Here is a 115069-nt window from a genome sequence, read left to right on the forward strand (position 1 = left end):
CGATCGCGACCAGGCTCGCGGCCTGCGCGGGGGTCAGCGCGGCGGCCGTGGTGTTGTAGTAGTAGCGGGCCGCGGCCTCGATGCCGTAGACCGAGCCGCCGAAGCCGGCGATGTTGAGGTAGCCCTCGAGGATCTGGTCCTTGGTGTACTTCTTCTCCAGGCCGATCGCGAACTTCATCTCCTTGACCTTGCGGTCAGGGGTGACGCCCGTCGAGTCGTCGACGCAGCTCTGGTACGCCTTCTTCTCCGCTGCGGTCTTGACCGGCAGGGCCTCGCACTTCTGCAGCAGCACGTTCTTGACGTACTGCTGGGTGATCGAGGAGCCGCCCTGGACACCGCCGCCCGAGACCGTCGACAGGACCCCGCGCATGGTGCCCTGGATGTCGACGCCGCCGTGGCTGTAGAACCGCGGGTCCTCACCGGCGATGGCGGCGTCCTTGACCGCCTGCGACATCTGGTCGAAGCCGACCGGGAGGCGGTTCTGGGAGTAGAAGGTCGCGAGCGGGACGTCCTGGTCGCCGTTCTTCGCGTAGATCGTGGTCGGCTGGGCGAGCTGACCGATCTGGAGGTACTCCGGGAGGCCTTCGAACACGCCGATGCCGTTGTTGGCGGCCATGCCCGTCACGGCGATGGCGGGGGTGACGGCAGCGGTGACCAGAAGACCGGCCACGGCACTCATGCCGACGAACGCGCCGACTGCTCCGAGCACACCTCTAGCCTGTGGTTTTTGCGCAGACATAGGATCAGAGTAGGCGATGAAGCTGTTAAACCCCCCGAATGAAAAGAGCACCATGCTGCGCTGGGAATACCTTACGACTCCTCTCATGATCCATAACACGGCCGCCATCCTCAACAACTGGGGTTCGGAGGGGTGGGAGTTGGTGCAGGTGGTGACCGGCCCCGAGGGCGGTCTGGTCGCCTACCTCAAGCGTCCGGTGCCGGCTGAGGACGCCGCCTGATGGGCGCCGTCGAAGCACGCCTGGCCGAGCTCGGGATCGACCTCCCGGACGTCGTGCCGCCCGTTGCCGCCTACACGCCGGCCGTCGTCGACGCCGGCCACGTGTACACCTCCGGCCAGCTCCCGATGGTCTCCGGCTCCCTCCCGGCGACCGGCAAGGTCGGCGACGGTCACGGCCTCGTCCCGGCCGACGACGCCAAGGAGTACGCCCGCATCTGCGCCCTCAACGCGCTCGCCGCGGTCAAGAGCGTCATCGGCTCGCTCGACCGCGTGACCCGGGTCGTGAAGGTCGTCGGCTTCGTCGCGTCCGACCCGTCGTTCATCGGCCAGCCCGGCGTCATCAACGGCGCGTCCGAGGTGCTCGGCGAGATCTTCGGCGACGCCGGCGTGCACGCCCGCTCAGCGGTCGGCGTCGCGGTCCTGCCGCTCGATGCGCCCGTCGAGGTCGAGATCGTCGTCGCCTTCGAGTAGAAGCAGCGCAAACAGGAACCGCCGCGGATAGCCTGATCCGCGGCGGTTCTTCGTCTGCGCTTCTGAGGCGGTGGCGCCTAGGTGAGCTTCGCCTGGATGGAGCTCATCACGGCCGTGTCGGCGAGCGTCGTCGTGTCGCCGACCTCCCGGCCCTCCGCGACGTCCTTCAGCAGGCGGCGCATGATCTTGCCCGAGCGCGTCTTCGGCAGTTCCGTCACGATGAAGATGTCCCGTGGGCGGGCGATCGCGCCGATCTGCTCGGAGACGTGCTTGCGCAGCTCCGCCGCGACATCGATCGACTCGGCCGTCTCCAGCTGGTTCTGCTTGATGATGACGAACGCGACCACGGCCTGGCCGGTCGTCTCGTCCGCGGCGCCCACGACCGCTGCCTCCGCCGTCAGCGGGTGCGCGACCAGCGCGGACTCGATCTCGGCCGTCGAGAGGCGGTGGCCCGAGACGTTCATCACGTCGTCCACGCGGCCCATGAGCCAGATCTCGCCGTCCATGTCGTAGCGGGCTCCGTCGCCGGCGAAGTACTTGTCGCCGAACTTCGACCAGTAGGTCTCCACGAAGCGGTCCGGGTCGCCCCAGATGCCGCGCAGCATGCTCGGCCACGGCTCGGTGACGACGAGGAGGCCGCCTTGGTCCTTGCCGACCGGAACGCCCGCCTCGTCGAGGATGTCGATCGAGATGCCCGGCAGCGGCACCTGTGCGCTGCCCGGCTTGAGCGTGGTCACGCCGGGGAGCGCGGAGACCATGATCGCGCCGGTCTCGGTCTGCCACCAGGTGTCGACGATCGGGGTGGAGCCGCCGCCGATGACGTCGCGGTACCACATCCACGCCTCGGGGTTGATCGGCTCACCCACGGAGCCGAGCACGCGCAGGCTCGACAGGTCGAACTTCTGCGGGTGCTGGCGACCGATCTTCATGAAGGAGCGGATGGCGGTCGGCGCCGTGTAGAAGATCGAGACCTTGTACTTCTCGATGATCTCCCACCAACGGCCGGGGTGCGGCGTCTCCGGGGTGCCCTCGTAGAGCACCTGGGTCGCGCCGTTGGCGAGCGGCCCGTAGACGACGTAGCTGTGGCCGGTGATCCAGCCGACGTCTGCGCTGCACCAGTAGACGTCGGACTCCGGGTGGAGGTCGAAGACGTTCTTGTGCGTGAACGCCGCCTGGGTCAGGTAGCCGCCCGAGGTGTGCAGGATGCCCTTCGGCTTCCCGGTCGTGCCGGACGTGTAGAGGATGAACAGCGGGTTCTCGGCGGGGAAGGCCTTGGCGACGTGGTCGGCGTCGACGAGCGCGATCTCGTCCTGCCACCACAGGTCGCGGCCCTCGGTCCAGGCGACCTCGTTCTCGCCGCGCTTGACGACGAGCACGTGCTCGACCGTGGACTCGCCGTTCGCGAGCGCCGCGTCGACAGCGTCCTTGAGTGGGAAGACCCGGCCCTTGCGCCAGCCGCCGTCGGCCGTGACGACGAGCTTGGCCGACGCGTCGTCGATGCGCGACCGGAGGGACTCGGCGCTGAAGCCGCCGAAGACGACGGAGTGGACCGCGCCGATGCGCGCGACGGCCAGCATCGCGATGACGGCCTCCGGGATCATCGGCAGGTAGATCGCGACGCGGTCCCCGGCCTTGATGCCCAGGCTCGTGAGCAGGTTGGCCGCCTTCTTGACCTCCGCTGTCAGCTCGGCGTACGTGATCGAGCGGGTGTCGCCTGGCTCGCCCTCCCAGTGGATGGCGACGCGGTCGCCGTTGCCGGCGAGGACGTGGCGGTCGAGGCAGTTGTAGGCCACGTTGAGCTCGCCGTCGTCGAACCACTTCGCGAAGGGAGGGTTGGACCAGTCGAGAGTGCGCGAGAAGGGGGTGTGCCAGTGCAGGAGGTCGCGCGACTGGTCGGCCCAGAATCCGAGCCTGTCGGCCGATGCTCGTTCGTAGAGTTCGGCTGTCGCGACCGCGTTCGCGGCGAACTCCTCGCTGGGCGCGAACCGCCGGGCTTCGTGCAGCAGATTGTCGATTGTGTTGCTCATGGGGAGTCTTTTCGCTCCTTCGCGATGCTGGTGTTCGAGTCGTGGCGCGACAATCCTTGACTCTACAACCAGCGGGTGACGGCCTCCGAGCAGACTTGCGTTTGCATTGATTCTGCGTAAACTAGGCAGCGGCCGAATGACAAATTCTGGCGTGCGGCGCAATCGATTCCCCCCAATCATGCGCCGCAGTGGCCGCACCTGTTCCCCCCAATAGGTGCGGCCCCCCTTTTTTAACCCGGCGACTCATGCTTGGTTCCTCTCGCGGACTTGTCCACGACCTGATGTGGATGACGCGGGTTCTCCACAGATCCGCGACGCCGGCCCCGGACGTTCTTCCGGCTTCGTAGCGTCGAGGTCATGAGGAATTCAAGCCAGTGGATCGCACCGTCGATCGCGACGGTCCCGCAGCCGACACAGCTCGCACCGCCCCTGCCGAGGACATCGACGCCTCCCGTGCGCGCGGCGCCCGCCCCCGACATCTGGGACACGTTCGGCCCCCTCGCTCCGTACCTGATGCGCGACGGCGTCACGGACCTCTTCGTCACCGGCGACGGCGTCCTCTGGTCCGACGGCGGCCCGCGCGGCCTCCACCGGGTCGACGGCTGGACGGCCGACGCACACGCCGCGCGCCGGCTGGCGACGAGGCTGATCGCCACAGGCGGCAGGCACATCGACGAGGCAACGCCGTTCGTCGACGTGAGGCTCCCCGGCGGAGTCCGCGTCCACGCGGTGCTCCCGCCCATCTCCACGGGAGGGACTCTGCTGTCGATCCGCGTCCCCGCACGCGCTGCCCTCACGATGGACGACCTCGTCCGGGTCGGTTCGGTGACCGCCGATGGCGCGGCCCTGCTCCGCGCGGCAGTGTCCGCCCGGACGAACATCCTCGTGACCGGCGCCGGCGGCGCGGGCAAGACGACGCTGTTAGCGGCCGTCCTGGCGAACGCGCCGCCCGCCGAGCGCATCGTGCTCATCGAGGATGTCGCCGAGCTCCGCGTCCCGCACCCGCACGTCGTCGGCCTCCAGACCCGCCAGCCGAACCTCGAGGGCGCCGGCGGTGTAGGACTGCGCAGACTCGTGCGGGAGGCGCTGCGAATGCGGCCGGACAGGCTCGTCCTCGGCGAGTGCCGCGGAGAGGAGGTCGCCGACCTGCTCTCCGCCCTGAACACCGGACACGACGGCGGCGCCGGAACCCTCCACGCCAACTCGCTGGGCGATGTCCCCGCCCGCATGGAGGCACTGGGCGCCCTCGCCGGCCTCGACGACATCGCGACAGCGCGGCAGACGATCAGCGCGATCGGACTGATCGTCCACCTCGAGCGCTCGGGAGACCGCCGCCGGGTCGCCGGCTTCGGCCGGTTCACAACGACCCCGGACGGACGACTGGCGGTGGTGCCGCATGGGTGAGCGACGCGAAGCAGCCCGCGATCGAGCGCGGCGCCCCGCCGACGACCTCCTGTCGGGGTCGGTGGAGGCGCTCGCCGTGCTCCTCGATGCCGGCATCTCGCCCCGGTCGGCATGGGAGTACGTGGCCGCGGAGGCGACGCATCCCGCTGTCGTCCGGGCGGCGACGCTCGTCGCCGCGGGAGTCCCGCCGTCCGAGGCGCTGGCCGCGGCGGCCCGGGGTGGCCGGGCGGGTGCAGCGACAGGCAAGAAGGCTGAGATCGGCCCGGTCGGCGGCGGGGATGCCGGTGTCGCAGCCGTCGCGGCGGCGTGGGCCATCGCGGAACACGCGGGCGCCTCGCTCGCGCCTGCGTTGCGCGGCGCGGCCGAGGCCCTGCGCGATCGAGCGGGAGGCGAACGCGACATCGCCACCGCGCTCGCCGGCCCACGTGCGACGGCACGGCTGATGTCCTGGCTGCCGGTCGTCGGGGTCGCCATGGCCTACGCGATCGGCGTCGACGTGATCGGCACGCTGGTCACCGGACCGCTCGGCTGGATCGCGGCCGGGTCCGGGTGCGGTCTGCTCATCGCGGGCCGGTCCTGGACGCGCAACCTGGTCCGGTCGGCTTCGCGGGCGGGACCGGTCTCGGGCATCCAGCACGACCTGACGGCGATCGCGCTCGCCGGCGGCATGTCGGTGCCGGCCGCCCGGGAGACGATCGAACAGGTCGCTCGTCGCATCGGCCTCGACGCGGTCGTGGACGGCGACGCGTCCGTCGACAGGGTGCTCCGCATCGCGGAGCGGGCAGGTGCGCCGGCGATCGAACTCCTGTCCGCCGAAGCCCGGCAACAGCGGCGGACCGCTTGCGCGGAGGGCCGGCGCCGGGCGGAACTGCTCGCCGTGCGGCTGCTGCTCCCGCTCGGCGTGTGCGTGCTTCCCGCGTTCGTGCTCCTGGGCGTGGTGCCCGTCATCCTCGGGATGGTGTCCTCCACCTTCGCCGACCTCACCTGAGTTGTCCACAGATTCGGGAGCGCCGCCCACCACGGAGACGCCGGACGAGACGATCGATATGCGCCGCCGGACCCGGCGGGAACGACAGAAACGAACGAAAGAGAAAGGGATCGCACATGCGGGAGATCATCCACAGGCTGCGCTGGGAGGAACGGGGAGCGAGCACGGCGGAGTACGCCGTGACGACGATGGCCGCAGTGGCGTTCGCCGGCACGCTGCTGATGCTGTTGCGCGGCGACGAGGTGAAGTCCATCCTCACCGACCTCGTCAGACGGGCCCTGACGGTCGATGGCTGACGACACGAGAGGGAGCCGAATGCGCGGGGGCGGCTCGCGAGCCGCGGTCGTCTCGAACGCACGGAGCCGGCCGCGCGACGATCTCAACCGGCCGGGCGACGATCTCACGTGGCCGGGCGGCATCGGGCCCGAACCAGCCGGCGAACGGGGGAGCGTGACGGCCGAGTTCGCAGCGGCCCTCCCCGCTGTGCTCGTGTGCCTGGCGCTCTGCGTCGGGGCCATCCAGGCGGGAGCTCAACAGGCACGGCTACTCGATCATGCGGCGGCTGCGGCGCGCCTCATCGGTCGGGGCGACGCAGCGCCCCCTCCGCCGGAGGGTGCGTCCCGTCGGGTCGGGTCCGGCGACGGGTTGCTGTGCGTGACAGTCACGGCGCCCAGCCGTTCGGGTGGCCTCGGCGCGCTCGGGCTCACGGTGTCGGCTCGCTCGTGCGTGCTCGACGACACGGAGGAGGGATGAACGTGGATCAGCGCTTCCCCGGAGTCGCGTGCGATGCGTTCGCGCTTCCGCGGCGGCGGGAGCGCGGGGCAGGGACGGTCCTCGCGCTCGCCGTCGTCGCGGTCACGGTCGCGCTGACGACCGCGGCGATCGGTGTGACGGGAGCCTGGGGTGCGCGTCAGAAAGCAGCGGTCGCCGCCGACGCCACCGCGCTCGCCGCGGCGGACGTCGCAGTGGGCCGGACGAGCGGCGAGCCGTGCGCCCGGGCCGACGTCGTGGCGCGAGGGAACGGCGCCTCCATGACGGGATGCGTCGTCGAGGCGGTCGTCGTCAGCGTCGAGGTCTCCGTCCCCTACCTCGCGTGGGAGACCTCCGCGGCCGCCCGCGCGGGTCCGCCGGGATCACGGTGACGCGCTCGGTGAAATCGCGGACCGAGGGTGAAACCGCGTCAGTCGAACACGGTCTCCACGTACCGATACGCCACCGCGCTCGGGAGCGAGCCGCTCGGGTCGTCGGACGCGTACTCCGTTTCCGATGCGGAGCCGCGGACGTACAGGTAGTGCTTGCCGCTCGCTGCCGCAGGGAGTTCGAGGCGGGGTCGCGGGTCGCCCGAGTCGAGGAAGGAGGTCGAGATCGTCTTGCCTTCGAGAGGGCCGTCGATGAGCTTGGCGGTGTACGTCGTCATTGAGGTCGTTGCCATGTTGCCATTGTCCTCCCGGCGCTCGGCGAGCAACAGGCCCCGCCGCACGAGCCGTCCGCCCGCGGCGAACGGGGCGGCCGGCGATTAGGCACACGAACGGCCTAGGTGTGTATGGTTTGCCTGTTGGGCCGTGCGGCCCACGCTCGCCGCCCTCTGCGCGGCGCTCGGGGGAGCGCGCTTCGGACCAGTGCGGTCCCGCGAACACAGTTGCTATATAAGAGGAGTCACGTGTCTGGCACCAAGAAGCTCGTCATCGTCGAGTCTCCGAACAAGGTGAAGTCCATCGCCCAGTACCTGGGCGACGGCTACGAGGTCATGGCATCCGTCGGACACATCCGCGACCTGATCGAGCCGAAGAACCTCCCTCCGGAGCTGAAGAAGGGGTCGCTCGGCAAGTTCTCCGTCGACGTCGAGAACGAGTTCGCGCCCTACTACGTGGTGTCCGACCAGAAGAAGAAGACCGTCGCCGACCTCAAGCGCGCCCTCAAGGACGCCGACGAGCTCCTGCTCGCAACTGATGAGGACCGCGAAGGCGAGGCCATCGCGTGGCACCTGGTCGAGGTCCTCAAGCCCAAGGTGCCCGTCAAGCGCATGGTGTTCCACGAGATCACCCGGGAGGCCATCGAGAAGGCGCGAGACAACACCCGCGACATCGACACGGCCCTGGTGGACGCGCAGGAGACCCGCCGCATCCTCGACCGGCTCTACGGGTACGAGGTGTCGCCCGTGCTGTGGCGGAAGGTCGGACCCGGGCTCTCGGCCGGTCGCGTGCAGTCCGCGGCGACCCGGCTCGTGGTGGACCGCGAGCGCGAGCGGCTCGCGTTCGTCGCGGCCTCCTACTGGGGGCTCACCGCCCAGCTCCTCCCGGAGGACGCCGCAGCGTTCGAGGCGCGGCTCGCCCGCCTGAACGGCGAGCGCGTCGCGACCGGACGCGACTTCGACGACCACGGCCGGCTGACTTCCGGCGCCACGATCCTCGACGAGACGTCCGCTCAGGCGCTCGCCGACGCCGTGGGGCAGCAGAGCACGGCCGTCACCGTCGCGAAGGTCGACTCCAAGCCGTACTCGCGCCGACCGGCTGCGCCGTTCACCACCTCCACGATGCAGCAGGAGGCCGCCCGCAAGCTGCGCTTCTCGGCCCGCCAGACGATGAGCGTCGCCCAGACGCTCTACGAGAACGGGTACATCACCTATATGCGCACCGACTCCGCGTCGCTGTCGCAGCAGGCGACCAACGCGGCGCGTACCCAGGCGGCGAAGCTGTACGGCGCCGAGACGGTCCCGGACAAGCCGCGCACCTACGCCTCCAAGAGCAAGAACGCGCAGGAGGCGCACGAGGCGATCCGGCCGGCGGGCGAGGTCTTCCGCACGCCCGCCGAGCTCGAGAAGTCCCTGCGCGGACCCGAGCTGCGGCTCTACGACCTGATCTGGAAGCGGACCGTCGCGTCCCAGATGGCCGACGCGAAGGGCCAGACCGCCTCGGTCACGGTCGAGGCGCGGATCGGCGAAGGAGAGCTCAACGGCACGGTCGCCGAGTTCACCGCCAGCGGCACGGTGATCACGTTCCGCGGCTTCCTCAACGCCTACGAAGAAGGACGCGACGAAGAGCGGAACGCCGACGCCGCCGACGCGAAGCTGCCGGTGCTCGCGCAGGGCCAGGCGCTCGGCGTCCAGGACGTCGCCGCGGACGGCCACGAGACCACCCCGCCGCCGCGCTACACCGAGGCGAGCCTCGTGAAGGCGCTGGAGGAGCTCGGCATCGGGCGTCCGTCGACGTTCGCGAGCATCATCTCCACGATCATGGACCGCGGCTACGTCACGCAGCGCGGGCAGGCGCTGGTGCCGAGCTGGGTCGCCTTCTCCGTCGTACGTCTGCTGGAGGACTACTTCGGCGACCTCGTGCAGTACGACTTCACCGCCGAGATGGAGGACGACCTCGACCGCATCGCCGACGGTGAGGCGGAGCGCGTCGACTGGCTGAACAGCTTCTACTTCGGCAGCGACAAGCACAAGGGCCTGCGCCGGGTGATCGACAACCTCGGCGAGATCGATGCCCGCAGCATCAACTCGATCGCGATCGACGACGACGTGACGCTGCGCATCGGCAAGTACGGCCCGTACCTGGAGGTGCAGGAGGCCGGCGCCGCCGAGGACGCGACGCCCCGCCGGGTCAACCTCCCGCCGGACCTCGCCCCCGACGAGCTCACGCCCGCCAAGGCGAAGGAGCTCATCGAGGCGCCGGTCCAGACCGACCGCGAGCTCGGCACGAACCCCGAGAGCGGCAAGCTCGTCCTGGCCAAGGACGGCCGCTTCGGCCCGTACGTGACCGAGGCCGACCCAGAGCTGGAGCCCGAGGTGGACCCGCAGACCGGTGAGGTCGTCGAGCCCAAGAAGACGGCGAAGAAGGCGGCGGCCAAGCCGCGCACGGCGTCCCTGTTCAAGTCGATGGACCTCTCCACCATCGACCTCGACACCGCACTGCAGCTGCTCGACCTGCCGCGCACCGTCGGAGCCGACCCGGAGACGGGCGCGGAGATCCAGGCGGCGAACGGCCGCTACGGCCCGTACCTGAAGAAGGGCACGGACACGCGCTCGCTCCCCAGCGAGGACGACATCTTCGGGATCGACCTCGCAGGGGCCCTGGAACTCTTCGCGCAGCCGAAGTACGGCAACCGCCGGGCCTCCAGCGCGCTCAAGGAATTCGAGGCCGACCCGGTCAGCGGCAAGCCGATCAAGATCAAGGACGGCCGGTTCGGCGCGTACGTGACCGACGGCGAGACGAACGCGACCATCCCGCGTGGCGAGACGGTGGATGAGGTCGACTTCGCCCGTGCCGTGCAGCTCCTTGCGGACAAGCGCGCCAAGGGACCGGCCAAGAAGCCGGCCGCGAAGCGCACGACCTCGCGGGCGAGCGCGGCGAAGACCACGACGAAGACGACGGCGGCCAAGAAGACCACGGCGAAGGCGACCGCGGCCAAGACCACCGCAGCCAAGACCACCGCCGCGAAGACCAAGGCCGCGCCCAAGACCGGCACGTCGACCCGCGCGGCGGCGAAGAAGTCCGCCGAGTGAGCGAGTCCCGGAGCGGCCTGTTCATCACTCTGGAGGGCGGCGACGGCGTCGGGAAGTCGACGCAGGCCGCGCTGCTGGAGGAGTGGCTGCGCGACCGCGGCCGCACCGTCGTGCGCACCAGGGAGCCGGGCGGCACCGCGGCCGGGGTGGAGATCCGCGAGATCGTCCTCCACCACCGCGGCGACATCGCGCCGCGCGCGGAGGCCCTGCTCTACGCGGCCGACCGGGCCCACCACATCGCGACCGTCGTCCGCCCGGCTCTGGAGCGCGGCGACGTCGTCGTGCAGGACCGCTACATCGACTCGTCCGTCGCCTACCAGGGCGCCGGCCGGGTGCTCGACGCGGACCAGGTGCGCGACCTCTCGCTCTGGGCGGCCGAAGGGCTGCTCCCGGACCTGACGATCCTGCTCGACCTCGACGAGACCGCGGCCCGCGCCCGGCTGGACACGTCCCGCACGCGGTACGACCGACTGGAGGCCGAGCGCTCCGAGTTCCACGCGCGCGTCCGCGCGGCCTACCTCGGGCTCGCCGAGGCGGAGCCGCAACGGTTCCTCGTGGTGGACGCCGCCCTCCCGGTCGAGGAGATCGCCGCCGACATCCGCCGCCGGCTCGAGGACCGCGTCTGACCGCCGCAGCCGGCACCGCACCAGGCGCCGCACCAGGCGCTGCCCCCGCGCCCGCGCTGTCCTCCGTGCCCACTAGCCTGGAACGTATGGCGGTGTGGGACGACCTGACGGGTCAGGACGAGGCGATCGCCGTCGTCCGCTCCGCCGCGGAGGCGGCCACCGCCTCCGGCCCCGCCGCAGTGGCGGCCCGTGGCATGACGCACTCGTGGCTCATCACCGGGCCGCCAGGGTCCGGCCGCTCCAACCTCGCCTACGCGTTCGCCACCGCCCTGCTCAGTCCCGGGAACCCGGAGGGCGACCTCGCGGCGCAGCGCCAGGTGGAGGCCCGCACGCATCCCGACCTCGCCGTCCTCAGCACCGAGCGCGTCATCATCTCCATCGAGGAGGTGCGGTCGCTGGTCGCCAGCTCCCAGTTCTCGCCGTCGGTCGGCCGCTTCCGGGTGATGGTCATCGAGGACGCCGACCGGATGACGGAGCGCACCTCCAACGTGCTGCTCAAGGCGCTGGAGGAGCCTCCGGAGCGGACCGTCTGGATCCTCTGCGCGCCGAGCGACGCCGACCTGCTGCCGACGATCCGCTCGCGCGTCCGCACCGTGCGCCTCAAGGTCCCCGGCGTCGCGGACGTCGCGCGCCTGATCGAGCGCCGCGACGGCGTGGACAGCGCCGTCGCCGAACGCGCGGCGCGCCACGCGCAGAGCCACATCGGGATGGCGCACCGGCTCGCCACCAACGAGGAGGCCCGCCGCAGGCGCGCGCAGACCCTCGACCTCGCGCTCGGCATCCGCTCCGTCTCCGGGGCCGTGCTCGCCGCAGCCACGCTGCTGGAGGTTGCCGGCGCCGACGCGAAGGCCATCACGGAGGAGCGCGACGCCGAGGAGCGGGAGCACGCGCTCCGCTCGCTCGGGATCGAGCCGGGCGGGGCCATCCCGCCGGCGTTGCGCGGCCAGCTCCGCCAGCTCGAGGAGGACCAGAAGCGCCGCGCGACCCGCAGCCTCCGCGACGGCATCGACCGCATCCTCACCGACCTGCTCTCGCTGTACCGCGACGTGATGATGCTGCAGCTGGGCAGCGGCAGCGAGCTCGTGAACGTCGAGCTGGGCGAGCGCCTGACCGCTCTCAGCGCGCACACGAGTCCTGCCGCTACGCTCGCCGCGATGGACGCCGTCACGACAGCCCGCGAGCGGATCGACGGCAACGTCGCTCCCGCCCTGGCGCTGGAGGCCATGCTCACGACGATCCTGCGCGGGGGAGCCGCGCGAAAGGGGACAGACCTGTGACCATCCGAGAGGGCCGTCCGGCCCGCCGGCGGGCCGCTCGCACCGTCTTCGTCGCGATCGCCGCCGTCGTGGCGCTGACCCTGACCGGCTGCGTCACCTGGTTCATTCCTGCGAAGTCGTCCACCATCTCCACGCCGGCGCCTGAGAAGGCGTCGGCCGCCCTCCAGCCGTTCTACCAGCAGAAGCTGGTCTGGACCGACTGCTCCAGCGGCAAGCAGTGCGCGACCGCCAAGGCGCCGCTGACCTGGAACGACCCCTCCGCCGGACAGGTCTCCCTCGCGCTCATCCGCCAGCAGGCGAAGGGCACCAAGCAGGGCTCCCTCCTGGTCAACCCCGGCGGTCCCGGCGGCTCCGGTTACGACTTCGTCAAGGACTCGGTCGACTACGCGACCGACAAGACGCTGCAGAGCAACTTCGACATCGTGGGCTTCGACCCGCGCGGAGTCGGCCACTCGTCCGCGGTCAAGTGCTTCGACCCGAAGCAGATGGACGACTACCTCTACGGGATCACGCCGGGGCAGCGCGGGTCGGACCAGTGGATCGCCGAGAACACCGCCATCTCGCAGCAGTTCGGCGCCGCGTGCGCCAAGAACACCGGTGCCCTGCTCGGCCACGTCGACACGGTGAGCGCGGCGCGCGACCTCGACCTCCTGCGCGCGGTGCTCGGCGACAAGAAGCTCAACTACCTCGGCTACTCGTACGGCACCTACCTGGGCGCGGTGTACGCCGGTCTCTACCCCGGCAAGACCGGCCGGCTCGTCCTGGACGGCGCACTCGACCCGGCGGCGAGCAACGACGAGGTGACGAAGGTGCAGGCCGTGGGCTTCGAGAGCGCTCTCCGCGCGTACCTGAAGAACTGCCTCACGCAGAAGAACTGCCCGTTCAGCGGCACGGTCGACGACGGGATGAAGACCATCTCCGAACTGCTGGCCGCCGTGGAACGCAGTCCGATCCGCAACTCGGACGGTCGCGAGCTCGGCGCCAACACGCTCGTCACGGCGATCATCTACCCGCTCTACGACGCGACCGCGTGGTCGTACCTGAGCAGCATGTTCGCCAGCGTGATGAAGGGCAGCGCCTCGGTCGCGTTCACCCTCGCCGACGGCTACAACAGCCGCAACAGCGACGGCACCTACTCGGACAACTCCACCGAGGCGTTCACGGCGATCAACTGCCTCGACTACGGCTACGACGCCGATCCCGCCGCGATGCGGGCGCAGGCCGCCCAGCTCGCGGTCGCGGCGCCCGTGATCGGCCCGTACATGGCCTACGGCGACATCGGCTGCGCCACCTGGCCGTACAAGAGCACCGTGCAGCGCGGCCCGATCGCGGCGAAGGGCTCCGCGCCCATCCTCGTCGTCGGCAACACGAACGACCCGGCCACCCCGTACGTGTGGGCGAGGAACATGGCGTCCGAGCTGGAGAACGGCCATCTGCTCACCTACAAGGGCGAAGGCCACACGGCGTACAACAAGTCCAACTCGTGCGTGAACAACGCGGTGGACGACTTCCTCGTGGGCGGAACCGTGCCGCCCAAGGGCAAGACCTGCTGACGCCGGAGCCCGGGATGCCGACGACACCGCCGCGGTGAGTGGTGCAATTTTGCAGACGGTGAAATAATCGAACTCGTGACTGTAGAGATCGGGACCGCGGAGGGCGAGCTGGGCCTCCGCGAGCGCAAGCGCATCGCGACGAGGCGCGCCATCCAGCTCGCCGCGCTGGAGCTCGCCAGTGAGCGAGGCTTCGACCACGTCACCGTCGACGAGATCAGCCATGCGGCGAACGTCTCGCCGCGCACCTTCTTCAACTACTTCCCGTCGAAGGAGTCCGCGATCATCGGCGAACTGCCGGAGCTCCCGGACGAGGCCACCATCGAGCGTTTCATCGACGCGGGTCCGGCCGAGCCGATCCTGGACGGGATGGGCGCCCTCCTCATCGCCGCGATCGAGACCGGCGACCTGGACGGCGACCTCGGCGGCGGCGCCCACGCCGGCGAGAACGCGGCAAGTGCGAAGGAGCTGCACGCCCTCCGCCGCGCGCTCCTGAAGGGCAACCCCGAGCTGTTCGCCCAGCGGATGGCGAGCATGCACAAGTTCGAGGACGCCCTGAGCGCGGTCGTGCAGCGCAGGCTCGCGCACGACGACCCGGAGCTCGCCGCCGACGAGGAGACCCTCCACCAGCAGGCGCGCCTGGTCACCTATGTCGCGTTCGCCGGCATGCGGCACGCCTGGTCGTGCTGGGCCGACCACGGCGGCGTCGAGCCCCTCGCCGACCGCCTCCGGAGCTCGTTCGCCCAGCTCCAGGCACTGGGCGGCCAGCTCAACTGAGCCGGCCGCCGCGGCCCCGGCCGTGGTCGATAGCACCCCGCGGGATCGGGTAAGCTATCTGACTGTGCCCGGGCGCGAGTCCGGCCACGCCGCCCTAGCTCAGTCGGCAGAGCATCTCACTCGTAATGAGAAGGTCAAGGGTTCGATTCCCTTGGGCGGCTCCGTTTCTTCCGTCTTTCTCCGAGTCCGCAGGGACTGGTCGTTCCCCCGTGCACGCTCGTCGCGTCCGGCGTAGACTCCTCGCAAATTGAGAATTAATCAGTTTGCCTTGGGGAATGTCATGGAAGCGACAAGGGGATCCCGTCGGGCGCGCCTGCTCGGCATGTTCACCGCGGTGGCGAGCGCGCTGCTGCTGATCGGGGGAGGGCTGAGCGTCGCCGCGCCGGCCTCGGCGGACACGATGCCACCGAATCCGTCGAGTCCTGCCTCGCCGCCGACCGTCGGGGCGACCGCGCTGGCGACCACCCAGATCGACGGCGTCGCCTGGTCGCAGGTCGTCGTCGGCGACACCGTCTACGTCGGCGGCAAGTTCACGACCGCCCGTCCCGCCGGCTCGCCCGCCGGGTCCAACACCACGCCGCGCAACAACTTCCTCGCGTACAACGTCACCACTGGCGCCCTCCTCACCAGTGTCAACGTGCAGGCGAACGCGCAGGTCAGGGTGGTGGCCGCCTCGCCGGATGGCACGCGCGTGTACCTGGGCGGCGACTTCACGACGCTGAACGGCGCCAGTTACTACCGGCTCGCCGCGGTCAGCACGGCGACCGGGCAAGTCATCACCTCGTTCCGGCCGATCTTCGACTCGCAGGTGCGCTCCCTCGCCGTGACGAACACCGCCGTCTACGCGGGCGGCACGTTCTCGAACGTCAACGGTGTCTCGCGGTCGTTCCTCGCCGAGCTCAACCCGGCCAACGGCGCACTCGTGACGGCGTGGTCGCCCACGGCGGACGCGGGCGTGCAGGCGCTCGCCGTGAGCCCCGACGGGAGCCGCGTCTATGCGGGAGGCCAGTTCCAGCACGTCAACGGCGAGAGCCACTACGGCCTCGTCATGCTCACCGGGACGAACGCCACCACCATGCCGTTCGCGGCCAACAGCGTGATCAGGGACGCCGGGGTCAACGCCGGGATCACGGCGCTCTCCGCGACCTCGGACGCCGTCTACGGCTCCGGGTATGTGTTCGGTTCCGGCGGGAATTTCGAGGGGAGTTTCTCCGCCGACGCGGTCACAGGAGCGCTGAACTGGCTGGAGGACTGCCACGGCGACACCTACTCGGTGGCGCCGCTCAACAACCTCCTCTATGTCGTCGGGCATCCGCATTTCTGCGGCAACATCGGCGGATTCCCTGAGACGAATCCGCGCACCTACCACCATTCGCTCGCGTTCTCGAAGGCGGCGACCGGGACCGTGACGCGGAACACTGTGGGCAACTACACCAACTTCGCGGGCAAGCCGTCGCCGACCCTGCAGACCTGGTTCCCGAACTGGGCGACGGGCACCTTCACCGGCCAGGGCCAGGCGGCGTGGACGATCGCGGGCGACAGCAGATACGTCGTGGTGGGCGGCGAGTTCCCGCAGGTGAACGGGCAGAACCAGTACGGGCTCACCCGCTTCGCGACCGACGCCGTGCAGCGAAGCACCACCGGACCGAACAACAACGCGGCGCTCACCCCGACCGCCACCTCCACCACGTCGGGGAAGGCGACCATCGCCTGGACCTCCACGTTCGACCAGGACAACATCCAGCTCACCTACGCGCTGTCGCGCGACGGCGACACGGCGCACCCGGTCTACACCGCGGTGAGGAGCAACAACTTCTGGAACACGGGGCCGATGAGCTTCACCGACGCCGGGCTCGCGCCGGGCAGCTCGCACACCTACGCGCTCCGGGTCACCGATCCGGACGGCAACACGATCTCGCGCACCGGGAACACGGTGGTGGTCGCGGGAGGCGGCTCCAACCAGCCGCCGGTGGCGTCGTTCAGCTACGGGACGAACGGGTTGACGGTCAACGTGAACGGATCCGCCTCGACCGACCCGGACGGCACGATCGCCTCCTACGCCTGGACCTTCGGCGACGGAGGGACGGCGACGGGAGCGACGGCGGCCCACACCTACGCGACCGCCGGGACCTACACGGTGACGCTCACCGTCACCGACAACGGGGGCGCGACCAACTCGCTGTCGAAGTCCGTGACCGTCTCGGCCGCCGGCGTCGTCGCGCAGGACGACTTCGCCAGGACCACGGCGAGCGGCTGGGGTTCGGCGACGACGGGTGGAGCCTGGACGGTCTCCGGCACGGCGGCGTCGTACACCGTCACATCGGGCACCGGCAACATGAAGGACGCGGCCGGGAGCTCGATGACGGCGTCGCTCGGCTCGGTCTCCTCCAGCCGCACCGACACCACCGTCGGTTTCACGACCGACGTCGCGCCGACCGGTGGCGGGCTCTTCGTCTCGGCGCTCGCGCGGCAGGTCGGCTCGGTCGCCTACGAGGGCCGGGCGTGGATCAGCTCCAGCGGCGCCGTTCAGGTCCAGCTCCTGCAGAGCGGGACGACGCTCACCTCGGCGGTCGTCAGCGGTCTCACCTACTCTCCCGGCACGCAGCTCAACCTGCGGGTGCAGGCCGTCGGCACGTCCCCGACGACGCTCCAGGCGAAGGTCTGGCCCGCCACGCAGGCCGAGCCGGCGTCGTGGCAGGTGAGCCTCACCGACTCCACAGCGGCGCTGCAGTCGTTCGGCAGCGTCGGGCTGCGCGCGTATCTGTCGGGTGCTTCGACGGTCTCGCCGGTCACGGTGAAGTTCTCCGGCTACCAGGTCGTCGCCGTGCCCTGAGCCGCCATCGCTTCCTCGTCTCTCTTCGCGACGCGCCGGGTGCGTCCGAGGGGAGCGCGGGAGTGATGGCCCGGGCCGACTGGCGCTCTCAGGGAACGCCGGTACTATACCCGGATGCGCGAACCGGACCAGCGCGACTCCGGTGCAACCGACGGCACCGGGTCTGAATCGACGAACCCCCTGAACTCTGTTCTCCCCACCGGGGACTCCTCTGCGACGAGTGAGCCCGGCACGGGAGCGACCCCTTCCGGCCGTCGCTCGGCCGGCGGGGCCGGTGCGGGAGCGGCGGTGTCCGGCGCCATCAGCGGCGCTGTCGCGGGCGTGATGTCCGCCATCCGCACGCACCCGAAGGCCTGGATCGCCGCCGGCGCGACTGTCGCGTTCGTGCTCCTCGGCGCGGGCAGCGTGGCTCTCGGTGCGACGGTCGGGTCGGCGCCGGCCGGGGCCGCGGTCGCCGCGCCGCCGACCCATTCCGCGACTCGCACGCCCACCCCGACCCCGACTCCCACCGCCGACCCGGCGCGCCCCGTGCCCGCCGCGCAGCCGGCCGCGAGCCGCATCCGCACCTGCTCGGTGGCCTCCCTGGCCCAGGACGGCCGGCTCGGCAACCTGGAGGCCCAGGTCGTCAACGCCAAGACCGGCCAGGTGCTGTTCGACCGGAACGGCGGCACGCCGGGCCCGACCGCGTCCGTGCTCAAGACGCTGACCTCCGCCGCCGCCCTCGCGACGCTCGGCCCGGACTACCGCGTGCAGACCACGGTCGTCGCCGGCAGCGTGCCCGGCCAGGTCGTCATCGTCGGCGGCGGTGACGTGACCCTGTCGCGCCTCCCGGGCGGCCAGGGCGCCTTCTACACGAACGCGCCCTCCATCCAGGACCTCGCCACCCAGACCAAGCAGGCGCTCGGCGGCGCGCCCGTGACCTCGATCGTGGTGGACACGTCGCTGTTCGGCGGCCCACTGTGGCAGCCGAGTTGGGACGAGCACGAGGAGCGCGTCGTCGAGGGTTCGACGCCGTACATGTCCGCGCTGATGGTGGACGGCGACCGCAACGACCCCGGCGCTGTCGAGTCGCCGCGCAGCACCGACCCGGTCGGCCGCGCTGTGCAGTACTTCCAGCAGTACCTCGGCACGAACGTCCCGGTGACCTCCGGCACCGCCCCCGCAGGCGCCCGCCAGCTCGCGGCGGTGCAGTCGCAGCCGGTGACCACGCTGATCGACCAGGCGATGACGTACTCCGACAACACGATCATGGAGGAGCTCGCCAGGCTCGTCGCGATCAAGACCGGCGCAGGCAACACGTTCGCCGCCGAGAACGCGGGCGTGCTGGCCGGGCTGAAGGCCTACGGCATCGACACCACCGGCATCCACATCGCCGACGGCTCCGGGCTCAGCGCCGACAACGCCGTGCCGCCGTCGTACCTGACGCAACTCTTCGTCAAGGTGCTCAACCGGCAGAACGGGCTCGGCGTGGTCTACGACGGACTGCCGGTCGCCGGCCGGACCGGGACGCTCGGGCCGGGCTACAGCCGGTTCACCGGGGCGAGCTCGATCGCGGACGGTTCCGTGCACGCCAAGACCGGCTGGATCAACAACGGCTACACGCTCTCCGGCATCATCGACGCGGCAGACGGATCGCAACTCACGTTCGCTGTGTACGCGCTCGGCCCGGTGAGCGACAATGCCAAGCAGGCGATCGACACGCTGACGACCGGCTTCTACAAATGTGGGGACAACCTCACCAACGGCTGAGCCGGGCGTCGGCCGAGCAGGGGAGGCGGCGATGGGCAAGGCGCTGTTCATCATCGATGTGCAGAACGACTTCACCGAGGGGGGAGCGCTCGGCGTGGACGGGGGAGCGGCGGTGGCGGCGGCCATCACCGAGCACCTCCGTGCGCACGCCGACGAGTACGCGATCATCCTCGCGAGCCGCGACTGGCACGACCGCGACAACGACAACGGCGGACACTTCGCGACCGACGCCGAGCCGGACTTCGTGAACACCTGGCCCGCGCACTGCGTCGCCGGCACGGACGGTGCGGAGTACCATCCCGCGTTCGACACGTCCCGCGTCGGCTACCACATCCGCAAGGGGCAGGGCGTCCCGGCGTACTCGATCTTCGAGGGGCGCACCGACGCCGGCTCGACGGTCCACAACCTCCTGGACGAGCACGGGATCGACACGGTCGACGTGGTCGGGATCGCGACCGACTACTGCGTGCGGGCGTCCGCGCTGGACGCGCTGAGCCACGGCCAGCGGGTGCGCGTGCTCACCGAGCTGGTGGCGGGGGTCGCGGCGGAGTCGTCGGAGGCGGCTCTGGCGGAGCTGGCGCACGCGGGGGCGGAAATCGTCGTCACCGCGTGAGCACCCGGTCTTGTCATTCCCGGGTGGCGCGATCCTTTTCATGCGCGCTAGGCTGATTACTAACCAGGCTAGCTAATCCGGAGGCGCGCAGATGAAGACCCGATCCGACTGGACTCCGGCTCGCTGGCTGCGCATCGTGCTGCCGACCGTCGTCATCGTGATCTGGTTCATCGCCGGGAGCCTCGGCGGCCCCACCTTCGGCAAGCTCTCCGGGGTGTCCAGCAACGACCAGGCCGCGTTCCTCCCGGCCAGCGCCGAGTCGACCGCGGTGCAGGACTGGCAGAAGCGCTTCACCGACTCGCAGGCGGTGCCCGCGATCGTGGTCATCCAGTCCGGGTCGACCATCCCGCAGAGCGACCTCGCCTCGTTCGCCGCCATCGGCGCGAAGCTCGGCGACGTGCCGGGCGTGCAGACTCCGGAATCCGGCCAGACCACGAGCGTCGCCGGTCCCATCCCCTCGCAGGACGGCAGGGCGGTCGAGTTCATCGTCCCGGTCGCCGACACGAACAACGTGAAGACGGTGGTCGCCGACCTGCGCAGCGTCCTGAAGAGCGAACTGCCCTCCGGGACGCAGGGCTGGGTCACCGGACCCGCCGGGCTGACCGCCGACCTGGTCAACGCGTTCGGCGGCATCGACGGCATCCTGCTGCTGGTGGCCGTCGGCGCCGTGTTCGTGATCCTGCTACTGGTGTACCGGGCGCTGCTGCTGCCGGTCCTGGTGCTGCTCACCTCGGTGTTCGCGCTGTGCGCGGCGATCCTCGTGGTCTATCTCTTCGCGCTCTGGGGCTGGATCAAGCTCAGCGGCCAGAGCCAGGGCATCCTCTCCATCCTGGTGATCGGCGCTGCGACCGACTACTCGCTGCTGCTCGTCGCCCGCTACCGGGAGGCGCTGGAGCACGACGAATCGCGCTGGACGGCGATCGTGACGGCGTGGCGGGCCGCGTTCGAGCCGATCCTGGCCTCCGGCGCCACGGTCATCCTCGCCCTGCTCTGCCTGCTGTTCTCCGACCTCAACTCGAACAAGAGCCTCGGCCCGATCGCCGCGATCGGGATCGTGTTCTCGCTGCTGTCGGCGCTCACGCTGCTGCCGACCCTGCTCGCGGTGTTCGGGCGGGCGGCGTTCTGGCCGTTCCGGCCGAAGTACGCGGGCGGCGAGCACGCGCACGACCACAAGCACGAGGGGACCGAGCGCGTGGCCGGGCTGGAGGGCATCCGCGGCGTCTGGCGGCGCGTCGGTCTGCTCATCGCGCACCGGCCGCGCCTGACCTGGATCGTGTCGTTCGTGGTCCTCGTGGCGTGTGCGTTCGGGCTGACCCAGCTCAAGGCGAACGGCGTGGAGCAGACCGCGCTGGTGCTCACCCAGTCGGACGCCGTCGACGGCCAGAAGGTGCTCGCGAAGCACTTCGACGCCGGGTCGGGCGCGCCGGTGGTGATCGTGGCGAAGGAGGCCGACGGGGATGCCGTGCTCGCCGCCACGAAGAAGAATGACGGCATCTCAGCCGCGACCCTGTACGCCGGAAACGTGCGGCCGACCCAGCCGGGCCAGAGCGCGCCGCCGCCGGTCGTGAAGGACGGCCGGGTCCTCATCCAGGCGACCCTGAAGGCGCAGCCCGACTCCGCCGCGGCCGAGCAGGTGGTCCGCGACCTGCGCCGCGACCTCCCGTCGGCGGGATCCGGCGTGCTCGTCGGCGGCGTCACGGCGATCGCCCTCGACACCAACGACACGGCGCAGCGGGACCTGCTGCGGATCATCCCGATCGTGCTGCTGGTGATCCTGCTGGTGCTGATGCTGCTGCTCCGGTCGATCCTCGCGCCGGTGCTGCTGATCGGCAGTGTCGTGCTGTCATACGCGGCGGCGCTCGGCGTCTCCGCGCTGGTGTTCGACCACCTGTTCCGCTTCCCGGGCGCCGACGCGAGCGTGCCGCTGTTCGGGTTCGTGTTCCTGGTCGCGCTCGGGGTGGACTACAACATCTTCCTGATGACGCGCGTGCGGGAGGAGTCGCTGCGGCTCGGCACCCGTCCCGGAATCCTGCGCGGGCTCGGGATGACCGGCAGCGTCATCACGTCGGCGGGAGTGGTGCTGGCAGCGACGTTCGCGGCCCTCGCGGTCATCCCGATCCTGTTCCTGGTGCAGATCGCGTTCATCGTCGCGTTCGGGGTGCTGCTCGACACCGTGCTGGTGCGTTCGCTGCTCGTGCCCGCGGTGTCCTACGACGTGGGTCGCGCGATCTGGTGGCCGTCGAAGCTGTGGCGGGCGCCCCGGCAGTCTGTATAGCGGGAGGCGGGCGACCGCTGCTCGGATGAGCAGGATGCGCGCCCCGCCGCTGTTGCATTGCCGCCTCCGCGACGGTCGGTCAGAGTGGCCTGCATGACCCCCACGATCCTCGAGCCGACTCTCGGCGCGTCGATCGGCGGACCGGGCGCCGACGTCGCCGCACTGCTCCGCCGGCTGTACCGGACCCTGGCGACCGTCCGGCGCCTCGATCGCGAAGCCGTCGCCCTGTGCGGCCACGGCGTCCTCCCCGGCTACGTCGACTCCCGCGGCCGGGAGGCGGTGCAGGTGGGCGCGGCGCTCGCGCTGCAGACCTCCCGCGACCGGGCTTTCCCGACCGCCCACGAGCCGGGGATGTCGATCGCCCTCGGCGCCGACCCCGCTGCCGTGCTGCGCTCTCTGCGCGCCGCGGACGCCGTCGAAGGGCCGGTGACCCACGCCGTCGGCTGGGCGCTCTGCGCGAAGCTCGACCGCACGGGAGGGTGCGCCCTCATCCCGCTCGGCTCCGGCGCCGGATCCGCGGCGGAGCTGCGCACCGCGGTGACGACCGCGCGAGCCTCCACCCTGCCCGTTGTCTTCCTGTCCAGCTCGGGCCGCACCGAGGGGGCAGGGATGCCCGTGCTCCTGGTCGACGGCGCCGACGCGCTCGCGGTCCACGACGCCACCGTGAAGGCGCTGGACCTCGCCAGGTCCGGTGCGGGCCCTGTCCTGATCGACGCTGTGCTGCCCGGTCCGTCCGCGTGGCCCGCGCGCGACCCTCTCGTGGTCTGCGAGCAGCGCCTGCGCGCGACGCGGACGGTGGACGACGGCTACTTCGCCGAAGTCGCCGACACCGCTGATTCGCTCGCCGACCGGCTGCGCGCCCGGCTCACCGTCGGAGCCTGAACCCGGCCGCGATCGGCGAGGATGGGACCATGCGCATCCACGTCGAACGCCATCCCGGGGTCGACCCCGTCCTGCTGGTCCACGGCTTCGCCACCACCGGCGCGCTCACCTGGGAGTCCACCGGCTGGGTCGCCGCGCTCGCGGAGGCGGGCCGCGGCGCGATCGTCCCCGACCTGCGCGGCCACGGCGCGTCCGACGCACCGCACGACCCGGCGGCCTACTCGCCCGATCTGCTCGCGGAGGACCTGCTGACCGTGCTGGACGAGCAGGGCCTCGACCGCGTCGACGTCATCGGCTACTCGATGGGGAGCTGGGTGGCCCTGGCCCTCGTCGGCCTGGCGCCGGAGCGCGTCCGACGTCTCGTGGTCGGCGGCGTCGGCACGGTCGAGCAGTTCGCCCACTGGGGCGTGGAGGCCGTGCGGCAGGCGATCCTGGACGGCGCGGACACGCTGCCGGCCGACAACCCGCTGGCGCCCCTCCTGGCCTCCCTGCGCGAGGCCCCCGGCGTCGACCGCGAGGCGCTCGCCGCGTGCGCGACGGGGATGGCGCAGCATCCGCTGCCGCTCGCCTCGACCGTTCCGACCCTCGTGGTCGCGGGTGACGCCGACCCGGTCGCCGGGGACGCGGACGAGGCGGCCCGGCTGCTCGGCGCCGAGCTGGTGCTGCTGCCGCGCCGCAACCACATCACCGCCCTCAGCGCCCGCGCCTTCAAGCAGGCTGCCATTCCCTTCCTGGGAGCTTCGGTCAGCCTGTAGGAGACGCGGCCGGCGGGTCGTACGATGTGCGAGGAGCGAAGGAGTGCCCGCATGATCGACAGGCTGGATGCCGACCTCATCGCGCTGCTCACGGAGGAGCCCAGGCTGGGCGTGTTCGAGGCCTCGAGGAGGCTCGGCGTCGCGCGCGGCACCGTGCAGGCCCGGCTCGACCGGCTGCAGCGCACGGGGGTGATCAAGGACTTCGCGCCGACGATCGACAGCCTCCGGCTCGGCTTCCCTGTCACGGCGTTCATCACCGCGGAGATCGCCCAGAGCGACCTCTCCGTCATCGACCACCTGCGGGGCATCCCCGAGGTCCTGGAGGTGCACACGGTCACCGGCGCCGGGGACCTGCTGATCCGGGTCGTCGCGCGCTCGAACGCCGACCTGCAGCGGGTGATCAGCGGCATCCTCAGCGAGCCGGGCATCAGCCGCACTTCCACGGTGATCGCCCTGGAGACCACGATCGAGCAGCGCAGCGTGCCGCTGGTGGAGTCCGCGGTGGAGGACTGAGCGCATCCCGGACGCGGACACCGGACGACACGACACGAGACGAGGAGTGACGATGGACGAGAAGACCCTGCTGGAGCGCGTGCCCGACCGCCTGTTCATCGGCGGCGAGTGGCTGCCGGGAGCGAACGGCACCCTGAAGGTCTACGACCCGGCGACCGGCGACCTCATCCGCGAGATCGCGGACGCGTCGGTGGAGGACGGCACGCGCGCACTCGACGCCGCGGTCGCCGCGGCCGACGCGTGGGCGGCCACCCCGCCACGCGCCCGCGGCGAGATCCTGCGCCGCGCGTTCGACCTCCTGCAGGAGCGCCGGGAGGAGTTCGCCCTCCTGATGACGCTGGAGATGGGCAAGCCGCTCGCGGAGTCCAACGGGGAGGTCAGCTACGGCGGCGAGTTCCTGCGCTGGTTCTCCGAGGAGGCCGTGCGCATCGCCGGCCGCTACGGGACCAACCCCGAGGGTACGGGCCGCATGATCGTGTCGCAGCACCCGGTGGGGCCGTGCTTCCTGATCACGCCGTGGAACTTCCCGCTCGCGATGGCGACCAGGAAGATCGCGCCGGCGCTCGCCGCGGGTTGCACCGTCGTCGTGAAGCCGGCGGAGCTCACCCCGCTCACGACGCTGTACTTCGCCCGCCTGCTGGAGGACGCCGGCCTCCCCGCCGGCGTGCTCAACGTGATCACGACCTCCACCTCCGGGAAGGTCTCCGCACCGATCATCGCCGACCCGCGCCTGCGCAAGCTGTCGTTCACCGGCTCCACCGAGGTCGGCCGCAAGCTCTTGCAGCAGGCGTCGGAGAACGTCCTGCGCACCTCGATGGAGCTCGGCGGCAACGCCCCGTTCGTGGTGTTCGACGACGCCGACCTCGACCGGGCGGTGGACGGCGCGATGCTCGCGAAGTTCCGCAACATCGGGGAGGCCTGCACGGCCGCCAACCGGTTCATCGTGCACGAGGACGTCGCCGACGAGTTCGCCCGCCGGGTCGCCGAGCGGGTGAAGGCGATGAAGATCGGCCGCGGCACCGAGGACGGCGTGACGATCGGCCCGCTCATCAACGCGGACGCCGTCGACAAGGCCGCCGAGCTCCTGGAGGACGCGGTCTCGCGCGGCGCGCTGGTGCTCGCGGGCGGGTCGCGGGTCTCCGGCCCCGGCACGTTCTTCGAGCCCACCGTCGTCACGGACGTCCGGGCGGGCAGCGAGATCCTGAGGCAGGAGATCTTCGGCCCCGTGCTGTCGATCGTGCGCTTCCGCGACGAGGACGAGGCGGTGCGGATCGCCAACGACACCGAGTTCGGGCTGGTGTCGTACGTGTTCACGAAGGACCTCGCGCGCGGCCAGCGGATGATCGACCGGCTGCAGACCGGCATGATGGGGCTCAACGTGGGCGTCGTCTCCAATGCCGCTGCGCCGTTCGGCGGTGTGAAGCAGTCGGGGCTGGGGCGCGAGGGAGGCCTGGAGGGCATCCACGAGTACCTCAGCACCAAGTACACCCTGACGCCGGACCCGTTCAGCGTCTGACCCGTCCCCATTCGAGCAGAGTCCACCACCGAGCCGAGGAGCGCACCATCATGGCCACCGAAGCCGTCATCGTCGACGTCGTCCGCACGCCCTCCGGGCGCGGCAAACCGGGCGGCGAGCTGTCCGACCTCCACCCGGCCGACCTGCTCGCCGGGGTCCTGGCCGAGCTGGTGCACCGCAACGGCCTCGACCCGGCTCTCGTCGACGATGTGATCGCCGGCTGCGTGACGCAGTCGGGGGAGCAGGCCGGGAACATCGCGCGCACGGCCCTCCTGAGCGCCGGTTTCCCGGAGAGCGTGCCGGGGGTCACGATCGACCGCCAGTGCGGCTCCAGCCAGCAGGCCGCGGCGTTCGCCGCGCAGGGCGTGATCGCGGGCGCCTACGACATCGTGATCGCCTGCGGCGTGGAGTCGATGAGCAGGTCGCCGATGGGATCCAACCTCGGCGGCGCGTCCCTCGGCGGCGAGCTGCTGCACGCGCGCTACCCGGAGGGACTGGTGAATCAGGGCGTCTCGGCGGAGCTGATCGCCGAGCGCTGGAGGTTCCCCCGGGAGGAGCTCGACGCGTTCGCCGCCGAGTCGCACCGGCGCGCGGCGGAGGCGGCGGCCTCCGGCGCGTTCGACAGCGAGCTGGTGCCCGTGCCGACGCCGGACAGCGGGAGCGTGACGGCGGACGAGACTATCCGGCCGGGGACGACCGCCGAGAAGCTGGCGGCGCTGTCGCCGTCGTTCCGCACCGACCGGCTCGCCGCGCGATTCCCGCAGCTCGACTGGCGGATCACGCCGGGCAACTCGTCGCCGCTGACCGACGGCGCCTCCGCCGCCCTGATCATGAGCGCGGAGGCCGCCGCGCGGCTGGGGCTGCGGCCGCGGGCACGCTTCCACTCGTTCGCCGTGGCCGGAAGCGACCCCCTGTTCATGCTCACCGGCATCCTCCCGGCGACCCGCAAACTCCTCGACCGGAGCGGTGTGAAGCTGGAGGACATCGCCGCCTACGAGGTCAACGAGGCGTTCGCGCCGGTGCCGTTGCTCTGGCTGCGCGAGTTCGACGCCGACCCGGCGCGGATGAACCCGCGCGGCGGCGCGATCGCGCTGGGCCACGCACTCGGCTCGTCCGGGACGCGTCTGCTCGGCACCCTCCTCAACGAGCTGGAGGCCTCCGGTGGCCGCTTCGGCCTCCAGACCATGTGCGAGGGCGGCGGCACCGCCAACGCCACCCTCATCGAACGCCTGTAGCCACCCACCTCCCCTCGAAAGGACCCACCATGCAGATCGACGGATGTTCGGCGCTCGTCACCGGCGGCGCCAGCGGCCTCGGCAACGCCACCGCCAGGGCGCTCATGGAGGCCGGCGCGCGCGTCGTCATCCTGGACCTGCCCAGCTCGGAGGGCGAGAAGGCCGCCGTCGCGCTCGGCCCGCACGCCCGGTTCGTCCCCGCGGATGTGACCGACGAGGAGCAGGTGCAGGCCGCCGTGGACACCGCAGGCTCCCTCGGCCCGCTGCGGGTCGTGGTGAACTGCGCCGGCATCGCCACCGCCCAGAAGGTGCTCGGCCGCGACGGCGTCCTCCCGCTGGAGAGCTTCGAGCGCGTCATCCGGGTCAACCTGATCGGCACGTTCAACGTGGTGCGCCTCGCCGCGGCCGCGATGGCGGAGACCGAAGCGCTCGGCCAGGACGTCCCCGGCGGCCAGGAGCGCGGCGTCATCGTCAACACCGCCTCCGTCGCCGCGTTCGACGGCCAGATCGGCCAGCCCGCCTACTCCGCGTCGAAGGGCGGCGTCGCCGCGATGACGCTGCCGCTCGCCCGCGAGTTCGCCCGCAGCCTGATCCGCGTCGTCACCATCGCGCCCGGCATCTTCGAGACGCCGATGATGGCCGGCCTCCCGCAGGCCGCGCAGGACTCCCTGGCGGCCCAGGTGCCGCACCCGTCGCGCCTCGGCCGCCCCGCGGAGTACGCGCAGCTCGTGCGGTCGATCGTGGAGAACCCCATGCTCAACGGCGAGACCATCCGCCTCGACGGCGCCATCCGGATGCAGCCGAAGTAACGACATTCGGCACGAATCGTCGTTTTGGCGCGGCGAAAAGGAACATTCGGCACGAATGCTTCGCCGCCGCGAGAAACGGCATTCGGCACGAATCGTCGTTTTGGCGCGGCGAAAAGCCACATTCGGCACGAATGTGCGCGCAGTCAGATCCCGGAGTGCGCCTCCAGGAACGTGTACACGTCGGAGTCGTCCACCCCGGGGAACGACCCCGACGGCAGCGGCGACAGGATGTGCGCGTGCAGGCGCGCGCTCGGCCACGCCTTGCCCGCCCAGTGCCCGGTCAGCTCGGTCGCCGGCCGCTTGCAGCACGACTCGTCTGGGCAGCGGGACTCGGCGCGCGCCGTCGTCTCCCGGCCGCGGAACCACTTGGCCTGGTCGAACGGGACGCCGACGCTGATCGAGTAGCCGCCATCGGCCGTGCTCCCGGTCTGCGTCGAGCACCAGTACGTGCCGGCCGGGGTGTCCGTGTACTGGTAGAACTCCGTGGTGCGGTTGGTGCGCGCGAACGCGTTCCGGGCGCCCCACTTGCGGCAGACCGTCTGGCCCTCGATCGAGCCGGTGACGTCGGTCGGGAGGGGGAGGCCGTCGTTCTCGTAGCCCTTGTAGAGCGTGCCGTCGTCGCCGACGCGGAGGAAGTGCAGCGGCATGTCCAGGTGCCGGGTCGCCAGGTTGGTCAGGCGCAACGCCGCCGCCTCGTGGGTGACGCCGAACGCGTCTCGGAAGTCCTCCACGGCGACGTCCTTCTCCTTCTTGGCCTGCTGCAGGAACGCCACCGCCGCGGCCTCCGGCATCAGCGCGCACGCCGCGAAGTAGTTGATCTCCAGCCGCTGCCGCAGGAAGTCCGCGTAGCTCGCCGGGCGCTCGTGGCCGAGGAGCCGGTGCGCCATCGCCTGCAGCGCCATCGAGCGGAGGCCGTGGCCGCCGGGGATGGAGGCCGGCGGCAGGTAGATGCGCCCGTTCTCCAGGTCGGTGATCGAGCGGGTGGAGCGCGGGAGGTCGTCGACGTAGATCAGTTCGAAGCCGAGCTGCTCGGCCATCACGCTGACTTCGCGGTGCGTGAGCGCGCCGCGGACGTGGCCCGACGCGCGCACCTGCTCCTCGGCGAGTTTCTCGATGTCGGGGATGTAGTTGTCCTGCCGGCGCATCCGCTCGCGCAGCTCGGTGTTCGCCCGTCTGGCCTCCTCGGGCGTCGCGATCGCCTCGCTGGCGCGGCGGGCGAGCTCGCGGTGCAGGCCGACCAGGGCCTCCAGCGTCTCGGTGGGCGTGCCCTTCGTCGGCTTGACGGCGGGGAGGCCGAGCGAGCCGTACAGCGATCCCTTCTGTGCGCGGGAGAGCTCGATCTCCAGCGCAGCGCGGGCGTCCGGCGGCTCGGCGGACAGCAACTCGGCGAGCGGGACGCCGAGCGCGGCGGCGAGCGTGCCGAGCAGGGAGACGCGCGGCTCGCGTTTGCCGTTCTCGATCAGCGAGAGCTGGCTGGCGGCGACCCCGGCAGCGGCGCCGAGCTCGTCCAGGGTCAGGCCGCGCTGCGTGCGGAAGTGTCGGATGCGGTGCCCGAGGGTGGCGACGTCGGCAGTCGCCGCTTCGGTGGCGAGGGAGTCCATCCCTTCACAATAGCGAAAGAATCGCCATTCTTTACGTGCAGATTCCCACCCGCGGCCATGAATTCTGCTGGATCCTGGATTCACGCACCGATCTTTCCAACCGAGAGGACGACGGAATGTCCATCGCCGAGCTCCCGCTGACCGACCAGGCCCACGAGGCCGACGCCGACCACGAGACCCACGCGTACCCGGCGGCCTCCACCCCCGCCGCACGCCACACGCCTGCCACCGAGTCCACCGCACCGACCCGCCCGACCGGCCTCGCCGGCCTGCGCGCCTGGGTCGCCGAGATCGCCGAACTCACCCAGCCCGAGAGCATCGTCTGGTGCGACGGCACCCCGGGGGAGGCCGACCGGCTGACCAAGGAGCTCGTCGCCGAGGGCAAGCTCATCCGGCTCAACCCGGAGTGGCGCCCGAACAGCTTCCTGGCGCGCACCGACCCGGGCGACGTCGCCCGCGTCGAGGATCGCACCTTCATCTGCTCCCTCAAGGAGGAGGACGCCGGCCCTACCAACAACTGGCGCGAGCCGGAGGGCATGCGCGCCGAGCTGCGCGGGGTCTTCGCCGGCAGCATGCGCGGTCGCACGATGTACGTCGTCCCGTTCTCGATGGGCCCGCTGGGCGGTCCGATCTCGCAGGTCGGCGTCGAGCTGACCGACTCCGCCTACGTGGCCGTCAGCATGGGACTGATGACCCGCGTGACCAGTGCGGTGCTCGACCTGATCGACGCCGGGCAGCCGTGGGTGCCGACCGTGCACAGCGTCGGCGCGCCGCTGATCGACGACGCCGGTGTGCGTCACGACGACGTGACCTGGCCGTGCAACACCACCAAGTACATCGTCCAGTTCCCGGAGACGCGCGAGGTCTGGTCCTACGGCTCCGGCTACGGCGGCAACGCGATCCTGGCCAAGAAGTGCTTCGCCCTGCGGATCGCGTCGGCGATGGCGCGCGACGAGGGCTGGCTGGCCGAGCACATGCTGCTCGTCAAGGTCACCTCGCCCGAGGGACGCCCGTTCCACTTCGCGGCGGCGTTCCCGTCGGCGTGCGGCAAGACGAACCTCGCCATGCTGCAGCCGACCATCCCGGGCTGGAAGGTCGAGACGATCGGAGACGACATCGCCTGGCTCCGGCAGGGCGCTGACGGGAGGCTGCGCGCCATCAACCCCGAGGCGGGCTTCTTCGGCGTTGCGCCGGGGACGGGCGAGCTGACCAACAAGACCGCGGTCGAGACCCTGTGGGGCAACACGATCTTCACCAACGTGGCGCTCCGCGACGACGGCGACGTGTGGTGGGAGGGCCTCACCGAGACCCCGCCCGCGCACCTCATCGACTGGCAGGGCAACGACTGGACGCCCGAGAGCGGACGCCCGGCTGCGCACCCGAACTCCCGGTTCTGCGTGTCGGCCGCGCAGTGCCCGAGCATCGCCGACGACTGGGACGCGGTCGACGGCGTGCCGATCGACGCCATCCTGTTCGGCGGCCGCCGCGCCACCAATGTGCCGCTCGTGGCGCAGGCCCGCGACTGGAAGCACGGCGTCTTCATCGGCGCGACCATCTCGTCGGAGAAGACGGCTGCGGCCGAGGGTACGGTCGGCGAGCTGCGCCGCGACCCGTTCGCGATGCTGCCGTTCTGCGGCTACAACATGGCGGACTACTGGGGCCACTGGCTCGAGGTGGGCGAGAAGCTCGGCTCGAAGGCGCCGGCGGTGTTCCAGGTGAACTGGTTCCGCAAGGGCGACGACGGCCGGTTCCTGTGGCCCGGGTTCGGCGAGAACTCGCGCGTGATCGAGTGGATCGCGCGCCGGGTGGAGGGCACGGCCGGCGCCGCGTCGACGCCGATCGGCCGCCTCCCGCTGGTGGAGGAGCTCGACCTCGACGGCCTGGACCTCCCGGCCGAGGACGTCGCCGAGCTCTTCGAGGTCGACCGTGCGAGCTGGCTGGCCGAGTGCGATCTCACCGAGGAGTACTTCGACCAGTTCGGCACCCGCGTCCCCGCCGCACTCCGCGCCGAGCTCGCCTCCCTCCGCTACCACCTCCACGCGTAGCAAACCGCCGAGACGGCAGATTCTCTGCCGTCTCGGCGGTTGTGCGCCCACTTTGCGCCGTCTCGGCGGCCCGTGGTCAGACGAGGAGTTGGTGCTTGGCCAGGTCGCGGTAGAGGGGGGTGCTGGCGACGAGTTCGGAGTGGGTTCCCACTCCGACGACGCGGCCGTGGTCGAGGACGACGATCTGGTCGCTGTCCACGACGGTGGAGAGCCGGTGCGCGATCACCAGGAGGGTGCGGTCCTCGGCGACGGCGTCGATGGCCTCCCGCATGAGCTGCTCGTTGCGGCCGTCCAGGCTGGAGGTCGACTCGTCCAGCAGCAGCACCGGGGGAGCGGCGAGCAGCGCACGCGCGATCGCGAGCCGCTGACGCTCGCCGCCGGAGAGCATGATGCCGTCCTCGCCGACCGGCGCGTCCAGGCCGAGGTCGCTGCGCTCCAGCACCTCGGTCAGGTTGACGGCGTGGAGGACGTCGACGCACTGCTCGTCGGTCGCGTCCGGCGTCGCCAGCTTCAGGTTGTCACGCAGCGAACCGGCGAGCACCGGAGCGTCCTGCTCGACGTAGCCGATGTTGGAGCGCAACGCGACGCGGTCGAGCGTGCGGACGTCCATCCCGCCGAAGCGCACCTGACCGGCCTCCGGGTCGTAGAACCGCTCGATCAGCGCGAGGATGGTCGACTTGCCCGCGCCGGACGGGCCGACCAGCGCCGTGCGCTTGCCGCGCGGCACCGTGAAGCTGACGCCGTGCAGCACCCCGCCGTGCGTCGCGGTCGCGGTGTCGGCGCCGAGCCCGGCCGCCGCCTCCGCCTCGGCGACCACGTCGACGCCGCCGAACGCCCCGAGGGCGATGCGCTCGGCGTCGGCAGGCGCGGCCGCGACGGCGGACCGCTCGTCGCGCTCCGGCGACGACGGGTAGGCGAACTCCACGTCCACGAACTCGATCGCCGGCGCGTGCGGCGCGAGCCCCTCGTTCGCGACGCCGACGGTCATCCCGAGCGGCGCGATCTCGCGGTCGTACTGGTCCTCGGTGGGGAGGTCGAGGATCTCCTGGATGCGGCCGAGCGCGCCGAGCGCCGAGTTCACCGCGGTGATCGCGCCGAACGCCTGGCCGAGCGGCAGGATCATCATGAACAGGAAGAGGATGAACGCCACCAGGTTCGCGACGGTGATCGCACCGCTGGCGACCCGGAAGCCGCCGACGCCGAGCACCACCAGGAACGACACCTGCATCGCGATGCCCGCGACCGGCACGACGAGCGCGGAGATCTTGGCGACCTGGATGCCCATCTTCCAGGCTCCGGTCGCGTCGGCGTCCACGGCCGCCAGCTCCCGATCCGTGGCGTTCGCCGCGCGGATCGTCCGCACCGAGCTGATCGCGCGCTCCACCGCGGCGGCGAGGTCGCCCACCTTGGTCTGCGCCTTCTGGCTGGCGACGCGGATGCGGCCGGACAGCAGCGTGACCACGACGATGGAGACGGCGACCACGAGAACGGTCAGCCCGAGCAGCACCGGGTCGATGATGAGCATGGCGATGAGCGCGCCGATGAACGTCAGCGCGCCGCCGATGGCCTCCACGAGTCCCTGCGTGAGCACGGCGCGCAGCAGCGTGGTGTCCGAGCCGACGCGCGACACCAGATCGCCGGTGCGCCGGGTGTCGAACTCGCTGATCGGCAGGCGCAGCAACCGCGCCACCAGTTTGCGGCGCGACGACAGCACGACGCCCTCGCCGGTGCGCTGCAGGAGGTAGTGCTGGTAGCCGGAGATGAGCGCGGAGACAACGACGAGCGCGACGAGCCCCCAGACGATCCCGCCCAGTGGCTCGCCCTTGCCCACGATGGTGATCACCTGGCTGACCAGCAGCGGCTGTGCGAGGCTCGCCGCGGCGCCGAGCACGCTCAGCACGACGACGAACGAGAGCACGCCGCGGTGCTCGAGCAGGTAGGGGAGGAGCTGGCTGAACCGCGCGCGCGGTCCACTGTCCGCCTCCCGCCGCGCGAAGGGCGAACGGCGGCGTGGAGCGGCGGTGGTTTCGGTGCTCATGGGGGTCCTTCGACAGGAGATTCGGGATGCTGCTTCGACCGTACTTCCTATGGGCTGCCGGTTTGCTGACACTGCAGGAATGTCCGGGGTGCGGGCTACAGTGCTGAACTATGCCGACGTCTGTCATCACCGCCGCCGACCTGGTCAAGAAGTACAAGGACTTCCCCGCGGTCGACGGCATCAGCTTCGAGGTCGAGGCGGGGGAGTCGTTCGGTCTCCTCGGCCCGAACGGGGCAGGCAAGTCGACCACCATGCGGATGATCGGCGCGGTCTCCACCCGCACGGCGGGCGAGCTGAGCATCCTCGGCCTCGACCCCGACCAGTACGGGCCAGAGATCCGGTCGCAGCTCGGCGTGGTGCCGCAGTCCGACAACCTCGACACCGAGCTGCGGGTGCGCGACAACCTCATCGTCTACGGGCGCTACTTCGGCCTCCCGGCGGCCCGCGTCCGGCAGCGCGCCGACGAGCTGCTCGCGTTCGCGCAGTTGGAGGACAAGGCCAAGGCGAAGGTGGACGACCTCTCCGGCGGCATGAAGCGGCGGCTCACGATCGCACGCGCGCTCATCAACGACCCGCGCATCCTGCTGCTGGACGAGCCGACCACCGGCCTCGACCCGCAGGCCAGGCACATCCTGTGGGACCGCCTCTTCCGGCTCAAGGAGCAGGGCACCACCTTGGTGCTCACCACGCACTACATGGACGAGGCCGAGCAGCTCTGCGACCGCCTCGTCGTGGTCGACAAGGGCGCGATCATGGCAGAGGGCACCCCGGCGTCCCTCATCCGGAAGTACTCGACCCGGGAGGTGCTGGAGGTGCGCTTCGGCTCCGACCGCAACGCCGAGGTCGCGCCGCGGCTGGACGGCATCGGCGACCGCGTCGAGGTGCTGCCCGACCGCATCCTGGTCTACAGCGACGACGGGGAGGCCGAGCTCGCCCGGCTGACCGAGCGTGGCCTCCACCCGCTCACCAGCCTGGTCCGCCGGTCGAGCCTGGAGGACGTCTTCCTGCGGCTCACCGGGCGGAGTCTGATCGAATGAGCTCCCTGGAGTTGATCGAATGAGTGTGACCTCCACAGACGAGGGAACGCGGGCCGCGCTCGCCGCCTCGGGACGGCCGCGCCGGTTCGGCGCCTGGTACGTCGCCGAGCACCGCTTCCGGGTGATGCGCTCGTACCTCCAGACGCTGCTCGTCACCGGCTTCGGCAACCCGTTCCTCTACCTCTTCGCGATGGGCGTCGGGCTCGGGAGCCTGGTGAGCGCCCACATGGGGCCGACCGCGGTGAACGGCGTGAGCTACCTGGCGTTCGTCGCGCCCGCGCTGCTCTGCACGGCCGGGGTCACTGTCGCGAGCGAGGAGTTCACGTACCCGATCTTCCTCGGGTTCAAGTGGAATCCGACGTTCACCGGCATCAGCGCCTCCCCGATCGCGCCGGGGCAGATCATCGACGGCGTCGTCATCTCGGTGGTGGCGCGCCTGCTCGGCACCAGCGTCGTCTACTACCTCTTCATGCTGCTCTTCGGGGCGGTGCCGAGCCCGTGGGGCTGGCTCGCCATCCTGGTCGCGACGCTCGGCGGCCTGGCGTTCGGCGCCCCGGTGATGGCGTACGTCTCGACGCTGGAGCAGGACACCGGGCAGATCGCGATGCTGATGCGGTTCGTGCTGCTGCCGATGACGCTGTTCTCCGGCACGTTCTTCCCGCTGGCCGCCATGCCGGTCTACCTCCAGTGGATCGGCTGGATCTCGCCGCTCTGGCACTCCACCGAGCTCGCCCGCGTCTTCGCGTACGGCTACGCCGAGCCGCTCTGGCTCACGGTCGTGCACGTCCTCTACCTCGCGGCGCTGTTCGTCGTGTTCTGGCAGTGGGCGCGCCGGATCGCGCGACGGAGGCTGAACAAGTGACCACCACCCGCGATCCGCTCATCGAGACCGTCTCACGGTCGCGTCCGCTGCGCGCGCTCTACGCGGGCAACGCGCGCTCGGTCATGCAGCGCGGCTGGTCGGCCACCCGCAGCACGAACTGGCTGGTCATCGTCTCCGGCTTCTTCGAGCCGATCTTCTACCTGCTCTCGCTCGGCATCGGCTTCGGCAAGCTGGTCGGCGACGTGACGACGGCCGGCGGCCAGCAGGTGCCGTACGCCGCCTTCATCGCGCCTGCGCTGCTGGCGACGGCGGCGATGAACGGCGCGGTGTACGACTCCACCTGGAACGTGTTCTTCAAGATGCACTTCGCCAAGCTGTACGAGGGGATGCTGTCGACCTCCCTCGGCCCTCTGGATGTGGCGCTCGGCGAGATCCTGCTCGCGCTGCTGCGCGGCGCGCTGTACGCGGTCGGCTTCATGATCGTGATGCAGGTGCTCGGCCTGAATCTGTCCTGGTGGGCGCTGCTCGCCCTCCCGGCGGTGTTGCTGATCGCGTTCGGCTTCGCCAGCTTCGGGATGGGGATCACCAGCTACATGAAGACGTTCCAGCAGATGGACTGGATCAACTTCATCCTGCTGCCGATGTTCCTCCTGTCGGCGACGTTCTATCCGATCACGGTCTACCCGGCCTGGATCCAGTCGATCATCATGGCCCTCCCGCTCTGGCACGGCGTGGAGCTGGTCCGCGGCCTCACGACCGGCGCCGTCGACCTCGGGATGCTGTGGCACGTTCTCTACTTCGCCGTGATGATCGCCCTCGGCCTCATCCTGACGACGCGTCGCCTCCGCACCCTCTTCCTCGACTGAGCACGCGCGAGGGGCACGTCGTTGTCACTTTTGCGCGCGAAAAGTGACAACAACGTGCCCCTCGGCGGGAGGTCAGCTCACGTTGTCGGTGAAGTCGATGTCGCGGGTCTCCTTCGACAGCAGCAGCGCGATCAGCGTCAGCACGCCTGCCCCGGACAGGTAGACGCCGACCCAGACCGTGCTGCCGCCGCCGATCGTCCACAGCCAGACCGCGACGGTCGGCGCGACCGCCGCGCCGAGCACGCTGGCCAGGTTGTAGGCGATGGCGGAGCCCGTGTACCGGACGTTCGTCGGGAACAGCTCCGGCAACTCGGCGCCCATCGGCCCGAACGTGAGCCCCATGAGGGTGAAGCCGACGATGAGCAGCGCCATCGTCCCCACCATGCCGCCGGCGAACAGGGGCACGAACAGCAGCCCGAACAGGATGATCCCGAGCGTCACACAGATCAGCGTCTTCCGGCGGCCGAAGCGCTCGGCGAGCGGGCCTGCGACGAGGGTGAAGACACCGAAGAACACCACACCGATGATGAGCATGACCAGGAAATCGTTGCGCGCGTACCCGAGACCCGGTACGAAGCCGGCGGCGGAGAACGTCTTGCCCGCCTTCTCGGCGGCGGCCTGCGCGGCCCCCGGGGTCGCGGCCGTCGTCCCATAGGTCAGGGTGAAGGCCGTCATCAGATAGAAGAGCACGTAAGTCGCCAGCATGATGAACGTGCCCAGCACGATCTGCCGCCAGCTCGTCCGGAACACCCGCGCCAGCGGGAGCTTCGCCACCTCGCCCGTGTCGACGACCTTCTGGAAGGCGGGTGTCTCCACGAGCTTCAGGCGCACGTACAGGCCGACGATGACGAGCACCGCGCTCAGCAGGAACGGCACCCGCCAGCCCCACGCCGCGAACTGCTCCGCGTCGATGGAGAGGCTGAGCACCAGGAACAGCAGGTTGGCGACGATGAAGCCGATCGGCGCGCCGAGCTGCGGGAAGGTCCCGTAGATCGCCCGCTTGCCCGCCGGAGCGTTCTCGGTGGCGAGCAGCGCGGCGCCGCTCCACTCGCCGCCGAGCCCCAGGCCCTGGCAGAACCGCATCACCACGAGCAGGAACGGCGCCCAGAACTCCCAGCCGGGCGTCTGCGCGGTCGGGAGGCAGCCGATCAGGACGGTCGCGATGCCCATCGTGAGCAGCGAGCCCACGAGCGTGCCCTTGCGGCCGATCCGGTCGCCGAAGTGTCCGAACAGGATGGAGCCGACCGGGCGCGCGATGAACGCGACGCCGAACACGGCGAACGACGACAGCAGCGCCGCCGTCGGGTCTTCGCTGGTGAAGAACAGCGACGGGAAGACGAGCACCGCCGCGGTGGCGTAGACGTAGAAGTCGTAGAACTCGATGGAGGTGCCGATGAGGCTCGCGAGGATGACGCGGCCGCGGGTGTTGGCGGGGACGGGAGGGGTGACGGAGGCCGTCGTGGACATGCGTGAAGAACTTCCGGTGACGTGACGAGCAGCCGCAGAGCGTGTGCGTCGGTCGGGCGTCGCGCGGGCGGTGAAGGGGAACGGGACGCTTGTGGCGTCCCATTCACCCTATGCCGCCCGCGTGGCCCAGCCGAATCGGGGCACCCGCACCGCTCGATAGGCTGAGGGCATGGAAACCCTCTTCGCCGTTCTGCACGTCGTGTCCGCTGTGTTCATCGTGGGGCCGATGGCCATCCTGCCGATGACGGCGATGCGCGCGGTGCGTGCGGGCAACGCGAGCCAGGTGGCGGTGCTCGCCAAGTCGACCAACCTGATCTCGCTGCTGTCGCTGCTCGTGGTCTTCTTCGGTTTCGGCGTCATGGGGCTGGCCGACAAGAAGTACGACCTCAGCATCGTGACGCCGTGGATCCTGTGGTCGATCGTCCTCTACGTGATCGCCCTCGGGCTGACGCTGTTCCTCGTCGTGCCGACCATGCGCCGCGCCGCGGAGGCGCTCCAGGCCGCCGACACCGCGCAAGGCGGCGAGGCCACGGCATACCCGGCCATCGCCGCCGGCTCCGGCGTCGCCAGCCTGCTGCTGGTCGCCGTGGTCGTGCTCATGGTCTGGAAGCCGTAGCCTCCGCCGGCGACCCCTACGCGCGCAGCTCCCGCAGCGCGATCGCCGTCGCGAGCGCCGCGTGCGCGGCCTCCTCGCCCTTGTCCTCCTTGGACCCGGGGAGGCCGGCGCGGTCGATGCCCTGCGCCTCGTCGTCCAGCGTGAGCACGCCGAAGCCGACCGGCTTGCCGGTGTCGAGCGCCACCCGGGTGAGGCCGTCGGTGGCCGCCGCCGAGACGTACTCGAAGTGCGGGGTGCCGCCGCGGATGATCACGCCGAGCGCGACCACCGCGTCGGCGCCGGACTCCAGCGCCGCCTTGCTGACGACGGGGAGCTCGAAGCTGCCGGGCACGCGGACGAGCGAGAAGTCCGCTCCCGCGGCCTCCAGCGTCCGGGTCGCTCCCGCGATCAGCCCGTCGGTGATCTGCTCGTGCCAGGTGCCGGCGACGATGACGACCCGCAGGCCGCTCCCGTCGACGGCCTCGGTCGCGTTCGGTGCTCCGGCTCCGCTCATCGTGCTGTCCTCTCCGCCGCCACGGCGGCTGCGCCCGGCTCGTCGTCCGGGTCGATCTCGTCGATCACGTGACCCATGCGGTCGCGCTTGGTCTCCAGGTAGCCCTCGTTGAACACGCCGACGCCGACGACGAGCGGCACGCGCTCCTCGACCGTGATGCCGTGCTCCTCGAGCTGGCGCACCTTCTCGGGGTTGTTGGTCAGCAGTCGCACCGAGTCGATGCCGAGGTCCTGCAGGATGGCCGTCGCCGCCCCGTAGTCGCGCGCGTCGATCGGCAGGCCCAGCGCCAGGTTGGCGTCGAGCGTGTCGAGGCCGTCCTCCTGGAGCTTGTAGGCGCGCAGCTTGTTGATCAGGCCGATGCCGCGGCCCTCGTGCCCGCGCAGGTAGACGACGACGCCGCCCTCCCGCTGGATGGTGGCGAGCGCCGCGTCGAGCTGCGGTCCGCACTCGCACTTCAGCGAGCCGAACGCCTCGCCGGTCAGGCACTCCGAGTGCACCCGGATGAGCGTGCCCTCGGCGGCGGGCGATCCCGAGACGATGGCGACGTGGTCGGCGCCGGTCATCCGGTCGCGGTACGCGCGCATGCGGAACGTGCCGTTCGTGGTGGGGACGGTCGTCTCGACCTCGAAGATCACCCGCGACGACTCCGGGATGGGCGCGGGGGAGGCGAGCTGCTGGTCGCAGTGGAACTCCTGCAGGTACGCGATCAGCGCCTCGATGGTGATCACCAGCACGCCTTCGCGCTCGCCGAGCTCCAGGAGGCCGGGGAGGCGCATCATCTCGCCGTCGTCCGCGACGATCTCGGAGATGGCGCCAACCGGGTTCAGGCCGGCGAGCTTCAGCAGGTCGACCGCGGCCTCGGTGTGGCCGTCGCGCTCGCGCACGCCGCCATCCACTGCGCGCAGCGGCATGATGTGGCCGGGGCGGTGGAGGCTGGCGGGCGTCGACTCGGCGTCGGCCAGCACGCGCAGGGTGTGCGCGCGGTCGGCGGCGCTGATGCCGGTGGAGAGCCGGTTGGCGGCGTCCACGCTCACCGTGTAGTTCGTGCCGCGGGCGTCCTCGTTGTTCGCGACCATCACCGGAAGCTCGAGACGGTCGGCGATCTCGTTCGTCATCGGCGCGCAGATGAAGCCGGAGGAGTTGCGCACGGTCCAGGCGATCCACTCCTGGCTGGCGAGCTCGGCGGCGATGACGACATCGCCCTCGTTCTCGCGGCTCTCGTTGTCGACCACGATGACGGGCCGGCCGGCGCGCAGCTCGGTGAGGGCCTCGGGGATGGTGGCGAGCGTCATGACGCACTCCGTTCTGTCAGCGTGCGGGTGTCGGGGGTGTCGGCGGTGTCGGCGGTTTCGGGGGAGAAGCGGGCGGTGAAGTCGGGCTCGAGCGCGAGCATGCGCTCGACGTGCCGGGCGAGGATGTCGGTCTCGATGTTCACGCGGTCGCCGGGGACGCGGTCGCCGAGCGTGGTGGCGGTGAGGGTCTCCGGGATGAGCGAGACCTCGAACCAGCCGTCCTCGCGGCCGCCGCCGACGTCGCTCACGGTCAGCGAGACGCCGTCGATGGCGATGGAGCCCTTGCGCGCGACCAGCGGAGCGTGGGCCGGGTCGAGGCTGAGCCGGACCACGCGCCAGGCGCTGCCGTCCTCGATGGAGAGCACGGTCGCGGTGCCGTCGATGTGGCCCTGGACGATGTGGCCGCCGAGCCGGTCGCCGACCTGCGCCGCGCGCTCAAGGTTCACCCGCCGGCCGGGCGCGACGTCGTCGAGCGTGCTCATCGCGAGCGTCATGGCCATCACATCGGCCGTGAACGTCTCGGCGTCCTGGCCGATCACGGTGAGGCAGACGCCGCTGACCGAGATGGAGTCGCCGTGCCCGGCGTCGCTGACGGCGAGCGGGCCGCGCACGGTGATCCGCATCGCGTCGGCGTCGCGCTCGACGGCGACGACCTCGCCCAGCTCTTCGATGATTCCGGTGAACACGCTCACGCCTCCTGGTGGGTGGTCGGGACGGGCACGGCCCGCAGGTACAGATCGACGCCGAGTCGTTCGACGTCGAGGATGCGCAGCTTGCGCTGGTCGCCGATGGTCTCCGCGCCGATGTCGCCGAGCGCGAGCTTGGGGCCGCCGAGCAGCGACGGCGCGAGGTAGATGGCGTACTCGTCCACGAGTCCCGCGGCGACGAACGCGCTCGCGAGGGTCGGGCCGCCCTCCACGTAGACCCGGCGGAAGCCGCGCTGGTGGAGGTCCGCGACGACCTCGCGCAGGTCGTGGGTGCCCTCGAAGATCACGGGGTGCGGGTGCCGGAACACCGCGGCGTCCTTCGGCACGGCGCGCGTCCCGACGACGACGGGCGTCGGCTGCGTGGCGAGCAGCTCGCCGGCGTCGCCGCGCGCGGTCAGGCTGGGGTCGTCGGCGAGGACGGTGCCGGTGCCGACGACGATCGCGTCGGAGGCCTCCCGCTGCTCGTGCACCCGCTGCCGGGCGGCGGCGCCGGTGATCCACCTGCTGGTGCCGTCGGCTGCGGCCGTCCGGCCGTCCAAGGTGCTGGCCCACTTGACCGTGATGTGCGGCCGGCCGAGGCGTGCTGCCGTCAGCCAGTCGCCGAGGAAGCGCTCCGCCTCGTCGGCGAGCACACCGCCGATCACCTCGACGCCGGCCTCCCTGAGTCGCTCGGCCCCTCCGCTGGAGTGGCGGCCGGGGTCGGCGACCGCGTACACGACGCGGGCGACCCCGGCGGCGATCAGCGCCTCCGAGCACGGCCCGGTGAGACCCCAGTGGTTGCACGGCTCCAGGGTCACGACGGCGGTCGCGCCGCGCGCGCCGCCCTCGGGGAGGCTGCTGAGCGCGTCGACCTCCGCGTGCGCGGTGCCTGCGCCCCGGTGGAAGCCTTCCGCGATGGTGCCGCCCTCGGCGTCGAGGATCACGCAGCCCACGCGCGGGTTCACGCCGGTGGCCGGGCCGCCCTCGGCGAGCCGCAGCGCGGTGCGCATCGCGGCTTCCCAATCTCCAGTCCGGGTCATCCGGGCGTCGTCCTGTCTCTCGTTGCCGTCGAGACGTGGTGCCGGGGTCACTGAAGCGGAAAGCCCGCGTTCGCGACGGTCGTCACCGACCGCCGACGTGCGCCTCCCATCCGGACTGAGCGCCCAGGCTGTCGCCTGTACGCATTACCGTCGGTGCCGGAATTCCACCGGCTCGGCAGGGGGCTCTCGCCTCCCGCTCGCGGACTGTCACCGCCGGTTCGGACTCTCACCGACCCCGGAGCACGTTCTTCTGTTGTCGAGTCTAGATCAACGCTTGATCGCGCGAACTATTCCCGCCGCACTGTGACGTCAGGCTGCGGGGACGTCCGGCTGCGGGGACCTCAGGCTGCGGCGTGCTCGACGTCCTCCGCCGGCTCCGACACATCGGCCAGCGCGCGGGCGGTGCCCTCGTCCACGATCAGGTCGGTGATCAGCCCGGCCGCCAACGCGCCGCGCAGGCTGTGCACCTTCGACGGCCCGGACACGATGCACACCCGGCGCGGCACGCGCTTGATGAGGTCGATGTCCGGTCCGCTGGCCCGCTCGTTCAGCGGGATGCCGTGGTGGCTGCCGTCCTCGCGGAAGAACACGGTGGCGACGTCGCCGACGACCCGGGACGCGTCCAGCGACGCGTAGTCGTCCGCGTCGAGGTAGCCGCCCGCGTAGACGTGCGAGCGCACCTCCGAGAACGGGGAGCCCAGACCGAACAGCGCCACGTCCATCCGCTCCTGGATGTCGAGGATGCGCCGGGTGCTGCGCTCGCGCCACATCGCCTGCTTGGTCTGCGGGTCGTCGAACAGCGCAGGCACCGGGAACTCCTGGATCGTCCCGGAGTAGGTGTCGCCGAACCGGCGCAGGATCTCCGACGCGTAGAGCACGCCCGTCGTATAGGTGTTGCCCGCCCCGTTGAGCTGCACGAACTCCACGTTGTGCAGATCCTTCGGGATCAGGTGCCTGCTCAGCGCGCTCATCGTCGAGCCCCAGGCGACCCCGACCGTGGTGTTGGAGTCGATGAAGCGGTCGAGAATCCGTGCAGCCGAGATGGCGACGCGCTCCAGCCGGTCCACGTCGCTGATCGCGCTCGGCATCGGGACGATGTGCGCTCCGATGCCGTAGCGGGCGTGCAGGTCCTGCTGCACGCGCGTTGCGCCCTCGTGCGGCTGGGCGATCTGGATGGTGACCAGCCCGGACGCGCGCGCATAGGAGAGGAGCCGGGAGACGCTGGACCGCGAGGTGTGCATCTCGTGGGCGATGGCCTCCATCGTCAGATCCTGCATGTAGTAGAGGTGGCCCGCCTTGAGGGCGTCGCGGACCTTCTCGGGGAGGTTCTGGGTGTCGGGCGCGGACATTCGGGGACCGCCTTCCGGGTTCGGGTGGTGCTGGAGGTGGCGCTGCACGTATGTGCATCCGGCTTGATCGAAGTTGTGCCGGCATCGAAGACTATAGCGAAACCCACCGCCGTTCAGTAGAAGTTCCAGGAGTCACCGTGACGACGAAGTCGAATGTCCGCCCCGAGATCCAGCAGCTGCGCGAGCGCCCGAGCGCGCAGGTCGTCGTCGTAGGCGGCGGCATCAACGGGCTCGGCACGTTCCGCGACCTCGCCCTGCAGGGCGTCGACGTGGTGCTCGTGGAGCGCAACGACTTCGTGTCCGGCGCCTCCGCGGCCTCCAGTCACATGATCCACGGCGGCATCCGCTACCTGGAGAATGGCGAGTTCCGGCTGGTCAAGGAGTCGGTGACCGAGCGCAACGGCCTCCTGAAGATCGCGCCGCACTACGTCAAGCCGCTGCAGACGACCATCCCGATCTACTCCACCTTCTCGGGCATCCTCGCCGCGCCGCTGCGCTTCCTCACCCACAAGCAGGGCAAGCCGAAGGAGCGCGGCGCGTTCCTGATCAAGACGGGACTGACGATCTACGACACGTTCTCCCGCGAGGGCGGCAGTGTGCCGCGGCACAGCTTCCACGGCCGCCGGAAGTCGCTCGAGACCCTCCCGAAGCTCAACCCGGGCCTGAAGTACACGGCCACCTACTTCGACGCCTCGGTGCACGACCCGGAGCGGCTCGCGCTCGACGTCCTCGCCGACGGACTGGCCGCGGGCCCGCACGCCCGTGCAGCCAACTACCTGGAGGCCATCGGGGCGCAGGACGGCGGCGTGCTGGTGCGCGACCGGGAGACCGGCGACGAGTTCACCATCACCGCCGACGTGGTCGTCAACGCGTCCGGCCCCTGGACCGACCTCACCAACGCGGCCCTGGGCCGGCCGACGCAGTTCATGGGCGGCACCAAGGGCTCGCACATCGTGCTCGACAACCCGGAGCTGCTGGAGGCCTGCGACGGCCGCGAGATCTTCTTCGAGAACAACGACGGCCGCATCGTCCTCATCTACCCGCTGAAGGGCAAGGTCATGGTCGGCACGACCGACCTCGAAGCCGACCTGGCGGTCCCCGCGGTGTGCACCGAGGAGGAGATCGACTACTTCGTCGAGCTGGTCTCGCACGTTTTCCCAACGATCCCGGTCACCCGCGAGCAGATCGTCTACAGCTTCTCCGGCGTGCGCCCGCTGCCGCACCACGACGACACCGCGCCCGGTTTCGTCTCCCGCGACTACCGCATCGTGCCCGGCACGATCGCCGCCCTCGGCGACACCACCGTGCTCAGCCTCGTCGGAGGCAAGTGGACGACGTTCCGTGCGCTCAGCGAGCACCTCGCGAACGAGACGCTGGAGGCCCTCGGCATGCCCCGCACGGTCGCCACCCTCGGCCTGCCGATCGGCGGCGGCGCCGGCTTCCCGACCACCCCGCAGGCCGAGCGCGACTGGGTGGCCCGCTACGGCGCCGACGTGGGCGCCGCCCGCGCGAGCACGCTGCTGCACCGCTACGGCACCAAGGCCGCAGCCGTCATCGACGCGATCACGGCCTGGGAGGGCGCCGACGCCCCGCTCGCCGCGGCGCCGGAGTATTCCCGCGCCGAGCTCGACCACCTCGTGCGCACCGAGCGGGTCGCGCACCTCTCCGACGTGTTCCTCCGTCGCACCAGCCTCGCGTTCACCGGATCGGTCTCGATCCCGCTGGTCCGCGAGGTCGGCGAAATCGTCGCAAACGCGCTCGCATGGTCGCCAAATCGGCGTTCGGAGGAGGAAGATGCGTTCCAAGCGGAACTGGCAGCCGCCCACCGGGTGAACCTGACGTCGGGGGACGGGAGCGAAGCCGCGGCGCTCCGATAATGCACGAACGTGCATAGAACGGTCCTTGCCCAGGCGGACCCGACCGCAATAGCGTTCGAACGCCCCCTGGCGAGAGCCACCTCATCGCACGACAGGGTGCGGGTCAACTGAACAACTGGAAGGTCAACGTGGACAATATCGGTATTGATTTCCTGTCAGAGTTGTGCGGAACGGCAATGCTGGTGCTTCTCGGTACCGGTGTCGTCGCGAACGTCGCCCTGATCAGGAACAAGGGCTTCAACGGCGGGTTCCTGATGGTGAACTTCGGCTGGGGCATTGCGGTCTTCGCTGGTGTCAACATCGCCTACAACTCGGGCGCACACCTGAACCCCGCAGTGACGCTCGGTCTGGTCGCCAACGGAGCCAAGGCGTTCGGAAGCGCCGCCGCGCACACTCTGGTGCCGGTCAACTTCGTGACAGTGCTGCTGTACATCGTCGCTCAGCTCATCGGAGCGTTCATCGGCGCGTGCATCACGTTCCTGGCGTACAAGAAGCACTTCGACGAGGAGCCGGACCCGGGCAACAAGCTCGGCGTGTTCTCCACCGGCCCGGCGATCCGCAGCTACGGCTGGAACCTCGTCACCGAGGTCGTCGGCACGTTCGTGCTGGTGTTCGTCGTGATCGCCTTCGGCCACCAGCCCGGCACCGCGGCGGGCCTCGCCGCCCTCGGCGCCCTGCCCGTCGCTCTCCTGGTGACCGGCATCGGCGCCAGCCTCGGTGGTCCGACGGGGTACGCGATCAACCCTGCGCGTGACCTCGGCCCGCGCATCGCTCACGCGGTCCTGCCCATCAAGGACAAGGGCCCGAGCGACTGGTCCTACTCCTGGATCCCGGTCGTCGGGCCGATCGTCGGCGGTCTGCTGGCCGGCTGGCTCGCACTGCTGCTGCTCCCCATCCTCACCAAGTAACACCCGGGGGCCGGCCGGGGGAGACCCCGACCGGCCCTCTTCAGTCCCACCCCCCAAACAAAGGAGTTACGTATGGCCGACTACGTCGTCGCTATCGACCAGGGCACCACGAGCACCCGAGCGATCATCTTCGACAAGTCCGGGTCGATCGTGTCGAGCGGACAGCTCGAGCACGAGCAGATCTTCCCGAAGGCGGGATGGGTCGAGCACAACCCGGTCGAGATCTGGAACAACACGCGCGAGGTCATCGGCCAGGCGCTGTCCAAGGCAGACCTCACCCGCCACGACATCGCGGCCGTGGGCATCACCAACCAGCGCGAGACCGCGGTGGTGTGGGACAAGAACACCGGCGAGCCCGTCTACAACGCCATCGTCTGGCAGGACACCCGCACGCAGCCGATCGTCGACCGCCTCGCCGCGGACGGCGGGGTCGAGCGCTTCAAGCAGGATGTCGGCCTCCCGCTGGCGACCTACTTCTCCGGCACCAAGATCACCTGGATCCTCGAGAACGTCGAGGGCGCGCGCGAGCGCGCCGAGCGGGGCGACCTGCTGTTCGGCAACACCGACGCCTGGGTGCTCTGGAACCTGACCGGCGGTCCCGACGGCGGCGTGCACGCGACCGACGTGACCAACGCCTCCCGCACGATGTTCATGGACCTGGAGACCCTCTCCTGGCGCGACGACATCCTCGAGGCGTTCGGCGTCCCGAAGTCGATGCTCCCGGAGATCAAGGCCTCCTCCGAGGTCTACGGCACGGTGGAGGCGTCCAGCCTGCTGCGCGAGGTGCCCGTCGCGGGCATCCTCGGCGACCAGCAGGCGGCCACCTTCGGCCAGGCCGCGTTCGATCCGGGCGAGTCCAAGAACACCTACGGCACCGGCAACTTCCTCATCTTCAACACGGGTGAGGAGATCGTCCACTCCAAGAACGGCCTCCTGACGACGCTCGGCTACAAGCTGGGCGACGACAAGCCGCACTACGCCCTGGAGGGCTCGATCGCCGTCACCGGTTCGCTGGTGCAGTGGCTGCGCGACAACCTCGGCATCATCTCCAGCGCCCCCGAGATCGAGGACCTGGCGAAGACCGTGGAGGACAACGGCGGTGCGTACTTCGTGCCGGCGTTCTCCGGCCTGTTCGCGCCGTACTGGCGTTCGGACGCGCGCGGCGCCCTCGTGGGCCTCACGCGCTACGTCAACAAGGGCCACATCGCCCGCGCCGTCCTGGAGGCCACGGCCTTCCAGACCCGCGAGGTGCTGGACGCGGTCAACGCCGACTCCGGTGTCGACCTGCAGGAGCTGAAGGTGGACGGCGGCATGATCGCCAACAACACCCTCATGCAGTTCCAGGCCGACATCCTCGGCGTGCCGGTCGTCCGTCCGGTCGTCGCGGAGACCACCGCCCTCGGCGCCGCCTACGCGGCCGGCCTCGCGGTCGGCTTCTGGAGCGACCTGGACGACCTGCGCAAGAACTGGCAGGAGGACAGCCGCTGGGAGCCGAAGATGGAGGCCGCAGAGCGCGACCGCCAGCTCCGCCTCTGGAAGAAGGCCGTCACGAAGACGTTCGACTGGGTCGACGACGACGTGAAGTAATCCCTGCGCAGTGCCACCGAGCGCCGTCCGGCTCCCGCCGGGCGGCGCTCGTGCGTGGTGCGTGTGGATCCTTGCAGATTCCTCACCTGCGGGAAAGGTTTCGCGCAGACTGCACCCCTACCGTGGAAGGATGAGGCATTCTTCGGTCGAAAGGCCACTTCCGGTGCGCCACGGCCGTCTGCCGAGGCGCCGAGCGCGCGGACCCGTCACGCGACTGCTCGCCGCCGCCGTGGCCGTGTTCGTCATCTCCGCGGGCGCTGTGGGCGCGTACGCCGTGCAGGACACCGTCCGGTCGCTGAAGCCGTCCATCCACCTCGTCTCCGCGGCCGGCAAGGCCGTCACCGTGCCCAGTGTCGGCGCGGAGTCCGGCGCGGTCAACATCCTCCTCGCGGGCACGGACACCCGCACCGGCCAGGGCGGCCAGTTCTCCAGCTCGCAGGAGCTCGCCGGCAGCTCGGGCGCCGGAAACAACGACGTCACGATGATCCTGCACCTCTCGGCGGATCACCAGCACGCCACGGTCATCAGCATCCCGCGCGACCTGATGGTGCCGATCCCCTCCTGCCCGACCTCGGGTGGCGGCTCCACGTCGCCGCAGGACAGCGCGCAGTTCAACACCACGCTGTCGACGGGCGGCCTCTCCTGCGTCGTCCTCACGGCGGAGGCGCTCACCGGCCTCAGCATCCCGTACGCGGCCGAGATCAGCTTCGACGGCGTCTCGGCGATGTCCAACGCCGTCGGCGGCGTCCCCGTCTGCCTCGCGACGCCGCTGAAGGACCCGTATGTCGGCCTCGACCTGCCGGCCGGCCAGCAGACCCTGGTCGGCTCCCAGGCCCTCGCCTTCGTCCGCAGCCGTCACGGCGTCGGCGACGGCAGCGACCTCGGCCGGATCAGCAACCAGCAGTTGTTCCTCTCATCGCTGCTGCGCACGGTGACGAGCGCGGGCGTGCTGAGCAATCCGCTCACGCTCTTCACGCTGGCGAAGGCCGCGACCTCCAACCTCACCCTCTCGGACACGCTCTCGTCGCCGACGACGCTTGTCTCCATCGGGCTCGCGCTGAAGAGCGTGCCGCTGAGCGACTTCGTGTTCCTCCAGTACCCGGCGATGACGGACCCCGCGAACGTCAACCGCGTCGTCCCCGAGCCGACCGGCGTGGACGCCCTCAAGCAGGCGCTCGCCAACGACACCCCGGTCCAGCTCACCGGAACGACGGGCAACGGAACGGAGTCGGCCACCCCGTCGCCGTCGCCGTCGAGCACGCCGAGCACGGCCGGGACGCCCGCGCCGAGCGCGACGTCGAGTGCCGCGAGCGGAAGCACCTCGAGCGGAAGCACCCCGGCCCCGACCTCCTCGGCGGTCAGCCTCCCGTCGGACGTCACCGGTCAGACGGCCGCGCAGCAGACCTGCACCAAGGGCAACTAAGCGATCCACCTGACAGAACACGCCGCCTGGCGCACGCGCCAGGCGGCGTGTCCTGTCAGTTCGTTCCGGCGGTGAGCGCGTTCGGGAGGGCGGCCAGCGAGCGGAGCTCGAAGACGCCGGCGCGGGCGGCGTCCGCCGCGTCCTCGGGCGTCGGCACGTCCCCGCGCCGGTTCAGCCACACGCCGGTCAGGCCGGCTGCGGCCGCGCCGATCGCGTCGGTGCGGAGGCGGTCGCCGACGTAGGCCGCGTCGGACGGCCGCACGCCGAACACGGAGCACGCGTGCTCGAAGATGCGCGGGTCCGGCTTCGCGACGCCGACCTCGCCGGAGGCGATCAGATGCTCCATGCGGGTGTCGAGGCCGACCGCCTCCACCTTGCGGCGCTGGAAGGCGAGGTCGCCGTTGGTGATGAGCCCGAACCGCACGCCCGGGATCGCCGCCTCCAGCGCGTCCAGGCAGGGGAGGGCGTCGTCGTGCAGCGACCAGGCCGCGACGTAGTGCTCGAAGTAGTCCGCGAACCAGGCGCTCGCCTCGGCGTCGCTCAGTTCGACGCCGTGCCGGGCGGCGAAGTCGCGGGCGCGCGCCTGGCGCTGCCCCTCGAAGTCGAGCCGGCCCGCGAGGTAGGAGTGGTAGTGCTCCTCCTCCAGGTCGTGCCAGAGCGTGGTCAGCTCGGCGGCCTCCATCGTGCCGTAGGGCTCGCCGAGCAGGCCCGCGTAGCGCTGGATACCCGCCGACACCGCGGCGCGATGGGCGAACAGGGTGTCGTCGAGGTCGAAGAGGACGACCCGCGGACCGGTCACCGTGCCGCCTGCGCGGACGTGAACGCCGGCCAGCCGTCCGCCGGCCGCCGCGGGTCGGCGGGCAGGAGCGCGGCCTGCCAGTCGTCGCGCCGGACGCCCCGGTGCGCCACTCCGAGCCGGGCGACGCCCTCCCACTGGAAGCCGGCCCGGCGCGCGACGGCGGCGCTCGCGACGTTCCCCGCGTAGGCGTGCCACACGACGCGCTGGAGCCCCAGCCCCGCCGACGCGTCGAACGCGTAGTCGAGCACCAGGTCGAGAGCGGCGGCCATCCAGCCGTGCCCTCGCGCGCCGGCGGACAGCCAGTAGCCGACCTCGCCCTCGCCGTCGTGGAGGTGATGCAGCCCGACCATCCCGTGCAGGAGGAGCGTCTCCGCGTCGCGGAGCGCCCAGGTGCACTCCCGCCCGCTCACCCAGCCGTCCGGCACGATCCCGGTCACGAACCGCTCCGCGTCGGCGCGGTCGTACGGCGACGGCACGGTGGTCCACGCGGCGACCTCCGGATCGCGGCAGAACTCCGCGATCCGGTCGACGTCGGCGTCCACAGGGGCCGACAGGACGACAGGGCCGCCCGCCAGCTCCACCGGGGCCGGAGCCATCAGTGCGCCCGTCGCAGCAGGCCGATTGCGTTGTAGGCCTTCGCCAGCGTCCGCTCGGCGACCTCGCTGGCCCGCTGCGCGTTGCCGGCGAGGATGCGGTCGAGCTCGGCCGGGTCGGAGAGCAGGTCGAGCGCGCGCTCCCGGATCGGGCCGAACGTCTCCACCACGACCTCCACGAGGCCCTTCTTGAAGTCGCCGTAGCCCTTGCCGTCGTACTCCAGCTCGATGTCGGCCACAGCGCGGCCGGTGAAGGCGGAGTAGATGCTGAGCAGGTTGGAGATGCCCGGCTTGCCCGCGCGGTCGAAGGACACTACGCCGTCGGTGTCGGTGACCGCGCGCATGATCTTCTTGCGCGTCACGTCCGGCTCGTCGAGCATCCAGACGATACCGGCCCCCGACTCGGCGGACTTCGACATCTTCGACTCCGGGTTCTGGAGGTCGTAGATGCGCGCGCCGTCCTTGAGGATCATCGCCTGCGGCACGACGAACGTCTCGCCGAACCGGCTGTTGAACCGCTCGGCGAGGTCGCGGGTCAGCTCGACGTGCTGGCGCTGGTCGTCGCCGACGGGCACCACCTCGGCGTCGAACAGCAGGATGTCGGCGGCCATCAGCACCGGGTAGGCGAAAAGCCCGACCGAGGTCGCGTCCGCGCCCTGCTTGGCCGACTTGTCCTTGAACTGGGTCATCCGGGACGCCTCGCCGAACCCGGTGATCGTGTTCAGCAGCCAGGCGAGCTGGGCGTGGGCGGGGACGTGCGACTGCACGTACAGGGTGGAGGCCGACGGGTCGATGCCCGCGGCGATGTACTGCGCGGCGGTGCGGCGCGTCTTCTCGCGGAGCTCCACCGGGTCCTGCGCGACGGTGATCGCGTGCAGGTCGACGACGGAGAAGAACGCGTCGTGGTTGCTCTGCAGCTCCTTCCACTGCAGGAGGGCGCCGACGTAGTTGCCGAGGTGGAGGGAGTCCGCCGACGGCTGCATGCCGGAGTAGAGGCGGGGGAGTGTGCTCATGTCACTGCTTTCGAAGTAGGAGGAGGGTGCGGATGCTAGACGGCGTAGTCGACGACCACGGGGGTGTGGTCCGACCATCGCTCGTCGTAGGCGGCCGCACGGTCCACCGCGTAGTTCTTCACCGTCGCCGCCAGCGCCGGCGAGGCGAGCTGGTAGTCGATGCGCCAGCCGGTGTCGTTGTCGAACGCCTGCCCGCGCCACGACCACCACGTGTAGGGGCCGTCGACCTCGCCCGCGGCCTTGCGGCCCACGTCGACCCAGCCGAGCCCGGCGCCGTCGTTGTAGCGTGCGTCGTCCTCCGCGCCCAGGATGCGGTCGAAGTAGGCACGCTCCTCGGGGAGGAAGCCCGCCTTCTTGACGTTGCCCTTCCAGTTGCGGATGTCCAGTTTCCGGTGGCCCACGTTGAGGTCGCCCATCACGACGGCGTGCTCGCTGTGCTTCACGAGCTTCGGGAGGCGGGCCTCCATCGCGTCGAGGAAGGCGTACTTCGCGTCCTGCTTCTCGGTGCCGGCCTCGCCGGAGTGCACGTAGGCGCTCACGACCGTGATCACCGTCGAGCCGACCTCGTAGTCGGCCTCCAGCCAGCGGCCGGCGCTGTCGAAGTCGGGCGAGCCCAGCTCGACCCGGTGGATCTCCGCACGGGGATGCCGGCTGGCGATCGCGACGCCCGCGCGCCCCTTGGCGGTGGCGGGGTCGTGCACGATGTCCCACTCGCTGCCGAGAAGGCCCTGGAGGTCTTCGGAGGAGGCGCGCACCTCCTGCAACGCGAGGATGTCGACCTCCCGGCTGTCGAGCCACGCGCCCATGCCCTTGCGGAAGGCGGCACGGATGCCGTTGACGTTCACCGTCGCGATGCGCAGGGGTTTCGAGGGCATGCCTCCAGCCTACCGGGGCGCGCCGACAGCCCGGCGGACCAAAGACGTCGAATTGTCGATGGTTTGATTAATATGTGAGAACTGATACGTTACAGGAGCGCCAAATCACATGGTGGCGCGACATTCCCCATGAATCGAAGGTGATCCCCATGACCGAACCCCAGACCTCCCGAGCCCCCTCGCGTCGCACGATCGTCAAGGGCGCCGCGTGGGCGGCGCCCGCTGTGGCGGTGTCGCTCGCGTCCCCCGCTGTCGCCACCTCCCTCCCGGTCTCCACCCTGACAGTCGAGTTCACCCGGCCCTTCTACATGACGACGTCGGGCGGACTGTTCACCTCCCCGGCCGTCGAGGCGAAGGTGTGGGATGCCGGCGGCCCCGTGGCGGACGCCGGCGTCACGTTCACGATCGCGGCAGTCGACCACACCGACGAAGACGTGGAGGGCGAAGGCGACGACGCTGCGGATGGTACCGACGTCGTCGCCGCCTTCGGCCGTCCCGACGGCCCCGCCGCGACGACGGTCACTTCGACGGCGACGGGGCTGGCCACTCCCGAGACCATCCATGCCGGGAAGGTCGTCGGTGTGCTCCGCGTGACGGCGGAGGCCCTGGTGACGCGCGACGGCGTCACGGAGACGGCGACCGCCGAGGCCTTCATCGGGATCTTCGGGTCCGTGACCACGACCGTGCCCTTGTCCGCCGGCTACAAAGGTACGTCTGCGCTCGGCACGGGCAGCACCGCCAACAACCCGCTTCCTGCCGCCGTCGCGATGCCGGCGACTGCGCCGAGTGTCACGCTGCTCGGGGCCGGAATGTACCGCGCGGGATTCGCGCTCGACGAGGCCGGCACTGTGTGGGGCTGGGGCTCCGACTACTACCACAACCAGGCGAAGCGCGGGACCCTACTACGCGATGTTCGCGTTGACGCGCAGCGGCGAGGTCTGGGGTTGGGGCTACAACCTGGAGGGCCAGTTCGCGGACGGAACGACCGGTGGAACGTACCGGCACGATCCGGTCCGCATCCCGAACCTCGGGCCGGTGAAGAAGCTGGCCGGCGGCAACTACAACGTGCACGCCCTCCTCGAAGACGGGACGCTCTGGAACTGGGGCTACGGCGCGTACGGCAGCCTCGCGGACGGCGTCACCGGCGTCCACCGTGCCGCCACTCCGACACGGGTGACGGGATTCCCGGCCGATCGCGTCGTGGTCGACGTCGCCGGCCGTAAGAACGGCGCATCGGCCGTCCTCGACGACGGCACCGTCTGGTCGTGGGGATACAACGGCCACGGCGAGATCGGCGACGGCACGGCCAACGATCGCTATGTCCCCACTCAGGTCACCTCGCTCAGCGACGCGAAGCGCGTCTATGCCAACTGGTGGAACGTCGGCGTCGTCCTCGCTGACGGCACCTGCCGGCTGTGGGGCAACAACGCCTACTTCAACCTGGGCAACGGGTCGACCGCCAACCAGAAGCTCCCCGTCAATCCCGGCCTGACGAACGTGGACGCACTCTCCTGGGGGCTTGAGACCGGCCACGCGCTCCTGACCGATGGAAGCGTCTACGGCTGGGGCTACAACGGCAACTACGAAACGGGAACGGGTGTGAGCGGTAACGTCACGACGCCGCTGCGCGTCCCGAACATCGGCCCGGTGAAGCAGCTCGCCCAGTCGCAGTACTCGACGTACTTCCTGCCCGCCTAGCCGTCGAGGGCGCCTCCTCGACAGCGGCGTCGGTGCGCTACTGACGTGCGCCGACGCCGCTGTCGTCGAGGAGATCGTTGAGCCGGTGCTCGGCCCGCTCGACCCTGCGCTGAGCGCCGAGCCGGGCGAGGAACTTCGACTGCGCGAGCTCGTCCCTCGCGGTCTCGAGCTCGGCCTTCGCGACCAGCACCCGCGCCTCGTACTCGGCGGCGGCGCGCTCGGCGGCGGCCTGCTCCGGCGTGATCATCCGTGGCGAGATCCCGCTGTCGAACATCCCGACCGCGATCCAGGAGGCGGAAAGCAGGATGACGCGCGAGACCAGGTTGAACCAGATCAGCAGACCGACGAACACCGCGAACGTGGCCAGGAGCGGGTTCTTCGAGGCGCCCGTCAGCAGGAGGCCGCCGAGCGCGCTCAGCCCGGCGAGAACGCACGAGCCGAGCAGCACGCCGAAGAAGAGGTTGCGCCACGGGATCGCGACGCGCGCCATCACGCGGAACATCGCGCCGAGGGTGAAGATGTTGAGGACCACCGAGATGAGCAGGCCCGAGAATCGGGTGAGCGCGTCCGTCCAGAATGTGTCGGCACTGAGCCCGATGAGATGGAGGAAGAAGGTCAGCGCCTGCGTGCTGATGATCGAGATCAGCGCAGAGAACACCAGCACCAGCCCGAACCCGAGCGCCAGGAACAGGTCGCGGATCTTCTGCAGCACGTAGTTGGTCGTGTCGCGGCTGAGCCCGAAGACGGCGCGCACCGCCTGGCGCGTGTAGTAGAGCCAGCCGATCGCCGTCCAGAGCAGGCTGATGGCCGCGACGATGCCCGACCAGCCGAAGGACGTCGCCGACTCGAGCTGCTCGGAGTTGATGACGCCCGGCGTCGTGGGGGTCGAGATGAGCCCGGGGATCGCCCGGTTGATGATCTCGACCAGTGACTCGTAGATGTCATTGTTGCCGCTGAGCCAGACTCCCGCCGCCGAGAAGCCGAGCCAGACCGCCGCGAACACGGCGAAGAGCGACTGGAAGCCCATCCCGGCGGCGCGGAGGTTGCCGTCGGAGTGCGAGAAGTTGATGTAGACGCGGTACGGGCGCAACGACTGTACCCACTTCGCCCACCGGGAGACGCGGGCCACCGGCTTCTCGAGGCGCTCCTTCAGCGGCTCGGCGGCATCGAGGATGCGCTCCTTCAGCGTCTCCTCCGGTTCGACGGTGCCCTCGGCGCGCTGGAGCGCCGGATCGGGCTGCGCCGTCACCGTGCCCTCCCCGCGTCGCGACTTCCTGGCCACGCCGCAAGGATATCGACTCCGCCCCCGCCCGTCCCTTCCCGGGTCAGCGTGACCGTCGCTCGTGATGACATAGCCGATTACAGCAGCTGAGACTCTTGTTGCTAACGTTGACGTGAAACATCTTACCTGATTCGATGAAAGGCCCCCTCGATGAATCAAACGGAACACTCACAACGTGCCTCTGCGACCGTCAGTCGACGCACGGTCGCCAAGACGGCTGCGTGGGCGGCTCCCGCGATCGCACTCTCGGCCGCTTCGCCGGCCTTCGCCACGTCCGTCCAGGCCGCGGTGATCCTGCTCGACGCTCCCTCGTATGAGGTCGTGCCGGGCGGCACGGTCACGCTCACGGGAACGATCGTCCCGGCGACCGGGGGGACGGTCCCTTCCGGTATCGGGCTCCAAGCGGCCTTCTCCGGCGGGTCCGGATTCACCGTGGCCTCCGGCCCGGTCGTGACGGGCAGCACGTTCACCCTGACCGTCCGTGCGTCGGCGACGGCGACCCCGTCGAAGATCACCGTCTCGAGCTGGAACCACCCCGTCTTCGAGGAGGCGCAGGCGGACCTGACCCTCGCCGCCGTAACGGTGGGCGGCGCCATCCACTTCGATCGCTCCCTTTACACGGTGACGAGCGGCGAGGATGTCACGATCACGGGAACGCTCGAGCCCGCGGCCGGAACGGTGCTCCCTTCCGACATCCTGCTCGAGGCCGCGGTCGAAGGCCTCGGCTTCACCCTGGTCGGGCCCGTGGTCGTGACCGGGAACGCGTTCGCGGTGAAGGTCGCGGCCAAAACGGCCGGGGCGGCCGGGGCGGTCTCGGTGCACAGCCCGAACTACGCCGGCTACTTCGCCGCCAGGACGCAGGTCACCACGCTCTCCCCGGGTTTCGTCGACGCCGGATACGGAATGGTGCCGTTCGTGAGGGGTTGGAAGAGGACCACCGGAAGCGATCCTGCCGTGAGCTGGTTCGCGCCGGCGGCGGGTCTCCTCACCGTGGCGGCGGGGAAGCTCGGCGTCAAGAACCCGTGGCTCGACATGAGGGTCGGCCTGCAGAACGGATCGACCTTCGTCGACGGCTTCGACAACGCGCCGTTCGATAAAAACCCGATGTGGGCGAGCGCCTACCCCTCCATGCCGAGCCTCGATCTCCGCACAGAGGCCACGGTGGTCAGCCTGACGGTCAACGGCGCACCCTATGACAAGAATGCCGGCATCGCTTTGCAGCTCGGTGGATCGACCGCCACGGGTTCCGGAGCGGCGCTCACGGGGCGTGCTGATCCCACAGTGGTGTTCTGGCCGAACAAGGACTCGCGTGGCGTCGACACCACCTACAACAGCGTCTTCGCCTATCTGCCGACCACACTCCCGAAGGGGGCAGTCGGAAAGGTTGAAATCGTGACCACGGTCTCCAAAGCGGATGGGTCTAGAACGAAGATCGGCTTCGTCATCGACTACCAGTACAAGTAACCGTTCGAATCGTCCGAAGGCGCCCTGGTTCACCCAGGGCGCCTTCGGCGTTTAAGGCGACCGATTGTGAGCGTTGCTGATATTCACAGACTTCGAGTGCACGAGTCCTCTGGTTACCTGCTAAAATTTACGTGCAGTATTTTTGCCGATCCCGAAAGAGAATCCATGAACGACTCGAAAGACGAAAACTCTCATCTCATCTCGCGGCGCACTGTCGCCAAGACGGCCGCGTGGGCGCCCCCTGCGATCGCCCTCGCGGTGGCCTCGCCGGCCCATGCCGCATCGACGTCCGAGGTTGCGATGATCCAGTTCGACGAACCCCTGTACCAGGTGGCGCCGAATACCACGATCGTCATCACCGGAACGCTGGTCCCTGCCAAGGGGTCGAGCGTTCCCGCGGACATCAAGTTCAACGTGAACTTCCCCGGAGCGAAAGGCTTCTACGGCACTCCGCCGGTCGTGACGGGTAACCGCTTCGAGATGACGGTGCAGGCCTATGACACCGCGACGACGGCGACCTTGCGGCTGTCCTCCTCCAACTACCCGGCCTACACGCCGGGCACGACCACGGTGACCGCCGCCAAGTCCGGCGCGATCCTCGTCGGCCAGCCGACCTACGACGTCCCGCAGGGCGGCGGTATCTCCGTGAAGGGGACGCTGCAGGCCCCGGAGGGCGGGACGCTCCCGGAGAACATCGAACTGGTGGCCACCACCACCGATGGATTCGAGGTGCTGATCCAGCCCCTGGTGACGGACAACACGTACGAGCTGGTCGTCGGGGCGATCGCAGCGCCAGGCGCCACGGGAAACCTCACCGTCTCGAGCTCCAGCCACCCCACATACACGCCGGGCACAGCCGCGCTGACGGCCGTGGCCAGCGACGTCCCCACGGGGGTTCCGCAGCTCGTATTCGACCAGCCGGTCTTCACCGCTCCGGGGGCGGGGCCCGTCGCCATCCCGGGACACATCATCGTCCCGCCGGGTGTGACCCTGCCATCCGATATCGAGCTCGTGGCACAGTCGGTGTCGGAGTTCTGGAAGATCACGGGGAAGCCGGTGATGACCGGGCCCGACACGTTCTCGGTGATCGTGGAGGCGCCGGTCCGGCGCTCCCTCACGTACATCATGCTGTGGAGCCCCAACCACACCGACTACGGGTTCCCGATCACCTGGGTGAACAACTACGTGTAGAAGGTTCACGACTCACGCGATCACACCCTGCTGACGCGTGGCCGACGACGAAGGCGCCCCCGGGAGACCGGGGGCGCCTTCGTATCGAGCTGAGAGTCTGCGTCAGACCTTGCCGCGCATGATGGCCTGCTTGACCTCGGCGATGGCCTGGGTCACCTGGATGCCACGGGGGCAGGCGTCGGTGCAGTTGAAGGTCGTGCGGCAGCGCCAGACGCCCTCCTTGTCGTTGAGGATGTCGAGGCGCACCTGCGCGTTGTCGTCGCGCGAGTCGAAGATGAAGCGGTGCGCGTTGACGATCGCCGCCGGGCCGAAGTACTGGCCGTCGGTCCAGAACACCGGGCAGGACGACGTGCACGCCGCGCACAGGATGCACTTCGTGGTGTCGTCGAAGCGGGCACGGTCGGCGACCGACTGGATGCGCTCCTTGTCCTTCGGCGGCGTGCTGTTCGCGACGAGGAACGGCTGCACCTCGCGGTAGCTCGCGAAGAACGGCTCCATGTCGACGATGAGGTCCTTCTCCAGCGGCAGACCCTTGATCGCCTCGACGTAGATCGGCTTGGAGATGTCCAGGTCCTTGATCAGCGTCTTGCAGGCGAGGCGGTTGCGGCCGTTGATGCGCATCGCGTCGGAGCCGCAGATGCCGTGGGCGCACGAGCGGCGGAACGTCAGCGAGCCGTCCTGCTCCCACTTGATCTTGTGCAGGGCGTCGAGGATGCGGTCGGTCGGGAACATCTCGACGTCGAAGTCCTGCCAGCGCGGCTCGGTGTCCACGTCCGGGTCGAACCGGCGGATGATGAGCGTCACGGTGAACGACTGGACCGGGGCCTCCGGGGCCGGGGGAGTCTCGAGCACGGCGCTGGACATCAGTACTTCCTCTCCATCGGCTGGTAGCGGGTCACGACGACCGGCTTCCAATCGAGCGTGATGTGGTCTGCCGCGTCGGCGGAGTGCGGGTCGCCGGTGAGGTAGGCCATCGTGTGCTGCATGTAGTTCTCGTCGTCGCGCTTCGGGAAGTCGTCGCGCATGTGACCGCCGCGCGACTCCTTGCGGTTGCGGGCCGAGAACACGACCACCTCGGCCAGGTCGAGCAGGAAGCCCAGCTCGACGGCCTCCAGGAGGTCGGTGTTGAAGCGCTTGCCCTTGTCCTGCACCACGATGTTCTTGTAGCGCTCGCGCAGGCGGTGGATGGTGCCGGTCACCTTCTCGAGCGACTCGTCGGTGCGGAACACCTGGGCGTTCCGGTCCATCTCGTCCTGCAGTTCCTTGCGGATGGCGGCGATGCGCTCGGTGCCCGTGCCGTTGCGGAGCCCGGCGATCATGTCGCGGACGGCCTTGGCCGGGTCCGCGGGCAGCGGGACGGCCGTCGCGGTCTTGACGTACTCGACCGCGTTGTTGCCCGCGCGCTTGCCGAACACGTTGATGTCGAGCAGCGAGTTGGTGCCGAGTCGGTTGGAGCCGTGCACCGACACGCACGCGCACTCGCCCGCGGCGTAGAGGCCCGGGACGACGGTGGTGTTGTCGCGCAGCACCTCGGCGTTGTTGTTGGTCGGGATGCCGCCCATCGCGTAGTGCGCGGTCGGCATGACCGGCACGGGCTCCACGACGGGGTCGACGCCCAGGTAGGTGCGGGCGAACTCGGTGATGTCGGGGAGCTTGGTCTCCAGCACCTCCGCACCGAGGTGGGTGCAGTCGAGCAGCACGTAGTCCTTGTGCGGGCCGGCTCCGCGGCCCTCCGCGACCTCCTGGACCATGCAGCGGGCGACGATGTCGCGCGGCGCGAGGTCCTTGATGGTCGGGGCGTAGCGCTCCATGAACCGCTCGCCCGAGGCGTTGCGGAGGATCGCGCCCTCGCCGCGGGCGCCCTCGGTGAGGAGGATGCCGAGGCCGGCGAGGCCGGTCGGGTGGAACTGGAAGAACTCCATGTCCTCCAGCGGGAGCTTCTTGCGCCAGATGATGCCGACGCCGTCACCGGTGAGGGTGTGCGCGTTGGAGGTCGTCTTGTAGATCTTGCCGAAGCCGCCGGTCGCGAACACGATCGCCTTCGAGTGGAAGACGTGCAGCTCGCCGGTGGCCAGCTCGTACGCGACCACGCCGGCGGGCTGGTCGACGCCGTCCACCTCGTTCATGATCACGTCGAGGACGTAGAACTCGTTGAAGAAGTTGATGCCGAGCTTGACGCAGTTCTGGAACAGCGTCTGCAGGATCATGTGGCCGGTGCGGTCGGCCGCGTAGCAGGCCCGGCGGACCGGAGCCTTGCCGTGGTCGCGGGTGTGGCCGCCGAAACGCCGCTGGTCGATCTTGCCCTCAGGCGTGCGGTTGAACGGCAGGCCCATGTTCTCGAGGTCGATGACCGCGTCGATGGCCTCCTTGGCCAGGATCTCCGCCGCGTCCTGGTCGACGAGGTAGTCGCCGCCCTTGACCGTGTCGAAGGTGTGCCACTCCCAGCTGTCCTCCTCCACGTTGGCGAGCGCCGCGGCCATGCCGCCCTGCGCCGCGCCGGTGTGGGAGCGGGTGGGGTAGAGCTTCGAGATCACAGCGGTCTTCGCGTGCGGGCCGGCCTCGATCGCGGCACGCATGCCCGCGCCGCCTGCGCCGACGATGACGATGTCGAACTCGTGATAGTGGACGCCGTCGATGACGGTGGATTCAGTGGTTTCAGTTGTCACAGCTTTGGTTTCCGTCAATCACTTGGCCGGGCAGAACGAAGGCAGGTCGGCCGCGTGGGCTCCTGCCGGGCACGGGTCGAAGGTGAAGATCACGAGCGTGCCGAGCACGATGAGCACGACGACCGCCGCCAGGACCGCCCACTTGAGGATGCGGTTGACCATGACGTTGTGCGCGTAGTCGTTGATCAGCGTGCGCATGCCGTTGCCGCCGTGGATGAGCGCGAGCCAGAGCATGAGCAGGTCCCAGACCTGCCAGAACGGCGTCGCGTACTTGCCGGCGACGAAGGCGAAGTCGATCTGCTTGACGCCGGCGCCGAGGACGAGGTTGATCAGCAGGTGGCCGAAGATGAGGATCACCAGCACGAGGCCGGAGGCCCGCATGTAGATCCAGCCCCACTTCTCCCAGTTGACGCCCTTGCGGGCCGGACGGGCCGGCGAGCGCGGAGCCTCGATGGTCGTCACGTCAGTTCACCTCCGAGAAGATGTGGATGAGCTGCGTCGGCACGAAGCCGGCCATGAGGATCACCCAGAGTGCGATGACGATCCAGAACATGACCTTCTGGTACTTGACGCCCTTGCTCCAGAAGTCGATCAGGATGATCCGGATGCCGTTGAAGGCGTGGAAGATGATCGCCGCGACGAGCGCCATCTCCCCGAATCCCATGATCGGGTTCTTGTAGGTGCCGATCACCGCGTTGTACGCCTCGGGGCTGACCCGGACGAGCGAGGTGTCGAGGATGTGGACGAGAAGGAAGAAGAAGATGGCGACGCCGGTGATGCGGTGAAGCACCCACGACCACATGCCCTCACGGCCGCGGTACAGCGTGCCGCCCGGCCTCGACTTCGTCGGTTGCAGGGTCCCTGCCGCTTGCTCTGGCACGAACAACCCTCCCTGGTTGCGATCGCGGAAAGATGGCGCACGAAGCGCGTCGCAAGTCTATGCCGCGGAGCGCGTGCGCGCTGCTTAGGGTGGCCTTGGTTATCTCGACGTCGAGATAAATGGGCGTCGCCCGCGCCTCAGAGCACGTCCGTCGAGCCCGTGACCTTCAGCGCGTCCACCACCGACTTCACCCGCTGAGCGTTGTCCGTCGTCGTCACCAGCAGCGCATCGGGCGTGTCGACGATGACGATGTCCTTCACGCCGATCAGGCTGATGACGCGCTTGGTCGTGGTGACGACGATGCCGCTGGAGGCGTCGGCGAGCACGCGGGCGTTCTCGCCGAGGATGGCGAGGTCCGTGGTGCGGCCGCCGGAGTTCAGCTTGGAGAGCGAGGCGAAGTCGCCGATGTCGTCCCAGTCGAAGTAGCCGGGGATGACCGCGAGCCTTCCGGCGACCGCCGCGGGCTCGGCGACGGAGTAGTCGATCGCGATCTTCTCCAGGTTCGGCCAGATCCGGTCGACGGCGGGGCCGCGGGTGGCCGGGTCGTCCCAGGCCTCCGCGAGCTCCAGCAGCCCGGCGAGGAGTTCCGGCTTGGAGCGGCCGATCTCCTCCAGCAGCAGGTCGGCGCGGGAGATGAACATGCCCGCGTTCCACAGGTAGGACCCGCTCTCGAGGTAGGCCTCGGCGGTCTTCAGGTCGGGCTTCTCGACGAACGACCGGACTTCGAGGGCGGTCGGGGCGCCCTTCACGGTCAGTTCGTCGCCGGACCGGATGTAGCCGAACCCGACGGCGGGCTCGGTCGGCTTGATCCCGATGGTCGTGATGTAGCCGGCGTCGGCGGCGGCGACGGCCTCCTTCACGGTGGAGGCGAACAGCCGGTGGTTGCGGATGACGTGGTCGGCGGCGAACGACCCGACGATCACACCGGGCTCGCGGCGCTCCAGGATGGCTGCGGCCAGCCCGATGGCGGCGGTGGAGTCCCGCGGCTCGGACTCGAGGACCACGTTGGCGTCGGCCAGCGCGGGAAGCTGCGCCTCCACGGCGGCCCGGTGGGCGCGTCCGGTGACGACCATGATCCGCTGCTCGCCGGAGATGGGCGCGAGCCGGTCCCACGTGTTCCGCAGCAGCGTCTGCCCCGACCCGGTCAGATCGTGCAGGAACTTGGGGGCGTCCGCCCGCGACAGCGGCCACAGCCGGGAGCCGATCCCGCCCGCCGGGATGATGCTGTAGAACCGGTCGAGCGTGCCACGTGAAGTCATGACGAAAGGATAGCGAGCGGTTCTGGTCACCTTCCGTTCACAGTCGGGACATTCCCCGACGCGACACTGTGGTCATGCGGGTCGCCGTCGTCAGCGAGAGCTTCCTCCCCACAGTCAACGGGGTGACCACCAGCGTCCTCCGGGTGCTGGATCATCTGGCCGCGGAGGGCCATGAAGCGATCGTGATCTGCCCGGAGGCCGGGGCGCCGGAGGAGTATGCGGGGTACCGCATCCACCAGGTGCCCTCGATCGCGTACCGGCAGTTCCCGGTCGGGCTGCCCAGCCCGCAGGTGCAGCGCATCCTCGCCAGGTTCGAGCCCGATGTGCTGCATGCGGCCTCTCCCTTCTTCCTTGGGGCGCAGGCGATCGCCGCCGCCAACCGGGTCGGGGTGCCCTCCGTCGCCATCTACCAGACCGACGTCGCCGGGTTCGCCCGGCGCAACGGGCTCGGGATGACCGCCGCCATCGCCTGGAAGTACGTGCGCTGGGTGCACGAGGGCGCCGATGTCACCCTCGTTCCCTCGTCAGCCAGCGAGTACGACCTCCGGGAGGCCGGGGTCCGCCGGCTGGCCCGCTGGGGGCGGGGCGTGGACCTGGAGCGGTATCACCCGAACAACCGGCGCACCGCAGGGGCGGTGGCACTCCGGGAGCGGCTCTCGCCCGACGGGGAGGTCGTCGTCGGCTACGTCGGCCGGATCGCGCCGGAGAAGCAGGTCGAGCGGCTGCGCGTGCTGCGCGGGCTGCCGGGGGTCTCGGTCGCGATCGTCGGGGACGGCCCGGCACGGGAGGCCGTCGAGCGGCAGCTCCACGGCGTCCCGACCACCTGGCTCGGCCGGCTCGGGGGCGCGGACCTCGCCGCCGCCTACGCGGCCTTCGACGTGTTCGTCCACACCGGCTCCGAGGAGACCTTCGGGCAGACGGTCCAGGAGGCGCACGCCTCCGGCCTCCCTGTCGTCGCGCCGCGTGCCGGCGGCCCGATCGACCTCGTCGAGCACGGCGTGGACGGGCTCCTCTTCCCTCCGGCCGACGATCGCGGACTGCGCGCCGCCGTCTCCATGCTCGCCACCGACGCCCCGTTGCGCCTGCGGATGGGGGAGGCCGGCCGCCGGCGCGTTCTCGGCCGCGGCTGGGACGTGCTCTGCTCCGAGCTCGTCGGGCACTACGAGCAGGTCATCCTCGACGCCTGCACCGACGTCCGCCGTGGCGGAGCCGAACGCACCGGCCGGCTGCGCGCGTACAGTTAGGTGGCGCTGCCGCCCGGTCGCCGGGCGTTGCACGGGCCACCTCACAGTTTCCGCGCACCAGGAGGTGAACCATGGCGAACCTGAACCGACGCGGCATCCCGATGCCCTTCGTGTCCCGAGCCCGGCGGGTCGATCCTCCCAGTTCGCCCGCGCCCGTCCCCACCGAGCCGCAGCGTGCGGCCGGCCGCTCCAGCATGGTGGACAGCGCGATCTACGCGGACGGCGTGCGGGTCGCGTCGCCGCGCACCCTGGCCGAGACCTACCGCGCGCTGGACGACACCCCGGGCGGCGTCGCCTGGATCGGGCTGTACCGGCCGACCGAGAAAGAGCTGATGTCGCTGGCGGAGGAGTTCAGCCTCCACCCGCTGGCGATCGAGGACGCTATCGTCGCCCACCAGCGACCCAAGCTGGAGCGGTACGACTCCGTGCTGTTCGTCGTGCTGAAGGCGGCCAGCTACCTGGACGTGCCGGAGGAGGTCGACTTCGGCGAGCTGCACCTCTTCGTCGGGCCGAACTTCGTCATCACGGTGCGGCACAGCGAGTCGCCGGACCTGTCGACGGTGCGGCACCGGATGGAGCGGGAGCGCGACCTCCTCGCGCTCGGCCCGCAGGCGATCCTCTACGCGATCATCGACGCCGTCGTCGACGCGTACAGCCCGGTCGTCGCCGGGCTCGCCAACGACATCGACGAGATCGAGACGCAGGTCTTCGGCGGCGACGTGCTGGTCTCCCGGCGTATCTACGAGCTGTCGCGGGAGGTCATCGACTTCCAGCGGGCGACCCATCCGCTGTCGTCGGTGATGGTCGCCCTGGAGCGCGGCTCGGCGAAGTACGGCGTCACCGAGGAGCTGGAGCGGCGCCTGCGCGACGTTGCCGACCACCTCACGCAGGTGAACGAGCGGGTCGACGGCTTCCGCTACCTGCTGCGCGACATCCTGACCGTGAACTCGACACTCGTCTCCGAACGCCAGAACGAGGAGATGACGCGGCTGGCGCACTCCACGCACCGCCAGGGCGAGGAGGTCAAGAAGATCTCCTCCTGGGCGGCGATCCTCTTCGCGCCGACGCTGATCGCCGGCATCTACGGGATGAACTTCCACAACATGCCGGAGCTGGCATGGCCGCTCGGCTACCCGCTGGCGGTGCTCGCGATGGTGGGGTTGAGCACGCTGCTGTACGTGGTGTTCAAGAAGCGCGGGTGGATGTAGCCGGTTCTGCTCAAATGCGCAGGTGCCAAACAGCCGCGCATTTGTAACGCTTGCATGAAGAAGCCGGATTCGACCACAGTGCGGTTCGTCATATTCGGTAACGTGCACTGCATATCCTTGCCCGTTTGCACCCGAGCGGGCACTGCATCTTGGAGGACAAAACCTTGACAATCACAGCCCGTAAGGCCGCCCTCACCGGCCTTGTCGCAGCCGGCGTCGTCGCGCTGCTCGCAGCCTGCGGTTCGGCGCCCACGTCGACCAGCACCGCAGCGAACTCGAAGTACCTGCCCTGCATCGTCTCCGACCAGGGCGGCTTCAACGACCGCTCGTTCAACCAGCTCGGTCTGGAGGGCGTCCAGGAGGCCGCTCAGAAGATCGGCAGCTCGTACAAGTCGGTCCAGTCGAAGAGCGCCAACGACTACCTTCCCAACATCAAGAGCCTGATCCAGCAGGGCTGCAACATCATCGTCGCCTCCGGCTTCAACCTCGTCGCGCCCGTCAAGCAGGCCTCCGCGGAGAACCCGAAGGTCAACTTCGTGATGGTCGATGACAACAGCATCAAGGCGGACAACGTCAAGCCCGTCGTCTTCAACACCGACGAGGCCGGCTTCCTGGCCGGCTACGCCTCGGCGAGCTACTCGAAGACCGGCGTGATCGGCACCTACGGCGGCCAGAAGCTGCCCTCGGTCACCATCTTCATGGACGGCATCTCGGACGGCGTGAAGTACTACAACCAGCAGAAGGGCGCCACGAAGAAGGTCATCGGCTGGGACGTCGCGTCGCAGGACGGCCAGTTCGTCAACAGCTTCGTCGACCTGAACACGTCCAAGACGATCGCGCAGACCATGCTCGGCCAGAACGCCGACGTGCTCGCCCCGATCGGCGGCCCGATCTACCAGGGCGCCGCCTCGGCGATCAAGGACGGCGGCAAGAACGTCGCCCTGATCGGTAACGACGCCGACGTCTTCCTGACCGACCAGAACGGCTACAACAGCCTGTTCCTCACCTCGATCATGAAGAACATCAAGCCGACCGTCTCGACGATCGTGCAGCAGGCCGCCTCCGGCAGCAAGTTCGACAACTCGCAGTACGTCGGCACGCTGAAGAACAACGGCGTCGGCATCGCTCCGTTCCACGACTTCGCCTCGAAGGTCGACTCCGGCCTGCAGGGCGAGCTCGACAAGATCAAGGCCGGCATCATCGACGGTTCGATCAAGGTCGAGTCGCCGTCGGCGTTCTCGGAGTAATCCCAGCGACACCCCGGGAGGCCGGCCTTGTGCCGGCCTCCCAACCTCGTCCGTCATGGCCGACGCACAGCCCGACACCCACAAGGCCCCCCACATGAAACTCGAACTCCGCGGTATCACCAAACGCTTCGGCGCGCTGGTCGCCAACGATCACATCGACCTGACGGTCGAACCCGGCGAGATCCACTGTCTGCTCGGCGAGAACGGCGCAGGCAAGTCGACCCTCATGAACGTCCTCTACGGCCTCTACCAGGCCGACGAGGGCGAGATCCTCCTGGACGACGTCGTCCAGGACTTCGCCGGACCCGGTGACGCCATGAAGGCGGGCATCGGAATGGTCCACCAGCACTTCATGCTCATCCCTGTCTTCACCGTCGCCGAGAACGTCATGCTCGGCCACGAACAGACCACGTTCGGCGGCCGCCTCGACCTGAACGCCGCCCGCGCGAAGGTGCGCGAGATCTCGGCACGCTTCGGCTTCGACCTCGACCCGGACGCTCTGGTCGAGGACCTCCCGGTCGGCGTGCAGCAGCGCGTGGAGATCATCAAGGCGCTCTCCCGCGACGCCAAGGTCCTCGTCTTCGACGAGCCGACGGCTGTGCTGACGCCGCAGGAGACCGACGAGCTGATGACGATCATGCGCCAGCTCGCCGAGAGCGGCACCGGCATCGTCTTCATCACCCACAAGCTGCGCGAGGTGCGCGAGGTCGCGACCCGCATCACCGTCATGCGCCTCGGCAAGGTGGTCGGCGAGGCCCAGCCCACGGCCTCCAACGCCGAGCTGGCGTCGCTCATGGTCGGCCGCAGCGTCGAGCTGAGCGTCCACAAGGAGGCGCCGACGCTCACCGAGAACAGCCTGCGCGTGCGCGACCTCACGGTCTCCGACCCGGCGGGCATCGTCCTCGTCGACAACCTCAACTTCGAGGTCCGCGGCGGCGAGGTCCTCGCCATCGCCGGTGTGCAGGGCAACGGCCAGACCGAGCTGACGGAGGCCCTCCTCGGCCTGCAGAAGCGCGTGGCCGGCTCGGTCGAGCTGGACGGCAAGGAGATCCTCGGCCTGTCGGTGCGGAAGGTGCTCGACGCCGGCGTCGGGTTCGTCCCGGAGGACCGCAACGTCGACGGGCTCGTCGCCGAGTTCACGATCGCCGAGAACCTGATGCTCGACCGCTCGAACCGCCGCCCGTTCGTCAAGGGCTCCAACCTCCAGCTCAAGTTCCGCGACACGTTCGCGGAGGAGAAGACGAAGGAGTTCGACGTCCGCGCCCAGGGGATCACCACCCACGTCGGCCGGCTCTCCGGCGGCAACCAGCAGAAGGTCGTGCTCGCCCGCGAGCTCAGCCGCGAGCTGCGGCTGTTCGTGGCGGCCCAGCCGACCCGCGGCCTGGACGTCGGGTCGATCGAGTTCGTCCACGAGCAGATCATCGCCGCCCGCGACTCGGGCGTGCCTGTCATCGTCGTCTCCACCGAGCTGGACGAGATCGTCTCGCTCGGCGACCGGATCGCCGTCATGTACCGCGGCGGCATCGTCGGGATCGTCCCGGCGTCGACGCCGCGCGAGATCCTCGGCCTGATGATGACGGGCGAGGCCCCGCCGGCCGAATACCTCGTCGACGCCGAAGGAGCCTCCGCATGAGCGACCAGATGCCCACTGCCGACGTCGAGGCCGCCGTCGGGGAGACCCCCGTCGACGCTCCGGCACTCGACCAGATCCCGGAGGAGCAGCGCGCCACCGAGCCGCCGGCGCCGGAGATCTCCAAGACCCATCGCATCCTGCGCGAGATCGCGTCGGGGAGCGTCGTGCTCTCGATCTGCGCGGTCATCGTCGCGCTCGTCGTCGGCGGCGTGTTCATCGCCTTGACGAACCAGCAGGTGCAGCAGGCGCTCGGCTACTTCTTCGCGCGGCCCGGCGACACGTTCGCCGCCATCGCCAACGCGGTCGGCGGCGCCTACGCCGCGCTGTTCCAGGGTGCGATCTACAACACGCACGCGCCCGACTTCGCCACCGGCATCCAGTCGCTGTCGACGACGCTCACCTTCGCCACGCCGCTGATCGCGGCCGGCCTCGGCGTCGCCCTCAGCTTCCGGGTCGGCCTGTTCAACATCGGTGGCCAGGGGCAGATGCTCATCGCTGCGCTGTTCGCGGGCCTGGTCGGCTTCAAGCTGCCGATGCCCCCGGGCATCCACCTGCTGATCGCGGTGATCGCCGGCCTCGTCGGTGGCGCGATCTGGGCGGCAATCGCCGGTGTGCTGAAGGCCTACACGGGCGCGCACGAGGTGATCGTGACGATCATGCTCAACTACATCGCGCTCAACCTGCTCAGCTACCTGCTCACGACGTCGTTCCTCCGCGCCCCCGGCGCCAACGACCCGCGCACACCACCGACCCTGCCGACGGCGGTGTTCCCGAAACTGTTCGGGAGCAATTACTCGTTGGACATCGGCATCATCCTGGTGGTGCTCGCGACCATCGCCGTCTGGTGGCTGCTGGAGCGCTCGAGCCTCGGCTTCCGCTTCCGCGCGGTCGGCGAGAACCCGAACGCGGCGCGCGTCGCCGGCATGTCGGTCCGCTCGATCTACGTCTGGGCGATGGTCATCTCCGGCGCCCTCGTCGGCCTCGCCGGCGCCACCCAGGTGCTCGGCCAGATCACGACCGGCTTCGGCAGCGACATCGACGCGGGCATCGGGTTCTCGGCCATCACGGTCGCGCTTCTCGGCCGGTCCCGGCCGTTCGGGGTGCTGGTCGCCGGCATCCTCATCGGCGCGTTCCAGGCCGGTGGGTTCGCGATGCAGGCCGCGGACAACGTCCCCGTCGAGGTCATCGCGATCATCCAGTCGGTCACCGTGCTGTTCATCGCCGCACCGCCGCTGGTGCGCGCCATCTTCCGGCTGCCCGCCCCGGGCAGCGCACCGCGCCGTCGCCGCTCGGCGACCCGCACGAAGGGAGCGGTCGCACGATGACCGTCATCACCCAGCCCCCTGCCTCCGCCCCGGCGCTGGCCGACGGCGAGACCGCGCGCGTGGTCGTCCGCCACTGGCGCCTGCCGATTGTCTTCGCGGTGTTCAGCGTGATCGCGATCCTGCTCTTCCTGGTGTTCCCGCGCTCGGGGACCACGGTCTACACGTTCAGCACGAAGGGCGACTTCTTCACGGTCCCGAACGTGGCGATCCCTGCCATCGCGACCGGGATCGTGGTCACCGTGATCGCGCTCGTCATCACGGCGGTCGCGTTCGTCCTGGTCGCCCGCGGCCGGAGCGTCCCGCTCTGGCTGAGCGCGATCTTCGCGGTGGCGCTGCTGGTCGGCTTCATCACCTGGTCGGTCGGCGACGGCACGGTCCCCGTGGCCGGACTCCTCGCGGGGGCCCTCGGCCTCAGCGTGCCGATCATCTACGGCGCGATGGGCGGTGTGCTCTCCGAGCGGGTCGGCGTGGTCAACGTGGCGATCGAGGGCCAGCTGCTCGGCGGCGCCTTCACGTCGGCGATGCTCGCGACGATCACCCACTCGGTGGTGGTCGGCCTGATCGGCGCGGCCGTGGCCGGCATGATCGTGTCGTTCATCCTCGCCGCCTTCTCGATCAAGTACCTGGTCGACCAGGTGATCGTCGGCATCGTGCTGAACGTGCTGGTGTCCGGAGTGACGGGCTTCTTCTACACGGCCGTCATGGCGAACAACACCGCTGCGTTCAACCTGCCGCCCACCTTGCCGAACCTGCCGATCCCGCTGCTCAGCCAGATCCCGGTCATCGGACCCGTGCTGTTCAACCAGACCCTGATCGTCTACGTGATGTACGTGGCCGTCGCCGGCGTGTACTTCTTCCTGTTCCACACCCGCTGGGGCCTCCGGGTCCGCGCGGTGGGCGAGCACCCGAAGGCGGCGGACACCGTCGGCATCAAGGTGAACTCCACGCGGTTCTGGACCGTCATCATCGCGGGCGCGATCGCCGGCTTCGGCGGGGCGTACTTCACGATCGGCGGCGTCGGCGGCTTCGTGAAGGACATGACGAGCGGCCTCGGCTATATCGCACTCGCTGCGGTGATCTTCGGACGCTGGGACCCGATCCGGGCGACGCTCGCGGCGCTGCTGTTCGGCTTCGCGGGTGCGCTGCAGAGCCTCCTCGGCCTGCTGCACGCGCCGATCCCGAGCGAGTTCCTGCGCATGCTGCCCTACCTGGTGACCATCTTCGCGGTGGCCGGTCTGGTCGGGCAGTCCCGTGGGCCTGCGGCGTCGGGCAAGCCGTACATCAAGTCATGACCGACGCCATCGACTGGCCGGCCCTGCGCGCCGCGGCGAACGAGGCGATGACGCACGCCTACGTGCCGTACTCGCAGTTCCCGGTCGGCGCCGCGGCGCTGGTCGACGACGGCCGCATCGTGAGCGGCTGCAACGTCGAGAACGCCAGCTACGGCGTGACCCTGTGCGCCGAGTGCGGCCTCGTGTCGTCGCTCGCGATGACCGGGGGAGGGCGGCTCGTCGCGTTCACCTGCGTGAACGGCGACGGCGACACACTGATGCCGTGCGGCCGCTGCCGCCAGCTCCTCTACGAGCACTCGGCCGAGGGGATGCTGCTGGAGACGGTCTCCGGCATCCGGACCATCGACGAGGTGCTGCCCGACGCGTTCGGGCCGCGCCAGCTCGCTGCCTACGCGGAGGAGCACGGCGCCGCCGAGCGCGACGCCGACTGACCGAAACGACCACCGACCGAACGACCACCGACCGAACGACCACCGAGCAAGAGGGTTACATCTTCGTGAGCACCGCAGCAGGGGTCGAGGCGTTCGACGCCGTCGACCTGATCCACACCAAGCGCGACCGTGGCGAGCTGACCACGCCGGAGATCGACTGGCTGGTCGACGCGTACACGCGCGGCTACGTCGGCGACGAGCAGATGGCGGCCATGACGATGGCGATCTTCCTGAACGGGATGACGCGTCGCGAGATCCGGGACCTCACACTGGCGATGATCGCGTCGGGCGAGCGGATGGACTTCTCCGGCCTCGGCAAGCCGACCGCCGACAAGCACTCCACCGGCGGGGTCGGCGACAAGATCACCCTGCCGCTGATGCCCCTGGTGGCGTCGTTCGGCGTCGCGGTGCCGCAGCTCTCCGGCCGCGGACTCGGCCACACCGGAGGCACGCTCGACAAGCTGGAGAGCATCCCGGGCTGGCGCGCGAACCTCAGCAACGAGGAGATGCTCGCCCAGCTCCGCGGCCCGGGCGGCGTGATCTGCGCCGCCGGCTCCGGGCTCGCGCCCGCCGACGGCAAGCTGTACGCGCTGCGCGACATCACGGGGACCGTGGAGGCCATCCCGCTCATCGCGTCCTCGATCATGTCCAAGAAGATCGCCGAGGGCACCGGCGCCCTGGTGCTCGACGTCAAGTTCGGCTCCGGGGCCTTCCTCAAGGACATCGACAAGTCCCGCGAGCTCGCCCGCACCATGGTGGAGCTCGGCAAGGACGCGGGCGTCGCGACCTCCGCCCTCCTCACCGACATGAACGTGCCGCTCGGCCTCGCCATCGGCAACGCCAACGAGGTGCGCGAGTCGGTCGAGGTGCTCGCCGGCGGAGGTCCCGCCGACATCGTCGAGCTGACCGTGGCGCTCGCCCGCGAGATGCTGGCGCTCGCCGGGCAGCCGGACGCCGACGTGGAGGCCGCGCTGCAGGACGGCCGCGCGATGGACAAGTGGCGGGAGACCGTGCGAGCGCAGGGCGGCGACCCGGACGCGGCGCTGCCCGTCGCCCGCGAGACGCACACCGTCGTCGCAGAGTCGGACGGGGTGCTCGTTGAGCAGCAGGCGCTCCCGTTCGGCATCGCCGCCTGGCGGCTCGGCGCGGGCCGCGCCCGCAAGCAGGACCCCGTGCAGCACGCCGCCGGCGTCGACCTGCACGCCAAGCCGGGCGACGAGGTGCGCGCGGGCCAGCCGCTCTTCACGCTGTCCGCCGACGAGCCCGCCCGCTTCGAGCGCGCCCTCGAGGCCCTCGAGGGCGCCTACCGCCTCGCGCCCCTCGGCACCCCCTTCACCCGCACCCCCCTCGTCGCCGAGCGCATCGCCTAGATAGATTGAGACCCATGAGCTTGAACGAGAACAGCAGCTACACGCTCGCCGACGGGACCGACATCGGGGCGCTGCCCAAGGTGTCCCTGCACGACCACCTGGACGGCGGCCTGCGGCCGTCGACGGTGCTGGAGCTCGCGGACGGCATCGGCCTCCAGCTCCCGGCCGACGACCCGGTGACGCTCGGCGCCTGGTTCGCCGAGAAGTCCAACTCGGGCTCGCTGGTCGAGTACCTCAAGACCTTCGACATCACGACCGCCGTCATGCAGACCCGTGAGGGCCTCAGCCGCGTCGCCCGCGAGTTCGTGCAGGACCTCGGCGCCGACGGCGTCGTGTACGGCGAGATCCGCTGGGCGCCCGAGCAGCACCTCACCCGCGGCCTCACCCTCGACGAGACCGTGGAGGCCGTGCAGGAGGGGCTGGAGCAGGGCATCGAGGACGTGCGCGCCGCCGGTGGCCGTATCCGCGTGGGCCAGCTCGTCAGCGCCATGCGCCACACCGACCGCAGCCTGGAGATCGCCGAGCTGGCCGTGCGCCACCGCGACCGCGGCGCCGTCGGCTTCGACATCGCCGGGCCCGAGGCGGGCTTCCCTCCCGCGAACCACCGGGCGGCGTTCGACTACCTCGCGTCGGAGTTCTTCCCTGCCACCGTGCACGCGGGGGAGGCGGACGGGCTCGACAGCATCCGCAGCGCCCTCCTCGACGGACGCGCCCTGCGCCTCGGCCACGGTGTGCGCCTCGCCGAGGACATCACGATCGAGCGCCAGGACGACGAGAACACCTACGTGACACTGGGGACCCTCTCGCAGTGGGTCAAGGACCGCGAGATCGCGCTGGAGACCAGCCCGACCTCCAACCTGCAGACCGGCGCGATCGCGGCGTGGGGCGACGACATCCTCGACCACCCGTTCGACCTGCTGTATCAGCTCGGCTTCCGGGTCACGGTCAACACCGACAACCGGCTGATGAGCGGCACGACGCTGACGCGCGAGCTCAGCATCCTCGCCGACGCCTTCTCGTACGACCTCACGGACCTGGAGATCTTCCAGCTCAACGCCGCGGCTGGGGCCTTCCTCCCCGTCGAGCAGCGTGAGGAACTGGCCGAGATCATCACAGCAGGTTTCGAGGGTTCCTGACCCGTTGACGCGTACGCTGGACCCATGCCGCTGCCACCGTTGCCCGCCACCGCTGTGACCGTCGGAGCCCACGCGGCCGACTGGCGCGACGCGGTCGAGCTCGCGGGGGAGGCGCTGGCGCGCTCCGGCGCGACGGAGGAGTCGTACGGCGCGCGGATGATCCAGGTGATCGAGGAATTCGGCGCGTACATCGTGATCGCACCCGGCCTCGCCCTGGCGCACGCGCGGCCGGGGCCGGACGTGGTCCGCGACGGGCTGTCCGTGGTCACGCTCGACGAGCCGGTGGTGTTCGGCCACCCGCACAACGACCCGGTGTCCGTCGTGATCGGCCTCGCGGTGACGTCGCCGGAGGGACACGTTTCCAGCGTCGCCGAGCTGGCGAACGTCTTCAACGACCCGGACGCGATCCCGGCGCTGGCCGCCGCGGGCGACGTCGCGGAGGTGCAGCGCATCCTCACGCTCAGCGAAGAGGAAGCCGCGCGGTGATGGGTACGACGCTGTGAAGATCGTCGCGATCTGCGGGGCAGGGATCGGCACCTCCGGCATCCTCAAAGTCAACGCCGAGCGCGTGCTCGACCGCCTCGGCCTCGACGCCGACGTGACTGCGGCCGACATCGCGAGCGTGGCCTCCGCGTCGAGCGACGCGCAGATCATCCTCACGTCGCCGGAGCTGGTCGACCGCATCGGGCCGACCAACGCCGACGTGATCGTGGTGCAGAACTACTTCGACCTCGACGAGCTGGAGCAGAAGCTCGACGAAGCGCTGGGCTGACCCACGCATTCGTCACGAATGTCGACGATCGCGGCGCGAAAGTCGACATTCGTGACGAAAGGGCGGCCGCCTATTCCGTGAGCGCGCGCATCGCGGTGGCGAGGGCGGCTACGCGTGCCGTCGCGGTGGCGCGGCGCGCCGCCACGTCTCCCTCGTCGCTGGACGCGTCGATGTAGATCTTCAGCTTCGGCTCGGTGCCGCTGGGGCGGACCATGACGCGCGAGCCGTCCGCGAGGACGATGCGCAGCACGTCGCTCGGCGGGAGCGCGCCGAAGCCGTCGCGGAGGTCGTCGATGTGGTCGACGGCGACCTCGCCGAGGCTGCTCGGCGGGGTCGAGCGCAGCGCGGCCATGATCTCGCCGATGCGGGACAGGTCGGTGACCCGGATCGAGATCTGGTCGCTGGCGAAGTAGCCGAAACGCTCCGCGAACGCGTCCAGGTGGTCCGCGATCGTCCGGCCGGAGGCGGCGAGCTCGTTCGCGAGGTCGAGGAACGCCGTCGCGGCCGAGATGCCGTCCTTGTCGCGGATGGTCTGCGGGTTGACGAGGTAGCCGAGCGCCTCCTCGAAGCCGTAGATCAGGCCGGGGGCGCGGGACACCCACTTGAACCCGGTGAGGGTGTCGGCGAAGTCGAGGTGGTAGGCGGCGGCGACGGCCGCCAGGGCCGGCGACGAGACGATCGAGCAGGCGAGGGCGCCGAAGGCGGCCCCGGCGGTCGACGTGCGCTCGGCGAGGTCCGCGGCGCGCCAGCCGAGCAGGGCGCCGACCTCGTTGCCGCTCAAGCGGCGGAAGCCGTCGGCCGAATCGTCCGGGATGGCGACGGCCAGCCGGTCGGCGTCCGGGTCGTTCGCGATGATCAGGTCCACGCCTGCCGCGCGTCCGGTCGCGTAGGACAGGTCCATCGCTCCCGGTTCCTCGGGGTTCGGGAACGACACGGTCGGGAAGGTCGGGTCGGGGTCGCGCTGCTCGGTCACCACGACGGGCGTGGAGAAGCCGACACGCTCGAACACGGCCTCCGCCGTGCGCCAGCCGACGCCGTGCATGGCGGTATACGCGAACGTGACGGCGGCGCGCGGGGCGGTCGTGGTCGCGACGGCGGCGGTGGCCTCGATGTAGGCGGCCTCCACATCGCCCGACGCGATCTCGAACTGCTCCGAGCGCGGGAGGTCGTCGATGTCGCCGCGCGCGACCTCCAGGATGCGCGCCTCGATCTCCGCGTCCGTGGGCGAGACGATCTGCGAACCGTGGTTCTCGCCGCCCAAGTACACCTTGTAGCCGTTGTCCCGCGGCGGGTTGTGGCTCGCCGTGACCATGACGCCTGCACTGACGCCGAGGTGCCGCACGGCGAACGCCAGCACCGGGGTCGGCAGCAGCCGGGGGAGCAGGACGGCGCGCACACCGGCGCCCGCCATCAGTTCGGCGGTGTCGCGGGCGAAGACGTCGGAGTTCTTGCGGCCGTCGTACCCGATCACCACAGAGGGCTGCTCACCCTCGGCGTGCGCCAGCAGCCAGTGCGCGAACCCGGCCGCCGCCTGGGAGACCAGCACGCGGTTCATCCGGTTGGGTCCGGCCGCGATCTCGCCGCGGAGGCCGGCGGTGCCGAACTCCAGCCGGGTGTCGAAGCGCGCGTGGAGGTCGTCGACGGCCTCCGCAGAGCCCGCCTCGGCGGCCACGATCAGCGAGTCCAGCTCGGCGCGGGTCTCCGGGTCGGGGTCCTGCGCGAGCCAGGCGCGTGCGTCCTCGAGGAGCCGAGGCGTGTCCTGTGGGGTCACAGTGCCTCCACGATCCGGGCCAGCAGGGCGCTGATCACCGGCTCGGCCTCCCGGCCGGCCTCGATGACCTCCTGGTGGCTGAGCGGGGTCTTCTGGATGCCCGCGGCGAGGTTGGTGACCAGCGACATGCCGAGGATCTCCATGCCTGCCTGGCGGGCGGCGATGGCCTCCAGCGCGGTCGACATGCCGACGATGTGGCCGCCGATCGCCTTGGCCATCTGCACCTCGGCCGGGGTCTCGTAGTGCGGCCCGCGGAACTGCGTGTACACGCCTTCGTCGAGGCTCGGGTCGATGCTCTTCGCGAGCTCGCGCAGTCTCGTCGAGTAGAGGTCGGTGAGGTCGATGAAGGTGGCGCCCTCCAGCGGGGAGTCCGCCGTCAGGTTGATGTGGTCGCTGATCAGGACGGGCGTGCCCGGCTTCCAGTGCTCCTTGATGCCGCCCGCGCCGTTGGTGAGGACCATCGTGGTCGCGCCGGCGGCCGCGGCGGTGCGGACGCTGTGCACGACCCGGCGGACGCCGTGGCCTTCGTAGTAGTGGGTGCGCGCGCCGATGACGAGCGCGTGCTTGCCGTTCGCGAGGCGGAGCGAGCGCAGGGTGCCGGCGTGGCCCTCCAGCGCGGGCTTGCTGAAGCCGAGGATCTCGTGGGCCGGGATGACGGCGACGGTCTCGCCGATCAGGTCGGCGGCCTTGCCCCAGCCGCTGCCGAGGGTGAGGGCGATGTCGTGCTTCTCGACGCCGGTCTTCTCGGCGAGCTGGCGCGCCGCTTCCCTGGCGACCTCGAACGGGTCGGTCGAGGGGTCGTCGAGCGGGTTCTGGGTGGTTTCGAGCATGAGCCAACTCTACTGAGCGGCACCCCGCGGTACAGCGTCGGCGGGGGTGCGCATCCGTGTACCGGGATACGGAAGAATAAGGGGCATGGCCTATGAATTCGAGCGCAAGCAGCGCATCGCCGTCCTCGGCGGAGGACCCGGCGGTTACGAGGCGGCGCTCGCCGGCGCGCAGCTCGGCGCGGACGTCACGATCGTCGAGCGCTCGGGAGTCGGAGGCTCGGCGGTCATCACCGACGTCGTGCCCTCCAAGAGCCTCATCGCGACCGCAGAGGCGACCAACTCGATCGCGGAGGCGACCGACCTCGGCGTGCAGTTCTTCTCGCGCGGCGAGGGCGGCAAGCCCGTCCGCCCGGAGATCGCGGTCAACCTCGCCGCGGTCAACAAGCGCCTGATGGGCCTCGCCCGCCAGCAGTCCGAGGACATGCGCGCCGAGCTCGTCCGCTCCGGCGTGCGCATCATCACCGGCGAAGGCCGCCTCGACGGCGACGGCGCGATCATCGTCTCGACCGGCACGGGCGACTCCGGCACCGACTTCGACCGGGTGGAGGCCGACACGATCGTGATCGCGGTCGGCGCGAGCCCGCGCATCCTGTCCTCCGCCGTGCCGGACGGGGAGCGGATCCTCACCTGGACCCAGCTCTACGACCTCTCGACGGTTCCCGAGCACCTGATCGTGGTCGGCTCGGGCGTCACCGGCGCGGAGTTCGCGTCCGCGTACACCGCGCTCGGCTCGAAGGTCACGCTCATCTCGTCGCGCGACCAGGTCCTCCCCGGCGAGGACGCCGACGCCGCGAGCGTCATCGAGAACGTCTTCCGGCGCAACGGCATGCAGGTGCTGTCCAAGTCGCGCGCCGAGTCGGTGGTCCGCACCGAGAACGGCGTCGTGGCGACGCTGACCGACGGCCGCACCGTGGAGGGCAGCCACTGTCTGATGGCGGTCGGCTCGATCCCGAACACCGCAGGCATCGGCCTGGAGGAGGCCGGAGTCCAGCTCACGCCGTCCGGCCACATCCGGGTCAACAGGGTCGCGCGCACCTCCATCCCGAACATCTACGCGGCCGGGGACTGCTCCGACCTGCTGCCGCTGGCCTCCGTCGCCTCCATGCAGGGGCGCACCGCCGTCTTCCACGCGATGGGCGACGCGGTGAACCCGATCGAGCTGCGCAATGTGACGTCCAACATCTTCACCCAGCCGGAGATCGCGACGGTCGGCTGGAACCAGAAGCAGATCGAGGACGGCATCGCGCAGGGCGACATCTACAAGCTCCCGCTGAAGTCCAACCCGCGCGCCAAGATGCTGGGCATCCGCGACGGCTTCGTGAAGCTGTTCGCGCGGACCGGTTCGGGTACTGTGATCGGCGGCGTGATCGTCGCGCCGCGGGCCTCCGAGCTGATCTTCCCGCTCGCGCTCGCGGTGGAGCACCGGTTGACGGTGGACCAGGTGGCGAGAGCGTTCACGGTGTACCCGTCGCTCTCCGGATCGATCTCGGACGCCGCGCGGGCGATGCACATCGTGCTCTAGGCGGGAGGCCGAGGCGTGGAGGAGGTCCTGGTCGTCGGCGTCCTCGCCGTGCTGATCATCGCGGCCGCCGCCGTCTACGGGCAGCGCTTCGGGGTGGCCTCGCCGCTCATCCTCGTCGTCGTCGGCATCCTGGTCTCCTTCCTGCCGTTCGTGCCGGTGCTGGAGGTGCAGCCCGAGTGGATCATCGCGGGCGTGCTGCCGCCGCTGCTCTACTCGGCGTCGGTGTCGATGCCGTCGATGAACTTCCGGCGGGAGTTCGGCGCGATCGGCGGCCTCTCCGTGGTGCTCGTGATCGTGAGCTCCGTCCTGCTCGGGATCTTCTTCGCCTGGGTCATCCCGGGCCTGGGGCTGGGGTGGGGCGTAGCGCTCGGCGCGATCGTGAGCCCGACCGACGCGGTCGCGACCGGGATCGTCAAGCGTGCAGGGGTCTCGCCGCGCGTCGTCGCCATCCTGGAGGGCGAGAGCCTGCTCAACGACGCCACCGCGCTGGTGCTGCTGCGGGCGGCGATCGCGGCCGCGGCGGTGGCCTCGTTCACCCTCGGCGCCGTGACCCTGTCGTTCCTCTACTCGGTGGTCGTCGCCGTCGTGTTCGGATGGATCGTCGGTCGAGTGAACCTGATCGTGCGGGCGCGGGTGAAGGACGCGACGGTCAACACCGTGCTCTCGTTCACGGTGCCGTTCCTGGCCTCCATCCCGGCCGAGGCGCTGGGCGCGTCCGGGCTCGTCGCCGCGGTGGTCGCCGGCCTGATCACCGGCAGCCGCGCGCCGCGGGTGCTGTCGCCGGAGCATCGGCTGTCCGACACCCAGAACTGGCGGACGGTCGAGCTCGTGCTGGAGGGCATGATCTTCCTGACGATGGGGCTGGAGCTGTTCGGCATCGTCCAGAAGGTGCAGAACGACCACTCCGGCGTGCTGCCGGCGATCGGCATCGCGGCGGCCGCGCTGCTGCTCACGCTGCTCGTGCGGGCCGCGTTCGTGGCGCCGCTGCTGGCGTTGCTGGCGCGGCGAGGGCGCCGGCGCGAGCGGATGCGGCCGGCGCTGACCAAGCTGCAGGAGCGCCTGGAGGACCCGGAGGCCGCGCGGCGGCTGCTGGAGCAGGGGCCGCCTCCGCCCGATGCGATGCCCGCGCTGCCGGAGGGAGTCGACCCGGCGGACGACCCGGAGGGGCACGCGGACGTGCTGGCTGCCGACCCCGTCGCCGCGCACGCGGAGGTGGCGAAGGTGGCGGGAGTCCAGGAGGCCGCGGGTGCCACGCGCGACCGGCTCGCGACGCCCTCGGGCTGGCGCGGCCGGCTGATCCGGCGGCAGCGCCAGCGGCAGCGGGCCTGGACGGTCGAGAACATCACGCGGTTCGGTACGCGCCTTCGGCGGGTGCTGGCCGACATCGACTACTTCACGGGGACGCCGCTCGGCTGGCGCGAGGGCTCCATCGTGGTCTGGGCCGGGATGCGCGGAGCGGTCACCGTCGCGGCCGCGCAGAGCCTCCCGTCGAACACGCCGGGCCGCTCGGTGCTCGTGCTCATCGCCTTCCTGGTCGCGGCGGGCTCGCTGCTGCTGCAGGGCGGGACGCTCGGTCTGGCGCTGCGCCTGGTGAAGCCGACGGCCTCCGACCCTCAGGCCGAGAAGGAGGAGCGCGGGAGGCTGCTGGAGCTGCTGCACGAGGCGGGGCAGGCGGTGCCGATGCCGGAGACCACGGAGCGGACTCCAGAGGCGTTCAAACAGCACAAGACCGCGCGGCTCAAGCGCATCCGGGCCCAGCGCGACGCGCTGCTCGACGCCCGCGACGACGGCACCTTCAGCGCCGACGTGCTCGCCGGCGCCCTCAGCAACCTCGACGCCGACGAGATCAGCATCGACCTGAAGGGCGACCCCACCGAGGCTACCGGCTGACCGTGCCCGGGGCGCCGCGGAAATACAAGCGTTGCCGAGGCTTCCGTGCCGGTTCTACGCTGTGGTTCGCCGCCGACCGGATCGGGCCGGACGACGGGAGCAGAGGGGGCGCTCCATGTTTTCCGTCTCGACAGGCAAGATCGACATCACGCCGAGTGCCGGCTATCCGATGGCCGGCTACGGCGTGGACTCGCCGCGCCTCGCCACGGGCACCAACCGGGCGCTCTACGCGCGCTGCACCATCCTCTACGACGGCGCCGTGCCGCACGTGCTGGTGACCGTCGACGTCCTGGGCTTCCGGAGGGACACGCACCAGCAGATCCGCACGGCGGTCACCGGGCTGGGCATCCCGCCGGAGGACTTCGTGCTGACTGCCACCCACACGCACAACGGCCCGGTGCTCAGCGAGGGCCTGGACCCGTTCATCGCCTACGACCTCCAGAACCTCACGTCGGTGGACACCTACACGACGTGGCTCGTCGCGACCATCACGACGCTCGTCGCCCAGACGAAGGCAGCGCCTGGCACGCCGTGCACGCTCGACTACTTCGTGCTCGACGAGGACTTCTCGTTCAACCGGGAGGGGCTCCCGTACGTCGAGCGCGACGTGCCGTGCCTCGTCGCGCGCGCGGGCGACGGCACGCCGCGCGCCGTGCTGTTCGGGTACGGCGCGCACCCTGTCGCGGGCGGTATCCAGACCCTCTTCGACCCGGACTACCCGGGCCCGGCGATCGACGCGATCGAGGCCCAGTGGCCGGGCTGCCTCGCCCAGTTCATGACGGGGCCGGCCGGCGACCAGAACCCGACCTCGACAGCGGGGTTCGCCGATGTGGACACGTTCGGGGACGACCTCGGCGCCACCGTGGTGAACGCGATCGCGCAGCAGGGACGGGCGCTGACCGGGCCGATGACCTCCTGCTACGGCGAGGTGACGCTCCCGCTCGACGTGACGCTGACCCTGGCCAACGTGGCGGCCGTCCGCGCGGAGTACGCGGCGCGCAGCGCGAACGCGGCGGTCGTCGGCTATGAGCGCCGGCACGCCCTCCGGATGACCCAGCTCATCGACGCGACGCCGCTCGCGAACCTGGAGCAGACGGTGCCGCTGCCCGTCCAGCGCTGGACCATCGGCGGGGACGAGCCGCTCGTCCTGCTGTTCTGCGGTGGTGAGGTCGTCTCCGGGTTCGCCGTCGACATCCGCCAGGAGAACGGCGGCTCGGCCGGGGTCTGGTTCCTGGCGTACTCGAACGAGATCCCCGGGTACATCCCGAGCGACGAGCTGCTGCAATCGGCGACGTACGCGGGAGGCTACGACCCGGACTTCCCAGGCATCGCCGCCGAGTCGATGGCCGTCTACGACCACTGGGCGCACTTCCTGCGCGGCGCCCCCGGCACCGACGGAGTCGAACAGGTCTTCCTCGCCCACCTCCGCAACCTCATGTCCACCCCCTAACCCGCCGCCCACTCGCCCGGCCCCTGCAGCCAACGGAGGACATCTACCCCTCCCGCCCCCCGATCTCCTCCGCTGACTGCCATTCCCGGGCGTGTCGAGGTGGATGTCCTCCCCTCACAACCGCGACCTCGCGAGCAGTTCTCCACAGATTCCGGCTGGCCCGCGGTCCGTGCCTCGAGGAGCCACAGGGTGGAGGCATGAGTTGGCAGAGGGTGCTCCGTGAACGGGGCGGAGCGGTGACACGGCAGGAGCTGCGGAAGGCAGGAGTCGGCGATCGGGTGCTGACGGCGGCGGTGGAGGAAGGACGTCTGATCCGGCCGCGCCGCGGTGTCTACGCGCTTCCGGGGCTGCCCGCCGAGGGTCGAGCGGCCCTGGCGGGAGGTGGGAGGTTGTCGTGCGTGTCCGCCGCGCGGAGCTACGGACTGTGGGGAGGCCAGGACGGGCGGCTCCATCTCCGCGTGCACCCGCATGCCGGTCGCACGGCCGACGACGCGGTGCGTCATTGGGAGGCGCACGACGACGACGCCGACCTGTGGCGGGTGTCGCTGGCGGACTGTCTGCGCTCGGTGGTCGACTGCGCGGACGAGGAGACCGCCGTCGCCGTCCTCGACACCGCGCTCGCGGCGCGCCTGGTGACCATGCTCGGGCTGCGGGGCATGTTCGCGCAGAGCCCCGCGGCTGCCCGCGCGGTGGCGGCGTGTGCGCGCCCGGGCTCGGACTCCGGCGTGGAGTCCATCCTCCGCCAGCGGCTGACCGCGCGCGGGCACGTCGTCGAACAGCAGGTCGCCGTCCCGGGCGTGGGGCGCGTGGACGCTCGCGTTGACGGTGTGCTGTACGTCGAGATCGACGGCTTCGCGTTCCACCGCAACAGGGAGGCGTTCGAGCGGGACCGGACGCGCGACACCGCACTCGCGCTCCTCGGGCGCGGCGGCTGCGATTCCCTGCGCGGGATGTGCTCGCCGACGCGGATGTGGTCGTTTCCATGATCGAGGCCGTGTTGGCAACGGAGGAGATCAGGGCGTGAAGCACCCCGAAAGGCAGCTGACGGAGGAGATCGGGGCCCGAGGTGGGGGGATCTCCTCCGTTACTAGCAGAGGGGAGGGGGCCGGATCAGACGATGTTGAGGAGGAGGTGGCCGGAGGAGACGGTGTCGCCGACGGTGGCGTTGATGCCGGCGATGGTGCCGTCCTTGTGGGCGGTGAGGGACTGCTCCATCTTCATGGCCTCCAGCACCAGCACCAGGTCGCCCTTGACGACCTCGTCGCCATCGGCGACTGCGACCTTCACGACGGTGGCCTGCATCGGCGCGGTCACCGAGTCGCCGGTCGCGGTGTCCACCGCGTGCGCGCCGGAGCGGCGGCGCGGGGCGGGAGCCGCGGCCTCCGCCGGGCCGCCGCCGGTGAGCAGGCGCGCGGGCAGCGACACCTCGATGCGCTTGCCCTCGACCTCGACCACGACGTTGCTGCGGCGCTCCGCGGGGGTCTCGCCCAGCTCGCCCGACCACGGCTCGACGCCGCCCGCCCACTCGGTCTCGATCCAGCGGGTGTAGATCGAGAACGGCTCGCCGTCCTGCGGGGCGAAGGCCGGGTCGCGCACGATCGCGCGGTGGAAGGGCAGCACGGTCGGCAGGCCGGCGACCTCGAACTCGTCCAGGGCGCGGCGGGACCGCTCCAGTGCCTCCTCGCGGTTGGCGCCGGTCACGATGAGCTTGGCGAGCATGGAGTCGAACGCGCCGGAGATGACGTCGCCCGCCTGGATGCCGCTGTCCACGCGGACACCGGGGCCGCCCGGCGCCTTGAAGACGTGCACGGGGGCCGGGGGAGGGGATGAAGTTGCGGCCGGCGTCCTCGCCGTTGATGCGGAACTCGAAGGAGTGGCCGCGCGGCGTCGGGTCGGCGTAGTCGAGCTCGCCGCCCTCGGCGAGGCGGAACTGCTCGCGCACGAGGTCGATGCCGGTGACCTCCTCGGAGACCGGGTGCTCGACCTGGAGACGGGTGTTGACCTCCAGGAAGGACACCGTGCCGTCCTTGCCGATCAGGAACTCGCAGGTGCCTGCGCCCTGGTAGCCGACCTCCTTGAGGATGGCCTTGGATGCGCTGTAGAGCTTGTCGAGCTGCTCCGGCGTGAGGAACGGTGCGGGCGCCTCCTCCACCAGCTTCTGGTGGCGGCGCTGCAGCGAGCAGTCGCGGGTGGAGACCACGACGACGTTGCCGTAGGCGTCCGCGAGGCACTGCGTCTCGACGTGGCGCGGCTGGTCGAGGTACTTCTCCACGAAGCACTCGCCGCGACCGAACGCGGCGATGGCCTCGCGGGTGGCGGAGTCGAAGAGCTCGGCGACCTCGTCGCGGGTGCGGGCGACCTTGAGGCCGCGACCGCCGCCGCCGAACGCCGCCTTGATGGCGACCGGGAGGCCGTACTGGTCCACGAAGTCGAGCACCTCGGCCGCGTCGGCGACCGGGTTGAGGGTGCCGGGGGCGAGCGGCGCGCCGACCTTCTCGGCGACGTGGCGGGCCGACACCTTGTCGCCGAGGCGCTCGATGGCCTCCGGGGACGGGCCGATCCAGGTCAGGCCGGCCGCGATGACCGCGCGGGCGAAGTCGGCGTTCTCGGCCAGGAAGCCGTAGCCGGGGTGGACTGCGTCGGAGCCGGAGCGGCGCGCGACCGAGAGGATCTTGTCGATGACCAGGTAGGTCTCGGCGCTGGTCGTGCCCTCGAGGGCGTACGCCTCGTCGGCGAGCCGCACGTGGAGGGCGTCGCGATCCTGGTCGGCGTAGACGGCGACGGAGCCGATCCCGCTGTCTTTCGCAGCACGGATGACGCGGACGGCGATCTCGCCGCGGTTGGCGATGAGGACCTTCGAGATACGGGGCACAATTCCCTAGCCTATGCCGGGAGCACGACCAGCTTTTGGACGATCCCCACAAAAATGCATGGACGGAGCTTCAGAGAGTCGACAAATGACAGTGACGTCGAGACGTGACAGCGGATCCGGGATCACGCCCGGTTCCACAGCTCCGTCCACTCGACGCCCAGCCGGCGTACCAGGTCGCGCAGCGTCGAGAGCGACAGCCCGACGACGGTGCTCGGGTCGCCCTCGACGCGGGTGATGAACGGGCCGCCGAGGCTGTCGATGGTGAACGCGCCTGCGACCTCCAGCGGCTCGCCGCTCGCCACGTACGCGTCGATCTCGGCGTCGGAGACGTCGGCGAAGGTGACAGCGGCGACCGCCGCCGCACCGACCGCGCCGTTCTCGCGCCCGTCGCGGTGGTCGATCAGCCAGTGCCCCGAATGGAGCATTCCGGTGCGGCCGCGCTGCTGCAGCCAGCGCTCGCGCGCGACCTCCGGGAGGTGCGGCTTGCCGTGGATGTGCCCGTCGATCGCGAACGCGGAGTCGCCGCCGAGGATCAGGCCGTCGATCGGCTCGCCGTCGAGCGTGCCACGCACGGCCTCCGCTTTGAGCCGCGCGAGCAGCTGCACCATCGCCTGCGGCGACAGCGGTCCGTGCTCGGCCTCCGCCGCCGCGACGGCCGCCGGCTCGTCCACGTGCGAGGGCACCACGATCGGTTCGACGCCGGCGGCGCGCAGCAGCGCGAGGCGGGCGGGGGAGGTGGAGGCGAGGTAGAGGCGCATGGTCACCTGTGGGATGCTCGAAGGATGCCCCAGAAGGACGAGGTCGAACTCGACATTATCAACGTCGCGCACGGCGGCGTGTTCGTCGCCCGCCACGAGGGCCGCGTGGTCTTCGTGCCCGACACCATCCCCGGGGAGCGGGTCCGCGCGCGGATCGCCGACCAGGCGCACGACCGGTTCTGGCGTGCTGAGCTGCTGGAGGTCGTTGAGCCCGCGGCCGAGCGGCAGGAGCACGTCTGGGGCGCGGCGTCCGTCGAGCGCGCGCCGGAGCAGCGGGCGGGCGGCGCGGAGTTCGGCCACATCCGGCTCGACCACCAGCGCGAGCTCAAGCGGCGCGTGATCGTGGACGCCCTCCAGCGCACGGCGAAGCTCGACGCCGCCGCCATCGAGGCGCTCGGCGCGGGCTCCGGCCCCGTCGTGGAGGCCGTGGCGGGCGAGACCGAGGACGGCACCGGGTGGCGCACGCGCGTCAGGCTCCAGGTCGGCGAGGACGGCGCGATCGGGCCGTACGCCGCCCGCAGCCACACCATCGTCCCGGTCTCCGACCTCCCGCTGGCGACGGCGGCCGTCGAGGAGTCGACCCCGTTCGGCCAGCGCTTCCCGGGCGCGGAGTCCGTCGACGTCGTCGCGACCGGCAGCGGCGCGACCCACGTGCTGGTCAACGACCTCCCCGAGCGGCGCGGCAAGCGGCTGGTCCGGCCGCGCCGCCGCCCGGTGCCGATCCGCGAGCGGGTGGGCGAGCGGGAGTTCCGGCTCGACGCGCGCGGCTTCTGGCAGGTGCACCGTCAGGCCGCGGCGACGCTCACGGAGGCCGTCCGCTCCGCGGTGGACGAGGCGCTGTTCGACCCGCGCGCGGCGAACCTCGACCTCTACGGCGGTGTCGGCCTCCTCGCCGCGGCGCTGGGCGACCGGTTCGGCTCCACGCTGCGCATCACCTCGGTGGAGGCCGACGAGGCCGCGACCGACGACGCCGCGGAGAACCTGGCCGAGTGGGTCGGCGCGAGTGCCGTGACCGCCCGGGTGGAGCGCTTCGTCTCCGGACTGGCCGCGGAGGCCACCGCGGCCGAGCGGGCCCGGCTGCGTGCGGCCACCGTCGTGCTCGATCCGCCGCGTTCGGGCGCCGGCCGGGAGGTCGTCGAGGCCGTCGCCGCGATGCGCCCGGCCCAGATCGTCTACGTCGCATGCGACCCCGTCGCGCTGGCGCGCGACGTCGCCTACTTCGCCGAGCGCGGCTACCCGCTGCGCACGCTGCGGGCCTTCGACCTGTTCCCGAACACCCACCATGTGGAGGCCGTCGCCACGCTGACTCCGTGATCGGCCGGAATACCTGCACCCGCGCACTACGATGGTCAGCATGGTGCGAGTGGCAATCGTCGACGATCACGAGTCCGTGCGGCTCGGGCTCAAAGCGGCCTGTCAGGACGCGGGCTACGAAGTCGTGGTCACCGCGGCGACGGTCGACGACTTCGTGCAGCAGCTCGGCACGCAGGAGTGCGATGTCGTCGTCCTCGACCTGTCGCTCGGCGACGGCTCCAAGGTGACCGACAACGTCAAGGGCGCGCAGGCGACCGGCGCCGCCGTGCTCGTCCACAGCATCGCCGACCGGGTCGCGAGCGTGCGCGAGGCGCTCGCCGCTGGCGCCGCAGGCGTCATCCCCAAGTCCTCGCCGACGACGACCGTCATGAACGCGATCGAGACGGTCGCGCGCGGCGACGTGCTCAACAACCTGGAGTGGGCCACCGCGATCGACGCCGACAGCGACTTCGCCAAGGCCCAGCTCGGCCGCCGGGAGCGCGACGTGCTCCACCTCTACGCGTCCGGCCTGCCGCTCAAGGCGGTCGCCGCCCAGCTCGGCATCGCCAACTCGACGGCGCGCGAGTACCTCGACCGCATCCGCGTGAAGTACGTGGAAGTCGGCCGTCCGGCCCCGACGAAGGTGGACCTCCTGCGTCGCGCAGTCGAGGACGGCATCCTGCCCGGGCTCGACCCCGACACGGGCAATGAGCGCGCCTAGCGTTCCGCGCTCTGCCGCCGGAGCACCCCGCGAGTCGGCCAAGCCGCGCAACCCGCTCAGCAGAGCCAGGATCGAACGGATCTCCGACCGCACCGTGTCGGCGTTCGGCCTCGTCTTCGGGCTGCAGACCTTCCCCACGGCGCTCGGGCAGCTCGGCGCCCTGCGCAGTCCGTGGGGCCTCATCGTCCTGGTGGTGGTCTTCGGCGGCCTCGCGCTGACGGTGCTGCTGGCGATCTTCGCGCAGCGCGTCGTGAAGGTCACGATGGGCGTGCTGTCGGTCGTGTACTTCGCCGCGATCGTCACCTGGCCGCTGCTGGCGGCCGACCCGAAGGCGTTCACGTCGGACAAGCCGTGGGTCTGGTTCCTCTGCTCGGTCTTCACCGCGTTCGCCGCCGTCGCCTACCCGCTGTGGCTGGCCATCGCCTACACGATCATCACGCCGCTCGCGTACGGCGTCGTCCGCGCGCTGCCCGCGGGCGGGGGAGTCGGCGCGGAACTGGCCGGCCTGGACGCGGTCTACGCGATCATCCTCGGCGGCGTCATCCTCGCCATCATCGCGATGATGCGGCAGGCGGCGACCGCCGTTGACGTCGCGCAGAGCCAGGCGCTCGCCAAGTACGGCAACGCGGTGCGCCAGCACGCGACCGAGGTGGAGCGCGTCCAGGTCGACGCGATCGTGCACGACAGCGTGCTCACCACCCTGCTGTCGGCCGCGAGCGCCCGCACGCAGGAGCAGAAGGATCTCGCGGCGCGGATGGCCGCCGACGCGATCGGCCACCTGCACGCCGCGGAGGCGTCCGGTCCGGAGGACCAGACGCAGGTCGGCGTCGAGCAGCTCTCCGACCGGCTGGTGACGGCCGCGCGGGCGTTCTCGTCGCCGTTCGAGGTGGACGCGCGCGACCACGACGAGCTGCACACCCTCCCGGTCAACGTCGCGGAGGCCGTGTACTCGGCGGCCGTGCAGGCGATGGTCAACAGCATGCAGCACGCCGGCGGCGACGAGGTGCGGCGCAGCGTCGTCGTCCGCGGCGGCGAGCACGGCGCGGCGGTGAGCGTGACGGTGACCGACGACGGCCGCGGTTTCGACGCCGCAGAGGTCCCCGCCGAGCGGCTGGGCCTGCGGGTGAGCATCCGCGAGCGGCTGGCGAAGGTCGGCGGCCGCGCGAACGTCGTCTCGGCGCCGGGCGAGGGCACGACGGTCAGCATCGTCTGGCCTGCGGGCGAGCGCGGCTCGGTCGTGGAGCGCGAGCAGGAGGCCGCCGGATGATCACCCTCAACCGCGTGCTGTTCCTCGGCCTGGGCGCGCTCTTCTCGGCCTACCACCTGTTCCTCGGGCTGTCGTCGCTGTCGATCCCGGGCTCACCGGGCCCCGCGGTCGTCGCGATGGCGCTGTACGCGGTCGCGACCGTGATGAGCCTGTGGCCGACCAGCCCGACCAAGATGCCGCTGTGGCTCGCGTCGTTCGACCTCGCCGTGTGCGTGGTCATCCCGATCCTGGTCACCAGCGAGCTGAACCCGGCGAAGGACAACGGCTACGCGACCTGGTACGTGGCGGCGGTGGGCACGCTGATGACGATCGCGGCCGTGCGCCGCCAGCAGTTCGTGGCGTGGGTCGGCGTCGGCTTCCTGGCCGTGCAGACGGTGGTCTGGGCCGGACCCGGCGCGCTCGCCGGGCTGGGCGTCATCGGCTCGGTCGTCTGGGTCGGCGTCGCCGTCGTGATCTCCGGCTCGCTCGCCAAGGCCGGCCGCGACGCCCTTCAGTTCGCCCGGGCCGAGCGGGAGGCGACCGAGTGGCAGGCCGCGCAGGAGGCGCACGTCATGGAGCGTCAGCTCCGGCTGCGGCAGACCTACCGTGTGGCCGCTCCGATGCTCGCCGAGATCGTGCGCCGCGGCGGCGACCTCACCGAGGCCGAGCGGCGCGAGTGCCGCTACCTGGAGGGCGCCATCCGCGACGAGATCCGCGGCCGCCGCCTCCTCAACGACGATGTGCGCCGGGAGGTCATGGACGCCCGCCGGCGCGGCGTGGTCGTGAGCCTGCTCGACGAGGGCGGCATCGACGACCTGGACCAGTCCGGGCTGGAGGCCGTGCTGCGCCGGCTCGCGGACGCCATCCGCGGCACGACGACGGACAAGCTGATCGTGCGGACGGTGCCGCGGTCGTCCAAGACCGCCGTGACGGTGGTGGGCCTGCGGATGTCCGACGACGGCGCCGCCAACGCCCTGGGCGCTGACTCGGAGGACGACGAGGTCGACCTCTGGCTGGAGATCCCCCGCCCCCTCGCCGTCGCCACCCCCTGACCCGCGCCTACCCGTTCATCGAGGGGCACGTTGTTGTCACTTCTGGCGCCCAGAAGTGACAACAACGTGCCCTTCGGTGGCTGTTAAAAGGGGAAAGGGGCCGACACCCGAATTTGTCGGCCCCTTTTCAAACCCCGAGTCAGGACGACAACCCGAATATCGTCCTGACTCGCCCCCAAAGCACTCGCCCGCTTACCCTAGTCGGCGAGTGATTGGCGGTGTAACTCACGAGGAGAGACACCTAGCAATAACAATATTGTCGCCCCGGCCGATAAATACATAGTCGTCATTTTGGGGGACCCCAGGGGGACACTTTCCGGGGTGCCGCCGAACCCGCGTGGCGGATTGCCGCCTGTCCCGCATGTGGGGGACATCCCGGTCGGGGTACAAAACCGGTTTCGGGGTACGCGCGCCCGGGGGATCAGGCGCAGCTTCAGCCCGAGAAGGACCGCCACACGCCGGGACCGGGCGTGAGCGGTTTCCGGAGGCCGCGCTGCGTGCGCTGCCAGCCGTCGGGGCCGTGCTCCGGCCGGGCGTCCCGTGCCGCGGCAGCGGCTTCCGCCGCAGCCGTCGCGAGCACGGCGGTGACGGCCGCGATCTCCTCGGGGGTCACGCCCGTGGTGAGGAATCGCAGCTGCGACGGGTCGAGCGGGGACGGGCCGTCCGGCGCCTGGTGCCTCCCGGTCACAGCGGGATGTTCCCGTGCTTCTTCGCCGGCAGCGACGCCCGCTTGGTGCGCAGCGCCCGCAGCGCCTTGATGACCGAGATCCGCGTGGCGGACGGCTGGATCACGCCGTCCAGCTCGCCGCGCTCGGCCGCGAGGAACGGGCTGGCGACGTTGTAGGTGTACTCGCTGGCCAGGCGGGCGCGCACGGCGGCGACGTCCTCGCCGGCCTCCTCCGCGCGCTTGATCTCGCCGCGGTACAGGATGTTGACCGCGCCCTGGCCGCCCATGACCGCGATCTCGGCCGTCGGCCAGGCGAGGTTCATGTCGGCGCCGAGCTGCTTGGAGCCCATGACGATGTACGCGCCGCCGTAGGCCTTGCGGGTGATGATCGTCACCAGCGGCACGGTGGCCTCCGCATACGCGTACAGCAGCTTCGCGCCGCGCCGGATGACGCCGGTCCACTCCTGGTCGGTGCCGGGCAGGTAGCCGGGCACATCGACCAGGGTGAGGATCGGGATGCTGAACGCGTCGCAGAACCGCACGAAGCGCGACGCCTTCTCGCCCGCGTCGATGTTGAGCGTGCCCGCCATCGCGCTGGGCTGGTTGGCGACGATGCCGACCGAGCGGCCCTCCACGCGGGCGAAGCCGATCACGATGTTCGGGGCGAACAGCGGCTGGATCTCCAGGAACTCGCCGTCGTCGACGATCCCCTCGATGATCGTGGTCACGTCGTACGGCTGGTTGGGGGAGTCCGGGATGATCGTGTCGAGCCGGCGGTCGGCGTCCGTGATCTCCAGCTCGGGCTCCGCCTCGAACACCGGCAGCTCGGCCAGGTTGTTCTGCGGCAGGTAGCTGAGCAGGGCGCGCGCGTAGTCGAGCGCGTCCTCCTCGTCGCTGGCGAGGTAGTGCGAGACGCCGGAGATCTTGTTGTGGGTGAGCGCGCCGCCCAGCTCCTCGAAGCCGACGTCCTCGCCGGTGACGGTCTTGATCACGTCGGGGCCGGTGACGAACATGTGGCTCGACTTGTCGACCATGATCACGAAGTCGGTGAGGGCCGGGGAGTACACCGCGCCACCGGCCGCCGGGCCCATCACGATGGAGATCTGCGGGATGACGCCGGAGGCGGCGGTGTTGCGGCGGAAGATCTCGCCGTACTTGCCGAGCGCGACGACGCCCTCCTGGATGCGCGCGCCGCCGGAGTCGAGGATGCCGATCATCGGCACACCGGTCTTGAGCGCGTGGTCCATGACCTTGATGATCTTCTCGCCGGCGACCTCGCCGAGGCTGCCGCCGAAGATGGTGAAGTCCTGGCTGAAGACCGCGACGTTGCGGCCGTGGATGGTGCCGACGCCGGTGACCACCGCGTCGCCGTAGGGCCGCTTGGCCTCCATGCCGAACGCGTGGGTGCGGTGGCGGACGAACTCGTCGAACTCCACGAAGGATCCGTGGTCGAGCAGCAGGTCGATGCGCTCGCGTGCGGTCAGCTTGCCCTTCGCGTGCTGCTTCTCAATCGCGGCCTCGCCGCTCGCGGTCACGGCCTCGTGGAACCGCTCCTTGAGGTCGGCGAGCTTGCCGGCGGTCGTGAAGGGATCGGGGGTCTGACGTGCTTCGGTGTCGGTCACGCCGTTCACTCTACCTGCCAGCCGAAGAGCGATGCCGTCTACGGATTCCTACAAATCCGAGGCCGTTCGCTGGCAGAATTGAGCAATGAGCTTCCGTCGCAGCCGGGCTGTGGTCCCCGTCCTCGAGGTGCTGCCGGAGGCGGCGTCCACCAACGACGTGCTGCAGGCGCGCGCGGGCGATCTGCCCGACCTGGCCGTCGTGGTCACCGACAACCAGACGGGAGGCCGCGGCCGGCTCGGCCGGGTCTGGGTGTCGCCTCCTGGCAAGGCGCTGGCCATCTCGGTGCTGCTGCGCCCGGAGGGCCTCGCCCCGGAGGCGCTCGGCTGGTTCCCACTGCTCGCCGGGGTCGCGATGAGCCGCGCGCTCTCGGGCTTCACCAGCAGGGAGGTCGCGGTCAAGTGGCCGAACGACGTGCTGATCGACGAGGCCAAGGTGTGCGGCATCCTGTCGGAGCTGCTGCCGGGCATGGACGGTGTGATCGTGGGCGCCGGCGTGAACCTGACGCTGGAGCGCGACGAGCTGCCGACCCCGACCTCCACCTCGCTCGCCCTGGCCGGGGCGAAGGACGTCGACCCTGACGCCGTGCTGGCCGCGTACCTCACGCAGCTCAGCGTGCTCTACCGCGAGTTCGTGGCCGCGGGCGGCGACCCGGTGCGCAGCGCACTGCGCGACGAGGTCGTGGAGGCCTGCCACACCATCGGCCGCTCGGTGCGGGTCGAGCTCCCCGGCGGCGAGGTGCTGCTCGGCACCGCGACGTCGATCGACGAGTCCGGCCGGCTGATCGTGGACTCGGATGACGGTCCGACGGCGGTGGCGGCGGGCGACGTGACGCACCTGCGGTATTAATGGGATACATGAGCAACACGCCGGAGGGTACGCCCGCGCCACCTCCCGAGCGGGTCATCGCCCGCCTGAGGTCGAACGCGCGCGCGATGTTCTGGCCGAGCCTCGCCCTGATCGCCGCGGCCGGCGGCGTCGGCTTCTTCGCCGGACGGATCTCCGAGGTGTGGGAGGTCGTGCTGCTGTGGAGCGCGGCGGCCGCCGTCGTCCTCCTGCTGTTCCTGCTCCCGCTCGCCGTCTGGCTGAGCCGGCGGTACACGATCACGACGCGCCGGCTCATCATCCGGCACGGCTTCTTCGTGCGGGTGCGCCAGGAGCTGCTGCACAGCCGCGGCTACGACGTCGCGGTGCGGCGCACCTGGCTGCAGAGCATGTTCCGCTCGGGCGATGTGCGCATCAACTCCGGGCTGGACCACCCCGTGGTGCTGCGGGACGTGCCGAAGGCCGATCAGGTGCAGCGCGCGCTGAGCGAGCTGATGGAGCGCACGCAGACGGTCGTCGCGGTGCGCCGCCAGCAGTCGGAGTCAGTCTCCGACGAGACCACTGTCTGGGGTACGCGCTAGCGTCGAGCCCGTCGTGTTGGCCGGCTCCGGCGCGGAGACGACGGTCGTGGTCGTCTTCTCGGCCTTCGCGCTCACGCGTGCGGCACGGGCCGGGGAGAACACCCACCAGCGGTAGAGCGCGAAGCGGAACAGCATCCCGACCGCGAGGCCGACGACGTTCGCCGAGATGTTGTCGGCGACAGGGCCCACCATGCCGAGCAGGTAGTGCGACACCCATACGCAGAGCAGCGGGATGCCGGTGCCGGTGACGAGGCTGACCGCGAAGAACTCGACGCCCTCGCGTGCGGCGTTGTCCTGACGCTGGCCGGAGAACGCCCAGTAGCGGTTGCCGATCCAGTTCGTCAGGATGGCGATGACCGTCGCGATGATCGTCGCGTAGATCGTCCGGTGCTCAACGTTGCGCAGCACGATCAGCAGCATCACGTTGAACACGACGAGGTTGACGCCGAAGCCGACGGCGCCTACCGCGCCGAACTTGATCAGCTGCGGGAGGAAGCGCGCCGTGCGGTGCGCTGTGGTCGTCTCGGTCGTCATGCTCCAGCCTGGCTATGCGGGAAGATAGGAAGTGCGTTCGCCACATTACGCGGCCCGGGTGTCCGGTATCTGGGAGTTGCCCGCGCACCGTGTGAAGAGTATCGAGGAGAGACATCGGAGATGGCCAGGAACAAGGTCGGTGTGATCGGCGGCGGACAGCTGGCCCGGATGATGATCCCTCCCGCGGTGGAGCTCGGCATCGACATCCGCGTGCTGGAGGAGGCCGAGGGGATGAGCGCCGACCTGGCGGCGACCGGGGTGGGCGACTACCGCGACCTCGACACGGTGCTCGCGTTCGCCGAGACGGTCGACGTCGTGACCTTCGACCACGAGCACGTGCCTCCGGCGATCCTGCGTGAGCTGGTCGGCCGCGGCATCCCGGTGCACCCCGGCCCCGACGCGCTGCTCTACGCGCAGGACAAGCTGCAGATGCGCGCCAAGCTCAGCGAGCTGGGCCTCCCGGTGCCGGACTGGGCCGCGGTGGAGTCCGCCGACGAACTCAGTGCGTTCCTCGCCGACCACGGCGGCCGTGCGGTCGTGAAGACGGCGCGCGGCGGCTACGACGGCAAGGGCGTGCGCGTGGTGTCGGAGGCCTCCGGCGCGGACGACTGGTTCCTCGCGCTCGCCGAGGACGGTCGCGGCGGCGCGCTACTGGTCGAGGAGCTGGTGGACTTCCGCCGCGAGCTGGCGCAGCTGGTCGCGCGTCGCCCGTCGGGCGAGATCGCCGCCTGGCCGGTCGTGGAGACGGTGCAGCGCGACGGCGTCTGCGCCGAGGTGATCGCTCCCGCGCCCGGCTCGGTCGGCCGCCTGGCGCAGGTCTCCGCCGAGATCGCCCGCGACGTCGCCGAGGGTCTCGGCGTCACCGGGGTGCTCGCGGTGGAGATGTTCGAGACGACCGACGGCCGGGTATTGATCAACGAGCTGGCCATGCGCCCGCACAACAGCGGCCACTGGTCGATCGAGGGCGCGGTCACGGGCCAGTTCGAGCAGCACCTGCGCGCGGTCCTCGACCTCCCGCTCGGCTCGACCGCGCCGCGCGAGGAGTGGTCGGTGATGGTCAACATCCTGGGCGGCCCCGCCGAGGGCACGCTGCAGGACCGCTACCCCGCGGCGCTGGCGGCGCACCCCGAGGCGAAGTTCCACGGCTACGGCAAGGCCCCGCGGCCGGGCCGCAAGGTCGGGCACGTCACCGTGGGCGGCGACGACCTGGACGACGTCGTCTACCGGGCGCGGGCGGCGGCGGCCTTCTTCGAAGGGTGAGCCTGCCGGTCTCGGGGCGCTAGAGCCACGGCCACGCAGATCAGACCGGCGGCGAGGGGCATCCCGAAACTCAGCCAGACCTTGGTGAGCGGCCAGAGCAGCATGATCAGCGCGCTGGCCTGGTCCGGAGGAGCAGCGGCGGTCACGCTGTCGCCGACGAAGGCGAGCATGATGCCGATGACCGCGATCGCAGCACCCGTCAGTCCGATCCGCGTCGAACGGCGTCGGAGGCTCACGACGCCGCATGTTCGGCTTGGCCCCGGCAATAGGACGAGATCATGGGTGCTGCCTCCGTTATCCGTGTTTCGATGTCCGTGGGTGAAGGGTTCGAACCGAGCGCGTCGATGACCGAGGCGATGAGGGATTCCGCTCCGGGACAGACGAGCTCCATCGCGCTGAACTGGTCCGCGAACTCGGCCGGGTCCAGCGCCGTGCTCCGTTCCGAACTTGTTCATAGCCTTGCTCCATTCCATCGCGTCATCGCGATTGCTTAAATGTAGCAACAGACATGTCAAGTATCGAACGGCCTCCTCGAGGGAGGCCCGCGCGCCTTACCTGCCCGCCCCGCACCCCGCCCCTATCCTGGGTCGCATGCCCGCACAGTCTCAGCCCGTCGTGTCCGTGATCATGGGCTCCGACTCGGACTGGTCCGTGATGGAGGAGGCCTCGAAGGTGCTCACCGAGTTCGGTGTGGCGCACGAGGTCGAGGTCGTCTCCGCGCACCGCACTCCCGAGAAGATGATCGCCTTCGGCAAGGAGGCGGCCGGCCGCGGCGTGCGCGTCATCATCGCCGGAGCCGGCGGGGCCGCGCACCTGCCCGGGATGATCGCGGCCGTCACCACCCTCCCCGTCGTCGGCGTGCCGGTTCCGCTCGCGCGTCTGGACGGGCTCGACTCGCTGCTGTCGATCGTGCAGATGCCCGCGGGCGTCCCCGTCGCGACCGTCTCCATCGGCGGCGCCCGCAACGCCGGGCTGCTGGCCGTCAAGATCCTCGCCACCTCCGACCCCGAGCTGTCTGCCGCTCTTGCGCGCTTCGCCGCCGACCTCGAGGCGAGCGTGGAGGAGAAGAACCGGGCGCTGCAGTCGCGGCTATGAGCTCGCGGACCCCGCTGCGGAACCCCGACGCCTCGTCGCCGGGGGAGATGACCGCGCGCGGATGGTGGCTGGTCGGCCTCAACATCCTGCTGCCAGGCACGCCCCAGCTCGTCGCGGGCAACCGCGCCCTCGGGCGCGTGGGGATCTACGCGACCCTGACGCTGTGGCTGCTCGGGCTCGTGGCGCTGATCCTGGCGATCGCGTCGCCGTCGTCGCTGTACACGTTCGCGACCCAGGCGGCGAGTCTCACCGTCGTCCAGATCCTGCTCATCGCGTACGCCGTGCTGTGGGTGGTGCTCACCCTCGACACCCTGCGGCTCGTCCGGCTGGTCAAGGCGCGGGCGAGGATGCGCGGCTGGATCGCGGCGTTCTCCGTGCTGGTGCTGGTCGGGCTGGCCGGCACCGCGGCCTACGGCTCCGCGGTCGCGGGCTCGGCGCGCGGCGCGCTCGGCGACATCTTCGCCGACAGCGCCCCCGTCGCGCCGGTGGACGGCCGCTACAACATCATGCTGCTCGGCGGCGACGCCGGACCCGACCGGCAGGGGCTGCGCCCGGACAGCATGTCCATCGTCAGCATCGACGCGAGCACGGGCAAGGCCGTCACGATCGGCCTGCCGCGCGACCTCAACCCCGTGCCGTTCTCCGCGACGTCGCCGATGCGGACCGTCTACCCGGACGGCTACGGCTACCACGACAAGTGCGACGTCGACGTCTGCCAGCTCAACTCCATCTACACCGAGGTCGAGCTCTACAAGCCGGACCTGTACCCGAACGCGAAGAAGCAGCAGAGCGATCCGGGGATCGAGGCGATGCGCGACGCGCTGGAGGGCGCGACCGGGCTGACCATCCAGTACTACGTGCTCATCGACATGCAGGGCTTCGCCGACCTGATCGACGCGCTCGGCGGGGTCGACATCACCGTGACGGAGAAGGTGCCGATCGGCGGCGACGAGAACCTCAACGGCGTCGTGGAGTGGATCCAGCCCGGCCAGCACCACATGGACGGCTACCACGCCCAGTGGTACGCGCGGGCACGGCACGGCACGAGCGACTACGACCGGATGGCGCGCCAGCGGCAGCTGCAGGACGCGATCCTCAAGCAGTTCAATCCGCTCAACGTCGTCACCAAGTTCCAGGACATCGCCCACGCCGGCGCGCAGGTGATGAAGACCGACATCCCGCAGTCGATGCTCGGCTACTTCGTCGACCTCGGCATGAAGACGCGCGCGCAGCCGGTCGACAAGCTGGAGCTCGTGCCTCCTGCGATCGACCCGACGAAGCCGGACTACACGCAGATCCACCAGCTCGTGAAGACGGCGCTGACGCCCTCGACCGCCACGCCCGCACCGTCCGGGCACTGAGCCGCCCTCCCAGGTGGCCCCTGAACAGGTCACAGGAACCACCCAGCGCCCGCCGGTACCGTCGCCCGCCTATGACGGGTACAGGTGGTGTGTGGACGAGAAGACGCTGACGAAGAACACTGCACGCCTGACGGCCCTGGATGGGCTCCGCGGCCTTGCGGCGGTCGTGGTCGTCTTCCACCACGCGCTCTACACCAACCCCGAGTTCCCCGGCGCGCCGGGCGGCGGCCACGCCCCCGTCGGCTCCTTCATGTGGTGGATCAGCTACACGCCGCTCAAGCTGGCCTCCGCCGGCGTGGAGTCGGTGATCGTGTTCTTCGTGCTGTCCGGGCTGGTGGTGACGCTGCCCGTGGTGCGCCGGCGCGGCTTCGACTGGGTCGCGTACTTCCCGCGTCGCGTGGTGCGGCTCATGGTGCCTGTCGCGGCGTCGGTCGTGCTCGCCGCGGCGTGGGTCGCCGCCATCCCGCAGATCAGCACCCAGCCGAGCGGGACGTGGCTCAGCAACTCCTCGACTCCGAACTTCTCGTGGGAGTACATCGTCAAGGCGATCGACCTGCTCGGCGGCGACGGCCAGATCAACAACCCGCTGTGGTCGCTGCGCTGGGAGCTGGCGTTCTCGCTGCTGCTGCCGGTGTTCGCGATCGCGGCGCTCGCCGTGCGCAAGTGGTGGATCGGCGGCCTGGCGCTGGCCTGCGCGCTGACCTGGCTGGGCGCGCACGCCGGGTCGGGGGAGCTGGAGTACTTCCCGGCGTTCTTCGTCGGCGCGATCATCGCGGTGCGGCTCGACGTCGTCCGCGACGCCGCCGCGCGCATCAACGCCCGCTGGTTCCGTCACCCGCTGTGGGCCGGGCTCACGGTCGGCAGCGCGCTGCTGCTCATCGCGCCGTGGCTGGTCGGCCCCGGCGTCGGGAGCATCCCCGAGCTCGACAACGTGCTGAAGGGGCTCGTCCCGCTGGCGGCGGCCGGACTCGTGGTCGCCGTGCTCGGCTGGACGCCGCTGCGCGTGGTGTTCGAGTCGCGTCCCCTGCAGTTCCTCGGCGCGATCTCGTTCAGCCTGTACCTGGTGCACGTGCCGATCATCCTGTTCAGCACGTACCTGTTCGCCGGGCAGGCCTGGTACGTGCCGCTGCTGTTCGCCCTCCCGCTGGCGGTGCTGGTCGCGGTCGGTTTCACCTGGCTGATCGAGAAGCGCAGTCACGGCTGGTCGAAGGCCGCCGGCGAGTGGGCATCCGCCCGCTACCGAACCTGGTTCGGGCCAGAGGAGGAGACGCGGGAGCCCGCGGAGGCGCGCGCCACCACCTCCACCCGCGCCTGACCCTCGCGACATTCGGCACGAATCGCGGGATTCGCGCGCCCTATCGCCACATTCCGCACGAATCGCGGGTTGCACATTCGTCACGAATCGCGCGATTGGTGCGCGCATTCGCGACATTCGGCACGAATCGTGGGGCGAGCGTCAGAGGTCGGCGTGCAGCTGCCAGACGCGCTCGGCGGAGTCGCGCCAGCTGAAGGCGCGGGCGCGGTCGGAGGCGAGCACGCCGAGCCGGCTGCGAAGCTCCGCCTCGTCGAGCACGCGGCCGATCGCGCCGGCGAGGCGCTCGCTGTAGCCGGCGTCGTCCTCGGCGGACGCCGGCCGCTCCACGACCAGGCTCGCGCCGGCGGCGACCTCCACCAGGGCGGGGTCGTCGGAGTGGATGACCGGGAGGCCGAACTTGAAGGCCTCCACGATCGGCAGTCCGAAGCCCTCGGCGAGGCTCGGGTAGACGAACAGCGTGGCCCGGTCGAGGACGACCGCGAGGTCGGCGTCGTCCAGCCGGCCGAGTGCGCGCACGCGGTCCTCCGGCAGGCCGGCCGCGGCGGCGACGCCGGTCGCCGTGCCGTCGCCGTAGCGGTCCGGGCCGGCGATGAGCAGCGGGATCTCGTGGGCCTCCGGCCGCGCGATGGCGCGGATCAGCGGCGCGATGCCCTTGCGGGGCATGATCGAGCCCAGCGTGAACGCGTAGACCGGCGGCAGGCCGAGCCGGGCGGCGCGCTCGTCGGCGTCGGCCGGGAGGCGGAGCGTCGTCGCGGGCGCGCCGCCGATGACCCGGATGCGGTCGCCGAAGTCGAGGGACTCGGCGAGGCTGTTCGCCACCGCGTGGGTGGGCACGACGATCGCGTCGGCGTGCTTGCGGGCGCGCTTGGCCATCGACTTCGTCCAGATCACCGACGTGGCGCCGAGCGACTCGGGATGCGTCCAGGCCAGGGCGTCGTGGATGGTCACGGCGACCTGGTCGCCGTCATTCAGGGTGTCGTGCTTGCGCAGCGGAGCGAGGAGGCTCGGCGCGTGCAGCATCCCGCGCACGCCGCCGACGGCGATGCCGGACTGCCACGCGAGCGAGAGCTCGCGGCGGGCGAGCGGCAGCCGCACCAGATCGGCGAGGCCGGGAAGGGCCGCGCGCAGCTCGGCGAGCTGCTCGTCGGGGACGTTGGACACGTACGCACGCACCTCGCAGCCCGCGGGTGCGGTGGCGATCAGCTGACGGGTCAGCTCCTCGGTGTACCGGCGGGCTCCGCCGGTCTCGGCCGAGGTGAGCTCATCGACCACCACGCTGAGTGTCGTCATTCGTCTCCAGGTCCAGGACTCCCTGCCGTGCGGCGTCTGCCAGGGCGGCCTCCCACGACCGCATCGGCGCCAGTCCGGCCTTCGCCCAGGCACCGTGCGCGAGCACGGAATAGGACGGTCGGGGTGCGGGTCGCACGAACGTCGCGCTGTCGGTCGGTGTGACCCTATCAGGGTTCAATCCGGCGGCGCTGAAGACCGCCTTCGCGAACTCGAACCAGCTCGCCTCGCCCGAGTTCGTGCCGTGGTAGACCCCGGCGGGGGCGTCGGACTCCAGGAGGGAGACGATCTGCTCGGCGAGGTCGCCCGTCCATGTCGGCTGGCCGAGCTGGTCGGCGACGACGCTCACCGTCTCGTGGCTGCCGGCGAGCTTCACCATCGTCGTGGCGAAGTTCGGGCCGCCGGCGCCGTAGAGCCACGCGGTGCGCACGATGTACGTGCCGTCCGGGTGGGCCGCGAGCGCGAGCTCCTCGCCGGCCGCCTTGGTGCGGCCGTAGGCGTTGATCGGGTCGCGCGGGGTGTCCTCCGCATACGGCTCAGTGGCGTGGCCGTCGAACACATAGTCGGTGGAGACGGTCACGTACCTGGCGCCGGCCTGCGCGGCGGCGACGGCCAGGTTCTCGGTGCCGAGCGCGTTGATCGCGTAGGCCTCGTCCTCGTGCGTCTCGGCGTCGTCCACCTTGGTGTAGGCGGACGCGTTGACGACGGCGTCGTGGCCGGCTGCCGCGGCGACGGCCGCCTCACGGTCGGTCACGTCGAGCCCGGCGCGGCCGAGGGCCGTCATCTCGTGCCCGTGCGCGGCCAGCGCCTTCTGCAGGTCCTGGCCGAGCTGTCCGTTCGCTCCGGCGACGAGGACGCGCATCAGTTGTCCAGCGCGGCGCGGGCCTTGAGCGGCTCCCACCAGTCGCGGTTGTCGCGGTACCACTGCACGACATCGGCGAGGCCCTGCTGGAACGGGACCAGCGGCTCGTAGCCGAGCTCGTTCTGGATCTTGGAGATGTCGACGGAGTAGCGCAGGTCGTGACCGAGCCGGTCGGCGACGCGGTCGACGTACGACCAGTCCCTGCCGGTGGCGTCGAGCAGCAGCTGGGTGAGCTCCTTGTTGGTGAGCTCGGTGCCGCCGCCGATGTTGTAGATCTCGCCGGCGCGGCCGTTCACGAGCACCATCGCGATGCCGCGGGTGTGGTCGTCGACGTGCAGCCAGTCGCGGATGTTGTTTCCCTCGCCGTACAGCGGGACGTGCTTGTCGTCGATCAGGTTGGTGACGAAAAGCGGGATGACCTTCTCGGGGAAGTGGTACGGGCCGTAGTTGTTCGAGCAGCGCGTGATCGACAGGTTGAGGCCGTGCGTGCGGAAGTAGCTGCGGGCGAGGAGGTCGCTGCCGGCCTTCGACGCCGAGTACGGGGAGTTCGGCTCCAGCGGGCGGTCCTCGGCCCACGAGCCCTCCGCGATCGAGCCGTAGACCTCGTCGGTGGAGACGTGCACGAAGCGCTCGACCTTGTTGCGCAGCGCGGCGTCGAGCAGCTGCTGGGTGCCGAGGACGTTGGTCTCCACGAAGATCGACGCGTCGCGCACCGAGCGGTCGACGTGCGACTCGGCGGCGAAGTGCACCACGGCGTCGATGGTGGGGAACAGCTCGTCGAGCAGGCCGCCGTCGCGGATGTCGCCCTTGATGAAGGTGTAGCGCGGGGAGTCGGCGACCGGGGCGAGGTTCGCCAGGTTGCCCGAATAGGTCAGCGCGTCGAGGACGACGACCTCGGCGCCCTCCAGGCCCGGGTAGGCGTCCTGCAGGGTGCGGCGGACGAAGTTGGAGCCGATGAACCCGGCGCCACCGGTGACGAGAATCTTCATACGGAGAGGCTGCTTTCTGTCGGTGAACCGGCGTCGAGTCTACCGTGAGGCCCCATTGGTAGACTCCACGGGTGCAGATCCGAGAACTTTCGATCCCCGACGCCTACGAGATCACCCCGGTGCAGCACGCGGACGACCGCGGCCTGTTCTTCGAGTTCTACCGGTTCGACCGGTTGGAGGAGGCGGTGGGCCATTCCCTCGACCTCAAGCAGGGCAACACGTCGGTGTCGCGCCGCGGCTCGGTCAGGGGAGTCCACTTCGCCGACATCCCGCCGAGCCAGGCCAAGTACGTCATGGCGCCGCGCGGCGCCGTGCTCGACTTCGTCATCGACATCCGTGTCGGCTCGCCGACGTTCGGCCAGTGGGACTCCGTGCTGCTCGACGACACCGACCGCCGCGCCATCTATGTCGCGGAGGGCCTCGGCCACTGCTTCGTCGCGCTGACCGACGACGCGACCGTCAGCTACCTGGTGACCGACGTGTACAGCCCGGGACGCGAGCACGGGATCAACCCGCTCGACGGCGACATCGCGCTGGAGTTCCCCGTGCCGGCGGACGACCTCCTGCTCTCCGCCAAGGACACCGACGCCCCCGGCCTCCTGCAGGCGAAGGACAGCGGCCTGCTTCCCACCTGGGATGCGGCACGCGCCTTCTACGCCTCGCTGAACGACAAGTAAGGACGACCCCACACCATGCGCGGAATCATCCTCGCCGGCGGCTCCGGCACCCGGCTCTGGCCCATCACCAAGGGCATCTCCAAGCAGCTCATGCCCATCTACGACAAGCCGATGGTCTACTACCCGCTGTCGACGCTGATGATGGCCGGGATCAACGAGATCCTCATCATCACCACCCCCGAGTACAACGAGCAGTTCCGCGCCCTCTTCGGGGACGGCTCGCAGCTCGGCATCCGGCTGGAGTACGCGGTGCAGCCGTCGCCGGACGGGCTCGCGCAGGCGTTCATCATCGGCGAGGAGTTCATCGGCGACGAGTCGGTCGCGCTCGTCCTCGGCGACAACATCTTCCACGGCACCGGCCTCGGCTCGTCGCTGCGGCAGCACAACGACATCGACGGCGCCCTGATCTTCGCCTACCAGGTGAGCGACCCGACCGCCTACGGCGTGGTCGAGTTCGACGACAACTTCACCGCGGTCTCCATCGAGGAGAAGCCGGTACGGCCCAAGAGCAAGTACGCCGTCCCCGGCCTGTACTTCTACGACAACTCCGTCGTTCAGATCGCCAAGACCATCGAGCCCAGCGCGCGCGGCGAGCTGGAGATCTCGACGGTCAACGAGCGGTACCTGGAGTCCGGGAAGCTGCAGGTCCAGGTGCTGGACCGCGGCACCGCGTGGCTCGACACCGGGACATTCGAGTCGATGATGCAGGCCTCCGAGTACGTGCGCGTGATCGAGGACCGCCAGGGCTTCAAGGTCGGCTGCGTCGAGGAGGTCGCCTGGCGGGCGGGCTGGATCGACGACCAGCGTCTCGCAGAGCTTGCCGCGCCGCTGGTGAAGAGCGGCTACGGCCAGTACCTCACCCGGCTGCTGGAGGGCTGACGCCCCTCGGCGCCGTGGGCCTCAGGCTCCCCGGCGCGTGAGGTAGGCGGCGCGCAGGTCCAGGCCCAGCCGCAGGATCCAGCGCAGCGGTGCCAGCAGTGGGCCGGAGTACTTGCGGCTCAGGTAGCGGTAGGCGCTGTCGTGGTGCGCGCGGATCATCTTGGCCGACTCCGTGGTCGTGGAGTGCGCCCCGGAGTGGACGACGCTGGTCGTCGGCAGGAAGAGCCGCTTCCAGCCGGCCTTCGCGAGCCGGTAGCCGAGGTCGACGTCCTCGAAGTACATGAAGTACCCCTCGTCGAACCCGCCGAGCTGGTCGAACGCGCTCCGGCGGACCATGACGCACGACCCGGACAGCCAGTCGACCGTGCGCGGCTCCAGCGAGCCGTCCTTGTGCGACAGGTACCGGCGGCTCCACGGGTTGCGCGGCCAGAGCGAGAAGAAGACCGCGTGACCGACGCCCGTCCGGAGCGAAGGGAAGGAGCGGGCTGACGGGTACGGCGTGCCGTCCACGTTGAGCACCCGGGGGCCGACGGCGCCGAGCTCCGGGCGGTCCTCCAGCGCCTGCACGAGGACGCGGACGGTGTCGGGGGAGAGCCGGACGTCCGGGTTGGACACCAGGATGTAGCGGACCTCGTCCGGGAGGGCCGAGGCGGCCGCGTTGACGGCGCCGCCGTAGCCGCGGTTCTCACCCACCTCGACGACCGTCGCGTCGTGCGCGGCCGCGATGGCCGTTGTCGCGTCGAGGTCGGCCGACAGGTTGTCGGCGATGTAGGTGTGCGGGGCGAGCTGGCCGCCGGCGACGGAGTCGAGGAAGCCCCCGAGCTCGCCGCTCGAGTTGTAGCTGACGGTGACGACGGCGGTCGCGCGGGAGGGGACGGGTGAGGACATCGCCCTCCAGCATAGATCGACAGCCTGCAAGGACCGGTGCGCGGGCGCGCCCGGACCATCGCAGCAGCACCGCCCGCTACAGCACCGCCGCCGCGAGCTCCTCGCCGATGCGTTGCGGGGTGGTGCGGGCGCGGATGCCGGCCATCGTGGCCAGCGCCCGCTGCCAGCGCGGACCGCCGAAGTCCGACTCGGCCTCGGTGAGGGCGTCGAGGATCTGCTGCTCGGAGACCGGGGCGTCGATCAGATACGGGTAGTCGCCGCCGAGCCAGCGCACCGCCTCCTGCTGGTCGCGCTGGATGAGCACCGGCGCGCCGCAGTGGGCCGCGGTGAAGCCTTTGAGGAACGGCTTGTAGTGGTCGAGCTCGCGGTGCAGGCGAACGGCGTAATGGAAGGAGTAGTCGCCGACGCGCCCGAGCCAGCCGGCATCCTCGCGGGAGGTGTCGATCGGGATGACGTCGACGGTCTCCTCGATCCGCGGGGTGAGCACGGCGTTCACGCTCTCGCCGAAGTAGCCGGCGCGGAACGCGTCGTGCGTCGGCTGCGTCGTGTCGAGCCGCGGGTCGACGTGGTGGTTGACCAGGGCGACCCTGGTGCCAGGGAAGGCGCGGCCGTACTCCTCGAACGCGGTCAGCGAGCTCGCCACGAGGACGTCGGCGAATCGGGCGGTGGTGCCGGGCGGCAGCTCGTCGACCGGGTCGAACAGGAGGCGGTTGCCGCGGCGCACCAGCTCGTCGAGCTGCACGGGGGTCGCGAGCTTGAGCGCCCCCTTCGTGAGGAAGACCGTCGAGTTGCGCACCGTGGAGCCGAGGGTCCTGACGTGCACGCTGTGTCCGCTGAGCTGCTCGCGCGCGAGGTCCGCGAGCTGGAAGCCCCGCATCACCGTCGATCCTGCTCCTCGGAACGGTTCGGCGTAGAGGAACACCAGGCGGGGCATGCGTCAACCCTATCGCGGCCAGGTGATATCGTCTTGGGGATCGTCTACCCGAAGGAGCCAGAACCAATGAGCGGACGTCGTGCTGTCTATACGGCGTTGCTGGGGGGATACGAGGAGCTGCTCGAGCAGCCGGTCGCGTCGCAGACGGACATCCCCTTCATCTGCTTCACCGACGACCCGGCGCTGACGAGCGAGACCTGGCGGATCGTGCTGGTCGAGCCGATGTTCCCGCTCGACCTCGTCCGCAGCCAGCGCGAGTTCAAGATCCGCGGTCACGAGGACGTGGCCGGGTTCGAGGAGACGCTGTACATCGACAACTCGGTGCTGCTGAAGAAGACCCCGGACGAGATCCTCGACGCGTGGCTGGCCGACGCCGACTACGGCGTGTCGCTGCACAGCTACCGGGAGCGCGTCATCGACGAGTTCGACGAGGTCGTCGCACTCAACTACGACGACGCCGCCCGGGTGCAGGAGCAGCTGCTGCACTACGCCGACCTCTACCCCGACCTCATCCAGCAGCACCCCTACTGGAACGGGATGATCGCCCGGCGCAACACTCCGCAGGTGCAGGCCGCGATGGAGCGCTGGTTCGACCACGTCCTCCGGTACTCGCGCCGCGACCAGCTCTCCGCGAACGTCACGCTCAGCCTGTCCGGGCTCCGCGTCAACGGCGTGGAGCTGGAGAACTTCGAGTCGGACCTGCACAGCTGGCCGGTCGAGGTCGCCCGCAAGATCCACCTGGGCAAGAACAACAAGCGCAACGCCGGGCCGCTGCTCGCCGAGGTCGCGCGCCTCAAGCGCGAGACGGCCGAGCTGTCCCAGCAGCTCGCCGACCAGGCGGACGACCACCGGTTGCTGGAGGAGACGCGTCGCGAGCTGCACGAGACGCACCTGACGGCCGCCCGCGAGCAGGCCAGGATCGAGGCGGAGTGGCGAGGCCAGCTCCAGGGAGTGCTGACCAGCACCTCGTGGAAGGCCTCCGCGCCGATCCGCTGGATCGGCGACTCGGCCAAGCGCATGCGGGCGAGAGGGATCAACGATTAGGGTCATCGTCACCGGCGGCGCCGGTTTCATCGGAAGCACACTGGTCTCCGCCCTGCTGGGGCGGGGCGACGAGGTGGTCGTCGTCGACGCGCTGACGCCGTACTACGACCCGGCGCTCAAACGTGCGGCGCTCGACGCCGTCGCCGGCCCAGGGCTGACGGTCGTGGAGGCCGACCTCAACACGCTCGACCTCGCGCCCGTCCTCGAGGGCGCCGACGCGGTCGTCCACCTCGCCGGCCAGCCGGGCGTGCGCAAGTCGTGGGGCGACGACTTCGTCGCCTACACGCGCGCGAACGTCGACGCCACTCAGCGGGTGCTCGAGTCGATCGTGCGGACGTCGCCCGGCACGCGGTTCCTCTACGCGTCGTCGTCGTCCGTCTACGGCCAGGCCGAGACGTACCCGACCCACGAGGAGATGCTGCCGCGCCCGCTGTCGCCCTACGGCGTCACCAAGCTGGCGGGGGAGCACCTGACCGGCCTCTACGCCGAGAGCTTCGGCGTGCAGACGGCCGCCTTCCGCTTCTTCACCGTGTACGGTCCGCGGCAGCGGCCGGACATGGCCTTCACGCGCTTCCTCGGCGCGGCGCGGGACGGCTCTCCGATCACCGTCTACGGCACGGGCGAGCAGATCCGCGACTTCACGTTCGTCGGCGACATCGTCGACGCCCTGATCGCCGGCCTGGACGCGACCTCGGCCCTGCCGCGGGTGATGAACCTGTCCGGCGGCAGCAGCGTCTCGGTCAACGAGGTGCTCGACACCATCGCCGCCGTGACCGGCGAGCGCCTGGACGTGCAGCGCCTGGACCCGGTGCGCGGCGACGTCTTCCGCACCGGCGGCGACAGCGCGCGGGCGCGCGAGGCCCTGGGCTGGGAGCCGAAGGTCGCGTTGGAGGAGGGCCTCCGCCGGCAGTGGGAGTGGATCCGCTCGCTCTGAGCGCCGGCCCCGGAGCGAGCAGGCTCGGAGCGAGCCGCCTCGGAGCGGTCAGCGTCAGCGCGCGCTGAGCCCGGACGGCACCTCTGCCTCGGCGCCGACGACCACCGCGGACGCGTCCAGCCGGACGATGCCCGAGCCGATCTCGTACGGCGCGATCTCGAACGTGGAGGCCGGCGTCAGCCGGTCGAGCGACGTCCCCGCGACCTCCTCGAGGCTGCCGCGCACCGAGTAGGTCCCAGCGCCGAGCGCGTTGCGGTCGATCACGAAGTCCACCTCGTGGAGGCCGGGATCGGCGGGGATCGTCGTCTCCAGCATCTTGGTGTTGAGGCCGTAGACGCCGAGGCCGGTCGCGGTCTCGATCGCGATGCCGGCGGCGAGCGGCTCCTGCTGCGCGGTGAGCCGGTAGCGGTAGCGGATCACCAGGTCCGACGCGGGCTCGAGCAGGATGGCCTCCGACTTGTCGGCCGGCTCGCGCGAGGTGTCGACGACCCCGGCCACGCGGGGCAGCGCCACGATGCTGTCGATGGTCGCCGTCTTCGGAGCGACCGTGCCGGGGTGGGCGGCGTCGTGGTCGATGCGCTGCTGCTCGAAGCCCTGGCGGAGGACGCGCAGACCCTCGGTGGGGCTGCCGTCGTGGATGAGGTGGCCGTGGTTGAGCACCACGACGCGGTCGCAGAGGCGGCCGACCTGCTCGGCGGAGTGGCTCACCAGTACGATGGTGCGGCCCTCGCGCTGGAACTCCTCGATCTTGTCCATGCACTTGCGCTGGAACGGCTCGTCGCCGACGGCGAGGACCTCGTCCACGAGCAGCAGGTCGGGGTCGACGTGCACCGCGACCGCGAACGCCAGGCGCACGTACATGCCGGAGCTGTAGAACTTGACCTGGGTGTCGATGAAGTCCTCGATGCCGGAGAAGTCCACGATGGCGTCGAAGTACTTGTCGGTCTGCTTGCGGGTCAGCCCGAGGATCGCGGCGTTGAGGTAGACGTTCTCGCGGCCGGTCAGGTCGGGGTGGAAGCCGGCGCCCAGCTCGAGGAGCGCGGCCATCCGGCCGCGGCGCGACACGGAGCCGCTCGTCGGCTCGATGATGCCGCCGATGACCTTCAGGAGCGTGCTCTTGCCCGAGCCGTTGTGGCCGACCAGGCCGACCGTCGAGCCCATGTCGATGTCGAGCGAGATGTCGCGGAGCGCCCAGAAGTCGTCACGGTGCTTGCGCGACGCGGAGAAGTTGAGGATGCGCTCCTTGAGCGACTTCTCCTTGTGCATGACGAAGCGCTTCGAGACGTCGTCGACGCGGATCAGGGGGATGTCGGTCACCGGTCAGATCTCCTGCGCGAAGTTGCCCTGAAGCCTGGCGAACGCGCGCTGCGAGAGCCAGAGGAGGATGAGGCTGACGCCGAGCATGATGACCAGGCGCAGCCCGAGCTGGCTGGGCCAGACCTGGGCGGTCGCGCCCGCGCCCTCCAGGCCGCCGGCCCAGAGCGCCTTCTGCATGCCGAGGACGGCGATGGTGACGGGGTTGGCGAGGTAGAGCTGCTCGATCCAGTTCCCGTGCAGCGCGTTGTGGACGAACGTGAACGGGTACACGATCGGCGAGGCCCAGAACAGCACCAGGAGGGCGATCTCGACGAAGTGCTGCGTGTCGCGCAGGTAGACGTTGACCGCGGAGAGCACGAGCCCGACCGCGGTGGCGAACACCACGAGCATCACGATCGACAGCGGAGCGAGCAGGAGCGTCACGCCGATCGGGAAGTGCGAGAGGACCAGGATGGCGATCACGAGCACGACGAGCTGGACCCCGAAGTTGAACAGCGCTCCGCCCACGCTGCTGAGCGGGAAGATCTCCCGCGGCAGGTAGACCTTCTTGACCAGTCCGCCGTTGCCGATGATGGAGCCCGTCGAGCTGGAGACGATCTCGCTGAACAGGCCCCAGATGGTCAGACCGGTGAACACGAAGATCGCGAAGTCCGGGGTGTTGCGGGCCGCGCCCAGCACCTGCCCGATCGCGAAGTAGTAGATGAGGAGCTGGATGAGCGGGCGCGCCAGGCTCCAGACCAGGCCGAGCGAGCTGTCCTTGTATCGGGCCTTGATCTCGCGCCTGACGAGCAGGCCGAGCAGCTCCCTGTGCGCCCAGACGTCGGCGATGGACCGTCCGCTCCCACGGAAGAAGCCCTGCTTCTGACTGATCGTCTGGAAAGGGGTCTCTTCGATGGCGAGCGCCCGGAGGTCGGCTGCGCTTGTACTCATCGTTCTCGTCCGCCTTCTCGTGTGAGCACCGGAAGCGGATGTTCCCGGCGATTGACAGAAGGTCATTCTAATCGCTGAGCGGGTGCGAACCTCGGTAGCGCCTGTGCGTGCAGCCCGGGGGCCGTAATCGGGTGCGACTAGACTTTGCGGGGTCCGTGGCCGAACGCAGTGGAAAAGACTTAAGGAACGAGACGAATGATGAAGAAGCGTCGACCGGGGGTCGTCTCCGTCGTACTGGTGAACTTCCGGGGCGCCGACGACACGATCGAGTGCGTCGCGGGCCTGCGTGCGCTGAACTGGCCGGCCGAGCTGCTGGAGATCGTCGTCGTCGAGAACGGCTCCGGCGACGACAGCCTGGAGAAGCTGCGCGCCCTCGGTGACGACATCGTCCTGATCGACTCCGGCGCGAACCTCGGATTCACCGGAGGCTGCAACCTCGGCGTCTCGAAGTCGACCGGAGAGTTCGTCGCGTTCCTCAACAACGATGCGAAACCTCACACCGACTGGATCCGCACCGCGATCGACACCTTCGCCACAGGCAAGGACATCGGCGCGGTCGCCAGCAAGGTGCTCGACTGGGACGGCACGGACGTCGACTTCGTCGACGGCGCCATCACCTGGTACGGGATGGGCTACAAGCCGCACGCCGGCGAGCAGGACCGTGGCTCCTGGGACACCGAGAAGGACGTCCTGTTCGGCACAGGCGCTGCGATGTTCATCCGCGCCGAGGTGTTCGAGCTGCTCGAGGGCTTCGACGACGACTACTTCATGTTCTACGACGACGTCGACCTCGGCTGGCGGCTCAACCTCGCCGGCTACCGCTTCCGGTTCCAGCCGGCGTCGCTGGCGTACCACAAGCACCACGCGTCGATGAACAAGTTCGGCAACTTCCGCGAGGAGTACCTCCTGGAGCGCAACGCGCTCTACACGCTCTACAAGAATCTCGGCGACGAGCTGCTGGACGACACCTTCGCCGCTGCGCTGCTCCTGGCCGTCCGCCGCGCCGTCGGGCGCGGGGGGATCGACTCGACGCAGTTCGACCTCCGCAACCCGGGCGGCGACGACCAGCGCACGCTGGAGGTGCCCAAGTCGACGATGGCGGGCGTCTTCGCGATCGACCGTCTCGTCGAGCTCCTCCCGGAGATGACCGACAAGCGGCGCGCCATCCAGGCGTCACGGGTGCGCACGGACCGCGAGCTCATCACGCTCTTCGGAAAGCTCGACGAGCCCGCGTACCCGATCGAGTCGTACCTCGACGGCTACGCCAAGATCGTCGCCAGCCTGGATGTCCTGGAGAACGCGGGCCGCAGGCGGCGCGTGCTGGTCATCACGGGCGACCCCATCGGCGCACGGATGGCCGGCCCGGCGATCCGGTCGTGGCACATCGCGGGCGAGCTCGCCCACGAGCACGACGTGCGGCTGCTGTCGATGACGTCGGTGTCTCCGGTCGACGCGCCGTTCGAGCTCGCGACGATCTCGCACCACCATCCTTCGACGGTCGTCGAGCACGAGAAGTGGGCGGACGTGATCGTCCTCCAGGGGAACGCGCTCGCGCTGTTCCCCGCGCTGGCCAAGTCGCAGAAGATCCTCGTGGTCGACGTCTACGACCCGATGCACCTCGAGCAGCTCGAGCAGGGCCGCGGCAACACGTTCAAGCAGTGGAACAAGCAGATCGGCGACGCCACCGAGACGCTCAACCAGCAGCTCGACCAGGGCGACTTCTTCCTCTGCGCCAGCGACAGGCAGCGTCACTTCTGGCTCGGCCAGCTCGCTGCGCTCGGCCGGATCAACGCCTACACGTACTCGCGCGACCCCGAGCTGGACTCGCTCATCGCCGTCGCCCCGTTCGGGATCCCGTCGGAGGACCCGGAGCAGACCGAGCACGCCATCCGCGGAGCGGTCCCCGGGATCGCACAGGACGACAAGGTCATCGTCTGGGGCGGCGGCATCTACAACTGGTTCGACCCCCAGACGCTGATCAGGGCTGTCGCGCAGCTCGCGGAGCGTCACGACAACCTCCGCCTCTTCTTCATGGGCGTGAAGCACCCCAACCCGGACGTGCCGGAGATGGAGGCCGTCTCGCAGGCGCGCGTCCTCGCCGAGCACCTGGGCCTGCTCGGGAAGAACGTGTTCTTCAACGAGAGCTGGGTCCCGTACGAGGAGCGCCAGAACTACCTGCTCGACGCCGACCTCGGCGTCTCCACCCACTTCCAGCACGTCGAGACCACCTTCTCGTTCCGCACGCGGATCCTCGACTACCTGTGGGCGGGGCTGCCGATCGTGACGACCGCCGGCGACTCGTTCGGCGACCTGGTCGCCAAGGAGGGGCTCGGCGCGTCGGTGCCGGAGCGTGACGTGGACGCGCTCGCCGAGGCGATCGAGCAGTACCTGTTCGATGCGGAGGCCGTCGCCTCCGCGCGCGCCGCCGTCGCGAGGGTCCGCGAGGACTTCCGCTGGAGCCGCGCGCTGGCGCCGCTGATCGAGTTCTGCCGGCGCCCGGTCCGCGCGGCCGACAAGGACGTGAACTCGAAGTCCTCCGCGAGCAAGGCCGTGAAGAAGGTCCAGGTGGTCCCTCGGACCGGGATCCGCCGCGACCTGGATCGGGCCGCGTACTACCTGCGCGAGGGTGGCGTGTCGGCGGTCATGGAGCGGTACAAGGCGCGCAACGAACGGCGCAAACAGGCGTCCGAGCTGTAACCGGCGGCACCCGAACGGGGGTGTGCTTTGCGCGCGTGAGCGGCAGAAAACGCAAGCATTTCGCGTGGTGAGCCAATAGGCTGGACGAAACGTTCCATCCTGCGGGTCTCACTGGGGCCATTCTCACCGGGTGAGGAGAACCGGAAATGACTCCGAAACGCGTCGTCGCGAGCACACTCGTGCTCCTGGTCGCCATCGCGGCCGCCGTCATGGGCGGCTGGTCCGTGCCCGACCGCGCCGACGCGCTGTCCGGCTCCGACTTCGATCCGTCCAACATCATCTCGGACGCCAACTTCTACAACGCGAACGCGATGACCCAGGCGGAGGTCCAGTCCTTCCTGAGCTCGAAGGTGTCGTGCCAGACGAGCTCGTGCCTCGCGGTCGGCCAGTTCGCCACGTCGAGCAGAGCGGCGGACGCCATGTGCAACGCCTACGCAGGCGGGGGCACGGAGTCCACTGCGGCGATCATCTTCAAGGTGCAGCAGGCGTGCGGCATCAGCGCGAAGGTCATCCTGGTCACCCTCCAGAAGGAGCAGGGTCTGATCACGACGGCGGCCCCGACCACCGGGCAGCTCAACAAGGCGATGGGCTACGCGTGCCCGGACACCTCCGGGTGCGACACCTCCTACTACGGAGTGTTCAACCAGATCTACAGCGCCGCCCACCAGCTCGTGCGCTACGGCAATCCGCCTGGCACGTCGAACTACTTCACCTGGTTCCCGGTCGGCTCGCCCTCTGCGGTGCGCTACAGCCCCAGCCCCGGCTGCCCGGCGCCGGTCATCACGATCAAGAACCTGGCGACGGCCGCGCTGTACTATTACACGCCCTACCAGCCGGACCAGGCCGCGCTCGCGAACCTGTACGGCGCAGGCGGTTCCTGCTCCAGCTATGGCAACCGCAACTTCTGGGTCTACTACAACCAGTGGTTCGGCTCGCCCACCGGGACGGTGGATCCGCTCGCCAGCCTGGACGACGTCTCCGTCCGCTACACCGACACCGGCGCGGGCATCCTGGTGTCCGGCTGGGCGATCGAGCGGTCGGCTCCGGCGACCACGGCGCTGGTGGACATCTACATCGACCAGCCCAACGGGACGACCAAGGGCTACGAGATCAAGGCGAACGCCTCCCGCCCGGACGTCGGAGCGGTCTATACGGCCGCCGGGCCGAACCACGGCTACCAGTCGACGTTCCCCGCGACGCTGCCGGGAAACTACAACGTCTGCGTCTTCCCGATGACCGGCGGCGCAGGGGGATGGCTCCTCGGCTGCCGTTCGGTGACCGTGAACGGCACCGCGGCGGTCGGCAGCCTCGACTCCGTCGGCGCGACGGCGACGGCGACCGGCGCCACCCTCACCGCGAGCGGCTGGGGCTTCGACCCGACGTCGCCGGCGACCTCCGCCACGGCGACCGCGACGGTGACGGGCCCGACCGGGGCGAAAGCGACCGCGACCGCTCTGGCGTCCGGCTCGCGTCCCGACGTCGCCGGGGCCTATCCGGCCGCCGGGGCAGCGCACGGGTTCTCGCTGCCGGTCACCGTGCCGGCGGGACCGGCCGGCGCCTACCAACTCTGCGTGACGATCTCCGGCCACACGGCGGCGGGCAAGGCCGACGCGTCGGTCGGCTGCCGCACCGTGCAGCTCGGCGCGAGCAATCCGGCCGGTGTCCTGGACTCCGCCACGATCTCGCTCGGCGCGGACGGCCGCACCTCGATCCTGTTCAGCGGGTGGGCGATCGACAACGCGTGGCTCAGCACGAGCATCCCCGTCGACGTGTACATCGACAGGCCGAACGGCACCACCGCGGCGCAGCGCGTCCCGACGACCGGGTCGCGCAACGACATCGCGCGCATCTACCCCGGGGCCGGAGCAGCGCACGGCTTCTCCGGATCGCTCGTGCTCTCGCAGCCCGGCACGTACAACGTCTGCGGGTTCGCGATCGGGCAGTCCCCGTTCGGCGCCGCCAACGCGATGATCGGGTGCCTCCCGGTCACCGTCCCCCAGGTCACTCCGATCGGGTCGCTCGACGGCTTCTGGATGTCGGCGAGCGCGGGAGCGCCCCAGGTCAACGCCTCAGGGTGGGCGCTCGACCAGGGCGCGCCGGGGACCTCGATCCCCGTCGACCTGTACCTCGACAAGCCGGACGGGACCGTCCAGGCGATCCGTACGGCGTCCACGAACCCGCGGGACGACATCGGCCGGGCCTTCCCGGGGATGGGCAGTCTGCACGGCTTCACCCAGAGCTTCACGATCACGAAGGCCGGCACCTACCGGCTGTGCGCCTACGGCATCGCCCAATCCACGTACAACCGCGGCAACGCGATGATCGGCTGCCGTTCGCTCACCATCACCGCCAACCAGGTGGTGGGGTCGCTCGACTGGGCCGGCGTGGGCGGGACCGCGGGCAACTGGACGATCTCCGCCAGCGGGTGGGCCGTCGACCCCGCGGTGCCGTCGAGCCCCGCCACCGTCTCGATCGAGGTGACCAAGCCGGACAACACGGTGACCAGCCTCCAGGTCCCGGCGTCCGGCGCCCGCGCGGACGTCGGCAGAGCGTTCCCCGCGTTCGGGCCGGCCCACGGATTCTCGGGTACGGTGGTCGGAGTGACCCAGCCCGGCACCTACAAGCTGTGCGCCAAAGGTGTGCCGCTGACGCCGTTCGGGTCGACTACACTCCTGGGATG

101 protein-coding genes, 1 tRNA gene and 1 pseudogene (2 of these 103 running past the window's edge) are annotated in these 115069 nt (G+C 70.3%); 66 read left to right on the plus strand and 37 right to left on the minus strand.

What is annotated here, in order from left to right:
* Positions 1 to 709, minus strand: the 5' end (the start) of a protein-coding gene (locus ABH923_RS16385) for a transglycosylase domain-containing protein (RefSeq protein ID WP_370056451.1). The gene continues 1814 nt to the left of window position 1, outside the view; the window shows 709 of its 2523 coding nt (coding positions 1-709); the start codon lies at positions 707 to 709; the stop codon falls past the left edge of the window.
* Positions 710 to 791: 82 nt separating this feature from the next.
* On the opposite strand from ABH923_RS16385, the gene ABH923_RS16390 reads away from it, so the two are divergent.
* Positions 792 to 959 carry a DUF4177 domain-containing protein gene (locus ABH923_RS16390; protein WP_219732693.1) on the plus strand — a complete coding sequence of 56 codons (168 nt, stop codon included), beginning with the start codon at positions 792 to 794 and terminating at the stop codon, positions 957 to 959.
* A complete protein-coding gene (locus ABH923_RS16395) occupies positions 959 to 1429 on the plus strand; it encodes a RidA family protein (protein WP_370056452.1) in 471 nt (156 codons plus the stop codon). Before ABH923_RS16390 ends, ABH923_RS16395 begins: the two co-directional genes overlap by 1 nt.
* Positions 1430 to 1506: 77 nt before the next feature.
* On the opposite strand, the gene acs is transcribed toward ABH923_RS16395, so the two are convergent.
* Positions 1507 to 3456 (minus strand): acetate--CoA ligase, encoded by a 1950-nt coding sequence (gene acs / locus ABH923_RS16400; RefSeq protein ID WP_370056453.1) that lies wholly within the window; start codon positions 3454 to 3456, stop codon positions 1507 to 1509.
* Positions 3457 to 3813: 357 nt separating this feature from the next.
* Here acs and ABH923_RS16405 point away from each other — a divergent pair, with 357 nt between their 5' ends.
* From ABH923_RS16405 to ABH923_RS16425, 5 genes are all read left to right on the plus strand, one after another.
* Positions 3814 to 4860 carry a TadA family conjugal transfer-associated ATPase gene (locus tag ABH923_RS16405; protein WP_370056454.1) on the plus strand — a complete coding sequence of 349 codons (1047 nt, stop codon included), beginning with the start codon at positions 3814 to 3816 and terminating at the stop codon, positions 4858 to 4860.
* Positions 4853 to 5848: a type II secretion system F family protein gene (locus tag ABH923_RS16410; RefSeq protein WP_370056455.1), complete on the plus strand. Its 996-nt coding sequence runs from the start codon at positions 4853 to 4855 to the stop codon at positions 5846 to 5848. The genes ABH923_RS16405 and ABH923_RS16410 overlap by 8 nt, the downstream gene beginning before the upstream one ends.
* A 116-nt stretch (positions 5849 to 5964) precedes the next feature.
* A complete protein-coding gene (locus tag ABH923_RS16415) occupies positions 5965 to 6144 on the plus strand; it encodes a DUF4244 domain-containing protein (protein ID WP_370056456.1) in 180 nt (59 codons plus the stop codon).
* 154 nt (positions 6145 to 6298) lie between these two features.
* On the plus strand, positions 6299 to 6601 hold the full coding sequence (locus ABH923_RS16420; RefSeq protein WP_370056457.1) for a hypothetical protein: 303 nt from the start codon (positions 6299 to 6301) through the stop codon (positions 6599 to 6601).
* Between the two features lie 2 nt (positions 6602 to 6603).
* On the plus strand, positions 6604 to 6990 hold the full coding sequence (locus ABH923_RS16425; protein ID WP_370056458.1) for an Rv3654c family TadE-like protein: 387 nt from the start codon (positions 6604 to 6606) through the stop codon (positions 6988 to 6990).
* Between the two features lie 38 nt (positions 6991 to 7028).
* On the opposite strand, the gene ABH923_RS16430 is transcribed toward ABH923_RS16425, so the two are convergent.
* Positions 7029 to 7280 carry a hypothetical protein gene (locus ABH923_RS16430; protein ID WP_370056459.1) on the minus strand — a complete coding sequence of 84 codons (252 nt, stop codon included), beginning with the start codon at positions 7278 to 7280 and terminating at the stop codon, positions 7029 to 7031.
* A gap of 228 nt (positions 7281 to 7508) precedes the next feature.
* Between ABH923_RS16430 and topA the strand changes: the two genes are divergently transcribed.
* The 16 genes from topA to ABH923_RS16510 all read left to right on the plus strand — a co-directional run bounded on the left by topA (position 7509) and on the right by ABH923_RS16510 (position 27762).
* Entirely contained in the window at positions 7509 to 10352 is a 2844-nt protein-coding gene (topA, locus tag ABH923_RS16435) for a type I DNA topoisomerase (RefSeq protein WP_370056460.1), read from the plus strand.
* Complete coding sequence (gene tmk, locus ABH923_RS16440; protein WP_370056461.1) at positions 10349 to 10978, plus strand: dTMP kinase; 630 nt, start codon at positions 10349 to 10351, stop codon at positions 10976 to 10978. The genes topA and tmk overlap by 4 nt, the downstream gene beginning before the upstream one ends.
* A gap of 86 nt (positions 10979 to 11064) precedes the next feature.
* A complete protein-coding gene (locus tag ABH923_RS16445; RefSeq protein ID WP_370056462.1) occupies positions 11065 to 12255 on the plus strand; it encodes a DNA polymerase III subunit delta' in 1191 nt (396 codons plus the stop codon).
* Positions 12252 to 13808, plus strand: coding sequence for an alpha/beta hydrolase (locus ABH923_RS16450; RefSeq protein WP_370056464.1), 1557 nt, complete (start codon positions 12252 to 12254; stop codon positions 13806 to 13808). The genes ABH923_RS16445 and ABH923_RS16450 overlap by 4 nt, the downstream gene beginning before the upstream one ends.
* Before the next feature lie 75 nt (positions 13809 to 13883).
* Positions 13884 to 14582 carry a TetR family transcriptional regulator gene (locus ABH923_RS16455; protein WP_370056465.1) on the plus strand — a complete coding sequence of 233 codons (699 nt, stop codon included), beginning with the start codon at positions 13884 to 13886 and terminating at the stop codon, positions 14580 to 14582.
* Positions 14583 to 14670: 88 nt separating this feature from the next.
* A tRNA-Thr gene (locus ABH923_RS16460) sits at positions 14671 to 14743 on the plus strand.
* Between the two features lie 119 nt (positions 14744 to 14862).
* On the plus strand, positions 14863 to 17415 hold the full coding sequence (locus ABH923_RS16465; RefSeq protein WP_370056466.1) for a PKD domain-containing protein: 2553 nt from the start codon (positions 14863 to 14865) through the stop codon (positions 17413 to 17415).
* Between the two features lie 114 nt (positions 17416 to 17529).
* Positions 17530 to 19164, plus strand: a complete 1635-nt coding sequence (locus ABH923_RS16470; protein ID WP_370056467.1) for a D-alanyl-D-alanine carboxypeptidase/D-alanyl-D-alanine-endopeptidase — start codon at positions 17530 to 17532, stop codon at positions 19162 to 19164.
* Between the two features lie 31 nt (positions 19165 to 19195).
* Entirely contained in the window at positions 19196 to 19777 is a 582-nt protein-coding gene (locus ABH923_RS16475) for an isochorismatase family protein (protein ID WP_370056469.1), read from the plus strand.
* 91 nt (positions 19778 to 19868) lie between these two features.
* Entirely contained in the window at positions 19869 to 22052 is a 2184-nt protein-coding gene (locus tag ABH923_RS16480) for an efflux RND transporter permease subunit (protein WP_370056470.1), read from the plus strand.
* A 93-nt stretch (positions 22053 to 22145) separates the two neighbouring features.
* Positions 22146 to 22934 (plus strand): thiamine pyrophosphate-dependent enzyme, encoded by a 789-nt coding sequence (locus ABH923_RS16485; protein ID WP_370056471.1) that lies wholly within the window; start codon positions 22146 to 22148, stop codon positions 22932 to 22934.
* 29 nt (positions 22935 to 22963) lie between these two features.
* Complete coding sequence (locus ABH923_RS16490; RefSeq protein WP_370056472.1) at positions 22964 to 23689, plus strand: alpha/beta fold hydrolase; 726 nt, start codon at positions 22964 to 22966, stop codon at positions 23687 to 23689.
* Between the two features lie 51 nt (positions 23690 to 23740).
* Positions 23741 to 24202 carry an Lrp/AsnC family transcriptional regulator gene (locus ABH923_RS16495; protein WP_370056473.1) on the plus strand — a complete coding sequence of 154 codons (462 nt, stop codon included), beginning with the start codon at positions 23741 to 23743 and terminating at the stop codon, positions 24200 to 24202.
* 52 nt (positions 24203 to 24254) lie between these two features.
* Complete coding sequence (locus tag ABH923_RS16500; protein ID WP_370056474.1) at positions 24255 to 25718, plus strand: NAD-dependent succinate-semialdehyde dehydrogenase; 1464 nt, start codon at positions 24255 to 24257, stop codon at positions 25716 to 25718.
* Positions 25719 to 25768: 50 nt separating this feature from the next.
* Entirely contained in the window at positions 25769 to 26953 is a 1185-nt protein-coding gene (locus ABH923_RS16505) for an acetyl-CoA C-acyltransferase (RefSeq protein ID WP_370056475.1), read from the plus strand.
* A 29-nt stretch (positions 26954 to 26982) separates the two neighbouring features.
* On the plus strand, positions 26983 to 27762 hold the full coding sequence (locus ABH923_RS16510) for a 3-hydroxyacyl-CoA dehydrogenase (RefSeq protein WP_370056476.1): 780 nt from the start codon (positions 26983 to 26985) through the stop codon (positions 27760 to 27762).
* A 143-nt stretch (positions 27763 to 27905) separates the two neighbouring features.
* Here the strand turns inward: ABH923_RS16510 and ABH923_RS16515 are convergent, their stop codons facing one another.
* Positions 27906 to 29363 (minus strand): helix-turn-helix domain-containing protein, encoded by a 1458-nt coding sequence (locus tag ABH923_RS16515; RefSeq protein WP_370056477.1) that lies wholly within the window; start codon positions 29361 to 29363, stop codon positions 27906 to 27908.
* Positions 29364 to 29479: 116 nt separating this feature from the next.
* On the opposite strand from ABH923_RS16515, the gene ABH923_RS16520 reads away from it, so the two are divergent.
* Positions 29480 to 31408 carry a phosphoenolpyruvate carboxykinase (GTP) gene (locus ABH923_RS16520; RefSeq protein WP_370056478.1) on the plus strand — a complete coding sequence of 643 codons (1929 nt, stop codon included), beginning with the start codon at positions 29480 to 29482 and terminating at the stop codon, positions 31406 to 31408.
* Between the two features lie 76 nt (positions 31409 to 31484).
* On the opposite strand, the gene ABH923_RS16525 is transcribed toward ABH923_RS16520, so the two are convergent.
* The gene (locus ABH923_RS16525) at positions 31485 to 33446 is read right to left on the minus strand and encodes an ABC transporter ATP-binding protein (RefSeq protein ID WP_370056479.1); all 1962 of its coding nucleotides are present in this window, start codon (positions 33444 to 33446) and stop codon (positions 31485 to 31487) included.
* 110 nt (positions 33447 to 33556) lie between these two features.
* Here ABH923_RS16525 and ABH923_RS16530 point away from each other — a divergent pair, with 110 nt between their 5' ends.
* The 3 genes from ABH923_RS16530 to ABH923_RS16540 are packed head-to-tail and all read left to right on the plus strand — an operon-like array spanning position 33557 to position 36172.
* Complete coding sequence (locus tag ABH923_RS16530) at positions 33557 to 34483, plus strand: ABC transporter ATP-binding protein (RefSeq protein ID WP_370056480.1); 927 nt, start codon at positions 33557 to 33559, stop codon at positions 34481 to 34483.
* A 25-nt stretch (positions 34484 to 34508) separates the two neighbouring features.
* Entirely contained in the window at positions 34509 to 35345 is an 837-nt protein-coding gene (locus ABH923_RS16535) for an ABC transporter permease (RefSeq protein ID WP_370056482.1), read from the plus strand.
* Positions 35342 to 36172 (plus strand): ABC transporter permease, encoded by an 831-nt coding sequence (locus ABH923_RS16540; RefSeq protein ID WP_370056483.1) that lies wholly within the window; start codon positions 35342 to 35344, stop codon positions 36170 to 36172. The genes ABH923_RS16535 and ABH923_RS16540 overlap by 4 nt, the downstream gene beginning before the upstream one ends.
* A 72-nt stretch (positions 36173 to 36244) precedes the next feature.
* Here ABH923_RS16540 and ABH923_RS16545 read toward each other — a convergent pair whose 3' ends face one another.
* Positions 36245 to 37639, minus strand: a complete 1395-nt coding sequence (locus ABH923_RS16545; RefSeq protein WP_370056484.1) for an MFS transporter — start codon at positions 37637 to 37639, stop codon at positions 36245 to 36247.
* 169 nt (positions 37640 to 37808) lie between these two features.
* Between ABH923_RS16545 and ABH923_RS16550 the strand changes: the two genes are divergently transcribed.
* Positions 37809 to 38255 carry a DUF2269 family protein gene (locus tag ABH923_RS16550; RefSeq protein ID WP_370056486.1) on the plus strand — a complete coding sequence of 149 codons (447 nt, stop codon included), beginning with the start codon at positions 37809 to 37811 and terminating at the stop codon, positions 38253 to 38255.
* A gap of 16 nt (positions 38256 to 38271) precedes the next feature.
* On the opposite strand, the gene ribH is transcribed toward ABH923_RS16550, so the two are convergent.
* From ribH to ABH923_RS16575, 5 genes are all read right to left on the minus strand, one after another.
* Positions 38272 to 38748, minus strand: a complete 477-nt coding sequence (gene ribH / locus ABH923_RS16555; protein ID WP_370056487.1) for a 6,7-dimethyl-8-ribityllumazine synthase — start codon at positions 38746 to 38748, stop codon at positions 38272 to 38274.
* On the minus strand, positions 38745 to 40040 hold the full coding sequence (ribA, locus tag ABH923_RS16560; RefSeq protein WP_370056488.1) for a GTP cyclohydrolase II: 1296 nt from the start codon (positions 40038 to 40040) through the stop codon (positions 38745 to 38747). The genes ribH and ribA overlap by 4 nt, the downstream gene beginning before the upstream one ends.
* Positions 40037 to 40726: a riboflavin synthase gene (locus ABH923_RS16565; protein ID WP_370056489.1), complete on the minus strand. Its 690-nt coding sequence runs from the start codon at positions 40724 to 40726 to the stop codon at positions 40037 to 40039. The genes ribA and ABH923_RS16565 overlap by 4 nt, the downstream gene beginning before the upstream one ends.
* Positions 40727 to 40728: 2 nt before the next feature.
* Positions 40729 to 41736 carry a bifunctional diaminohydroxyphosphoribosylaminopyrimidine deaminase/5-amino-6-(5-phosphoribosylamino)uracil reductase RibD gene (ribD, locus tag ABH923_RS16570; RefSeq protein WP_370056490.1) on the minus strand — a complete coding sequence of 336 codons (1008 nt, stop codon included), beginning with the start codon at positions 41734 to 41736 and terminating at the stop codon, positions 40729 to 40731.
* Between the two features lie 371 nt (positions 41737 to 42107).
* Entirely contained in the window at positions 42108 to 43115 is a 1008-nt protein-coding gene (locus ABH923_RS16575; RefSeq protein WP_370056491.1) for a sugar-binding transcriptional regulator, read from the minus strand.
* Between the two features lie 137 nt (positions 43116 to 43252).
* On the opposite strand from ABH923_RS16575, the gene ABH923_RS16580 reads away from it, so the two are divergent.
* The 4 genes from ABH923_RS16580 (at position 43253) to ABH923_RS16595 (ending at position 48910) form a co-directional block, all read left to right on the plus strand.
* The gene (locus ABH923_RS16580) at positions 43253 to 44992 is read left to right on the plus strand and encodes a glycerol-3-phosphate dehydrogenase/oxidase (protein ID WP_370056492.1); all 1740 of its coding nucleotides are present in this window, start codon (positions 43253 to 43255) and stop codon (positions 44990 to 44992) included.
* A 128-nt stretch (positions 44993 to 45120) separates the two neighbouring features.
* Positions 45121 to 45900 (plus strand): MIP/aquaporin family protein, encoded by a 780-nt coding sequence (locus ABH923_RS16585; RefSeq protein WP_370056493.1) that lies wholly within the window; start codon positions 45121 to 45123, stop codon positions 45898 to 45900.
* 72 nt (positions 45901 to 45972) lie between these two features.
* Complete coding sequence (gene glpK, locus ABH923_RS16590; protein ID WP_370056494.1) at positions 45973 to 47487, plus strand: glycerol kinase GlpK; 1515 nt, start codon at positions 45973 to 45975, stop codon at positions 47485 to 47487.
* A 163-nt stretch (positions 47488 to 47650) separates the two neighbouring features.
* The gene (locus ABH923_RS16595) at positions 47651 to 48910 is read left to right on the plus strand and encodes an LCP family protein (protein WP_370056495.1); all 1260 of its coding nucleotides are present in this window, start codon (positions 47651 to 47653) and stop codon (positions 48908 to 48910) included.
* A gap of 55 nt (positions 48911 to 48965) precedes the next feature.
* Here ABH923_RS16595 and ABH923_RS16600 read toward each other — a convergent pair whose 3' ends face one another.
* From ABH923_RS16600 to ABH923_RS16620, 5 genes are all read right to left on the minus strand, one after another.
* Positions 48966 to 49709, minus strand: coding sequence for an HAD family hydrolase (locus tag ABH923_RS16600; RefSeq protein ID WP_370056496.1), 744 nt, complete (start codon positions 49707 to 49709; stop codon positions 48966 to 48968).
* On the minus strand, positions 49706 to 50305 hold the full coding sequence (locus ABH923_RS16605; RefSeq protein WP_370056497.1) for a GNAT family N-acetyltransferase: 600 nt from the start codon (positions 50303 to 50305) through the stop codon (positions 49706 to 49708). The genes ABH923_RS16600 and ABH923_RS16605 overlap by 4 nt, the downstream gene beginning before the upstream one ends.
* A complete protein-coding gene (gene trpS, locus ABH923_RS16610) occupies positions 50305 to 51315 on the minus strand; it encodes a tryptophan--tRNA ligase (protein WP_370056498.1) in 1011 nt (336 codons plus the stop codon). Before trpS ends, ABH923_RS16605 begins: the two co-directional genes overlap by 1 nt.
* 35 nt (positions 51316 to 51350) lie before the next feature.
* Positions 51351 to 52190, minus strand: a complete 840-nt coding sequence (locus tag ABH923_RS16615) for an exodeoxyribonuclease III (RefSeq protein WP_370056499.1) — start codon at positions 52188 to 52190, stop codon at positions 51351 to 51353.
* A gap of 304 nt (positions 52191 to 52494) precedes the next feature.
* Complete coding sequence (locus ABH923_RS16620) at positions 52495 to 52869, minus strand: hypothetical protein (RefSeq protein ID WP_370056500.1); 375 nt, start codon at positions 52867 to 52869, stop codon at positions 52495 to 52497.
* 107 nt (positions 52870 to 52976) lie between these two features.
* Between ABH923_RS16620 and ABH923_RS16625 the strand changes: the two genes are divergently transcribed.
* Positions 52977 to 53888, plus strand: a complete 912-nt coding sequence (locus ABH923_RS16625) for an RCC1 domain-containing protein (protein WP_370056501.1) — start codon at positions 52977 to 52979, stop codon at positions 53886 to 53888.
* Between the two features lie 37 nt (positions 53889 to 53925).
* Here the strand turns inward: ABH923_RS16625 and ABH923_RS16630 are convergent, their stop codons facing one another.
* Positions 53926 to 55170 (minus strand): YihY/virulence factor BrkB family protein, encoded by a 1245-nt coding sequence (locus ABH923_RS16630; RefSeq protein WP_370056502.1) that lies wholly within the window; start codon positions 55168 to 55170, stop codon positions 53926 to 53928.
* Between the two features lie 150 nt (positions 55171 to 55320).
* Between ABH923_RS16630 and ABH923_RS16635 the strand changes: the two genes are divergently transcribed.
* Entirely contained in the window at positions 55321 to 56634 is a 1314-nt protein-coding gene (locus tag ABH923_RS16635; protein WP_370056503.1) for a hypothetical protein, read from the plus strand.
* A 165-nt stretch (positions 56635 to 56799) separates the two neighbouring features.
* Positions 56800 to 57825, plus strand: coding sequence for a hypothetical protein (locus tag ABH923_RS16640; RefSeq protein ID WP_370056504.1), 1026 nt, complete (start codon positions 56800 to 56802; stop codon positions 57823 to 57825).
* A gap of 102 nt (positions 57826 to 57927) precedes the next feature.
* Here the strand turns inward: ABH923_RS16640 and ABH923_RS16645 are convergent, their stop codons facing one another.
* The 5 genes from ABH923_RS16645 to ABH923_RS16665 all read right to left on the minus strand — a co-directional run bounded on the left by ABH923_RS16645 (position 57928) and on the right by ABH923_RS16665 (position 62630).
* A complete protein-coding gene (locus ABH923_RS16645; protein WP_370056505.1) occupies positions 57928 to 58689 on the minus strand; it encodes a succinate dehydrogenase iron-sulfur subunit in 762 nt (253 codons plus the stop codon).
* Positions 58689 to 60491, minus strand: a complete 1803-nt coding sequence (gene sdhA / locus ABH923_RS16650; RefSeq protein ID WP_370056506.1) for a succinate dehydrogenase flavoprotein subunit — start codon at positions 60489 to 60491, stop codon at positions 58689 to 58691. Before sdhA ends, ABH923_RS16645 begins: the two co-directional genes overlap by 1 nt.
* 18 nt (positions 60492 to 60509) lie before the next feature.
* A complete protein-coding gene (locus ABH923_RS16655) occupies positions 60510 to 60953 on the minus strand; it encodes a succinate dehydrogenase hydrophobic membrane anchor subunit (protein ID WP_370056507.1) in 444 nt (147 codons plus the stop codon).
* Position 60954: 1 nt separating this feature from the next.
* Positions 60955 to 61371: a succinate dehydrogenase, cytochrome b556 subunit gene (gene sdhC / locus ABH923_RS16660; RefSeq protein ID WP_179607700.1), complete on the minus strand. Its 417-nt coding sequence runs from the start codon at positions 61369 to 61371 to the stop codon at positions 60955 to 60957.
* 137 nt (positions 61372 to 61508) lie between these two features.
* Positions 61509 to 62630 carry a mannose-1-phosphate guanylyltransferase gene (locus tag ABH923_RS16665; protein ID WP_370056508.1) on the minus strand — a complete coding sequence of 374 codons (1122 nt, stop codon included), beginning with the start codon at positions 62628 to 62630 and terminating at the stop codon, positions 61509 to 61511.
* A 74-nt stretch (positions 62631 to 62704) separates the two neighbouring features.
* On the opposite strand from ABH923_RS16665, the gene ABH923_RS16670 reads away from it, so the two are divergent.
* From ABH923_RS16670 to ABH923_RS16720, 11 genes are all read left to right on the plus strand, one after another.
* Entirely contained in the window at positions 62705 to 63874 is a 1170-nt protein-coding gene (locus tag ABH923_RS16670) for a glycosyltransferase family 4 protein (protein WP_370056509.1), read from the plus strand.
* 71 nt (positions 63875 to 63945) lie between these two features.
* Positions 63946 to 65082: a magnesium and cobalt transport protein CorA gene (locus ABH923_RS16675; RefSeq protein ID WP_370056510.1), complete on the plus strand. Its 1137-nt coding sequence runs from the start codon at positions 63946 to 63948 to the stop codon at positions 65080 to 65082.
* Positions 65083 to 65246: 164 nt separating this feature from the next.
* Positions 65247 to 66329 (plus strand): BMP family protein, encoded by a 1083-nt coding sequence (locus tag ABH923_RS16680; protein WP_370056511.1) that lies wholly within the window; start codon positions 65247 to 65249, stop codon positions 66327 to 66329.
* Positions 66330 to 66423: 94 nt separating this feature from the next.
* Positions 66424 to 67962, plus strand: a complete 1539-nt coding sequence (locus tag ABH923_RS16685; RefSeq protein ID WP_370056512.1) for an ABC transporter ATP-binding protein — start codon at positions 66424 to 66426, stop codon at positions 67960 to 67962.
* Entirely contained in the window at positions 67959 to 69287 is a 1329-nt protein-coding gene (locus tag ABH923_RS16690) for an ABC transporter permease (RefSeq protein ID WP_370056513.1), read from the plus strand. Before ABH923_RS16685 ends, ABH923_RS16690 begins: the two co-directional genes overlap by 4 nt.
* Positions 69284 to 70579: an ABC transporter permease gene (locus ABH923_RS16695; protein WP_370056514.1), complete on the plus strand. Its 1296-nt coding sequence runs from the start codon at positions 69284 to 69286 to the stop codon at positions 70577 to 70579. Before ABH923_RS16690 ends, ABH923_RS16695 begins: the two co-directional genes overlap by 4 nt.
* Positions 70576 to 71010 carry a cytidine deaminase gene (locus ABH923_RS16700; RefSeq protein ID WP_370056515.1) on the plus strand — a complete coding sequence of 145 codons (435 nt, stop codon included), beginning with the start codon at positions 70576 to 70578 and terminating at the stop codon, positions 71008 to 71010. Before ABH923_RS16695 ends, ABH923_RS16700 begins: the two co-directional genes overlap by 4 nt.
* Positions 71011 to 71075: 65 nt before the next feature.
* Positions 71076 to 72380 carry a thymidine phosphorylase gene (locus ABH923_RS16705; RefSeq protein ID WP_370056516.1) on the plus strand — a complete coding sequence of 435 codons (1305 nt, stop codon included), beginning with the start codon at positions 71076 to 71078 and terminating at the stop codon, positions 72378 to 72380.
* A 14-nt stretch (positions 72381 to 72394) separates the two neighbouring features.
* On the plus strand, positions 72395 to 73516 hold the full coding sequence (locus ABH923_RS16710) for an adenosine deaminase (RefSeq protein WP_370056517.1): 1122 nt from the start codon (positions 72395 to 72397) through the stop codon (positions 73514 to 73516).
* A gap of 24 nt (positions 73517 to 73540) precedes the next feature.
* The gene (locus tag ABH923_RS16715) at positions 73541 to 74002 is read left to right on the plus strand and encodes a PTS sugar transporter subunit IIA (protein WP_370056518.1); all 462 of its coding nucleotides are present in this window, start codon (positions 73541 to 73543) and stop codon (positions 74000 to 74002) included.
* Positions 74003 to 74015: 13 nt separating this feature from the next.
* Entirely contained in the window at positions 74016 to 74288 is a 273-nt protein-coding gene (locus ABH923_RS16720; RefSeq protein ID WP_370056519.1) for a PTS sugar transporter subunit IIB, read from the plus strand.
* 70 nt (positions 74289 to 74358) lie between these two features.
* On the opposite strand, the gene ABH923_RS16725 is transcribed toward ABH923_RS16720, so the two are convergent.
* The gene (locus tag ABH923_RS16725) at positions 74359 to 76059 is read right to left on the minus strand and encodes a phospho-sugar mutase (RefSeq protein ID WP_370056520.1); all 1701 of its coding nucleotides are present in this window, start codon (positions 76057 to 76059) and stop codon (positions 74359 to 74361) included.
* Complete coding sequence (locus ABH923_RS16730; RefSeq protein WP_370056521.1) at positions 76056 to 76889, minus strand: purine-nucleoside phosphorylase; 834 nt, start codon at positions 76887 to 76889, stop codon at positions 76056 to 76058. The genes ABH923_RS16725 and ABH923_RS16730 overlap by 4 nt, the downstream gene beginning before the upstream one ends.
* Before the next feature lie 85 nt (positions 76890 to 76974).
* On the opposite strand from ABH923_RS16730, the gene ABH923_RS16735 reads away from it, so the two are divergent.
* The 4 genes from ABH923_RS16735 to ABH923_RS16750 all read left to right on the plus strand — a co-directional run bounded on the left by ABH923_RS16735 (position 76975) and on the right by ABH923_RS16750 (position 82737).
* On the plus strand, positions 76975 to 78411 hold the full coding sequence (locus tag ABH923_RS16735; protein WP_370056522.1) for an NAD(P)H-quinone dehydrogenase: 1437 nt from the start codon (positions 76975 to 76977) through the stop codon (positions 78409 to 78411).
* Positions 78412 to 78426: 15 nt separating this feature from the next.
* Positions 78427 to 80301 (plus strand): cation:proton antiporter, encoded by a 1875-nt coding sequence (locus tag ABH923_RS16740; protein WP_370056523.1) that lies wholly within the window; start codon positions 78427 to 78429, stop codon positions 80299 to 80301.
* Positions 80302 to 80416: 115 nt separating this feature from the next.
* Positions 80417 to 81751 carry a hypothetical protein gene (locus ABH923_RS16745; protein WP_370056524.1) on the plus strand — a complete coding sequence of 445 codons (1335 nt, stop codon included), beginning with the start codon at positions 80417 to 80419 and terminating at the stop codon, positions 81749 to 81751.
* A 197-nt stretch (positions 81752 to 81948) separates the two neighbouring features.
* Complete coding sequence (locus ABH923_RS16750) at positions 81949 to 82737, plus strand: type IV toxin-antitoxin system AbiEi family antitoxin domain-containing protein (RefSeq protein WP_370056525.1); 789 nt, start codon at positions 81949 to 81951, stop codon at positions 82735 to 82737.
* Between the two features lie 124 nt (positions 82738 to 82861).
* Here the strand turns inward: ABH923_RS16750 and ABH923_RS16755 are convergent.
* A pseudogene (locus ABH923_RS16755) lies at positions 82862 to 84623 on the minus strand (biotin carboxylase N-terminal domain-containing protein).
* 122 nt (positions 84624 to 84745) lie between these two features.
* Complete coding sequence (locus ABH923_RS16760) at positions 84746 to 85381, minus strand: nucleoside triphosphate pyrophosphatase (protein WP_370057383.1); 636 nt, start codon at positions 85379 to 85381, stop codon at positions 84746 to 84748.
* 24 nt (positions 85382 to 85405) lie between these two features.
* Between ABH923_RS16760 and ABH923_RS16765 the strand changes: the two genes are divergently transcribed.
* Genes ABH923_RS16765 through ABH923_RS16780 form a run of 4 tightly spaced genes read left to right on the plus strand, consistent with a single transcriptional unit; the run spans position 85406 to position 89693 of the window.
* Positions 85406 to 86695 carry a class I SAM-dependent RNA methyltransferase gene (locus tag ABH923_RS16765; protein ID WP_370056527.1) on the plus strand — a complete coding sequence of 430 codons (1290 nt, stop codon included), beginning with the start codon at positions 85406 to 85408 and terminating at the stop codon, positions 86693 to 86695.
* A 40-nt stretch (positions 86696 to 86735) separates the two neighbouring features.
* Positions 86736 to 87395, plus strand: coding sequence for a response regulator (locus ABH923_RS16770; protein ID WP_370056528.1), 660 nt, complete (start codon positions 86736 to 86738; stop codon positions 87393 to 87395).
* The gene (locus tag ABH923_RS16775; RefSeq protein WP_370056530.1) at positions 87382 to 88662 is read left to right on the plus strand and encodes an ATP-binding protein; all 1281 of its coding nucleotides are present in this window, start codon (positions 87382 to 87384) and stop codon (positions 88660 to 88662) included. The genes ABH923_RS16770 and ABH923_RS16775 overlap by 14 nt, the downstream gene beginning before the upstream one ends.
* The gene (locus tag ABH923_RS16780; RefSeq protein ID WP_370056531.1) at positions 88659 to 89693 is read left to right on the plus strand and encodes a hypothetical protein; all 1035 of its coding nucleotides are present in this window, start codon (positions 88659 to 88661) and stop codon (positions 89691 to 89693) included. Before ABH923_RS16775 ends, ABH923_RS16780 begins: the two co-directional genes overlap by 4 nt.
* Positions 89694 to 90126: 433 nt before the next feature.
* Here ABH923_RS16780 and ABH923_RS16785 read toward each other — a convergent pair whose 3' ends face one another.
* Positions 90127 to 90381: an acyl-CoA carboxylase epsilon subunit gene (locus ABH923_RS16785; protein ID WP_370056532.1), complete on the minus strand. Its 255-nt coding sequence runs from the start codon at positions 90379 to 90381 to the stop codon at positions 90127 to 90129.
* The gene (locus tag ABH923_RS16790) at positions 90378 to 91991 is read right to left on the minus strand and encodes an acyl-CoA carboxylase subunit beta (RefSeq protein WP_370056533.1); all 1614 of its coding nucleotides are present in this window, start codon (positions 91989 to 91991) and stop codon (positions 90378 to 90380) included. The genes ABH923_RS16785 and ABH923_RS16790 overlap by 4 nt, the downstream gene beginning before the upstream one ends.
* 76 nt (positions 91992 to 92067) lie before the next feature.
* Here ABH923_RS16790 and ABH923_RS16795 point away from each other — a divergent pair, with 76 nt between their 5' ends.
* Positions 92068 to 92829, plus strand: a complete 762-nt coding sequence (locus ABH923_RS16795) for a biotin--[acetyl-CoA-carboxylase] ligase (protein ID WP_370056534.1) — start codon at positions 92068 to 92070, stop codon at positions 92827 to 92829.
* Positions 92830 to 92837: 8 nt separating this feature from the next.
* Positions 92838 to 93386, plus strand: coding sequence for a PH domain-containing protein (locus tag ABH923_RS16800; RefSeq protein ID WP_370056535.1), 549 nt, complete (start codon positions 92838 to 92840; stop codon positions 93384 to 93386).
* Here ABH923_RS16800 and ABH923_RS16805 read toward each other — a convergent pair.
* Complete coding sequence (locus ABH923_RS16805; RefSeq protein WP_370056536.1) at positions 93348 to 93920, minus strand: GtrA family protein; 573 nt, start codon at positions 93918 to 93920, stop codon at positions 93348 to 93350. The two genes, ABH923_RS16800 and ABH923_RS16805, sit on opposite strands and share 39 nt — an antisense overlap.
* Positions 93921 to 94040: 120 nt before the next feature.
* Here ABH923_RS16805 and ABH923_RS16810 point away from each other — a divergent pair, with 120 nt between their 5' ends.
* On the plus strand, positions 94041 to 95180 hold the full coding sequence (locus ABH923_RS16810) for a 5-(carboxyamino)imidazole ribonucleotide synthase (RefSeq protein WP_370056537.1): 1140 nt from the start codon (positions 94041 to 94043) through the stop codon (positions 95178 to 95180).
* On the opposite strand, the gene ABH923_RS16815 is transcribed toward ABH923_RS16810, so the two are convergent.
* Complete coding sequence (locus ABH923_RS16815; protein ID WP_370056538.1) at positions 95141 to 95416, minus strand: hypothetical protein; 276 nt, start codon at positions 95414 to 95416, stop codon at positions 95141 to 95143. The two genes, ABH923_RS16810 and ABH923_RS16815, sit on opposite strands and share 40 nt — an antisense overlap.
* Before the next feature lie 355 nt (positions 95417 to 95771).
* Between ABH923_RS16815 and purE the strand changes: the two genes are divergently transcribed.
* The 3 genes from purE to ABH923_RS16830 all read left to right on the plus strand — a co-directional run bounded on the left by purE (position 95772) and on the right by ABH923_RS16830 (position 98951).
* The gene (gene purE / locus ABH923_RS16820) at positions 95772 to 96275 is read left to right on the plus strand and encodes a 5-(carboxyamino)imidazole ribonucleotide mutase (RefSeq protein WP_345836766.1); all 504 of its coding nucleotides are present in this window, start codon (positions 95772 to 95774) and stop codon (positions 96273 to 96275) included.
* Positions 96272 to 97636 (plus strand): LCP family protein, encoded by a 1365-nt coding sequence (locus ABH923_RS16825; RefSeq protein ID WP_370056539.1) that lies wholly within the window; start codon positions 96272 to 96274, stop codon positions 97634 to 97636. Before purE ends, ABH923_RS16825 begins: the two co-directional genes overlap by 4 nt.
* Positions 97637 to 97727: 91 nt before the next feature.
* Positions 97728 to 98951 (plus strand): acyltransferase family protein, encoded by a 1224-nt coding sequence (locus ABH923_RS16830; protein ID WP_370056540.1) that lies wholly within the window; start codon positions 97728 to 97730, stop codon positions 98949 to 98951.
* Between the two features lie 141 nt (positions 98952 to 99092).
* Here the strand turns inward: ABH923_RS16830 and ABH923_RS16835 are convergent, their stop codons facing one another.
* The 3 genes from ABH923_RS16835 to rfbB are packed head-to-tail and all read right to left on the minus strand — an operon-like array spanning position 99093 to position 102089.
* A complete protein-coding gene (locus ABH923_RS16835) occupies positions 99093 to 100241 on the minus strand; it encodes a glycosyltransferase family 4 protein (protein WP_370056541.1) in 1149 nt (382 codons plus the stop codon).
* The gene (rfbD, locus tag ABH923_RS16840) at positions 100213 to 101100 is read right to left on the minus strand and encodes a dTDP-4-dehydrorhamnose reductase (protein WP_370056542.1); all 888 of its coding nucleotides are present in this window, start codon (positions 101098 to 101100) and stop codon (positions 100213 to 100215) included. Before rfbD ends, ABH923_RS16835 begins: the two co-directional genes overlap by 29 nt.
* The gene (gene rfbB, locus ABH923_RS16845; protein ID WP_370056543.1) at positions 101100 to 102089 is read right to left on the minus strand and encodes a dTDP-glucose 4,6-dehydratase; all 990 of its coding nucleotides are present in this window, start codon (positions 102087 to 102089) and stop codon (positions 101100 to 101102) included. Before rfbB ends, rfbD begins: the two co-directional genes overlap by 1 nt.
* Before the next feature lie 71 nt (positions 102090 to 102160).
* Between rfbB and ABH923_RS16850 the strand changes: the two genes are divergently transcribed.
* On the plus strand, positions 102161 to 102766 hold the full coding sequence (locus ABH923_RS16850) for a dTDP-4-dehydrorhamnose 3,5-epimerase family protein (protein WP_370056544.1): 606 nt from the start codon (positions 102161 to 102163) through the stop codon (positions 102764 to 102766).
* A 15-nt stretch (positions 102767 to 102781) separates the two neighbouring features.
* Positions 102782 to 103645 carry a glucose-1-phosphate thymidylyltransferase RfbA gene (gene rfbA, locus ABH923_RS16855; RefSeq protein ID WP_370056545.1) on the plus strand — a complete coding sequence of 288 codons (864 nt, stop codon included), beginning with the start codon at positions 102782 to 102784 and terminating at the stop codon, positions 103643 to 103645.
* A gap of 21 nt (positions 103646 to 103666) precedes the next feature.
* On the opposite strand, the gene ABH923_RS16860 is transcribed toward rfbA, so the two are convergent.
* Positions 103667 to 104533, minus strand: a complete 867-nt coding sequence (locus tag ABH923_RS16860) for a glycosyltransferase family 2 protein (protein WP_370056546.1) — start codon at positions 104531 to 104533, stop codon at positions 103667 to 103669.
* A 76-nt stretch (positions 104534 to 104609) separates the two neighbouring features.
* On the minus strand, positions 104610 to 105467 hold the full coding sequence (locus tag ABH923_RS16865; RefSeq protein ID WP_370056547.1) for a hypothetical protein: 858 nt from the start codon (positions 105465 to 105467) through the stop codon (positions 104610 to 104612).
* A gap of 66 nt (positions 105468 to 105533) precedes the next feature.
* Between ABH923_RS16865 and ABH923_RS16870 the strand changes: the two genes are divergently transcribed.
* A complete protein-coding gene (locus ABH923_RS16870; protein ID WP_370056548.1) occupies positions 105534 to 106511 on the plus strand; it encodes a glycosyltransferase domain-containing protein in 978 nt (325 codons plus the stop codon).
* A 4-nt stretch (positions 106512 to 106515) separates the two neighbouring features.
* A complete protein-coding gene (locus tag ABH923_RS16875; protein WP_370057384.1) occupies positions 106516 to 107445 on the plus strand; it encodes an NAD-dependent epimerase/dehydratase family protein in 930 nt (309 codons plus the stop codon).
* A 54-nt stretch (positions 107446 to 107499) separates the two neighbouring features.
* On the opposite strand, the gene ABH923_RS16880 is transcribed toward ABH923_RS16875, so the two are convergent.
* A complete protein-coding gene (locus ABH923_RS16880; RefSeq protein ID WP_370056549.1) occupies positions 107500 to 108762 on the minus strand; it encodes an ABC transporter ATP-binding protein in 1263 nt (420 codons plus the stop codon).
* A 3-nt stretch (positions 108763 to 108765) separates the two neighbouring features.
* On the minus strand, positions 108766 to 109692 hold the full coding sequence (locus ABH923_RS16885; RefSeq protein WP_370056551.1) for an ABC transporter permease: 927 nt from the start codon (positions 109690 to 109692) through the stop codon (positions 108766 to 108768).
* Between the two features lie 198 nt (positions 109693 to 109890).
* Here ABH923_RS16885 and ABH923_RS16890 point away from each other — a divergent pair, with 198 nt between their 5' ends.
* Together ABH923_RS16890 and ABH923_RS16895 are read left to right on the plus strand one after the other, a co-directional pair.
* Positions 109891 to 112389: a glycosyltransferase gene (locus ABH923_RS16890; protein ID WP_370056552.1), complete on the plus strand. Its 2499-nt coding sequence runs from the start codon at positions 109891 to 109893 to the stop codon at positions 112387 to 112389.
* Between the two features lie 146 nt (positions 112390 to 112535).
* Positions 112536 to 115069, plus strand: partial view of a hypothetical protein gene (locus ABH923_RS16895; RefSeq protein ID WP_370056553.1) — the 5' portion only. 22 nt of this gene lie beyond the right edge of the window; the window shows 2534 of its 2556 coding nt (coding positions 1-2534); the start codon lies at positions 112536 to 112538; its stop codon lies beyond the right edge, outside the window.

The sequence above is a fragment of the Leifsonia sp. EB41 genome, assembly GCF_041262565.1.
Lineage (GTDB): Bacteria > Actinomycetota > Actinomycetes > Actinomycetales > Microbacteriaceae > Leifsonia.

Bases quoted from the DNA above. Each gene is read 5' to 3' on its own strand.
- ABH923_RS16390 (WP_219732693.1), top strand. From the start codon at position 792: ATGCTGCGCTGGGAATACCTTACGACTCCTCTCATGATCCATAACACG.
- ABH923_RS16395 (WP_370056452.1), top strand. From the start codon at position 959: ATGGGCGCCGTCGAAGCACGCCTGGCCGAGCTCGGGATCGACCTCCCG.
- acs (WP_370056453.1), bottom strand. From the start codon at position 3,456: ATGAGCAACACAATCGACAATCTGCTGCACGAAGCCCGGCGGTTCGCG.
- ABH923_RS16405 (WP_370056454.1), top strand. From the start codon at position 3,814: ATGAGGAATTCAAGCCAGTGGATCGCACCGTCGATCGCGACGGTCCCG.
- ABH923_RS16410 (WP_370056455.1), top strand. From the start codon at position 4,853: ATGGGTGAGCGACGCGAAGCAGCCCGCGATCGAGCGCGGCGCCCCGCC.
- ABH923_RS16415 (WP_370056456.1), top strand. From the start codon at position 5,965: ATGCGGGAGATCATCCACAGGCTGCGCTGGGAGGAACGGGGAGCGAGC.
- ABH923_RS16430 (WP_370056459.1), bottom strand. From the start codon at position 7,280: ATGGCAACGACCTCAATGACGACGTACACCGCCAAGCTCATCGACGGC.
- ABH923_RS16445 (WP_370056462.1), top strand. From the start codon at position 11,065: ATGGCGGTGTGGGACGACCTGACGGGTCAGGACGAGGCGATCGCCGTC.
- ABH923_RS16465 (WP_370056466.1), top strand. From the start codon at position 14,863: ATGGAAGCGACAAGGGGATCCCGTCGGGCGCGCCTGCTCGGCATGTTC.
- ABH923_RS16470 (WP_370056467.1), top strand. From the start codon at position 17,530: ATGCGCGAACCGGACCAGCGCGACTCCGGTGCAACCGACGGCACCGGG.
- ABH923_RS16475 (WP_370056469.1), top strand. From the start codon at position 19,196: ATGGGCAAGGCGCTGTTCATCATCGATGTGCAGAACGACTTCACCGAG.
- ABH923_RS16480 (WP_370056470.1), top strand. From the start codon at position 19,869: ATGAAGACCCGATCCGACTGGACTCCGGCTCGCTGGCTGCGCATCGTG.
- ABH923_RS16485 (WP_370056471.1), top strand. From the start codon at position 22,146: ATGACCCCCACGATCCTCGAGCCGACTCTCGGCGCGTCGATCGGCGGA.
- ABH923_RS16490 (WP_370056472.1), top strand. From the start codon at position 22,964: ATGCGCATCCACGTCGAACGCCATCCCGGGGTCGACCCCGTCCTGCTG.
- ABH923_RS16495 (WP_370056473.1), top strand. From the start codon at position 23,741: ATGATCGACAGGCTGGATGCCGACCTCATCGCGCTGCTCACGGAGGAG.
- ABH923_RS16500 (WP_370056474.1), top strand. From the start codon at position 24,255: ATGGACGAGAAGACCCTGCTGGAGCGCGTGCCCGACCGCCTGTTCATC.
- ABH923_RS16505 (WP_370056475.1), top strand. From the start codon at position 25,769: ATGGCCACCGAAGCCGTCATCGTCGACGTCGTCCGCACGCCCTCCGGG.
- ABH923_RS16510 (WP_370056476.1), top strand. From the start codon at position 26,983: ATGCAGATCGACGGATGTTCGGCGCTCGTCACCGGCGGCGCCAGCGGC.
- ABH923_RS16515 (WP_370056477.1), bottom strand. From the start codon at position 29,363: ATGGACTCCCTCGCCACCGAAGCGGCGACTGCCGACGTCGCCACCCTC.
- ABH923_RS16520 (WP_370056478.1), top strand. From the start codon at position 29,480: ATGTCCATCGCCGAGCTCCCGCTGACCGACCAGGCCCACGAGGCCGAC.
- ABH923_RS16525 (WP_370056479.1), bottom strand. From the start codon at position 33,446: ATGAGCACCGAAACCACCGCCGCTCCACGCCGCCGTTCGCCCTTCGCG.
- ABH923_RS16530 (WP_370056480.1), top strand. From the start codon at position 33,557: ATGCCGACGTCTGTCATCACCGCCGCCGACCTGGTCAAGAAGTACAAG.
- ABH923_RS16545 (WP_370056484.1), bottom strand. From the start codon at position 37,639: ATGTCCACGACGGCCTCCGTCACCCCTCCCGTCCCCGCCAACACCCGC.
- ABH923_RS16550 (WP_370056486.1), top strand. From the start codon at position 37,809: ATGGAAACCCTCTTCGCCGTTCTGCACGTCGTGTCCGCTGTGTTCATC.
- ribH (WP_370056487.1), bottom strand. From the start codon at position 38,748: ATGAGCGGAGCCGGAGCACCGAACGCGACCGAGGCCGTCGACGGGAGC.
- ribA (WP_370056488.1), bottom strand. From the start codon at position 40,040: ATGACGCTCGCCACCATCCCCGAGGCCCTCACCGAGCTGCGCGCCGGC.
- ribD (WP_370056490.1), bottom strand. From the start codon at position 41,736: ATGCGCACCGCGCTGCGGCTCGCCGAGGGCGGCCCGGCCACCGGCGTG.
- ABH923_RS16575 (WP_370056491.1), bottom strand. From the start codon at position 43,115: ATGTCCGCGCCCGACACCCAGAACCTCCCCGAGAAGGTCCGCGACGCC.
- glpK (WP_370056494.1), top strand. From the start codon at position 45,973: ATGGCCGACTACGTCGTCGCTATCGACCAGGGCACCACGAGCACCCGA.
- ABH923_RS16605 (WP_370056497.1), bottom strand. From the start codon at position 50,305: ATGGCTCCGGCCCCGGTGGAGCTGGCGGGCGGCCCTGTCGTCCTGTCG.
- trpS (WP_370056498.1), bottom strand. From the start codon at position 51,315: ATGAGCACACTCCCCCGCCTCTACTCCGGCATGCAGCCGTCGGCGGAC.
- ABH923_RS16615 (WP_370056499.1), bottom strand. From the start codon at position 52,190: ATGCCCTCGAAACCCCTGCGCATCGCGACGGTGAACGTCAACGGCATC.
- ABH923_RS16635 (WP_370056503.1), top strand. From the start codon at position 55,321: ATGAATCAAACGGAACACTCACAACGTGCCTCTGCGACCGTCAGTCGA.
- ABH923_RS16640 (WP_370056504.1), top strand. From the start codon at position 56,800: ATGAACGACTCGAAAGACGAAAACTCTCATCTCATCTCGCGGCGCACT.
- ABH923_RS16645 (WP_370056505.1), bottom strand. From the start codon at position 58,689: ATGTCCAGCGCCGTGCTCGAGACTCCCCCGGCCCCGGAGGCCCCGGTC.
- ABH923_RS16665 (WP_370056508.1), bottom strand. From the start codon at position 62,630: ATGACTTCACGTGGCACGCTCGACCGGTTCTACAGCATCATCCCGGCG.
- ABH923_RS16670 (WP_370056509.1), top strand. From the start codon at position 62,705: ATGCGGGTCGCCGTCGTCAGCGAGAGCTTCCTCCCCACAGTCAACGGG.
- ABH923_RS16675 (WP_370056510.1), top strand. From the start codon at position 63,946: ATGGCGAACCTGAACCGACGCGGCATCCCGATGCCCTTCGTGTCCCGA.
- ABH923_RS16685 (WP_370056512.1), top strand. From the start codon at position 66,424: ATGAAACTCGAACTCCGCGGTATCACCAAACGCTTCGGCGCGCTGGTC.
- ABH923_RS16690 (WP_370056513.1), top strand. From the start codon at position 67,959: ATGAGCGACCAGATGCCCACTGCCGACGTCGAGGCCGCCGTCGGGGAG.
- ABH923_RS16695 (WP_370056514.1), top strand. From the start codon at position 69,284: ATGACCGTCATCACCCAGCCCCCTGCCTCCGCCCCGGCGCTGGCCGAC.
- ABH923_RS16700 (WP_370056515.1), top strand. From the start codon at position 70,576: ATGACCGACGCCATCGACTGGCCGGCCCTGCGCGCCGCGGCGAACGAG.
- ABH923_RS16710 (WP_370056517.1), top strand. From the start codon at position 72,395: ATGAGCTTGAACGAGAACAGCAGCTACACGCTCGCCGACGGGACCGAC.
- ABH923_RS16715 (WP_370056518.1), top strand. From the start codon at position 73,541: ATGCCGCTGCCACCGTTGCCCGCCACCGCTGTGACCGTCGGAGCCCAC.
- ABH923_RS16730 (WP_370056521.1), bottom strand. From the start codon at position 76,889: ATGCTCGAAACCACCCAGAACCCGCTCGACGACCCCTCGACCGACCCG.
- ABH923_RS16735 (WP_370056522.1), top strand. From the start codon at position 76,975: ATGGCCTATGAATTCGAGCGCAAGCAGCGCATCGCCGTCCTCGGCGGA.
- ABH923_RS16745 (WP_370056524.1), top strand. From the start codon at position 80,417: ATGTTTTCCGTCTCGACAGGCAAGATCGACATCACGCCGAGTGCCGGC.
- ABH923_RS16750 (WP_370056525.1), top strand. From the start codon at position 81,949: ATGAGTTGGCAGAGGGTGCTCCGTGAACGGGGCGGAGCGGTGACACGG.
- ABH923_RS16760 (WP_370057383.1), bottom strand. From the start codon at position 85,381: ATGCGCCTCTACCTCGCCTCCACCTCCCCCGCCCGCCTCGCGCTGCTG.
- ABH923_RS16765 (WP_370056527.1), top strand. From the start codon at position 85,406: ATGCCCCAGAAGGACGAGGTCGAACTCGACATTATCAACGTCGCGCAC.
- ABH923_RS16770 (WP_370056528.1), top strand. From the start codon at position 86,736: ATGGTGCGAGTGGCAATCGTCGACGATCACGAGTCCGTGCGGCTCGGG.
- ABH923_RS16775 (WP_370056530.1), top strand. From the start codon at position 87,382: ATGAGCGCGCCTAGCGTTCCGCGCTCTGCCGCCGGAGCACCCCGCGAG.
- ABH923_RS16780 (WP_370056531.1), top strand. From the start codon at position 88,659: ATGATCACCCTCAACCGCGTGCTGTTCCTCGGCCTGGGCGCGCTCTTC.
- ABH923_RS16795 (WP_370056534.1), top strand. From the start codon at position 92,068: ATGAGCTTCCGTCGCAGCCGGGCTGTGGTCCCCGTCCTCGAGGTGCTG.
- ABH923_RS16800 (WP_370056535.1), top strand. From the start codon at position 92,838: ATGAGCAACACGCCGGAGGGTACGCCCGCGCCACCTCCCGAGCGGGTC.
- ABH923_RS16805 (WP_370056536.1), bottom strand. From the start codon at position 93,920: ATGACGACCGAGACGACCACAGCGCACCGCACGGCGCGCTTCCTCCCG.
- ABH923_RS16810 (WP_370056537.1), top strand. From the start codon at position 94,041: ATGGCCAGGAACAAGGTCGGTGTGATCGGCGGCGGACAGCTGGCCCGG.
- purE (WP_345836766.1), top strand. From the start codon at position 95,772: ATGCCCGCACAGTCTCAGCCCGTCGTGTCCGTGATCATGGGCTCCGAC.
- ABH923_RS16825 (WP_370056539.1), top strand. From the start codon at position 96,272: ATGAGCTCGCGGACCCCGCTGCGGAACCCCGACGCCTCGTCGCCGGGG.
- ABH923_RS16835 (WP_370056541.1), bottom strand. From the start codon at position 100,241: ATGACGACACTCAGCGTGGTGGTCGATGAGCTCACCTCGGCCGAGACC.
- rfbD (WP_370056542.1), bottom strand. From the start codon at position 101,100: ATGCGCGTCCTCGTCGCCGGAGCGAACGGACAGCTCGGCCAGGACCTG.
- rfbB (WP_370056543.1), bottom strand. From the start codon at position 102,089: ATGAAGATTCTCGTCACCGGTGGCGCCGGGTTCATCGGCTCCAACTTC.
- rfbA (WP_370056545.1), top strand. From the start codon at position 102,782: ATGCGCGGAATCATCCTCGCCGGCGGCTCCGGCACCCGGCTCTGGCCC.
- ABH923_RS16860 (WP_370056546.1), bottom strand. From the start codon at position 104,533: ATGTCCTCACCCGTCCCCTCCCGCGCGACCGCCGTCGTCACCGTCAGC.
- ABH923_RS16865 (WP_370056547.1), bottom strand. From the start codon at position 105,467: ATGCCCCGCCTGGTGTTCCTCTACGCCGAACCGTTCCGAGGAGCAGGA.
- ABH923_RS16870 (WP_370056548.1), top strand. From the start codon at position 105,534: ATGAGCGGACGTCGTGCTGTCTATACGGCGTTGCTGGGGGGATACGAG.
- ABH923_RS16885 (WP_370056551.1), bottom strand. From the start codon at position 109,692: ATGAGTACAAGCGCAGCCGACCTCCGGGCGCTCGCCATCGAAGAGACC.
- ABH923_RS16890 (WP_370056552.1), top strand. From the start codon at position 109,891: ATGAAGAAGCGTCGACCGGGGGTCGTCTCCGTCGTACTGGTGAACTTC.